The organism is Bartonella sp. W8122 (assembly GCF_016102485.1).
Classification (GTDB): Bacteria; Pseudomonadota; Alphaproteobacteria; order Rhizobiales; family Rhizobiaceae; genus Bartonella; species Bartonella apihabitans.
On sequence record NZ_JACFOO010000002.1, the window covers coordinates 57,672 to 172,376 of the forward strand.

Annotated in this window: 117 protein-coding genes, 3 tRNA genes and 1 pseudogene (2 of these 121 running past the window's edge); 65 read left to right on the forward strand and 56 right to left on the reverse strand. The window is 45.1% G+C overall.

Annotation, left to right across the window (positions count from 1 at the left end; genetic code table 11):
• On the forward strand, nt 1-334 hold the 3' end of the coding sequence (locus H3S83_RS10435; protein WP_198225880.1) for a tetratricopeptide repeat protein. The gene continues 476 nt to the left of window position 1, outside the view; 334 of the gene's 810 nt are visible here — the last part of the coding sequence; the start codon falls outside the window, past its left edge; its stop codon occupies nt 332-334.
• Between the two features lie 206 nt (nt 335-540).
• On the opposite strand, the gene H3S83_RS10440 is transcribed toward H3S83_RS10435, so the two are convergent.
• From H3S83_RS10440 to H3S83_RS10450, 3 genes are all read right to left on the reverse strand, one after another.
• Nucleotides 541-1,629: a hypothetical protein gene (locus tag H3S83_RS10440; protein WP_077972786.1), complete on the reverse strand. Its 1,089-nt coding sequence runs from the start codon at nt 1,627-1,629 to the stop codon at nt 541-543.
• A gap of 399 nt (nt 1,630-2,028) precedes the next feature.
• On the reverse strand, nt 2,029-3,402 hold the full coding sequence (locus H3S83_RS10445) for a glutamate--cysteine ligase (protein WP_198239749.1): 1,374 nt from the start codon (nt 3,400-3,402) through the stop codon (nt 2,029-2,031).
• Nucleotides 3,403-3,478: 76 nt separating this feature from the next.
• Nucleotides 3,479-4,237: a 16S rRNA (uracil(1498)-N(3))-methyltransferase gene (locus tag H3S83_RS10450; protein ID WP_198239850.1), complete on the reverse strand. Its 759-nt coding sequence runs from the start codon at nt 4,235-4,237 to the stop codon at nt 3,479-3,481.
• Between the two features lie 365 nt (nt 4,238-4,602).
• Between H3S83_RS10450 and H3S83_RS10455 the strand changes: the two genes are divergently transcribed.
• The 4 genes from H3S83_RS10455 to H3S83_RS10470 all read left to right on the forward strand — a co-directional run bounded on the left by H3S83_RS10455 (nt 4,603) and on the right by H3S83_RS10470 (nt 8,098).
• Nucleotides 4,603-6,693: an FUSC family protein gene (locus tag H3S83_RS10455; protein ID WP_198225877.1), complete on the forward strand. Its 2,091-nt coding sequence runs from the start codon at nt 4,603-4,605 to the stop codon at nt 6,691-6,693.
• A complete protein-coding gene (locus H3S83_RS10460; protein WP_077972790.1) occupies nt 6,690-6,893 on the forward strand; it encodes a DUF1656 domain-containing protein in 204 nt (67 codons plus the stop codon). The genes H3S83_RS10455 and H3S83_RS10460 overlap by 4 nt, the downstream gene beginning before the upstream one ends.
• A gap of 5 nt (nt 6,894-6,898) precedes the next feature.
• Nucleotides 6,899-7,774 (forward strand): HlyD family secretion protein, encoded by an 876-nt coding sequence (locus H3S83_RS10465; protein ID WP_198225876.1) that lies wholly within the window; start codon nt 6,899-6,901, stop codon nt 7,772-7,774.
• A 177-nt stretch (nt 7,775-7,951) separates the two neighbouring features.
• Nucleotides 7,952-8,098, forward strand: a complete 147-nt coding sequence (locus tag H3S83_RS10470) for a hypothetical protein (protein ID WP_188317729.1) — start codon at nt 7,952-7,954, stop codon at nt 8,096-8,098.
• A 798-nt stretch (nt 8,099-8,896) separates the two neighbouring features.
• On the opposite strand, the gene H3S83_RS10475 is transcribed toward H3S83_RS10470, so the two are convergent.
• From H3S83_RS10475 to H3S83_RS10505, 7 genes are all read right to left on the reverse strand, one after another.
• Nucleotides 8,897-9,724 (reverse strand): aldo/keto reductase, encoded by an 828-nt coding sequence (locus H3S83_RS10475; RefSeq protein ID WP_078040453.1) that lies wholly within the window; start codon nt 9,722-9,724, stop codon nt 8,897-8,899.
• A 755-nt stretch (nt 9,725-10,479) separates the two neighbouring features.
• Nucleotides 10,480-11,163: an MOSC domain-containing protein gene (locus tag H3S83_RS10480; RefSeq protein ID WP_198239750.1), complete on the reverse strand. Its 684-nt coding sequence runs from the start codon at nt 11,161-11,163 to the stop codon at nt 10,480-10,482.
• Nucleotides 11,164-11,216: 53 nt separating this feature from the next.
• Nucleotides 11,217-13,112, reverse strand: coding sequence for an AsmA family protein (locus H3S83_RS11730; protein WP_198239751.1), 1,896 nt, complete (start codon nt 13,110-13,112; stop codon nt 11,217-11,219).
• Nucleotides 13,113-13,319: 207 nt separating this feature from the next.
• On the reverse strand, nt 13,320-14,018 hold the full coding sequence (locus tag H3S83_RS10490; protein ID WP_198239752.1) for a polysaccharide deacetylase family protein: 699 nt from the start codon (nt 14,016-14,018) through the stop codon (nt 13,320-13,322).
• A 1-nt stretch (nt 14,019) separates the two neighbouring features.
• The gene (locus tag H3S83_RS10495) at nt 14,020-14,760 is read right to left on the reverse strand and encodes a glycosyltransferase family 25 protein (RefSeq protein ID WP_198239753.1); all 741 of its coding nucleotides are present in this window, start codon (nt 14,758-14,760) and stop codon (nt 14,020-14,022) included.
• A 92-nt stretch (nt 14,761-14,852) separates the two neighbouring features.
• Nucleotides 14,853-15,476, reverse strand: coding sequence for a glycosyltransferase family 29 protein (locus H3S83_RS10500; RefSeq protein ID WP_198239754.1), 624 nt, complete (start codon nt 15,474-15,476; stop codon nt 14,853-14,855).
• Between the two features lie 194 nt (nt 15,477-15,670).
• A complete protein-coding gene (locus H3S83_RS10505; RefSeq protein WP_198239755.1) occupies nt 15,671-16,579 on the reverse strand; it encodes a LysR family transcriptional regulator in 909 nt (302 codons plus the stop codon).
• 93 nt (nt 16,580-16,672) lie between these two features.
• Between H3S83_RS10505 and H3S83_RS10510 the strand changes: the two genes are divergently transcribed.
• The 3 genes from H3S83_RS10510 (at nt 16,673) to folD (ending at nt 19,123) form a co-directional block, all read left to right on the forward strand.
• Nucleotides 16,673-17,080 (forward strand): CidA/LrgA family protein, encoded by a 408-nt coding sequence (locus H3S83_RS10510; RefSeq protein WP_198239756.1) that lies wholly within the window; start codon nt 16,673-16,675, stop codon nt 17,078-17,080.
• 19 nt (nt 17,081-17,099) lie between these two features.
• Entirely contained in the window at nt 17,100-17,810 is a 711-nt protein-coding gene (locus H3S83_RS10515; protein WP_077973636.1) for an LrgB family protein, read from the forward strand.
• A gap of 413 nt (nt 17,811-18,223) precedes the next feature.
• The gene (gene folD / locus H3S83_RS10520; protein ID WP_078040060.1) at nt 18,224-19,123 is read left to right on the forward strand and encodes a bifunctional methylenetetrahydrofolate dehydrogenase/methenyltetrahydrofolate cyclohydrolase FolD; all 900 of its coding nucleotides are present in this window, start codon (nt 18,224-18,226) and stop codon (nt 19,121-19,123) included.
• Nucleotides 19,124-19,245: 122 nt separating this feature from the next.
• Here folD and edd read toward each other — a convergent pair whose 3' ends face one another.
• The 9 genes from edd to H3S83_RS10565 all read right to left on the reverse strand — a co-directional run bounded on the left by edd (nt 19,246) and on the right by H3S83_RS10565 (nt 29,473).
• Nucleotides 19,246-21,081 (reverse strand): phosphogluconate dehydratase, encoded by a 1,836-nt coding sequence (gene edd / locus H3S83_RS10525; protein WP_198239757.1) that lies wholly within the window; start codon nt 21,079-21,081, stop codon nt 19,246-19,248.
• Between the two features lie 14 nt (nt 21,082-21,095).
• Nucleotides 21,096-21,863, reverse strand: coding sequence for a 6-phosphogluconolactonase (gene pgl / locus H3S83_RS10530; protein ID WP_077972815.1), 768 nt, complete (start codon nt 21,861-21,863; stop codon nt 21,096-21,098).
• A 10-nt stretch (nt 21,864-21,873) separates the two neighbouring features.
• On the reverse strand, nt 21,874-23,352 hold the full coding sequence (zwf, locus tag H3S83_RS10535; RefSeq protein WP_198239758.1) for a glucose-6-phosphate dehydrogenase: 1,479 nt from the start codon (nt 23,350-23,352) through the stop codon (nt 21,874-21,876).
• Between the two features lie 332 nt (nt 23,353-23,684).
• Entirely contained in the window at nt 23,685-24,968 is a 1,284-nt protein-coding gene (locus H3S83_RS10540; protein WP_198239759.1) for an FAD-binding oxidoreductase, read from the reverse strand.
• A gap of 11 nt (nt 24,969-24,979) precedes the next feature.
• On the reverse strand, nt 24,980-26,407 hold the full coding sequence (locus H3S83_RS10545; RefSeq protein WP_198239760.1) for a glutamine synthetase family protein: 1,428 nt from the start codon (nt 26,405-26,407) through the stop codon (nt 24,980-24,982).
• 639 nt (nt 26,408-27,046) lie between these two features.
• Nucleotides 27,047-27,123: transfer RNA gene (locus H3S83_RS10550), tRNA-His, on the reverse strand.
• A gap of 71 nt (nt 27,124-27,194) precedes the next feature.
• On the reverse strand, nt 27,195-27,518 hold the full coding sequence (locus tag H3S83_RS10555; protein WP_198239761.1) for a hypothetical protein: 324 nt from the start codon (nt 27,516-27,518) through the stop codon (nt 27,195-27,197).
• A 522-nt stretch (nt 27,519-28,040) separates the two neighbouring features.
• Nucleotides 28,041-29,129, reverse strand: a complete 1,089-nt coding sequence (locus H3S83_RS10560; RefSeq protein WP_198239762.1) for a quinone-dependent dihydroorotate dehydrogenase — start codon at nt 29,127-29,129, stop codon at nt 28,041-28,043.
• The gene (locus tag H3S83_RS10565) at nt 29,126-29,473 is read right to left on the reverse strand and encodes a DUF952 domain-containing protein (protein ID WP_077972825.1); all 348 of its coding nucleotides are present in this window, start codon (nt 29,471-29,473) and stop codon (nt 29,126-29,128) included. Before H3S83_RS10565 ends, H3S83_RS10560 begins: the two co-directional genes overlap by 4 nt.
• A 109-nt stretch (nt 29,474-29,582) precedes the next feature.
• Between H3S83_RS10565 and H3S83_RS10570 the strand changes: the two genes are divergently transcribed.
• Complete coding sequence (locus H3S83_RS10570) at nt 29,583-29,978, forward strand: hypothetical protein (protein WP_077972827.1); 396 nt, start codon at nt 29,583-29,585, stop codon at nt 29,976-29,978.
• Between the two features lie 158 nt (nt 29,979-30,136).
• On the forward strand, nt 30,137-30,550 hold the full coding sequence (gene mscL, locus H3S83_RS10575; RefSeq protein ID WP_077972829.1) for a large conductance mechanosensitive channel protein MscL: 414 nt from the start codon (nt 30,137-30,139) through the stop codon (nt 30,548-30,550).
• Between the two features lie 171 nt (nt 30,551-30,721).
• Here the strand turns inward: mscL and H3S83_RS10580 are convergent, their stop codons facing one another.
• From H3S83_RS10580 to putA, 3 genes are all read right to left on the reverse strand, one after another.
• The gene (locus H3S83_RS10580) at nt 30,722-33,280 is read right to left on the reverse strand and encodes a PAS domain-containing sensor histidine kinase (protein ID WP_198239763.1); all 2,559 of its coding nucleotides are present in this window, start codon (nt 33,278-33,280) and stop codon (nt 30,722-30,724) included.
• A 299-nt stretch (nt 33,281-33,579) separates the two neighbouring features.
• Nucleotides 33,580-36,870 carry a DNA translocase FtsK gene (locus tag H3S83_RS11520; protein ID WP_246741798.1) on the reverse strand — a complete coding sequence of 1,097 codons (3,291 nt, stop codon included), beginning with the start codon at nt 36,868-36,870 and terminating at the stop codon, nt 33,580-33,582.
• A 160-nt stretch (nt 36,871-37,030) separates the two neighbouring features.
• Nucleotides 37,031-40,699: a trifunctional transcriptional regulator/proline dehydrogenase/L-glutamate gamma-semialdehyde dehydrogenase gene (putA, locus tag H3S83_RS10590; RefSeq protein WP_198239764.1), complete on the reverse strand. Its 3,669-nt coding sequence runs from the start codon at nt 40,697-40,699 to the stop codon at nt 37,031-37,033.
• A 176-nt stretch (nt 40,700-40,875) separates the two neighbouring features.
• On the opposite strand from putA, the gene H3S83_RS10595 reads away from it, so the two are divergent.
• Entirely contained in the window at nt 40,876-41,346 is a 471-nt protein-coding gene (locus H3S83_RS10595) for an Lrp/AsnC family transcriptional regulator (protein ID WP_198233182.1), read from the forward strand.
• 119 nt (nt 41,347-41,465) lie between these two features.
• On the opposite strand, the gene proP is transcribed toward H3S83_RS10595, so the two are convergent.
• Nucleotides 41,466-42,956 (reverse strand): glycine betaine/L-proline transporter ProP, encoded by a 1,491-nt coding sequence (proP, locus tag H3S83_RS10600; RefSeq protein ID WP_198239765.1) that lies wholly within the window; start codon nt 42,954-42,956, stop codon nt 41,466-41,468.
• A gap of 494 nt (nt 42,957-43,450) precedes the next feature.
• Between proP and H3S83_RS10605 the strand changes: the two genes are divergently transcribed.
• The 4 genes from H3S83_RS10605 (at nt 43,451) to rpoH (ending at nt 48,180) form a co-directional block, all read left to right on the forward strand.
• Nucleotides 43,451-44,095, forward strand: a complete 645-nt coding sequence (locus H3S83_RS10605; protein WP_198239766.1) for a hypothetical protein — start codon at nt 43,451-43,453, stop codon at nt 44,093-44,095.
• Between the two features lie 467 nt (nt 44,096-44,562).
• Entirely contained in the window at nt 44,563-45,993 is a 1,431-nt protein-coding gene (locus H3S83_RS10610) for an aldehyde dehydrogenase family protein (protein WP_198239767.1), read from the forward strand.
• Between the two features lie 90 nt (nt 45,994-46,083).
• Entirely contained in the window at nt 46,084-47,082 is a 999-nt protein-coding gene (locus tag H3S83_RS10615) for an RluA family pseudouridine synthase (protein WP_198239768.1), read from the forward strand.
• A 168-nt stretch (nt 47,083-47,250) separates the two neighbouring features.
• Nucleotides 47,251-48,180, forward strand: a complete 930-nt coding sequence (rpoH, locus tag H3S83_RS10620; RefSeq protein ID WP_198225851.1) for an RNA polymerase sigma factor RpoH — start codon at nt 47,251-47,253, stop codon at nt 48,178-48,180.
• Nucleotides 48,181-48,813: 633 nt separating this feature from the next.
• Here rpoH and H3S83_RS10625 read toward each other — a convergent pair.
• Nucleotides 48,814-50,823 carry a hypothetical protein gene (locus tag H3S83_RS10625; protein ID WP_198239769.1) on the reverse strand — a complete coding sequence of 670 codons (2,010 nt, stop codon included), beginning with the start codon at nt 50,821-50,823 and terminating at the stop codon, nt 48,814-48,816.
• Nucleotides 50,824-51,017: 194 nt separating this feature from the next.
• A complete protein-coding gene (locus H3S83_RS10630; RefSeq protein ID WP_198239770.1) occupies nt 51,018-52,310 on the reverse strand; it encodes an adenylosuccinate synthase in 1,293 nt (430 codons plus the stop codon).
• 1,356 nt (nt 52,311-53,666) lie between these two features.
• On the opposite strand from H3S83_RS10630, the gene glpT reads away from it, so the two are divergent.
• A complete protein-coding gene (glpT, locus tag H3S83_RS10635; RefSeq protein WP_077972845.1) occupies nt 53,667-55,013 on the forward strand; it encodes a glycerol-3-phosphate transporter in 1,347 nt (448 codons plus the stop codon).
• 522 nt (nt 55,014-55,535) lie between these two features.
• Here glpT and H3S83_RS10640 read toward each other — a convergent pair.
• The 7 genes from H3S83_RS10640 to H3S83_RS10670 form a co-directional block, all read right to left on the reverse strand.
• Complete coding sequence (locus H3S83_RS10640; RefSeq protein ID WP_198239771.1) at nt 55,536-57,299, reverse strand: GMC family oxidoreductase; 1,764 nt, start codon at nt 57,297-57,299, stop codon at nt 55,536-55,538.
• 19 nt (nt 57,300-57,318) lie between these two features.
• Nucleotides 57,319-58,050, reverse strand: a complete 732-nt coding sequence (locus tag H3S83_RS10645) for a gluconate 2-dehydrogenase subunit 3 family protein (protein ID WP_198239772.1) — start codon at nt 58,048-58,050, stop codon at nt 57,319-57,321.
• A gap of 45 nt (nt 58,051-58,095) precedes the next feature.
• Entirely contained in the window at nt 58,096-59,373 is a 1,278-nt protein-coding gene (locus tag H3S83_RS10650; RefSeq protein ID WP_198239773.1) for a cytochrome c, read from the reverse strand.
• A 579-nt stretch (nt 59,374-59,952) separates the two neighbouring features.
• Complete coding sequence (locus H3S83_RS10655) at nt 59,953-60,441, reverse strand: GNAT family N-acetyltransferase (protein ID WP_198239774.1); 489 nt, start codon at nt 60,439-60,441, stop codon at nt 59,953-59,955.
• A 25-nt stretch (nt 60,442-60,466) separates the two neighbouring features.
• Entirely contained in the window at nt 60,467-62,071 is a 1,605-nt protein-coding gene (serA, locus tag H3S83_RS10660; RefSeq protein WP_198239775.1) for a phosphoglycerate dehydrogenase, read from the reverse strand.
• Between the two features lie 75 nt (nt 62,072-62,146).
• A complete protein-coding gene (locus tag H3S83_RS10665) occupies nt 62,147-63,310 on the reverse strand; it encodes a phosphoserine transaminase (RefSeq protein ID WP_198239776.1) in 1,164 nt (387 codons plus the stop codon).
• Between the two features lie 109 nt (nt 63,311-63,419).
• Nucleotides 63,420-64,286, reverse strand: coding sequence for an NmrA family NAD(P)-binding protein (locus tag H3S83_RS10670; RefSeq protein WP_198239777.1), 867 nt, complete (start codon nt 64,284-64,286; stop codon nt 63,420-63,422).
• Nucleotides 64,287-64,393: 107 nt separating this feature from the next.
• On the opposite strand from H3S83_RS10670, the gene H3S83_RS10675 reads away from it, so the two are divergent.
• From H3S83_RS10675 to ureG, 9 genes are all read left to right on the forward strand, one after another.
• On the forward strand, nt 64,394-64,831 hold the full coding sequence (locus H3S83_RS10675) for a hypothetical protein (protein ID WP_198239778.1): 438 nt from the start codon (nt 64,394-64,396) through the stop codon (nt 64,829-64,831).
• 150 nt (nt 64,832-64,981) lie between these two features.
• Complete coding sequence (locus tag H3S83_RS10680) at nt 64,982-65,776, forward strand: urease accessory protein UreD (RefSeq protein ID WP_198239779.1); 795 nt, start codon at nt 64,982-64,984, stop codon at nt 65,774-65,776.
• 13 nt (nt 65,777-65,789) lie between these two features.
• Nucleotides 65,790-66,092: an urease subunit gamma gene (locus H3S83_RS10685; protein ID WP_078040085.1), complete on the forward strand. Its 303-nt coding sequence runs from the start codon at nt 65,790-65,792 to the stop codon at nt 66,090-66,092.
• A gap of 44 nt (nt 66,093-66,136) precedes the next feature.
• Nucleotides 66,137-66,742, forward strand: coding sequence for a HupE/UreJ family protein (locus tag H3S83_RS10690; protein WP_198239780.1), 606 nt, complete (start codon nt 66,137-66,139; stop codon nt 66,740-66,742).
• A 44-nt stretch (nt 66,743-66,786) separates the two neighbouring features.
• Nucleotides 66,787-67,092: an urease subunit beta gene (locus H3S83_RS10695; RefSeq protein ID WP_198239851.1), complete on the forward strand. Its 306-nt coding sequence runs from the start codon at nt 66,787-66,789 to the stop codon at nt 67,090-67,092.
• Nucleotides 67,092-68,801 carry an urease subunit alpha gene (gene ureC, locus H3S83_RS10700; protein WP_198239781.1) on the forward strand — a complete coding sequence of 570 codons (1,710 nt, stop codon included), beginning with the start codon at nt 67,092-67,094 and terminating at the stop codon, nt 68,799-68,801. Before H3S83_RS10695 ends, ureC begins: the two co-directional genes overlap by 1 nt.
• A 4-nt stretch (nt 68,802-68,805) precedes the next feature.
• A complete protein-coding gene (locus tag H3S83_RS10705) occupies nt 68,806-69,273 on the forward strand; it encodes an urease accessory protein UreE (protein ID WP_246741799.1) in 468 nt (155 codons plus the stop codon).
• Complete coding sequence (locus tag H3S83_RS10710) at nt 69,273-69,932, forward strand: urease accessory protein UreF (RefSeq protein WP_198239782.1); 660 nt, start codon at nt 69,273-69,275, stop codon at nt 69,930-69,932. The genes H3S83_RS10705 and H3S83_RS10710 overlap by 1 nt, the downstream gene beginning before the upstream one ends.
• Nucleotides 69,929-70,555 carry an urease accessory protein UreG gene (gene ureG, locus H3S83_RS10715; protein WP_198239783.1) on the forward strand — a complete coding sequence of 209 codons (627 nt, stop codon included), beginning with the start codon at nt 69,929-69,931 and terminating at the stop codon, nt 70,553-70,555. The genes H3S83_RS10710 and ureG overlap by 4 nt, the downstream gene beginning before the upstream one ends.
• Nucleotides 70,556-70,711: 156 nt before the next feature.
• Here ureG and H3S83_RS10720 read toward each other — a convergent pair.
• A tRNA-Glu gene (locus H3S83_RS10720) sits at nt 70,712-70,786 on the reverse strand.
• Nucleotides 70,787-70,948: 162 nt separating this feature from the next.
• On the opposite strand from H3S83_RS10720, the gene H3S83_RS10725 reads away from it, so the two are divergent.
• Nucleotides 70,949-71,024: transfer RNA gene (locus H3S83_RS10725), tRNA-Phe, on the forward strand.
• A gap of 100 nt (nt 71,025-71,124) precedes the next feature.
• On the opposite strand, the gene H3S83_RS10730 is transcribed toward H3S83_RS10725, so the two are convergent.
• From H3S83_RS10730 to H3S83_RS10810, 17 genes and pseudogenes are all read right to left on the reverse strand, one after another.
• Nucleotides 71,125-72,144 (reverse strand): tyrosine-type recombinase/integrase, encoded by a 1,020-nt coding sequence (locus H3S83_RS10730; protein WP_198239784.1) that lies wholly within the window; start codon nt 72,142-72,144, stop codon nt 71,125-71,127.
• Between the two features lie 21 nt (nt 72,145-72,165).
• Nucleotides 72,166-72,375 carry a hypothetical protein gene (locus tag H3S83_RS10735; protein WP_198239785.1) on the reverse strand — a complete coding sequence of 70 codons (210 nt, stop codon included), beginning with the start codon at nt 72,373-72,375 and terminating at the stop codon, nt 72,166-72,168.
• A gap of 70 nt (nt 72,376-72,445) precedes the next feature.
• Nucleotides 72,446-72,784 (reverse strand): hypothetical protein, encoded by a 339-nt coding sequence (locus H3S83_RS10740; RefSeq protein ID WP_198239786.1) that lies wholly within the window; start codon nt 72,782-72,784, stop codon nt 72,446-72,448.
• 121 nt (nt 72,785-72,905) lie between these two features.
• A pseudogene (locus H3S83_RS11735) lies at nt 72,906-73,034 on the reverse strand (Arc family DNA-binding protein); the annotation flags it as partial.
• A gap of 9 nt (nt 73,035-73,043) precedes the next feature.
• Nucleotides 73,044-73,298: a hypothetical protein gene (locus H3S83_RS10750; RefSeq protein WP_198239788.1), complete on the reverse strand. Its 255-nt coding sequence runs from the start codon at nt 73,296-73,298 to the stop codon at nt 73,044-73,046.
• 14 nt (nt 73,299-73,312) lie between these two features.
• Nucleotides 73,313-74,065, reverse strand: coding sequence for a helix-turn-helix transcriptional regulator (locus H3S83_RS10755; protein ID WP_198239789.1), 753 nt, complete (start codon nt 74,063-74,065; stop codon nt 73,313-73,315).
• 19 nt (nt 74,066-74,084) lie between these two features.
• Nucleotides 74,085-74,288, reverse strand: a complete 204-nt coding sequence (locus H3S83_RS10760; RefSeq protein ID WP_198239790.1) for a hypothetical protein — start codon at nt 74,286-74,288, stop codon at nt 74,085-74,087.
• On the reverse strand, nt 74,288-74,803 hold the full coding sequence (locus H3S83_RS10765) for a hypothetical protein (protein WP_198239791.1): 516 nt from the start codon (nt 74,801-74,803) through the stop codon (nt 74,288-74,290). The genes H3S83_RS10760 and H3S83_RS10765 overlap by 1 nt, the downstream gene beginning before the upstream one ends.
• Nucleotides 74,800-75,336 carry a hypothetical protein gene (locus H3S83_RS10770; RefSeq protein WP_198239792.1) on the reverse strand — a complete coding sequence of 179 codons (537 nt, stop codon included), beginning with the start codon at nt 75,334-75,336 and terminating at the stop codon, nt 74,800-74,802. Before H3S83_RS10770 ends, H3S83_RS10765 begins: the two co-directional genes overlap by 4 nt.
• A 1-nt stretch (nt 75,337) precedes the next feature.
• Entirely contained in the window at nt 75,338-76,318 is a 981-nt protein-coding gene (locus H3S83_RS10775) for a hypothetical protein (protein WP_198239793.1), read from the reverse strand.
• A gap of 168 nt (nt 76,319-76,486) precedes the next feature.
• A complete protein-coding gene (gene ssb, locus H3S83_RS10780; protein WP_198239794.1) occupies nt 76,487-76,939 on the reverse strand; it encodes a single-stranded DNA-binding protein in 453 nt (150 codons plus the stop codon).
• 13 nt (nt 76,940-76,952) lie between these two features.
• Nucleotides 76,953-77,333 (reverse strand): HNH endonuclease, encoded by a 381-nt coding sequence (locus tag H3S83_RS10785; RefSeq protein ID WP_198239795.1) that lies wholly within the window; start codon nt 77,331-77,333, stop codon nt 76,953-76,955.
• On the reverse strand, nt 77,330-78,655 hold the full coding sequence (locus tag H3S83_RS10790; protein ID WP_198239796.1) for a hypothetical protein: 1,326 nt from the start codon (nt 78,653-78,655) through the stop codon (nt 77,330-77,332). The genes H3S83_RS10785 and H3S83_RS10790 overlap by 4 nt, the downstream gene beginning before the upstream one ends.
• On the reverse strand, nt 78,655-79,677 hold the full coding sequence (locus H3S83_RS10795) for a PD-(D/E)XK nuclease-like domain-containing protein (protein ID WP_246741800.1): 1,023 nt from the start codon (nt 79,675-79,677) through the stop codon (nt 78,655-78,657). Before H3S83_RS10795 ends, H3S83_RS10790 begins: the two co-directional genes overlap by 1 nt.
• The gene (locus H3S83_RS10800; protein WP_198239797.1) at nt 79,674-80,099 is read right to left on the reverse strand and encodes a zinc-finger-containing protein; all 426 of its coding nucleotides are present in this window, start codon (nt 80,097-80,099) and stop codon (nt 79,674-79,676) included. The genes H3S83_RS10795 and H3S83_RS10800 overlap by 4 nt, the downstream gene beginning before the upstream one ends.
• A gap of 101 nt (nt 80,100-80,200) precedes the next feature.
• Nucleotides 80,201-80,560 carry a hypothetical protein gene (locus tag H3S83_RS10805; RefSeq protein WP_198239798.1) on the reverse strand — a complete coding sequence of 120 codons (360 nt, stop codon included), beginning with the start codon at nt 80,558-80,560 and terminating at the stop codon, nt 80,201-80,203.
• Nucleotides 80,561-81,046: 486 nt separating this feature from the next.
• Nucleotides 81,047-81,712: a helix-turn-helix transcriptional regulator gene (locus H3S83_RS10810; RefSeq protein ID WP_246741801.1), complete on the reverse strand. Its 666-nt coding sequence runs from the start codon at nt 81,710-81,712 to the stop codon at nt 81,047-81,049.
• Between the two features lie 103 nt (nt 81,713-81,815).
• Between H3S83_RS10810 and H3S83_RS10815 the strand changes: the two genes are divergently transcribed.
• The 14 genes from H3S83_RS10815 to H3S83_RS10880 all read left to right on the forward strand — a co-directional run bounded on the left by H3S83_RS10815 (nt 81,816) and on the right by H3S83_RS10880 (nt 89,493).
• Complete coding sequence (locus H3S83_RS10815; RefSeq protein ID WP_198239799.1) at nt 81,816-82,025, forward strand: Cro/CI family transcriptional regulator; 210 nt, start codon at nt 81,816-81,818, stop codon at nt 82,023-82,025.
• A complete protein-coding gene (locus tag H3S83_RS10820) occupies nt 82,022-82,333 on the forward strand; it encodes a hypothetical protein (protein WP_198239800.1) in 312 nt (103 codons plus the stop codon). Before H3S83_RS10815 ends, H3S83_RS10820 begins: the two co-directional genes overlap by 4 nt.
• A gap of 288 nt (nt 82,334-82,621) precedes the next feature.
• A complete protein-coding gene (locus H3S83_RS10825; RefSeq protein WP_198239801.1) occupies nt 82,622-82,960 on the forward strand; it encodes a hypothetical protein in 339 nt (112 codons plus the stop codon).
• A gap of 54 nt (nt 82,961-83,014) precedes the next feature.
• Nucleotides 83,015-83,569, forward strand: coding sequence for a hypothetical protein (locus tag H3S83_RS10830; protein WP_198239802.1), 555 nt, complete (start codon nt 83,015-83,017; stop codon nt 83,567-83,569).
• Between the two features lie 10 nt (nt 83,570-83,579).
• A complete protein-coding gene (locus tag H3S83_RS10835; RefSeq protein WP_198239803.1) occupies nt 83,580-84,248 on the forward strand; it encodes a hypothetical protein in 669 nt (222 codons plus the stop codon).
• A 13-nt stretch (nt 84,249-84,261) separates the two neighbouring features.
• A complete protein-coding gene (locus tag H3S83_RS10840; protein ID WP_198239804.1) occupies nt 84,262-84,447 on the forward strand; it encodes a hypothetical protein in 186 nt (61 codons plus the stop codon).
• Nucleotides 84,448-84,462: 15 nt separating this feature from the next.
• The gene (locus tag H3S83_RS10845; protein ID WP_198239805.1) at nt 84,463-84,831 is read left to right on the forward strand and encodes a helix-turn-helix domain-containing protein; all 369 of its coding nucleotides are present in this window, start codon (nt 84,463-84,465) and stop codon (nt 84,829-84,831) included.
• Nucleotides 84,828-85,874, forward strand: a complete 1,047-nt coding sequence (locus H3S83_RS10850; protein WP_198239806.1) for a site-specific DNA-methyltransferase — start codon at nt 84,828-84,830, stop codon at nt 85,872-85,874. Before H3S83_RS10845 ends, H3S83_RS10850 begins: the two co-directional genes overlap by 4 nt.
• Entirely contained in the window at nt 85,871-86,236 is a 366-nt protein-coding gene (locus tag H3S83_RS10855) for a hypothetical protein (RefSeq protein WP_198239807.1), read from the forward strand. The genes H3S83_RS10850 and H3S83_RS10855 overlap by 4 nt, the downstream gene beginning before the upstream one ends.
• The gene (locus H3S83_RS10860; RefSeq protein ID WP_198239808.1) at nt 86,233-86,793 is read left to right on the forward strand and encodes a hypothetical protein; all 561 of its coding nucleotides are present in this window, start codon (nt 86,233-86,235) and stop codon (nt 86,791-86,793) included. The genes H3S83_RS10855 and H3S83_RS10860 overlap by 4 nt, the downstream gene beginning before the upstream one ends.
• Before the next feature lie 5 nt (nt 86,794-86,798).
• Nucleotides 86,799-88,229, forward strand: a complete 1,431-nt coding sequence (locus H3S83_RS10865; RefSeq protein ID WP_198239809.1) for a DnaB-like helicase C-terminal domain-containing protein — start codon at nt 86,799-86,801, stop codon at nt 88,227-88,229.
• 1 nt (nt 88,230) lies between these two features.
• Nucleotides 88,231-88,500, forward strand: a complete 270-nt coding sequence (locus H3S83_RS10870) for a hypothetical protein (protein WP_198239810.1) — start codon at nt 88,231-88,233, stop codon at nt 88,498-88,500.
• Nucleotides 88,501-88,628: 128 nt separating this feature from the next.
• Nucleotides 88,629-88,940 (forward strand): hypothetical protein, encoded by a 312-nt coding sequence (locus tag H3S83_RS10875; RefSeq protein WP_246741802.1) that lies wholly within the window; start codon nt 88,629-88,631, stop codon nt 88,938-88,940.
• Nucleotides 88,915-89,493 (forward strand): hypothetical protein, encoded by a 579-nt coding sequence (locus H3S83_RS10880; protein WP_198239812.1) that lies wholly within the window; start codon nt 88,915-88,917, stop codon nt 89,491-89,493. The genes H3S83_RS10875 and H3S83_RS10880 overlap by 26 nt, the downstream gene beginning before the upstream one ends.
• A 32-nt stretch (nt 89,494-89,525) precedes the next feature.
• Here H3S83_RS10880 and H3S83_RS10885 read toward each other — a convergent pair whose 3' ends face one another.
• Nucleotides 89,526-89,735, reverse strand: coding sequence for a DNA-binding transcriptional regulator (locus tag H3S83_RS10885; RefSeq protein WP_198239813.1), 210 nt, complete (start codon nt 89,733-89,735; stop codon nt 89,526-89,528).
• Between the two features lie 584 nt (nt 89,736-90,319).
• On the opposite strand from H3S83_RS10885, the gene H3S83_RS10890 reads away from it, so the two are divergent.
• The 10 genes from H3S83_RS10890 to H3S83_RS10935 all read left to right on the forward strand — a co-directional run bounded on the left by H3S83_RS10890 (nt 90,320) and on the right by H3S83_RS10935 (nt 98,646).
• Nucleotides 90,320-91,321 (forward strand): hypothetical protein, encoded by a 1,002-nt coding sequence (locus H3S83_RS10890; protein WP_198239814.1) that lies wholly within the window; start codon nt 90,320-90,322, stop codon nt 91,319-91,321.
• A 597-nt stretch (nt 91,322-91,918) separates the two neighbouring features.
• Entirely contained in the window at nt 91,919-92,299 is a 381-nt protein-coding gene (locus H3S83_RS10895) for a hypothetical protein (protein ID WP_198239815.1), read from the forward strand.
• Nucleotides 92,253-93,500 carry a PBSX family phage terminase large subunit gene (locus H3S83_RS10900; protein WP_198239816.1) on the forward strand — a complete coding sequence of 416 codons (1,248 nt, stop codon included), beginning with the start codon at nt 92,253-92,255 and terminating at the stop codon, nt 93,498-93,500. Before H3S83_RS10895 ends, H3S83_RS10900 begins: the two co-directional genes overlap by 47 nt.
• Entirely contained in the window at nt 93,493-95,010 is a 1,518-nt protein-coding gene (locus tag H3S83_RS10905; RefSeq protein ID WP_198239817.1) for a DUF4055 domain-containing protein, read from the forward strand. The genes H3S83_RS10900 and H3S83_RS10905 overlap by 8 nt, the downstream gene beginning before the upstream one ends.
• A 130-nt stretch (nt 95,011-95,140) precedes the next feature.
• Nucleotides 95,141-95,323 (forward strand): hypothetical protein, encoded by a 183-nt coding sequence (locus tag H3S83_RS10910; protein WP_198239818.1) that lies wholly within the window; start codon nt 95,141-95,143, stop codon nt 95,321-95,323.
• A 132-nt stretch (nt 95,324-95,455) separates the two neighbouring features.
• Entirely contained in the window at nt 95,456-96,211 is a 756-nt protein-coding gene (locus tag H3S83_RS10915) for a hypothetical protein (protein WP_198239819.1), read from the forward strand.
• Nucleotides 96,212-96,304: 93 nt separating this feature from the next.
• Complete coding sequence (locus H3S83_RS10920) at nt 96,305-97,273, forward strand: major capsid protein (protein ID WP_246741803.1); 969 nt, start codon at nt 96,305-96,307, stop codon at nt 97,271-97,273.
• A gap of 57 nt (nt 97,274-97,330) precedes the next feature.
• Entirely contained in the window at nt 97,331-97,753 is a 423-nt protein-coding gene (locus H3S83_RS10925) for a hypothetical protein (protein ID WP_198239820.1), read from the forward strand.
• A 12-nt stretch (nt 97,754-97,765) separates the two neighbouring features.
• A complete protein-coding gene (locus H3S83_RS10930) occupies nt 97,766-98,287 on the forward strand; it encodes a DnaT-like ssDNA-binding protein (RefSeq protein ID WP_198239821.1) in 522 nt (173 codons plus the stop codon).
• A 2-nt stretch (nt 98,288-98,289) separates the two neighbouring features.
• Nucleotides 98,290-98,646, forward strand: coding sequence for a hypothetical protein (locus H3S83_RS10935; RefSeq protein WP_198239822.1), 357 nt, complete (start codon nt 98,290-98,292; stop codon nt 98,644-98,646).
• Here the strand turns inward: H3S83_RS10935 and H3S83_RS10940 are convergent.
• Complete coding sequence (locus tag H3S83_RS10940) at nt 98,597-99,130, reverse strand: hypothetical protein (protein ID WP_198239823.1); 534 nt, start codon at nt 99,128-99,130, stop codon at nt 98,597-98,599. The two genes, H3S83_RS10935 and H3S83_RS10940, sit on opposite strands and share 50 nt — an antisense overlap.
• Before the next feature lie 43 nt (nt 99,131-99,173).
• On the opposite strand from H3S83_RS10940, the gene H3S83_RS10945 reads away from it, so the two are divergent.
• On the forward strand, nt 99,174-100,235 hold the full coding sequence (locus H3S83_RS10945; protein ID WP_198239824.1) for a phage minor head protein: 1,062 nt from the start codon (nt 99,174-99,176) through the stop codon (nt 100,233-100,235).
• Nucleotides 100,236-100,258: 23 nt separating this feature from the next.
• Here H3S83_RS10945 and H3S83_RS10950 read toward each other — a convergent pair whose 3' ends face one another.
• The gene (locus tag H3S83_RS10950) at nt 100,259-100,744 is read right to left on the reverse strand and encodes a hypothetical protein (RefSeq protein ID WP_198239825.1); all 486 of its coding nucleotides are present in this window, start codon (nt 100,742-100,744) and stop codon (nt 100,259-100,261) included.
• On the opposite strand from H3S83_RS10950, the gene H3S83_RS10955 reads away from it, so the two are divergent.
• The 5 genes from H3S83_RS10955 to H3S83_RS10975 all read left to right on the forward strand — a co-directional run bounded on the left by H3S83_RS10955 (nt 100,743) and on the right by H3S83_RS10975 (nt 102,926).
• The gene (locus tag H3S83_RS10955; protein ID WP_198239826.1) at nt 100,743-101,180 is read left to right on the forward strand and encodes an HK97 gp10 family phage protein; all 438 of its coding nucleotides are present in this window, start codon (nt 100,743-100,745) and stop codon (nt 101,178-101,180) included. The two genes, H3S83_RS10950 and H3S83_RS10955, sit on opposite strands and share 2 nt — an antisense overlap.
• Before the next feature lie 3 nt (nt 101,181-101,183).
• Entirely contained in the window at nt 101,184-101,591 is a 408-nt protein-coding gene (locus tag H3S83_RS10960; protein ID WP_198239827.1) for a DUF4128 domain-containing protein, read from the forward strand.
• 83 nt (nt 101,592-101,674) lie between these two features.
• The gene (locus tag H3S83_RS10965; protein ID WP_198239828.1) at nt 101,675-102,181 is read left to right on the forward strand and encodes a hypothetical protein; all 507 of its coding nucleotides are present in this window, start codon (nt 101,675-101,677) and stop codon (nt 102,179-102,181) included.
• Entirely contained in the window at nt 102,181-102,576 is a 396-nt protein-coding gene (locus H3S83_RS10970; protein WP_198239829.1) for a hypothetical protein, read from the forward strand. The genes H3S83_RS10965 and H3S83_RS10970 overlap by 1 nt, the downstream gene beginning before the upstream one ends.
• A gap of 98 nt (nt 102,577-102,674) precedes the next feature.
• On the forward strand, nt 102,675-102,926 hold the full coding sequence (locus H3S83_RS10975) for a hypothetical protein (protein WP_198239830.1): 252 nt from the start codon (nt 102,675-102,677) through the stop codon (nt 102,924-102,926).
• 445 nt (nt 102,927-103,371) lie between these two features.
• Here the strand turns inward: H3S83_RS10975 and H3S83_RS10980 are convergent, their stop codons facing one another.
• Nucleotides 103,372-103,806 (reverse strand): hypothetical protein, encoded by a 435-nt coding sequence (locus H3S83_RS10980; RefSeq protein WP_198239831.1) that lies wholly within the window; start codon nt 103,804-103,806, stop codon nt 103,372-103,374.
• 194 nt (nt 103,807-104,000) lie between these two features.
• On the opposite strand from H3S83_RS10980, the gene H3S83_RS10985 reads away from it, so the two are divergent.
• Entirely contained in the window at nt 104,001-104,168 is a 168-nt protein-coding gene (locus H3S83_RS10985) for a hypothetical protein (protein ID WP_198239832.1), read from the forward strand.
• Nucleotides 104,169-104,345: 177 nt separating this feature from the next.
• Here the strand turns inward: H3S83_RS10985 and H3S83_RS10990 are convergent, their stop codons facing one another.
• On the reverse strand, nt 104,346-104,585 hold the full coding sequence (locus H3S83_RS10990; RefSeq protein WP_246741804.1) for a hypothetical protein: 240 nt from the start codon (nt 104,583-104,585) through the stop codon (nt 104,346-104,348).
• A gap of 54 nt (nt 104,586-104,639) precedes the next feature.
• On the opposite strand from H3S83_RS10990, the gene H3S83_RS10995 reads away from it, so the two are divergent.
• Complete coding sequence (locus H3S83_RS10995; RefSeq protein WP_198239833.1) at nt 104,640-105,011, forward strand: hypothetical protein; 372 nt, start codon at nt 104,640-104,642, stop codon at nt 105,009-105,011.
• Between the two features lie 48 nt (nt 105,012-105,059).
• A complete protein-coding gene (locus tag H3S83_RS11000; RefSeq protein WP_370541373.1) occupies nt 105,060-105,911 on the forward strand; it encodes a Rha family transcriptional regulator in 852 nt (283 codons plus the stop codon).
• A 341-nt stretch (nt 105,912-106,252) separates the two neighbouring features.
• Here H3S83_RS11000 and H3S83_RS11005 read toward each other — a convergent pair whose 3' ends face one another.
• Nucleotides 106,253-106,750, reverse strand: a complete 498-nt coding sequence (locus tag H3S83_RS11005) for a hypothetical protein (RefSeq protein ID WP_198239834.1) — start codon at nt 106,748-106,750, stop codon at nt 106,253-106,255.
• A 217-nt stretch (nt 106,751-106,967) separates the two neighbouring features.
• Here H3S83_RS11005 and H3S83_RS11010 point away from each other — a divergent pair, with 217 nt between their 5' ends.
• The 6 genes from H3S83_RS11010 to H3S83_RS11035 form a co-directional block, all read left to right on the forward strand.
• On the forward strand, nt 106,968-107,801 hold the full coding sequence (locus H3S83_RS11010) for an outer membrane protein (RefSeq protein ID WP_198239835.1): 834 nt from the start codon (nt 106,968-106,970) through the stop codon (nt 107,799-107,801).
• 113 nt (nt 107,802-107,914) lie between these two features.
• Complete coding sequence (locus H3S83_RS11530) at nt 107,915-111,475, forward strand: tape measure protein (RefSeq protein ID WP_246741805.1); 3,561 nt, start codon at nt 107,915-107,917, stop codon at nt 111,473-111,475.
• Between the two features lie 8 nt (nt 111,476-111,483).
• The gene (locus H3S83_RS11020; protein ID WP_198239836.1) at nt 111,484-112,119 is read left to right on the forward strand and encodes a hypothetical protein; all 636 of its coding nucleotides are present in this window, start codon (nt 111,484-111,486) and stop codon (nt 112,117-112,119) included.
• Nucleotides 112,116-112,691, forward strand: a complete 576-nt coding sequence (locus H3S83_RS11025; RefSeq protein WP_198239837.1) for a DUF2163 domain-containing protein — start codon at nt 112,116-112,118, stop codon at nt 112,689-112,691. Before H3S83_RS11020 ends, H3S83_RS11025 begins: the two co-directional genes overlap by 4 nt.
• Nucleotides 112,692-112,744: 53 nt before the next feature.
• A complete protein-coding gene (locus H3S83_RS11030) occupies nt 112,745-113,158 on the forward strand; it encodes a hypothetical protein (protein ID WP_198239838.1) in 414 nt (137 codons plus the stop codon).
• A protein-coding gene (locus tag H3S83_RS11035; protein ID WP_198239839.1) for a phage tail protein crosses the window boundary here: on the forward strand, nt 113,158-114,705 show its 5' portion. Its footprint extends 1,086 nt past the window's final position; 1,548 of the gene's 2,634 nt are visible here — the first part of the coding sequence; it begins with the start codon at nt 113,158-113,160; its stop codon lies off the right edge, out of view. Before H3S83_RS11030 ends, H3S83_RS11035 begins: the two co-directional genes overlap by 1 nt.

Below are 114,705 nucleotides of genomic sequence, written 5' to 3' on the forward strand. Positions count from 1 at the left end.
GCATAACCGCGCACTGATCGAACAGGCACGCGGTGACCAGCAACAGGCCATTGCCGATTTCGGTGCAGCCATGTCGCGCCAACCCAATGCGCCTGCCCCTTATAATGGACGTGGCCTCTCCTATGCAGCGCTTGGCGACTGGGATAATGCTTTTGATGATTTCAACGCTGCCATACGATTGGATGGTAGTAATGCTGAAAGCTGGTCAAATCAGGCAATGGTTTATGAACATCGTGGCGACAAGAAAAAAGCTTATGCTTCCTATACAAAAGCCGTCAGTCTTGACCCGAGTTTCAAACCGGCAAGAGAAGGCCAAAGCCGTACCCGCGGCTAATCATCGCCCGCGTCTTATATCGAATAGGCCTGTGGTTACATAAAATTCGAATAGGACTGTGGTTACATAAAATTCGCAAGTTTTAAAAAACCAAAAAGCCCGAACAGGATTTGTTGCGGGCTTTCGTTTCTGCTTATTGCCAAAATCTTCGCTTTTTAAACGATGCCGCCCGTTTTTGTGAGTGGCATCAACAAAACGAAATTTTCCTACATTCTGAAACGGAAAATTGCTGCAAGCGATTGGTGATTGGGAATGTCGCTCTTGCGAACGGCTAGCACATGTCCACCATTGGCAAGTACGCGGCTTGCAATCTCGTCGACCACATTATAGGTATCCGGTCCCTCTTTGCCGAAACTGACAGCTCCGGTTGTTTCATCAACAGTCCCGTGAACCATTTCATCCATATCGGCAAGCAATGTATCGATCTGACCGATCGTAGCTGCACGAGCTGCAAGCGCAATATCTGTTGTGGTACGCCCTTCGGCTGTCAAATGTTCGAACCGCGAGCGGATATCGGCCACTTGCCGTTCATAATAACGGTCAAGAACGGGACGAGCGAGATCCCCGATTTCTGTCGGGTTTGCCCGATCAAGTCCGGCATTGACAATTTCTCCGATAAGGTTGTTGCCGCCATAAACCGAACGGAACGCATTGATCATTGCTTCATTTCCGCCAATAATCAAAGGAATATCCGGTCTCGTCAGATAACGACGCAAAGCTGAATCAATCAGACGGCAATATTGGGTCAACCGCACTGCACTATTGGAACTGATTCTCTCGTTACTGGTGCCGACAGCGCTATTGATGTCCTTGGGCATGTCCGGCACTTTGACTTCGAATGGCTCGATATCACTTGCAATTTCGATAAGTCTTACTTTCGATTCTGAAATAGCCACCACATGAGCCGTATGGGCAAAGGTAATCGAACGAAGAAGCGGGCTCAACATGAACCGGTCTGCAATTTCAACAAATGATTTCAAACGGTTGGCAAGACGGAATGTCCAGATACGATCTGGTGTGGCAAGAACGGCGAGACTACGCGCCTGTTTCAACCAGAACTCTTCATAATCGGAAAGTCCTGTCAGAAGCGTTTCCAGATTTGCCAGACGCCGTTTATCTGTAAGGGATTGGGATTGTGCCAATGCCTCCTTCACTTGATTGGCATACTCAATTTTACTGGCACCAATTTCGGATGTAATCGGTGTCGTCGGCAAGTATATTGATACACATGCGTCGGCGCGCACCTCTCGTAATTTGTTAAAATCCGACATTGATGGAATATCGACATGCTGCATTGAGAAATCCCTTTCCTCTTTTGTTTACTCATTACTGATATGGGAACTCGACATGTCCAAAAACAAGACAATCAGGATTTTAATTTTACTTTTATTGAAAATTACACAACTTTTCCGGAGCCAAAGTCTATTTGACATGGAATTGGACAATAGAATTCGTTTTATGAAGCTTTTTTAAAGCAGCCTCGTATTTTGAAAAGCTCTATTTTTAAACGGCAAAAACGGTTCCGGATTTTCAAAATGAAAACGGAACTTTTTAAACCGCGCTATTTTTTAAGCAGGTCTTGCCTGCCCTGCGCGCGTTTTTATCAAGAGGCGGTCTAATCCGACCTTTTGACTGCGCACCAGTTTACCTTGCCTCTCATAGCGTTGCGCAAAGGCCAAGTGTTGAGGAAAAGGTTAATAGGCGTATTCCAAGAAAACCGGATCGACAGAACCACCCCAAACCGAATGGAATTTCGATAATAACCGTTCCGAATCGCATTTGCCTGTCATTGCAACTTCGAAAAGCGGATCCAGAAAACGCGTTTCATCATCGCCATCGACGTTGAGTTTTTTGCGGTTTGCAAGGCCTTTGCGCGAAATTTCCAGAGCCTGACGGGCAATTTCAAGAATGGTCGTATTCCGGAAAGGCGTCTTCAATCCTTTGACCGGAACAAGATTGCGCATAGCAAGAACTTCTTCATAGCCCCAATCTTTTGTCATCTCATAGGCACTATCGAGCGCTTCCTTATCATAGAGGAGCCCGACCCAGAAAGCCGGCAATGCACAAATACGCCGCCATGGACCACCATCGGCACCGCGCATTTCCAGAAAACGTTTGAGCCGCACTTCGGGAAATAATGTTGAAAGGTGGTTGATCCAATCGCCCATATTGGCGCGGTAATCGTCAACTTTTCCCTTTAAAGCACCTTCCATGAATTGGCGGAATGTTATGTCGGTGCAATCATGGTAATGCCCGTCGCGTACAATGAAATACATCGGAACATCGAGTGCCCATCTTGCGTAATCGGCAAAACCGAAATTTTCATTGAATACAAAGGGAAGAACACCCGAACGCCGGTTATCGGTGTCGCGCCATATTTCGGAACGCCATGACATAAAACCGTTGGGTTTTTCTTCCGTGAAGGGGGAAGTTGCAAAAAGCGCGGTGGCAATGGACTGCAATTTCATCGAAACCTGCATTTTGCGGCGCATATCGGTTTCCGACGAAAAGTCGAGATTGACCTGAATTGTGCAGGTACGATACATCATATCAAGACCGTGCTTGCCCACTTTGGGCATATAGTTGGTCATAATATGGTAGCGCGATTTCGGCATTTGCGGCGTTTCATCAAGACGCCATTTGGGGCTGCCACCAAGGCCTAAAAAACCGATACCGAGGGGCGCGGCAATTTCCTTGACCTGCGCAAGATGGGCATTCACCTCACGGCAAGTCTGATGAATTGTTTTGAGTGGTGCACCTGAAAGTTCAAATTGTCCGCCGGGTTCGAGTGAAATGGCACCGGCACCTGTCGGCTCTAACAAACCGATAATTTTTCCTTCATCCAATATCGGTTCCCACCCGAGCATGGCTTGCATTCCCTCAAGCAGGGCACGGATACTTCTTTTCCCTTCATAAGGGACAGGGCGGTTACCCTCGACAAAAAACGGAAATTTTTCGTGTTCGGTGCCGATTCGCCATTTGTCAGGTTCTTTCGAGCCCGCAGCAAGATAATTTACCAGATCTTCAAAACCGTTGATTGTTGTTTCATCTTCAATATCGCGCGCCATAACTCACAATTTCCAATTTGTCTTGATTTCACTCATCATTGAACTGTTTTCATTGCTCTTTCAAGTACCGCCTGCCTCACATTCGGTTTTGCCCGTCGTCACGCCAATCTCCCAATGTCGCATTGATAACCGCAAGGGCAGCAACCGCCGCAGTATCCGCACGCAAAATTCTGGGCCCCAATGGAATAGCGTGAACAAAAGAACAATGTTTGAGTTGCGAGCGCTCCTCGTCGCTAAAACCACCCTCCGGTCCAATAAGAACAGCAGCGGGAGCCGGTGGTAAGCTTCTCAAAATTTCAAGTGGATTTTGTGTTTCCGCTGCCTCATCACAAAAGATGAGATAGCGCTCCTTTTGCCAGTTATCCAAAAGTGCCGGTAACGTAATTGGTGAGCGGCAGGAACTTATTGACAAAATGCCGCATTGCTCGCACGCTTCGATAATATTGGCATGTATGCGCTCTTCATTGAGGCGGGTCACTTGTGTGAAATGGGTCATAACCGGCTGTAGGACAGAAGCCCCCATTTCTACCGCCTTTTGTATCATATAGTCGAGGCGGGCATGTTTGAGCGGAGCAAAACAATAGACGAGATCGGCAGGTTCGGTCTGCTCGCGTTCTTTGGCGACAAGTTCGAGCACCACAATTTTCTTTTTGATTTCGTGAATTTTGGCGCGCCATTCGCCATCTTTTCCGTTGAATAGCAGAACTTCGCTTCCCTCCCTCATCCGCAAGACGTTTTTGAGATAATGCGACTGGGTTTCATTCAAATCCAATTTTTCGTGGAGTGACAAAGGTTCTTTGACAAAAAGCCTTTGTAATTTGTAATTGGCACGCATCACTTCTAACTTTCCTGACATTTCTTTTTTAAATTCGGTTTAAATTCGGGAATGGCCTGACGATGTCCTGTTTATCCACGCTTTATAAGCTTTATGAAATATCCGCCCGATTTGAACATTCAAGCCGGTTTTCCGGCTATTTTGAAAAATCAAGATCAACAATATCGCGTGCGTATCAAAATTCGTAGTCACTTTTTACAGAAAGGTGACTAGAAACTTTCTAAAAATAAAACTAAATATGAGAAGAAACTACCTTCTCTCAACGCTGTCAAATTGGTGATCTCGTAGGAAAGCAGCTTTATAGTGTTATTCCGGACAAAGGAGAATTGTCTTTTTGCCCGCTTATTGTGTTTGTTTGAAAATATATGACTGTTAGCGTAAAACAACCGACTGTATGGGATGTCGTATTCTCGTTAAAAACTATCGCAGCGGCGGGTTTGGCTCTCTATATCGCCTTTTTGTGTGATCTTCCCAACCCCTATTGGACAATTACAGCCGTCTATATTGTTGCCCATCCTTTGTCGGGCGCTTTGACATCAAAAGCCTTTTATCGACTTCTCGGTACCGCAATCGGCGGTATGGCGACAGTCATTATTATACCGCATCTTATCCCCTCGCCGGAACTCACAACTTTGGGGCTCGCTCTCTGGCTTGGCGGTTGTTTGTTTGTCAGTGTATTGGATCGCAGCCCGCGCGCTTATGTTTCCATGCTTGCCGGCTATAGCGTCGGCATTATCGGATTTATGGTTGTTGACGCGCCGGAAACCGTTTTTGATTATTCGGCAAGTCGTGTTGAAGAAATCGGCGTCGGCATCATTTCTGCCGCGCTTGTCGGCCGCCTTGTTTTTCCCCGTCATGCAGGGCCGGTTCTTGCCGAGCGTATCGACAAATGGCTGAAAAACAGCGCCGACCTTGCCATTATGTATATTAAAGGACAAGGCAAAAGCGAAGACGCATTGCAAAGGCGCCAAAAACTCGCAATTGATGCTGTCGATTTGCGCGCTTTTACCACCCATGTCACTTATGACTCCTCCACATTGCCATCGACAGTGAACGCAATGCGTGTGCTACAAAGCCGCATGGTCTCGTTGCTGCCAATGGTGGCAAGCTGTAACGATCTCATCAACCAGCGCAACAAATTGCTCGACGAGCAATGTGGCGGCAAGAGCAACAACACCAAACTTGACGAACTTATCGGGGAAACATCTGCATGGTTACAAACCCATGAACCGATGAAGCCGGAAGGCATTGCCCGTATCAAAGCTTTGAAGCAATCCGTATTGGATGATATTGGCCGCTCGAAAGTGTGGCTTGATCTCGTTTCACGCAATCTGACATTGCGCCTTGTCGATATTATGGAAATCTATTCCGACTGTCTGCATTTGCGCAATGACATCGTCAACGGCACCCAACATAAATTGCGTTGGCACCGTTTCGATTTTTTAGGCGAAGTAAGATCGATTCACTACGATTTCGGCATTGCGTTTCTTTCAGCTTTTTCTGCAATCCTTGCCATTTTTATTACTGTTACTTTGTGGCGTATGACAGAATGGACACAAGGCGCAACCGCTGCCATGATGACCGGTATTTTCAGCAGCCTTTTTGCAACGAAAGATGATCCTGTTCCTGCAATTCGCGGAATGCTCAAGCAAATTCTTCTTGTTCTTGTCATTGCCTTTGTTCTTCAATTCGGTCTTTTACCGCTTGTCGACGGCTATTTGCCGCTCATGCTTAGTCTGGCACTTGTGCTGATACCTGCTGGTGTCATGATGGCTATTCCGTCAAAATTTGCCATGGGCATGACAATGGCGGTGAACCTGCCCAATCTGTTATTGCTGCAATCCCGCTTGAGCGGCGATTTTTATAATTTTATCAATATCAACACGGCAATGATTCTGGGAATTATTGTTGCAGCCGCAACAGCTTCCATTGTCCGTTCTGTTGGAGCCGAATGGAGTGCATTTCGTCTCATTCGTGCAAGCTGGAACGACATTATCGAAGTGGCGGAAAGACCTACAGACACCAAAGCCTATAACGAACTTTTGCACCGCATGCTTTACCGCTATGGACTGATTGCACCCCGTTATGCCCTGATACCGATTCATTCACCGGTTCGCCAGACCGACATTCTCAAAGATGTGCGTGTCGGGCTTGATACAATCGAACTGCAACACTTAAAAGAATCGCAAGGACCGACCAATCGCCAAAATCTTGCCAATGTTCTGGAGGAACTAGCATTCTATTACCGTGTAAAAATCAACAGTACCGATGTACCAGATGGCAAAGAATTGCTGGAAGCAATAGACACAACACTTGATTGGACGCTTGCTCTGCCTGATTCTGAAGATCACCAGAAAATCTCGTTTGCATTAACCGGTTTGCGGCAAAATTTGTTTGGTGATGCCGAACCTTACAAAGCAGTCTTGCCTCCAATTTTCAAAGGACATGACTCATGAACCCTGAGGTCGATATTTATGGTGTCTATATTCCGACAATCGGAATTCTGGCACTTGTCAGCTACTTCTTGAATGTTGCCCTCCAACGTTTCATCTTACGAAAAGGGCTGGAACGCTTTATCTGGCACCATGCGCTGTTTGCCGCAGCAAGTTATTTCATCATTTTGAGTATTCTTTCTTTCATTGTAACGCGGATTTAACGGATATGAACAAGCTTATAGCCAATTCCGGTCGTATATTTTTCACCCTTGTCATGGCTCTGGTGGCCGGCCTCCTCCTCTGGCAGTTATGGAACTACTACATGAACGACCCATGGACGAGAGACGGTAAAATCAGTGCCGATGTTGTTCGTGTCGCACCTGATGTTTCCGGTTTTGTAACTGAGGTCCATGTGGTTGATAACCAACAGGTCAAAAAGGGCGATGTTCTTTTCACGATTGATCAGGCACGTTTTTCTTTGGCTCTGGAAGATGCTCAAGCGATGGTTGACAATGCAAAAGCTGCTCACGATCAGGCAAAACGCGACCTTGAACGCGACCAGAAACTTGATGACAAAACCATCACCCGCCAACAATTGGAAACGGCCGCTATGCAGGAATTACAAACTGCCGCCACTTTGCGTAAGGCAATCGTCCAGCTCGATACAGCAAAGCTTGACCTTGAACGCTCGACAGTTCGTGCTGCTGTCAATGGCAAACTGACCAATTTCTCGCTTCGACCTGGAGAATATGTCACGCAAGGTAAACCGGTCACCGCGCTTGTCGATTCCGATTCGTTTTATGCTTCCGGATATTTTGAAGAAAATAAACTCGACCGCATTCGCATCGGCAGTCGTGCAACGATCCACATTATGGGCTCAAGCACTGTTTTGACCGGTGTTGTTGAAGGGTTTGCAGCCGGCATTGAAGACCGTGAACGCACACAGACGACAAGCCTTCTTGCCAATGTTGCACCAACTTTCAACTGGGTTCGCCTTGCCCAACGTATACCGGTCCGTATCAAGCTTGATCCGGTCCCTGACAGTGTCCATTTGGTATCGGGGCGTACGATCAGTGTCGCTATTGAAGAAAAGAAGCAATAACCGGTTTATTTTCGTCAAGATTTTTCGTCACTTAACTGCAACAGATTTAACTTTTTTTTACTTTAATCATGAAAAAGGTTTGTCAAAGTGCTGTTCTTTCATTGTCGAAAAATAAACTTCGCTATATGACAACACACAATTTGATATTTACTAATCACATTTGATCGGAGAGATAAAATGTCAGCCAAGAGAGCCACTCTGGTGACTGTTGCAGCTCTTTTCACATTTATTGTTGTCGCTGCAGGTATTGGTTCGGTAGGTGCCGGAAATAACGAATTTATGACCAAAGACGGCTATGGTGTTCACAACACCATGCACCAATGACGAAATGAATTTCCGGAATGAACTCTATCCGGATGAAGAGAGTTTGAAAAAGGGGCCTTCTGGCCCCTTCTTTTTCATATATCGCGCTTGATCTTCGTATTTGTCTTTTCGTTTTGAGAAAATCCTGATGAAAACGATCGTCACTCCCCATCCGGAATAATAAATTCCCCTCGATAAGAAGATCTAAGCCACGACCGCTCAAGCTTGGACCTACAGGCAAGCAAGATTGAATGAACGGGTATAACAAATTCGGATTGTGTGGCTGAACGTTCAGATAGCGCTGTCTATATTTATGAGACGATTTTTTCAAAACCGCAGATAGAAAGCTCCCGCTTCCCACATTTCCGGTTACATTTTTTCATCACAACACTATGCTGTCTCGTTAGAACCCCTATTACGGTTTTGAAATAGCCTTTTGAATTTATGCCCTTTTTCCAAAGCCGTTTCAGGCTCGTCCGTGCTTGCTTCAGGTTAATCTCCGTATCACCGGAGCCAATCGGTAACAGTACAGCCCCCCACAAAAGAGATAACGCTTATGGATATTCAGCACGAATAGCAACATAGTGCTTAAAAATTCCGACTTTTCTGTTCCTTCCTTCCCCTAAGCGGAAAAAACGAAATACGAAAGAGCATTCGTAAGCAGGAAGAATCTATTCAGACAATTTTTTGGTAAAAAACACTACGAATACGGATAACGGCAAAACAGCAGAAACAACGATATTTAAGCCCGTTAAACCCCGTTTAATAAAGCGGCGCCACAAAAGGCGCCACTTTTATCATGTCAATACAGTGGAAATTTCAACCTTGAAATTCGGCCGGATTTGGTCCCAATCGGCCATCGACTTTATCAAGGGCTGCAATCGCGTCATGATTGGCAGCGGTAAGCGCAAAGTCGAATATATTGAAATTCTCGGCCATACGTTCCGGTGATTGCGATTTCGGAATAGCGATTGTGCCCATTTCGATATGCCAACGCAAAATAATTTGTGCGACAGTCTTATGATGTTCATCGGCAATCTTTTTCAACACCGGATCATCAAAAAATTGCCCCCGACCGAGTGGTGCCCATGCTTCTGTCAATATATTATTCTTGTCGTGAAATATGCGTAATTGCTTTTGTTGAAAATGCGGGTGCAATTCCACCTGATTGACCGCGGGAGCAACACCGGTTTCCTTGATGAGGCGCTCAAGATCGACAATACGGAAATTGCAAACGCCGATTGAACGAACGCGGTTTTCCTGTTTGAGCCTGATCAAAGCTTTCCACGTTTCTACAAAAAGATCACGCGCTGGCAACGGCCAATGAATAAGATAGAGATCAATTGCATTCATATTGAGCCGTTTGGCACTTTCTTCAAAAGCGCGCATCGTATTGTCATAGCCTTGGTCGCTATTCCACACTTTGGTGGTAATAAAAATATTTTTGCGTTCGATACCTGAATCAGCAACACCAAGCCCGACACCTTTTTCATTGTCATAAGCTTTGGCTGTATCAATGTGCCGGTAGCCTGTCTTTATTGCCTGTTTAACAGCATCTCTGGTATCTTGTTCGGGAATTTTAAAAACCCCGAAGCCCAATTGTGGAATGGACAAGCCATCATTCATCTTAAGCAAGGGAACCGATATTTTTTGTGATAATTCTGGCATCTATTGTCCTTGAATCTCCTGTTAAAATGAACTTCGCTCCACATGCGTTAGCAACGCATATGGATTATTCTTCAATGGTCATCATAATGCATAATCCCTTGAATTGACAGCAAGGGAAAAAAGCTTTTTCATAACAAATAAAATTGATAGCCATATTTTATTTTTAAAAAACAAGAATTTTCTTAATTATTCGTCAAAAATGATTAAAAAATAAAATAAAAACAATCTATTTATAAAATTATTTTTACACCTTTTCCATCATCATTGGCAATCTATATTTAAAGAAAATTGTTTCAATAAAATATTATTTTATAATTTCATAAAATGAAATTTTCAGGCTTACGCACCGGTCCATGATATGAAGCAGATTTGCGAGCCTGTGCCCCTCCTATTTCTTTTACTGTAGCTCAAAAAAGTCGAACCGGTTTCACAAAAACTTTCGAAAAACGATTTGTTCAGATTTTTTAATATCGAAATAGGAAATCTTTATCGCATAAGCTCACTCGATCAGGGTCTCTCCATGATGAAATTCAATAACGGCAACTATCGGGATGATAGCCATATGCAAAATTTGACAATTTTTCTATTTTACAGAGCGTAAAATCGGACAATTTTGCTATTCTTTCTCCCTTCTTTAACCGGAGCTGACAGATACGGGAAAGCTCCACCCGAAAATGTGAAAGGGAAAATAGGCCTCTCGGATATTTTTAATTGGCTCATCGCTTGACTGTTATTCAAGCTATTCCGGTCAATCTTTTTGTCCAGTCTTCAATCTGGTGACTGTCCAGTCTTTTTTGCGCAAGAGATCGCCAGCTCGGTGATAATTCTTCAAGGGACGCAATTTGTGATAATTCATCATAATCATTGCGTGTCACGTAAAAAGCCTTCCATATCCGATAAATAGTCCAATCTTCGTGACGTCGTTCGAGGAGTTCAAGCTCGTCTTGCAGAGTTATTTCACCCTCCTCTAAAACACGATAATACCAGCCTGTTCGCCCGCTCTTTTGTGTGCGCAGTGACATATCGGCTATACCGAACCTCACATTGAGCCGAAAACACGGTTGTCTTCCTTGAGAAACCTCAATGATTGCCTTGCCTAACCGGAATATATCGCCAACCGCGATATTTTTTTCACTCACGCCTGACGTTGAAAGGTTTTCTCCAAACGCTGTCGGCGTGTCAAACACCGCTTTATGCCCCAATTCTTTCTTCCAATATGCATAATGGTCGAAATCATAATGATGAACTGCCTTTTCTAGACCTCCATGATGTTTCTTGTCTGCCTGCTCATCACCGATAAAGCCGGTTTTGGTGAGTAAAAGCGGCCTATCGACCGGTTTTTTGTCGATTCCGCTTTGTAAGTTGTCAGGCCCGATAGACTTGATCGGTCCGACAGAGAGTGCCAAAAGTTTTACCATTTTTTGTCCCGCCAATTCAGTAAAAAAGCCTTCAAAAGGCCCAATAGTGCGGTTTATCGATCTTCATCGATTTCGTCATCTTTTATAAGATCAATCCCGTCATCAGGAAAACCATTTCCTGATAACAAGAAATTCAAAGGTTTAACCAAGCTATTTGCAACGCAGGTGACATCCTGACACGAGGCATCGGAACGAGGAACTTTTTCAAGTACCGAATGAAGCTTGATCTGATAGCCCTTTTTCTTAACCCCATCATTTTGCAGATCGGCTTTTCCTTTTGCCAAAAGTCGCCAATTGCCGATAAACATAGAAGATTTGTCGATAAGCAGATTTTCATCGGTAATGGTTGATTCGATATCCCAGCGGTCGAAACCGGTGGAAACATTATCGGATTTTTCTATGTGGGTTTTATCGTCAGAGCTTATGGCTCTCCGGATCGAATGAATGTCATAACCTTTAAGAGTGCCCGATGACATATTCAACGTCAAATGCCCCTGCATTTTGGAAAGTACGTCCGGCCAACGGGTGAAGGGCGCATGCATTGTCAATATGAAACCGGTTTTGGCAATAACCGGAAAGGGACGCTCAAAAGCTTGTGCTATTGACTGGAGATCAAGCGAGTTTCCCGATATGCGCCCTTCAATACCGGCTTTGTTATTATCGCGACTGATCTGGATATTTGATTGTATGGCCCCGCCAAAAGCATTGGCATTGCCAAGATCGAATATGCCTTTTCCGTTTCTGATCTGGATAGCGGCGGCAAGATTATTGAGAGTGACATTGCCGAGTTTTGCTTCCGGTGCCGACATCCGTATATCAAGGCCGATGCGGTCAAGAACAGAAAGATCAAGAAATTCGTTTTTCTCTTCATCAGGAAAAAACGTCGCAATCAATGTATCAAGATTGAGCCTATCAAAAGCAAGAGATCCACTGACAAGCGGTAAGTCGTCCTGATAGCCGGTAGCCAAAGCGCCACGTGCATTGTCCTTGTCAAAACTGAAAATAACATTATTGAATTGCATATGTCCGGGTTGGGCTGAAAAATCCGATTCCCAAACCAGCGGGGCCTTCAAGCCCTGTCCCAACAACTGGTGATAGCCCAACCAATCCAGAGTTTTGTTCCAGCCTGGCGAGCGGGCGGAAAGCCTGCCGTCGAAAATATAATTGTCCGAAAGCCGCCCTTTTCCTTCAAACGTAATACCGCCACTTAAAGAATTGAGACTGGCTCTGAGATCACTCGTACCGCCGGACAACAATATCAGCGCCTGCATAGCATCGATACGTAAATCGGTCGCCTGCCCGTGCCATAACGCGTTGGCGCGAAAACTTGCTGCCCTCGTTGATTCGGGCCATTCGACAACGGCATTAAGAGCAGTGATTTTTTCAGCCATCCCGCCAAGACTTTTGCGATAAAGGAGTTCGCCATTTTCAATAACAATCCTGCCGAAAGGCTGGTTGAGAAGGCGTGTCGTATCCGGATGATCGGGATTTTTTTCCACAATTTCGCGCGCTTCACGAACCGCTGATCCTAGACTTCCCTGCGAACGGGAAAGAGTGTCGAAAAAATCCGCAACTGTTTTGACCGGTTCTTCCATAACAAAATGCGGATTGATGATGCGGGTCTGCGAAAACGAAATATGCCCGAGTAAAGCATCAAAGAGTGATAAATCGACCTCGATACGCTCCGCCTCCATAAGTGGAGCGGCTTCATCATTCATCGGCGTGAGCGTAACGCCGGAAAGTGACGCTTTGGGATAGGGAAAAAGATCAAGGTGCGGAGCTTCACGCAATTGCACATTATAGCCGGTCCAGGCACTGAGATCCTGCGCCAGACGAATCCGGATAGCATCGGTCGAGACGACAAGCGGCAATAACAGGAAAATTGCCACGCCGACAATAACCAGCAAAAAAATCAGAGCGCCGACATATTTTACGATTTTTTTGTGCACCTCGTCCCTTTACTCTCTATTAACCATAAAAGAATAAAACCGAATTACATTTCGGCTTCCAGTGAAAAGCTTGTTTCTGAAATGCCCTTGTTTAAATTTTTGCCGGGTCTTTTTGCCCGGCATTTTTTTAGATGAATTTTGACCGCACGACAACAACAATGGTTAAAAACCCGCCTTTATGCCCCGCTTAGCTTAATAAACATTTGGTTAGCGCAATAGACATTTGGCTAAAAAATGCAAAATTGTGTCATTGCGGCGAATACTGTGTCTTGGCAGTTCGTAATCCCCTTCATTTCCACGTGCCCGTGATTTGATGGTTGTTACAGCAAAATGATAACCGGCATCGTGCACTATTTTGCGTATTGCTTCATTTTCATCGCCAAATGGATAGGCAAAAGAGACAAGCGGCGCCCCGAGCTCCTCCTCGAGCTTTTGCTTGTTTTCGACGATCTGACGTTTTGCTTCTTGAAGTGGAATATCTTTCAAATGCAGGTGGTCATTCGTGTGGCCTCCCACTTCATGTCCATGGGCGGCCCAGTCTCTCATTTCATCAAATGTCATGATTTTATTGCGTTCCGAACGCTCGTTATCCCACGAATTATCAAGCCCCATATGCGACGAGACAAAAAAATTCGTGGCACTGAACCCCAATTCGTCGAGGATAGGCATAGCATCCTGATAGACAGATAAAAAACCGTCGTCGAATGTAATGGCTGCAACTCTGTCTTTTTTCTCACCCCGAATATAGGGCATTGCCTCTTTGAGAGACAAACCTTTAAAGCCAAGCCATTTCAGAACACGCATCTGTTTGGCAAAATTTTTAACAGTTACATAATTCGAGCGCCCCGGAATTCCCGCTTTGGGTGGCATTCCAATGTGATGATAAAGAAGAATGGGGACAGCCATCTCAACCTTCCTGACGTTTTGATAAAGCCCTGATACGATGCCGATAAAGCGGACGTGCGATTTCACGATAAAGGCGGGCAAAAAATGAATGTTTACTTTTTATTGTCGAGCCGCCTAGTTTTGCAGAAATTTCACGAACCACCGGAGGTAAAATAACCTCCGGATGAACACCGGTTTTCCAATAAAGTTGCTCGCTTGTGTCGACCGGCCGATCGAATATTCCGGTTGCATCAAGAAGTTTCTTGGCGGCATTGCGCCCGACAAGCTGGGCAACCTGCCCCAAACCGGTTTCTGTTGGCCTGATCAGTTTAATGTCATCTTTTTCGGCAATTATTTTACCGGTCTCGCGCAACCGGAAAGGAAAACGGATGAAACTGTCGCAATTACTGTTCTCAACTGCGAAACGGAAAACTTCATAAAATCGCTCGTCGAGGGCAACATCGTCTTCAACCACAAAACCGGCATCTAACCTCTCATCAATTATTTTTTGCCAGGCGAGCCTGTGGGATAAAAAACACGCAATTTCATTTTTTGATAATGTGAAAGGATAATAAGGACGATAGAGCTTTTTTTGATAAAAGCGATGAATTGTTTGATCATCCAGAGAAAGACTATCTATCGCATTTAAAACAATTGTCGGACATGGGAGATATTTCTTCAAAAGCGCTACCTGACTTTCCCGTTCATTTGCCCGTTCAAGATGAATAACAAGTGCTTTAATGGTTTTTAATGAACCGTTCATAGTTATCCTGAAAATCCGACAGCGGAACCGACAAGTTTTTTGTCATAATACGGATTGCATGAAAAGAAAACAACGGCGATCAATCACGCTTGTTACAAGAAATGGCAAGTTCCATCGTCTATACGCTCACGCACCCATTTTTCTTCTGTTGACCAGGCATGGTGCTTCCACCCCTGCCAGGTAAAACCGCAGATAAAAATTTCCCATTCCGACAAATCGAACTGTTTCAAACAATCCCAAATGCCGAGATAGCCGGTCGATGGAAACCATTCCTTTAGTTTATTGCCTTCAATGCCGATTTCAGCACAAGCTTCAAGATAGAACTGCGCGGATTTTATCACCACATCCTTGCTCGCCCCGCCAAAAACTTTGATAGCCTTATCGGTCCAGTCGAGCCTTCGGTGTTTTAATAATCGCGAGCTCAGGCGGGGACGTGCAAAATAAGTCTTCATAATATAGGGATGATAGACCAGTGTAATGAGCTCTGCCTGTTTAAAAAATTTGTATTCCAGAAAAGAATGATCTTCAAGTTTCTGCTGCATTGGCTTGCCGGAGTTGCACATCATCAGACAACTGGTCTTTGAACCACTCCAGCCGTCAAGAAGTCTGGGACGATTGAAGCGTAAAACATAGTCTGCGCTATCTATCTCTTCCGACAAATCTCTCGGTAAATCGGCATTTCCAACAACGATGAGTCGTCTTTTTTGAGTACCCATAAAGCCATTCCCAAGTTTGACGCTTTACGTCCCCGCTTTTAAATGATCGCACACAAGCGGTAATTTACTGTTTTAAATGGCAGGATAATAGAAATTTAATTGTTAGACGCAAGAACTATTCGCCGATATTTTAAGAGAATTTTACACTATGTTGCTTCTACACCTTTTTTTTCTTGGTTTCTGGAAAAAACGGCTCATGATTTTACGCTGTTATTTACCTTTAATGTTTCGTCATGATATTCACCCGACAGCCGCAACCATTCGCGAGCCGCATAGGAAAGGTGACTATTGCTACGCCAAATCAATGCCATATGCCATTCAATAATTGTGTCGGTCATTTCAACCATTTTGACATTTTTGACATTCCGTTTTTCCGCAATCATACGGGGTAAAAAACCAACCCCCATTCCCGCTGCCACCAACCCAAATAAAAAGTCGATCTGACTCGAGCGCGCCGAAACGATTGGTGACAGTCCTTTTTTATGAAATGTTTCAATAACAAGCGGTGTCAAAGCGAATTGACTGGCAAAAAGCACAAACGGATATTCAACAAGTTCTTTGGCTGTGATTGTGGTTCGCTCTCCGGCAAGACTGGCCGGCATTAAGGCAACAACAGGATCATTACGAACATCCTGATAATCGAAGCCATTCGCAATTGGTACCAGAGAACCGGCAAGTTCGATTTCGCCCTGCCGCACCAGCTCTTCCAGTTTTTTGCTCCCGTGTTCGACTATATTGATATCAATCTGCGGATGCGAAGACGTATAGCGGGCAAGAACCGGAGCAAAAAGCTCCGAACTGCCAATAGGGGGAAGTCCTATTTTCAAAATACCCCGTTTTAGCCCCTTCAATTCGGCGATCTCGCGTTCCATTGCCGATTCTTCGGCAAGAATTCGTTGGGCATGACGTAAGACATATTCGCCCGCCGCTGTAAGCTGCATTTTTCCTTTGTTTCGATTGATTAATTTGGTTCCATACTGTCTTTCAAGCTGGGCCAGAGATTTACTGATCGTCGATTGCGTCGAGTTCAAAACTTTCGCGGCCGAGGAAAAGCCGTTCTGGCGTATAATTTCAACAAAGGCTTCAAGTGTTCTAATTTGCATGACTATTCTATATCAGAATAGTCATCATGAATTCAATTCATTTTACGAATGACACAGCATCACTTATCTAACGTTTTGTCAGGAGTAAATTAAATGATACATCGTCTCTCTATTCAAACACGCCGGCTTTTCCATCGCAACATATATGCACAGATGGGACTTTTGTGCGCATTCTGGATTGGTGGCGAGGTCATTACCTGGGCACTGAACCTACCGATTCCGGGCGCCATTATCGGTATGGTCCTCGCACTTCTTGCGCTAGCTAGCCACAAACTCAGCATATTAAGCATGAAACGCGGTGCCGATTGGCTCATTGCCGAAATGCTCCTGTTTTTTGTTCCAGCCGTTCTTGCCCTACTCAATCACAAAGAATTTATCGGCTTGTTAGGGATTAAAATTCTGGTTGTCATTCTGGGGGGTACCTTTGTTGTTATGAGTATCACCGCCTTGACAATAGATCTTTGTTACCGCTGGATGTTAATGCGCCATGTCAAACATTGAAGCAAATCTTGAACAATATATGGCCGATATCGAGCTTTATACCAGTCCGGTTTTCAAAACGGTTTTCTGGTCGCTCGTTACCATCCTTCTCTATATGGCGGCTAAAGCATTTTACCGTCGTTTTTCTTATTGGTGGCTCACACCATTGGCGGTGACACCGCTTCTTTTGATGATTGTTGTCGTCTTGCTTAAAGGCGACTACGCCCATTACATCAAAGCTACCCATTGGCTGGTTGCTATTCTGGGGCCGGTCACCGTTGCCTTTGCCGTACCAATCTGGCAGCAACGCCGCATCATCGTTAAAAACTGGTTTATTCTTACAATCGGTATCATCGTCGGTTCTTTTGCCTCGATGTTGTCGGCCTGGGGGCTTGCAACACTTATGCAACTTGATCCGACTTTGCGGCTCAGTCTTATGCCGCGTTCGATCAGCACACCTTTTGCCATGGAGGTTTCGGGCGATATTGGCGGCATTCCGGATTTGACAGCTATTTTTGTTGTTCTGACGGGTGTTATGGGCGCTGCACTCGGTGAAGTGATTGTCAAATATTTGCCCCTACGCTCGTCTCTTGCACGTGGTGCTCTTTTCGGTATGGGGGCACACGGAGCAGGCGTCGCCCGTGCCCACCAGATGGGGCGCCAAGAAGGGTCGATTGCCGGCCTCGTTATGGTGATGGTTGGCATTGTCAATGTTCTGCTTGCGCCAATTCTGGGGTGGCTTCTGAAATAGAACAAAAAATATGCGGTTCTTTATAAAAACCGCATATAATTTTTTTGCCCCGTGTTCTTAGCCGGTCATACAATTTTTCTTTATAGCAAAACACATTGATAAGGGGTTTTGGCTGTTCCGGTAACGCGCGAATTTTTGCCCCCACGCTTATTTTGCACATTTTTTTGATAAAAAAGCTTCCCGTCCGCTCAAAATATGCGAGAATCTTCATTCGAATTTTTACCGTAGGACAGCATCGTCTCATTATTTGGCCGCTTTAACGGAGGGAGGCCTATTTTCTCTTGCTCTTGCAGCCGAACTCACTATTTTCCAACTCCTCTGTGTCAAATGCGTACAATCTTGACACAATGACCTGTTTTATTTCAGGAAAATGCTTTAAAGCAGAACAAAAAGCCGAGTGAAAGGATTCCTCTATGGCCAATGTGATCGACGGGAAAAAACTTTCTGAAGACATCCTTGCCAAGGTAAAACAGGAAACTGCTGTTTTACGTGAACAACACAATATTCAACCGGGTATTGCGGTGATTATTGTCGGAGAGGATTCTGCCAGCAAGGTTTATGTTGCATCCAAGGAAAAACGCGCCGAAGAATGCGGTTTTCTATCGAACAAATATGAACTGGATGAAAAAACCAGCGAGTCGGATTTGCTTGCCCTTGTCAAGGAACTCAATGAAGACAAAAATATTCACGGCATTCTGGTGCAATTGCCATTACCGGCGCATATCAATGCTGATCATGTCATCCAGACAATTTCGCCCGATAAAGATGTTGACGGCTTCCACTATATCAATGCCGGAAAACTCATGACCGGTGCAATCGAAGATGCATTTATTCCCTGCACACCCGCCGGTATTATGTTCATGATCAACCATGGTTTGGGTAAAGATCTTTCCGGCCTTGATGCAGTGGTCGTCGGCCGTTCGAATATCGTAGGAAAACCTGTTGCAGCGCTCCTTCTTGCGGCCAATGCAACAGTAACGATTGCCCATAGCCGCACTCGCGAAATTGATGATGTCTGCCGTAGCGCCGACATTCTCGTGGCAGCGGTCGGTAAACCCGAAATGATCAAAGGTGACTGGATAAAACCCGGTGCCACGGTCATTGATGTCGGCATCAACCGCATTCCTGCACCTGAAAGAGGTCAGGGTAAAACACGTCTTGTCGGTGATGTCGAATATCAAACCGCAGAAAAAGTGGCAGGCTTCATTACCCCTGTTCCGGGTGGTGTCGGGCCTATGACAATTGCAATGTTAATGGCAAATACTTTGAAAGCGGCTTGCAAGGCAAATAATTTGCCATTGCCAAAATTCTGATTGGGTTGCGATATTTCCTTCAAAACATTTACTGACTGAATGTCATTTCAGAAGATCAATAAAAAACGCTCCGGAACAATCAAATCCGGAGCGTTTTTTATGACTATCAAGCTTTAAAACTGCTATTTGCGCAAAGGTCCGACGACAACGCTTGCCCCTTGATCGGCCCGTCCGACAAATTCGCGGAAGACACGGAAAAGCTCGCGTCCGGTACCGAATTCATGTGCTGAAAGATCAGGGTGTTCAATCGGTCTGTTGTTGAACTCCTGTTCATTGACAAGAATTGTCAATGTTCCCTCATTGGCATCAAGCCGGATCATATCGCCGTCTTTCAACCGTGCAATCGGACCATTATCAAGTGCTTCCGGTGTGACATGGATGGCAGCCGGAATTTTTCCGGATGCGCCGGACATACGACCATCGGTTACAAGGGCAATCTTCTGCCCGCGATCCTGCAATACGCCAAGAACCGTCGTCAGTTTATGCAATTCCGGCATACCATTGGCTTTTGGCCCCTGATAGCGCACAACGGCAACAAAATCCTTGCCATCAAGTTTACCGGCTTTGAAAGCATCTTGAAGTTCCAGTTGGTCATTGAAAACCAAAGCCGGTGCTTCGATCAACCAGCGTTCGGGTTTGACTGCCGATACTTTGATAATGGCAGCCCCCATATTGCCGGAAAGCACACGAATGCCGCCGTCCGGTTGGAAGGGTTTCCGCCAACCGGTGAGTACTTTTTCATCGCCACTCTTTTCCGGTGCCGGTTCACGCACAACTTGCCCGTCACTTCCAAGTTTCGGTTCGGTAGCATAAGCATCCAAGCCCTCGCCGAAAACTGTGCGGACATCATCATGAACAAGACCCGCTTCAATCAATTGTTTGATGACAAATCCCATGCCGCCTGCGGCATGAAAATAGTTCACATCGGCAAGACCATTGGGATAAACGCGCGCGATAAGCGGAACAACCGATGAAATTTCGGCAATATCGCCCCAGGTAAGATCAATACCTGCCGCATGTGCCATAGCGATCAGATGAATTGTATGGTTGGTCGAACCTCCAGTCGCATTCAACCCGACAATCGCATTGACAAATGACCTTTCGTCGATCATCGCACCGACCGGCGTATATTCATTGCCAAGGGCGGTAATTTTGAGAGCACGCTTTGTTGCTTCCCGCGTCAACGCATCGCGCAAGGGCGTATTGGGGTTGATGAAAGCAGCTCCCGGCATATGAAGCCCCATCATTTCCATCATCATCTGGTTGGAATTGGCAGTTCCATAGAAAGTGCAGGTTCCCGGCCCATGATAGGATGTCGCTTCCGATTGTAGCAATGCCTTGCGGTCAACCTTGCCTTCTGCATAAAGCTGGCGGATTTCGGCTTTTTTGTCGTTGCCCTGACCGGTTGTCATCGGGCCTGAAGGCACAAAAATTGCCGGAATATGCCCGAAGGTCAAAGCGGCAATGACAAGACCCGGCACAATTTTATCGCAAATACCAAGATAAAGTGCAGCATCAAATACATCATGCGACAAGCCGACGGCAGCAGCCATTGCTATCACATCGCGTGAAAAAAGCGACAGTTCCATACCGGTATAACCTTGGGTAATGCCGTCGCACATTGCCGGAACACCGCTTGCAACTTCGGCTACACCACCGGCCTCGCGCGCTGCAGCCCTGATAATTTCAGGAAAAGCTTCAAAAGGCTGATGCGCGGACAACATATCATTATAGGCTGTGATAATGCCGATATTGCCGACAACGTCTTCTTTCAACCGCTCTTTATCAAGCGGTGCACAGGCAGCAAAGCTGTGCGCCTGATTGGCACAGGCAAAAAAGCTGCGACGCGGGCGATTGCGTGCGGCATGGTTTATCCGGTCAAGATAGATTTCGCGACTTTTCTTTGACCGTTCGCGAATCCGGTCTGTCACGGCAGCAATAGTGCCTGAAAGAGACATGTTCTTTCTTTCTCCTAAACTGAAACTGTATCAAATAACGAATGGGTTCCATCCGTGATCTGCTTTTCCTCTTCATTCGGCGACCAATAGACTTGAACAGGATGGCGTGTATTTTTCAACACTGCACGAATAGGCAATTCTTCAACCGGTCCGTCTTCTAAAGCCCGTTCGAAAACATCGAGTTTCGTCTGACCTTCAATATGAAGAGCAATAAAACGTGCTTCGACAATAACGGGCAATGTAAGCGTTAAGCGGGCTTCCTTCAAGCCACGTGCATGAATTGGTAAAACCAGCGCACGCGATTCCGGATCAATAGCCTGTTTCAAGCGGTCACCACCCGGGAAGAACGAGGCTGTATGCCCGTCGGTTCCCATACCAAGAACGATCACATCAAAAGGCCGCGGCAGGCCGTTGATGCGACTTGCTGCGGAAAAGGCCGCAAGTTCTGCGGTGATCGACGGGTTATAAAGGCCATAAAAGCGGGCTTTCGAGGCGAAATTCTGTAATAGGCTTGAACGCACCAGACGCTCGTTGGAACGATCATCTGTCACGGGCACAAAACGTTCATCCACCAGAGTGACAAGAATATTTTTCCAATCAATATCTGCCTTGGCAAGGTAATGGAAAAAAAGTTCTGGCGTTTTACCACCTGATACGGCGAGCACTGCCTGTTTGCGTTCAACAATAGCAACACTCAATTCCGCTGCAACCCGATCAGCCAAAGCTGAAGCCAATGCCGAAGGCGTGTCGAAATTCAGCCGGTTTGTATCCATCAAGCTCATAACAAATACCCTAAACTGTGTCGTTCCATGTGCGACCATCCCGCTCGATCAGGGCAATCGATTTTGATGGCCCCCATGTTCCTGCCGTATAACCTTGAACCGGCATATTTGTTGCTTCCCAACCTTCTTCGATCGGATCAACAAAACTCCACGCAGCTTCGACTTCATCACGCCGCATGAACAATGTCTGGTTGCCGCGTACAGCATCCATCAATAAACGTTCATAAGCGTCGGGATTGCGAACCTGAAATGAATCGGCAAATGTCATATCAAGTGGCACATGATGAAGCCGCATTCCACCCGGCCCCGGATCCTTGATCATCAGCCATTGTTTGACACCCTCGTCAGGCTGCAAACGGATAACCAGCCGGTTCGGTACGACTTCACCAGCCTCGCTGCCGAAAATATTGTAAGGAATGGGTTTGAACGTCACCACAATTTCCGACATGCGGGTCGCAAGTCGTTTGCCGGTGCGCAAATAAAAGGGCGCTCCCGCCCAACGCCAGTTATTGATATCAACTTTCAAAGCAACAAATGTTTCGGTATTGCTTTTATCTTTTTTAAGATCATCAAGATAGGAGCCGACAGGCCCGCTTGTCGAAGCACCGGCTTCATATTGGCCGCGTACGGTGCGGGTTGTTACATTATGGCTATCAATACGGGAAAGCGAATGCAGAACTTTAAGCTTCTCGTCACGGACAACATCGGCCGTATTGGCTGAAGGCGGTTCCATCGCAACCAGACACAAAAGTTGCAACATATGGTTTTGCACCATGTCGCGAAGAGCGCCCGCATTGTCATAATAACCGGCACGCCCCTCAAGCCCGACTGATTCGGCCACTGTTATCTGGACATGGTCGATATGGGCAGAATTCCATAATGGTTCATAAAGCGCATTGGCAAAGCGCAATGCCATCAAATTCTGGACAGTCTCTTTACCCAAATAATGGTCGATTCTGAAAATCTGCTTCTCGTGAAAAACCCGTGCCAATGTATCGTTCAGCTTGGTTGCGGTTTCACGATCCCGTCCAATCGGTTTTTCGACGATGATACGGGTTTCATCGGTTACCAGACCATTTTTTCCCAAATGTTCGGCAATACTACCGAAAAGTGCCGGACTGACCGCCAGATAAAAAGCCCTGATCGTATTTTTCGAAGAAATCTCGATTGCTTTTTTCAATTTGTCCCAACCGTCATCGCTTGTAGCGTCAACGGGAACGTAACTCAGTCTTTTGAGAAAACGGTCAACTTCACCTTTGTCTATATCGGCGGCCGAAACATGTTTCTTGATCGCTTGGCGCGCAAAATTGCGATATTCTTCATCAGTCAATTTCGAACGTGATGTACCGATAATGCGTGTCGGCTCACTGAATTGTCCTGTGCATTGGCGGTGATAGAGTGCGGGTAAGAGCTTTCTTTCGGCAAGATCGCCCGCACCGCCAAAAACAATGCAATCAAACGGGGGAATAGGAATTATTTTACTTACCATAGAAATACCAAAGTCCTCAGACGCTTTACCTCTAGTCGTAAATCTTACTTATATCACGATATATATGCCTTGAGGTGCTGAATAAGCTGTTAATTTGCCGGTTACTTCACCATTAAATTTATTGTACGGGCAATCAAAAACAAGCAATCTGGCGTTTCCCCTTTGGAGAAACACAATTTTTCTGTCAAATCCGGCGCTTCCAAGAGGCGTTTCCAATAGACGACAATGTGCATTCGATGCGTTCAAGCACAAATCAAGCGCAAATATTGATGTTCATCAATTTTGCGCTAGCCTCTTCATTCTTCAAAGCAGAGAATGATCAATAAACGTTTCTAGAATCGGTCCATCAAGGCAAAAAACCGCATCGCCACCCAAAGGAGCGGCGCCTTCAATGCTGTTCCACCCGGAAAAGAAGAAATTTTCAATTCTTTGAAGAGAGAAAGCCGGTCGCCCTTTCCAAGAATAGATTCTGCATAAAGCTTGCCCATAAAAGGTGCCAGCATCACACCATGACCGGAATAACCGCCACAATAAATCACATTCGGCATAATTTTTCGAACGTAAGGCATGCGTTCGACGGTAATAGCAACTGTCCCTCCCCAGCAATGGGTGAGTTCGATTTGCCCCAATTTCGGGAAAATCTCTATAATCTGGGCGCGAATACGTTCGGCAAGGTGGTCAATGAGCGAACGGTCATAGCTTTCAACCCCTCCAAATAATAAACGGTTGTCGGCACTTTTTCTGAAATAGCGCACAACAAAACGCGAATCATCAACAGCTTCGCCACCACGCAAAATTTCGCTATCGATTGGTAAGGGGGCTGTTGCTCCGATATAGGAACGTATCGGCACAATATATTTTTCGACGAAACGTTGCAAACCCAGATCATAACCATTGGTAGCAAGCAAAACCTGTTTGGCTACGATATATCCCTCGCTGGTCGTAACAATACATTTATCGCCTTCTGTCCGAACTGCCGTAGCACGGGTTTTTTCATAAAGATGCGCACCTGCTTTCGAAGCAAGATTGGCAAGCCCGACAACCAGTTTTAGCGGATTGATGTGGCCGGTACCGGTATCGCGAATTCCTCCATAATAAAAATCCGCCCCCAAACGCTCATGTGTCTCCTTGCTGTCCATAAAAGACAATTTGTCATAGCCGTAACGGAGCATATTGGCGACATGTTGCTGATAGGCGGCAATCTCGCGTTTTTTATAAGCAAGAGACAGTTGTCCTGGAACATAATCGAGATCGATTATGCCTTTCTGTTGAAAGTCCAATATATCTTTCTTGGCTTCTTCAGCGAGATCAAACAGAGCTTTTGTCCGCTCGAACCCCAGTGTTTTTTCAAGCTTTTCAACCCATTGACGCTGGCCTGTTCCAAGTTGTCCACCATTGCGGCCGGACGCTCCGTCACCAAACCGCGCCGCGTCGACAAGTACAACACTTAAGCCCGCTTTTGCCAGATGATAGCTTGCAGAAAGTCCGGTGAAGCCGCCACCGATTATAGCGACATCACAGTCTTTTTTTTCATGGAGAGAAGGATAGGTCGGGCGTTCGGCTACACTGAATTCATACCAGGATAGCCCCGGTGATATATTGTTTTCGTGAAACATAAATTGATATCCTACACATTGAGCAGCAAATATTCCCGCTCCCAAGGACTGATAACTTCCATAAACGTTTCGAATTCTTGCCGTTTTATAGCGGCATAAGTGTTAACGAATGTGTCCCCCAGCACCGAACGTAACCGTTTATTCTCGTCAAACAATGCCACCGCCTCGACAAGACCACGGGGCAAATCTACATGATCGGCATTAACAGTCTTTGACGATGGTTCGTCAGGCTTGAGTTTGTCGACAAGGCCGATAAGACCGCAGGCGAGTGATGCTGCAAGTGCAAGATAGGGATTGGCATCGGATGATGGAAGGCGATTTTCAACACGTCGCGCTTGAGGTGCCGAACGGGGAACACGAAAGGCCGTGGTCCGGTTGTCATAACCCCAATGGAGGTTGACCGGTGCCGAAAGATCCGGCACCAACCGGCGATAGGAATTGACATATGGCGCAAGCATCACCATTGCACTTGCCATATGCATCTGTAAGCCACCCAGAAAATACCGGAAGGCTTCGCTTTCACTCCCGTCGGAACGGGTAAAAATATTGTTGCCGGTCTTCACGTCGACAATAGATTGATGGATATGCATGGCCGAACCGGGCTGGCCCTCTATGGGTTTTGCCATAAAGGTTGCATACATATCATGCTTGAATGCCGCTTCACGTATGGTGCGTTTGAATAGAAAAACCTGATCGGCAAGTTCGATCGGGTCACCGTGACGCAAATTGATTTCGAGTTGGCCTGCCCCTTCTTCGTGAATCAATGTGTCGATTTCCAGACCTTGCGCCTCGGAAAAATGGTACATATCGTCGATCAGTTCGTCGAATTCGTTAACACCGGCAATGGAATAGCCCTGCCCGCCACCGATCGCGCGACCGGAGCGGCCAACAGGAGGTGTCAAAGGATAATCAGGGTCAGGATTTTTCTGGACAAGATAAAACTCTATTTCCGGTGCCACCACCGGTTTCAAACCCAATTTTGTGTATTCTTCCACAACATTGCGCAAAACATTGCGCGGCGTGAATTCAACCCGTTTACCGCTCTGGTAAACAATATCGCAAATAACTTGTGCGGTCGGATCATCTTCCCACGGGACAACACTTAAAGTTGCAAGATCGGGTTCCAATCGCAAATCACCATCATCGGCCGGATAATGGAAACCGTTGCCATCTTCGGGATAATCGCCGGAAATCGTTGCCATAAACACAGCCGAAGGCAGAGCAAGCGACGTATCGGACGTAAATTTGCTCGACGGCATCATTTTGCCGCGAGCAACACCGGCCTGATCGGGGGTAATACATTCAATGTCTTCAATACCGCGAAAAGCAAGCCACTCCGAGGCTTCGTGCCAATTTTTAACGCCATAAATATTCTTGAGATAAGCGTGTTGCAGCTTTGTGCTCTTATCTTTTGTCTTTTTTGTTTTTTTTAAGGTCATAAAACACCAAATTGAAATTTCTATGGTCTATAGATATCGGCTATCCAGTTTCAAAAATTCTAACGCCCACCGTCTTTTGTCAACCGGACGTTTATCGCTCCCGTCAGATTATCAATTTATCAAAACCGGATATAATCTATTCGTCCCGTCTTGCCCCAAGCTGATCTTGATTTTCTTATTTTCCCCCTGCCCGTCTTAAGCCTTGGCCCTACGAGCTCATATTACCTCATGGAACAAAGACCTTGCAAAGCTTTTATTACATCAACCTTTAGCCGATATTCCGATTTGCAAATTGGACGGGTTTTAACAATTTGGCTGCAAAATGTTATTTCAAGCCATTATCCGATCTTGCCTTTGGCTCGCCGGTTACTGAATGAAAACCCGTCAGACATAAAAATCATCAGTGCATAGCGCAAATTATGCAAGAGTCAGGTTTTCAACAAAAATCACTGGAAGTTCGAAGACGTTCCATTGTCTGAACATGGTTCTTCAGGCTCTTTTTTAAGCTGTCAGCGCGGCTCTATTCGAATTTTTTTAAACCGTGCTAAGCCGTTCATCTCTCTTCTGCTTTTACGTAGATGAAAGCGCTTACGCAAAAGTGCACTCTTTTTTTAAAATAACCGAAAAGCTCAGGAAAAATGGTACGGTTGGTGGGAGTTGAACCTACGACCTCTGGTGCCACAAACCAGCGCTCTAACCAACTGAGCTACAACCGCATCGCCAGAATGAAACATTCTGACGGGTGACATACGGAAGATCGAACAATTTTGCAAGTGCCTTAGCGCATTTAAACTCTATTTATTGGTATTTTCATTGGATTTTTGTCTTCGGCGGACTGCAAAATCACTGAAACTTTTATTCCGCCCGCATAATGGCACTTATTAAATTGGCAATCAATGCGGGATAAAACACGCCCAAAAATGCCGCTCCTTACCTGACTAAAAAAAAGCACAATCAACAGTTTTTCAAAACCGGATTTTCCCATTATTGCGGTGCTTTCTATAAAAACCGCTCCGCACTTTCCAGGAACTGCTTGGACACTTTCGGGGAACCAAGTTTTTAGTAAACTGGGTTTATCCCAAAACCGTACTCTTTCCTTGTCGCAGTGCACTTCCCGAAAACCGCTTCGCACTTTTCAGGCACTGCTTGGACACTTTCGGGGAACCAAGTTTTTAGTAAACTTGGGTTTATCCGAAAACCGTACTTTTTCCTTGTCGCAGTGCACTTCCTGAAAACCGTTTCACACTTTTCAGGCACTGCTCGGGTACTTTCGGGGAACCAAGTTTTTAATAAACTTGGGTTTATCCCAAAACCGTACTTTTTCCTTGTCGCAGTGCACTTCCCGAAAACCGCTTCGCACTTTTCAGGCACTGCTTGGACACTTTTGGGGAACCTAGTTTTTAATAAGCTTGGGTTTATCCCAAAACCGTACTTTTTACTTGTCGCAGTGCACTTCCCGAAAACCGCTTCGCACTTTTCAGGCACTGCTTGGACACTTTTGGGGAACCAAGTCTTTAGTAAACGCGGTTCTTATCCCAAAACCGTTTCACACTTTTGGGGAACCAAGTTTTTAATAAACGCGGTTCTTATCCCAAAACCGTTTCACACTTTTGGGGAACCGCTTGGTGTGCCCCTAATCAGGGATTTTGCGGTTTGCCCATTCATCCAAAGACAGGTCGCGATATTCCCCTATCTTTTTCGCACCATCATTTTTCATGGTTTCGAGCACATTTTTCAGAATGTATCTGGCAAGCCCCGCACCCTCGTAAACCATCGCACTATAAAGTTCGACAAGATCGGCACCGGCTTTTATTTTTTCGAGCGCTGTTTTCGCATCATAAACACCGCCAACCCCGATGATCGGTTTTTGTTGCTGCAATCTCTTGCGCATTTTCGCAAGAATAATCGTCGAGCGTTCAAATAACGGCTTGCCGGAAAGCCCGCCCGATTCGCTGCTGAAGCTTTTATTTTCAAGACCTGTTCTGGAAAGTGTCGTATTGGAAACAATAAGCCCGTCCACATCCGAGGCGAGAAGCTCGGCGGCAACATCATCAAGCCCTTCTTCGGTCAAATCAGGTGCTATTTTTAAAAAGACCGGAACATGAACACCTGTCTTTTGTTTTTCTTCCTCTCTCGCCCCGCTCACCGACAACAGCAACTCCTTCAAACTGTCACGGGCTTGCAAATTCCGTAAACCCGGTGTGTTCGGTGATGAAATATTGATGGTGAAAAAGCTTGCAACATCATAAAAACAATGAATGCCGCGCGAATAGTCGAGAATACGATCGTCCGAATCTTTGTTCGCACCAATATTGACCCCGACAATACCCTGCTTTTTACGCTTGGCGAGCCGTTTATGAGCAGCTTCATGCCCCTCATTGTTAAACCCCATGCGATTGATGACAGCCTCGTCTTCACGAAGACGAAAGAGACGGGGTTGAGGGTTACCGGCCTGCGGGCGCGGCGTGATCGTACCAACTTCGCTAAAACCGAAGCCCAAGCGCAATATTTGATCGGGAACTTCGGCATTTTTATCAAAACCGGCAGCCAAACCCAAAAAATTCGGAAATTCAAGCCCCGCAACATTCACACCCAAAGGTTGGTCATGGATTGCCGGCCCCGAACCGAAACCTGCTTTCAATGCAAGGATGGAAAGCTTGTGGGCTTTTTCGGGGGAAAGGCAGAAAATCAACGGGCGTAACAGAGAACGATAAAAGTTCATGGCAATACCTCGCTGAACTCGAACAGGCCGTTTTCGTCAGCTTCGAAAGGGCTGACACCGACAACAGCTTCAAGCGATAAGTCACCATAAAGATGAGGGAAAAACGCCCCTCCGCGAGACACTTCATAACGCAGTGCCTCTTCATCAAGCTCATCTTCATCAACGGCTACAAGCAAGAGACCGGTTTGGCCTTTAAAATGTTTGTTTGCTGTTTCTGTCACCTGCTCAGCGGTTGAAAAATGGATAAAACCGTCGGCAATATCAACCGCAGCACCTGAAAAAACACCTGAATCTTCGGCTTTTTTCCATTCGTCTTTCGACACAATCTTATAAATCAAGGCCATAACTTTCGAGCCAATATGCTATTTCGCTGGAAATCGGAATCCATTGAATGGGAAATATTTTCATTCATCCCTATATAATGAATAGGAGAGTTTCAACCAAGGAATAAAAATGTCGACTTTTCTTAAAACACTTGTTCTCGCATCCTGCTGTACTATCGGTTTGACGACAATCGGTTCTGCATCCGATCATCGTTTTGAATTTCAAAAAGTCGATGACGGTTATTTGCGTCTTGATACCGATACCGGCAGTATCGACAAATGTCTTGATAAGGACGGGAAAATAACCTGCGCTATTTCCGGTGACGAACGCGCGCGTTACGAACAGGAAATCAAAACGTTGAAAGATAAAATAGCCGAGCTTCAACAAAATAAAGCCACAACGGGCCTGCCGAGCAAACAGGATATGGATCAGGCCTATGACACAATGAAATATTTCTTCGACAAGTTTAAAAACGACTTTAAAGATAACCAGACCTCGCCCGACAAAGGTGCCGATAAACTTTAATTCCTGAAAATTCTGCGCGATGTTTTTTAGCTTCTTGCAGGAAATGATAATAAAAGTCTTTTCTTCCCGTTATTGTGCCATATTTTAGGATCGTAGCATAATCTGCATTGATTATTGTGAGAATTGAAAACGATCATGAACAGGCGAGGAAAAGGCTAATGCTCAAAGAATTTCGGGAATTTGCACTAAAGGGCAATATGATTGATCTGGCCATCGGTGTTATTATCGGCGGTGCCTTTGGCGGCCTTGTCAATTCTATTGTCAACGATCTGCTGATGCCGGTTATCGGGCTTATCACAGGTGGCATAGACTTTTCCAACATGTTCATCCAGCTTGCCGGTCAAAAACAGACAACTCTTGCAGCCGCGCGCGAAGCGGGAGCAACAATTGCCTATGGCCATTTCATTACCTTGCTCATCAATTTTCTTATTATTGCTTGGGTGCTGTTCATTGTCGTTAAAGCAATCAATGCAATGCACCGTAAAGAGCAGCAAGCCCCTGCACCAAAGCCGGTTCCCCGTGACGAGGTATTGCTGACCGAAATACGCGATCTGCTGGCTGCCAAAAAATAATATTTGTAAATGCGCATTTTGATAAAGCGTGCTTTACAATAAAATTTGAAAGCTCATAAGTGCGATCATTCAGGCATTGGAATTGCTTTGAAAAATTACATAAAGCGCTGGCCATTCGAGAAACCGGAGTGCGCCAGCCCGCTTGAAAACACTTAAAATTCCCGCTTTATTTCACGAACGGCGAACGGGAAAAAACACTTCTACTGTTGTTCCCTGCCCCGGTTTTGATAGCAGGATAAGTCTTCCGCCAATTTTTTCGGCAAGCCCTTTTGTCGTCGGCAGGCCAAGACCGGTACCGGTAAAGACTGCATCGCCCATACGTCCGTCTTTTCTTGCAACCTGTCCATAAGGCTGAAGGGCGCGCGCCATTTCTTCCTCGTTCATACCGATACCATTATCGCTCACCGATAATTTTACATAATTCTTGTCTGTGGTTGAAAGATGAACCACAATTTGCCCACCACTTTGGGTGAAACGGATAGCATTTGACAGAAGATTGAAAATAATTTGTCTGAATTCCTGCGCATCAATTCCGATTGCCGGTATTTTTGGCGGCATGGTAATACGAATGATAATGCCGTTTTCGTTGGCCTGATTTTCAAACAATGCAACCGATTTCCTCAATTGCTGGATAACGTCAAAACTTGGCACTGAAGATTGACGGTTGTCTATTGCCTTTTCGCTATTTGTTTCTCCAGAGCGTGTTTTTTCTTCGTAACGCGATTTTGCCTTTTCAAGAAAGGAGTTTACAAGGGTCAATATATGTTTTCCGGAAGAAACAATATCGCGCAAATAGCCACGATAACGTTCGTTTTCGATACGGCCGAACCGTTCTTCCTGCATAATATCGGCAAAACCGATCATGGCATTAAGCGGTGTTCTGATCTCGTGGATGGTTTGTGCAAAAACCTCGTTATCATAAATTGGCTGGCTTTGCGCCGACACATTCGTCATATCACGTAAAAGCCCCGCATATCCTTTTTGATTGGAAAGCGGTACCAGCGTGACAAAAACCCGAATGTCATCACCAGACTTTGTTTGAATATCAGCCGATTGACCACGATTGAACAATCGTTTTGCGCCACCGCTTTTGAGTGCAGCAAGATAGTCGCTGATTGCTTCTTCGGAAGTCGTCCGGAACAAGCTTTTAAACGGTCGACCGGCCACATCCTCTTCATCATAGCCGGTAAGTGCCGACGCGGCTGCACTAAAACCTTCTATTGAGCCCTCATTATTAAGAAAAACAAAGCCGTCTGTTGCTGTATCCAGCAAATTGAGAAGGGAAGACCGTTCAGGCGTAAACCTGTTTTCTCCGGATAACTGTTCATCATGAGCTGTTTTATCGGTTTTTGTAGCTTTTGAAAGCGGCCGCGCCACGGCCGGCAATTGTAATTCGCTCCGCAAACGTTCGGCAATTTCACGAAAAGCCGAGCGTTCCGAACTATTCAAAGCCGAACCGGTATCTTGCTCTTGCAATGTTTGATCAGCTTGTTTTTCTAGGCTCCCAAGAGCCGTTTTGTCTGCCTTATCCGGCGCAATATGATCAGGCAATCCTTGCGATTGAGATTGAACTATTTCGTTTTCGACCGGCTTTTCCGGTAGTGGAGCTAACTTCTTTTCGACAGTTGTAAAAGGAGCAACATCCCGATTTCCACTCTCCGGATTTGGCTGCCTGTCGACTCGATCCTTCACCATGCCAAAGCCGCGAAACCCGTCAAGTTTTCCATCAAGCGACAAAACGGGAAGACCCGACAAAGAGACTTCCAAATTCACGTATTCCCTTTTAGTTGGAAAAAGAACAACCACGTCTTGAAAGGCGGTGCATTGCGAAATTTTTTCTTCAAGTTTTAAAAAACCGGCATTCTCATATTCATTAGCAAGATCGGCGAGCGGCCTACCAAGCAATTTTTCGGCATCGCGACCACAATCATAAAACGCTCCGGAAAAATTGCTGAACGCACCGTTTTTGTCCATCTGCCATGTAAAACGGGTCGGCTTTTCATTTGTCTTCTGATTGTTTTGACCGGCCGTATTTTCATCTATAGTCGCGATATTGAAGCAAAGAACGAGAAAGCTTTGCGGCATTTCACTTAAGCGAATAGCATTGACCTGCACTTGTTCCCCGCCATTTTTCATCAAGGTTTTAACGGGTGAAAAACCGTCAATGGAAGAAAGAAAAATTTGCAGTGCATCGCCAAGTGGCTGAAAATTTCCGGTCTGTGCAAGAATTTTGTTCTTGTCACCAAAAATAGCAGCCGAAATATTATGGTCTTCCAGTCCTTCAAGAAGTGCTTCCGGATGAGTGACCAAAAGATTTCGATTTATATCATTTGCTGCTTTGCCCGACCTGTTTGTTTTTCCAGTCGAATTGACCTCCGAGGCAAAGATAAACTGTTTCTGTTTGTCCGGCGCATTTTCCCCATGCGTTTTATTTAATGCATGAGCCCCGCCGGATATGAGTGACAGGCTGAAAGAGCGTGCCCCGCTTTTTCCGCGCAAATGAACCGGACGACCGCTTTTAATGCCATTTTCGATCTGGCGTTTGACTGCACCATCGAAAATCTCTTCCCGATCAAGTGCATCGGTCAGTGATGAAAAACCGAAGAACGACAGAGCAGCACCATCAAGCCACAATAAAACCGATGCGTTGCGGTCAAGCACGAAAGAACACTTGCCGCTCAAAAAAGCGTTTCTGATTGTACTTTCAGATAGAAAATCCAGAAATGCCAAGGATTGCTCCACCGGTTAAAGAAATGTTAATTCGATCTTTTACAGGATAGAGCAAAAAGTTTCAAAAGGAATCGGGAAATATCGTTATCAGCATTTATAGTTTTTTTGCCTCTCACTCAGGCTATCGTTCCAATATGCGCCGAATTCCGCCTCTTCTTTCTAAAGCTTATCAATCAATTCTACCATCTGAAACGGTGCTGTCCATTTTTTAAAAATGACGGGATTTGATCTCTAAAAAGCAAAAAGGTGCAGACATTACTGTCTACACCTTCTCGCGAATTGGTTGGTTCAACCGGTTATCAAAATTCATGACCATGATTTAAAAGAATTTCACGTTTTCCCACATGGTTGGCCGGACCGACAATACCTTCGGCTTCCATGCGTTCAACCAGTGTCGCGGCCTTGTTATAACCGATACTCAAACGGCGCTGGATATAGGATGTTGAACATTTCTTGTCGCGCATGACCACTTTGACCGCTTGCAAGTAAAGTTCTTCCATATTTTCTCCGGCGCTGCCGGCAGCCACAATATCGGCAATCGAATCGGCATCCTCGATGGTTTCTTCTTCGTCTTCGCCATCCGTCACCGTTGCAAGATAATCGGGTGTGCCTTGAGTCTTTAAATGTGCAACAACATGTTCGACTTCTTCATCCGAAACAAAGGGGCCGTGAACACGAACAATCCGGCCACCGCCCACCATGTGGAGCATATCACCCTGCCCCAGCAATGTCTCGGCACCTTGTTCGCCAAGGATCGTACGGCTATCAATCTTGGAGGTAACCTGAAATGAAATGCGGGTTGGAAAATTCGCCTTGATCGTGCCGGTAATAACATCAACGGAGGGGCGTTGTGTTGCCATGATAAGGTGAATTCCCGCAGCACGCGCCATTTGTGCCAAACGCTGGATTGCACCTTCGATTTCTTTACCCGCAACCATCATCAGATCGGCCATTTCATCAACAATAATGACGATATAAGGAAGACGCGTAAGATCCATTGCCTCTTCGTGATAAAGCATTTCGCCGGTTTCCTTGTCAAAACCCGACTGGACACGGCAGGTAATGGTTTCGCCCTTTTCGGCTGCCGCACTGACACGCTGGTTGAAGCCGTCAATATTGCGCACGCCGAGTTTTGCCATTTTGCGATAGCGGTCTTCCATTTCGCGCACCGCCCATTTCAACGCCGTGACCGCCTTTTTAGGGTCAGTAACAACCGGAGTGAGAAGATGCGGTATGCCGTCATAGATCGACAGTTCAAGCATTTTCGGATCAACCATGATGAGGCGGCATTGCTCCGGTTTCAAACGATAAAGCAGAGACAAAATCATGGCGTTGATTGCCACCGATTTCCCTGAACCCGTGGTACCGGCAACAAGCAGATGCGGCATTTTTGCAAGTTCTGCAATGACCGGTTCACCACCGATATTTTTACCCAGAGCAAGCGGAAGCTTGTAATTGCTATCCTGAAATGTCTTGGACTGGATAATCTCGCGTAAATAAACGGTCTCGCGTACTTTATTCGGCAATTCTATGCCGATAACATTGCGCCCCGGAATAACCGCAACACGTGCGGAAATGGCTGACATCGAACGGGCAATATCATCAGAAAGACTGATAACGCGCGATGATTTGACACCGGCTGCCGGCTCGAATTCATACATGGTGACAACCGGCCCCGGACGGACATGGATGATTTCGCCTTTTATACCGAAATCTTCCAGCACACTTTCAAGAAGTCCGGCGCTGCGTTCGAGTGTTTCCTGAGAAATCACCGCACCATCTTTATGTTCCGGCTCCTGTAAAAGGTCGATTGAAGGGAAAATATAAGAATCATCGCTTTGCGATTTCGGGCTCGGAATAAAAGCCGGATTGAGCGTGCGAAATGGTGCAGAAATTGTCGCTCTAGTCGCGGTTGGCGCAGTTGTTGCGATTGGCGCATTTGTTGCCATTGGCGCAGTTGTTGCATTTTTCGTAGTTATCGCATTTTGCGCAACAGCTTGCGGTTTTTCCTTTTGTTCGGAAGCCTTTTCTTCTCCGCCCTGTCGAGGCGTTACAGCCTGTGACAGCGATTGACCGGAGGCGAGATTGGCGGTTTTTACCGGTTCGATATCCTCGATAATTCCGGCAGATGCATTAACCGTCTTTTGCTGCCCCGACGGGGAAATAGAAACCGGATTTTGCGGTGCTGTTTGGGATAGAGTGACGCTAACAGGTTTACCCGTTTGTGCTTCACCGGCCGTATTCTGCGGATTCTTCTCGACACCCGCATTTTCGATAACCACCTGCCCCTGATTATTGAAACTGGTGACAACAGAATTGTCAGGCAATGGTGTTACGACTTGCAGAACAGGCGTTTCAGTCAGTCGGGGAGTGATTGCAGGACTGACACTTGATAAGGATACACTTTCCGTTACTGCTGTCTGGCTGACGATTGATTGCGGTGCCGTGTCAAAGATAACTGTGTTGGCACGATCAGTATCCGCTATTTCAGGTTCTTCAACTGCCGCGTCACGCGCAACCGGAGTCGCAGCCGCCGGTTCAGTACTTGTCGGCTGAGTGACAACGGGCGTTACCGCCTGTTGTTCTATTTTATCTTCCGCTTTTTCTGTCGGTTTTTCAGAAACATTTGTAGCTTTTTTCGGGAAACGGCATTCCAGCACCCGATAAAGGTCGGCAATGGATTTTTCCTCGACTTTAGCAGTGCTTTTTTCTTCGCTTGCATTATCCGCCATCAAACTCGAAGCCACAGGCGGCAATTGCGACGCACCCGACATTGGCGCGCCATCAAGTGACATTTTTTGTACAGTTACAACGGGCTTCTTTTCAACGGCAACAGCGTTTGCATCTGTTTCGGGCGCAGTCATGTTCGCGCTTGTTTCCGGAGCGATAGTGTTTTCACTTTTAAGCGGCTTTTCAAACGGCTGCGGCTCGCTTTCATTTTGCGGCGCAAGTTTTGCCAGATTTTCCAGAATATCCGGCCCGCATTCAAAAAATGCCGAATCGGAAAGATAAAATGGCTTGATTTCGGCAGGCTTATTAATTTCGGCTACCGGTTTTTCGGCCTCGACCACCGCTTCCTCCATAGAAGTTTCGTTCCGGATTTGAGCGGCACTATTGTTTTGAGGACGCATATAAACAGATTTGACACTATAATTCTGTTCGATATTTTTGCGTTGGACAGAAGCAATCACTTCGTCTTGCAAGGAGCGAACTTGTGTCTTTCCCTGCTCCAAGGGCATGGTTCCGGCAAGTGTCACCGATTCTTTATTTTCTGAAAGATCCTCTTTCAAGGCCACGTTTTCACGCTTTTGCCTTTGCTCCTCTTCGAAGGCTTTCAGCTTTTCGGCAAAATCCGGATCACTTTCAACCCGTTTGCGGACGATTTCGACTTCCGGTGTACGTGTGAAACGTACATTCTGTCCGAGAGCGAAGGCTTTCTTCCATATGGTCGGATATTGCGTTTGTGATGATGCGCCAGAAACCGCTTCGTCGGGCTTTGCAGTTGCACCAGAAACGGGCTTGGCATCAGGATTTAAAGAGACCGGATTTGTTTTCAGATTACGCATGGCACTCAAACTAGATTGCGGCAATTTTTAAAGATTGCCTCTTAACAAAACTCATTTTTTCAACGTTAAAGTGGGAAAGTTAATAACCTTTTGCCAAAGTCGCTTTATCAACAAAAAAACCACCGGAAAAGAAATTCCGGTGGTCATGAATAAATCTACAACAAGTGGCAATAATTGCCGGTCTTCAGCCGATTGTCATCAGGCTAGCATTGCCTCCGGCTGCGGCCGTGTTCACCGAAGTCGAGACTTCTTCGCTAAGATAACCGAGATTATAGGGAAGTTCACCTGACGCAAGCTCCTCACTTGTTGCTGCTTGTGTGAGAATTATAGGGCCTGAAAGGGCTGCTATAATTTTCTGTTTCTCGATAATGCTGTTTTCATCGCCTTCTATGAGCGCACCCGCATAAGGACCATCGGCATTCAAATTTTCTGACCATTCGACATTCGGTAAAAGTTGTTTTGGCAAATCCGAAAGCGAATTCTGCAATTTGCAAGCCGCGTCAATCACGGCAATATTGCCGGTTGCAAATGTCGTAGCAAGCTGCCGGTAAAGCCCGCTTTTTGTTTGGGAAAATAGCAGAATTTTTCCGCGGCTGTGAAGGGAATAGACATTGCTTTCCCCAACCGGCCCCGGCAAATTGACCGAGACGCCAAGCGGTGACTTGCCGTTTAACGATTTTGCAAAGGCTGCATCGGCTGAGTCTCCATGTTGTTGAAGCCAATCGACAAAACTGTCGATAAGTTCATTTTGTCTTGCCCCGACAGAAAATTGCAGGTCGGGAGCCTGTTTGACGAGACGGCCGATATATAAGGGCCCACCGGCTTTCGGGCCGGTTCCGGACAATCCCCTTCCGCCAAATGGTTGCGAGCCGACAACCGCGCCAATAATATTGCGGTTGATATAAATATTGCCAACCCGAATATGGCTTGAAACATAATCGACAAAATCATCCAGTCTTGTATGAAGCCCGAATGTCAGACCATATCCTGTTGAATTGATTTCGTTGATAAGCTTTTTAATATCTTTGCGTTTATAACGCACAACATGCAAGACCGGCCCGAAGACTTCACGCTTCAATTCGCCAATCGAATCGATCTCGATAAGAGTGGGACTTACATATGTTCCCTCTTTTGCAATATCGGGAAGGGGAACTTGGGTCACTTTATGGCCCATAGCGCGCATTGTTTCGATATGCGTTTCGATATTATCCTTGGCTTCTTCGGTAATAACCGCGCCAATATCGGTACCGATAAAATCGGTGCGTCCGATACGCAATTCCTGCATTGCGCCTTTAAGCATGTCCAGAATGCGGTCAGCCACTTCTTCCTGTAAACACAAAACCCGCAAAGCCGAACAACGCTGGCCTGCACTATCAAAAGCCGAGGCAATAACATCTCCCACAACCTGTTCGGCAAGTGCTGACGAATCGACAATCATGGCATTCTGCCCGCCGGTTTCGGCAATGAGTGGAATGGGTTTCTTATTCTTGTTGAGGCGAGTTGAAAGCTCTTTCTGGATGAGACGCGCAACTTCTGTCGAACCGGTAAACATAACACCTGAAGTTGCTTTCTCGCCAATGAGTGCCGCACCGATTTTTCCGTCTCCCGGACAGAATTGTAAGACATCCTTCGGGATTCCCGCTTCATGCAATATGCGCACGCCTTCAGCAGCAATAAGCGGTGTTTCTTCGGCAGGCTTTGCCAAAACGGTATTGCCCGCCGCCAATGCAGCCGATATTTGACCGATAAAAATCGACAACGGGAAATTCCACGGGCTGATACAAACAATCGGCCCCAAAGGTTCTTCATTGCCTTTAAAAGTCGTGCGCAATTGTCCGGCATAAAAGCGCAAGAAATCGATTGCTTCTCTCACTTCGGCAATAGAGTTCGGAATAGATTTTCCCGCTTCTCTTGCCGCAAGTGCTAGAAGTGAAGGCATACGCGCCTGCATAAGATCAGCCGCTTTTTCAAGAATCTCCGCACGCGATTGATGGGAAGTCTTTGCCCATGATGAAAACGCTTTTTCAGCATGAGAGACCATCTTTCTGGCTTCACTTTCATCAATCTCGATAACCTCGCCCACTTTGTCGCGATGGTCTCCGGGATTTAAAATTTGACGTGATTTTGCGCCCTTTTCTACATTCGCCGGTGCTGCTTTCCAGCTTAATGCAGAACTTTTCTCAAATTCTTTCGAGAGTTCTGCAAGCACTGTTTCGTTCGATAAATCATAACCATCGGAATTGCGACGGTCTTTCCCAAAAAGATCGTCAGGCGAAGCAATCTTGTCATGCTGGGCACCGGGAACGGGCATATTACGCACCACATCAACCGGATCAACAACAAGTTCATCAACCGAGATAGACTTGTCGGTAATGCGATTGACGAAAGAAGAATTGGCACCATTTTCCAACAACCGCCGCACCAGATAAGCAAGCAAGGTTTCATGTGTACCAACCGGTGCATAAAGGCGCGCCGGACGCTGCATTTTATCTTTGCCTACGACCTCGTCATAAAGCGGTTCCCCCATGCCGTGGAGGCACTGGAACTCGAATTGTTCGACAGTATATTTATCAGGCCCCGCCAGATGATAAATCGTTGCCATGGTTTGCGCATTATGCGTTGCAAATTGCGGGAAAACGGCATCGGGAGCCGAAAGAAGTTTTCGGGCATTGGCAACATAGGAAACATCTGTATAAACTTTGCGCGTATAGACGGGAAAACTTTGAAGTCCGTCGACCTGTGCGCGTTTGATTTCAGCATCCCAATAGGCACCTTTAACAAGGCGCACCATCAAACGATGGTGACTGCGGCGGGCAAGATCAATGAGATAATCAAGCACAAAGGGGCAGCGACGACCGTAAGCTTGCACAACAAAGCCGATACCGTTCCAGCCGTCAAGATCAGGGTCAAAACAAAGACTATCCATAATATCAAGTGATAGTTCGAGCCGGTCGGCTTCCTCGGCATCTATATTAAGGCCGATATTGTAATTTTTACAAAGCAAAGCCAATTGTTTGACGCGTGGCATGAGTTCGCCCATAACACGGTCGGCTTGCGAGCGGAAATAACGGGGATGAAGTGCCGACAGTTTAATGGAAATACCTGGTCCCTCATAGACGCCGCGCCCGTTCGAGGCTTTGCCGATAGCGTGGATTGCCATCTCGTAATCGCGATAATAGCGATCGGCATCGTCAGCCGTTGTAGCGGCCTCCCCCAACATGTCATACGAATAACGAAACCCGCGTGCCTCCAGTGGTTTCGAGCGCTCGAGCGCTTCTTCAATGGTTTGGCCGCGCACAAATTGCTCGCCCATCATGCGCATGGCCATATCCATTCCTTTGCGGATAACCGGTTCACCACAGCGTGCGATAAGACCTGTCAAAGAGGAAGACAGTTCCCCTTCCCTGACACTCGACGATAGTTTGCCGGTAACCACAAGTCCCCAGGTTGCAGCATTGACAAAAAGTGATTTTCCGCCACCCAAATGCGCTTTCCAGTCACCGCCTGCTACCTTGTCGCGAATGAGGGCATCACGGGTTGCTTTGTCGGGAATGCGCAACAGTGCTTCTGCCAAACACATGAGCGCCACACCTTCCTGCGACGACAAGGAATATTCGTGAACCAGACCTTCAACACCATTGCCCTTATATTTTGCCCGCATCGTTTCGATAAGATGACGGGCTGTGGCAGCAATGTCTTTTTTGGTTTTCTCGTCAATTGTTGCTGCATCGAGAAGCGGTTTCAGACATTCGGTTTCCGCACGACGATAGGCTGCGGTTATTTTTTTGCGGAGTTCGCTCTGCTTGGAAATCGGAGGTGCAAATTCGGCAAAAGGCTTTTGTGTTCTGGTCATGATTTCATTCCACTCTGGATAAAAATTCTTGAATTCGATAAAAATTGGAAAAGATGCGTCTATAGCTTATTATCGGGTGATAATATCACCGGCTATAGTTTACTTCTCGCAAAAAAAACGGTATTTTTTAGCGATTTTTCTTGTTTTATACCTTAAAATTAGGTCTTTTTACATTAATGGAAGAAAAAAATAGTGAAATTGACCGCATTGATAATCGTATTATTGATGCGCTTGTTGAAAATGGCCGTATTTCTATTACCGAACTTTCCGAGAAAGTCGGCCTTTCCAAAACGCCATGCCAATTGCGTTTGAAAAGGCTCATGAATGACGGCTATATTACCGGCTTTCGCGCGGTGCTCAATCCTGCAAAAATGGGACTTGAACACATCGCTTTTGCAGAAGTGAAACTTTCCGACACAAGAGAAGAAGCTTTGCGGGCTTTCAATGCTGCCGTTAAAAAAATACGGGAAGTGGAAGAATGTCACATGATTGCAAGCTCTTTCGATTATCTCTTGAAAGTGCGAACCAGCGACATCAAGCGCTACCGCATTGTTCTTGGCGAAAAAATTTCAGCCTTGCCCTATGTTGAAAGTACATCGACCTTTGTGGTTATGCAAAATGTTGTCGATTCCGGTTTCAGACGCTAACCGATATGCCGGAGCGGGAAACCTCCGGCAAATACCCTGTATTTGTCGGGCCCGTGCATAGGCTTTAAAGGCAAAAAGCCGGTCGGTCGTCAACAAAATGCAACAGACATATTTTTCAATCAATTGAGTTTTGGATGCTGGTCGACGAGATTTTGTCTCTGTTCCTCAAGGTCGGAGATTTTGTTTTCAATCTCGTTGACCTGATCTTCGATATAATCGAAATGTTCCTGCAAAACTTCTTTTGCTTCGGTTCTGGATGAAGCAACCGGCGTTGCGTCTTTTAACGGGCGATTGGCCGTTTCGGGCATTTTGACGGCTGCAATAAATCCGAAAATAGCAACCGCCATAAGATAATAAGCCGGCATATAAAGCGATTGTAAAGTTTCAACAAGCCAGGCTGCGATAGGTGGCGTAAGACCTGCAATCAGCACCGCAATATTAAAACAGATCGCAAGCGTTCTGAAGCGTACATCGGTCGGGAAAAGTGCCGGAAGGATAGAAGCCATAACGCCGATGAAACAGCAAAGAAGAATCGCAAGAATGGCAATTCCCCCCGCAATCATAAACACATTGTGATGCATGATCATATAAAAAGCGGGAATAGCCAGAAATAACTGTCCGACAGAACCGATGAACAAAAACGGTTTGCGACCAATTTTATCGCTTAAAAAACCGACAAGCGGTTGCACCAGAAGCATAAAAGCCATGACAACAATGATAATGAGAACGCCATGGTCATAGCTGTAGCCGAGATTGACGGATAAAAAGTTCGGCATATAGGTGAGCAACATATAATAGGTCGAATTCACCGCAACCACCAGCAGACAACTGATTACAATGCCGTTGAGGTTTTCCTTGATGACGGTACCGACAGATGTCGTCTCGACCTTTTCTTGTTCCTCAGCCTCGGCCGAATTGTTGTTTTGGGCTTCGTAAGTGGGCGATTCATCCAGCGATTTTCTTAAATAAAGGCCGATCAATCCCAGTGGCAATGAAATAAAGAATGGAATACGCCAGCCCCAATCGCCCATTGCATCCTGCCCGATCGCAAGAGAAATTGTCGACACCACCAAGGCACCGACAAGAAAACCGGCAATGGAACCGAAATCGAGCCAACTTGCCATAAAGCCGCGTTTTCTGTCCGGTGAATATTCACTCACGAAAACCACCGCACCGGCATATTCGCCACCAACGGAAAGCCCCTGTATGATTTTAGCAAGGAGCAGCAAAAGCGGCGCAAATACCCCGATTGTCGCGTAAGAGGGGATGAGGCCGATGGCAAATGTGCTTGCCGACATCAAAATAATCGTAAAGGATAGAATGTTTTTACGACCATATTTGTCGCCCAGATAACCGAAAATGGCGCCGCCCATCGGCCTGAACAGAAACGGAATGGAAAAAGTGGCAAGAGAAGCGATCAACTGCACCGATTGGGGAGCGGAAGCAAAAAACGTGTGTCCGATAATGACTGCCAGAAAACCGTAGACACTGAAATCGAACCACTCGATGGCATTTCCAAGACCGGCAGCGCAGATAACTTTTCGCAGCTCTTTATTTCCGACAATTGGAATATCTTTGACAGTAAGTGGTTGCGGTGTCGTTTCTGACATATGTTCTTCCTTATTCCTGATACGTCTTTGCCAAAAGCCTCCGCCTCTTTTAGACAAAAGACATATCTCTTCGATAAGCGCAAAATACTACGCAAATGAAGACTGTTTCATTACAAAATCTCACGATGTCGCGGTTTGCCCTTCCCCCCGTTTAAAAAAAGTCAATTAACGACTTGCTTCCATCAGTTCTGCCGTTAAAAATAAACGGGAAACTGATAAAGGGCTAAAGACGGTTGAACATTTGCCCACAACAACGAATAACGACCATTTTGAAATTAGGGCCAGATCAATAACCGTCAACCAAAATCACATATGAGAGGTACAGTATAGTGAGAAAAATAAAAAATAACAACCCGAATTGCGGTGTGGAACTTTTAATGTGGATATAACTTTTGAGTTCAACAGATGAAAGTGGATGCCGTTTTAAGCGTCATCTTTTGATTAACACATATGTTTTATAATTTAGTCCGATTGACTGTTACACTGATTGAGCCATGGAAGAACTGATCTACATATTACCATTTGATCTGCACGGTGTCGAAATTGTTGTTACAATTCTTATAGTGGCACTGGTCTTGTTCTCTATTGTCATGCGGATTTTGAAAGTTCCCCAGAAACTTATGGTAATCGCGACCGGTGCTCTTGCAATGAGTATCTATATGGCTTTCCAGACTGACGGTCCGGGGCCTATACAACCTCTGATAAACCTCGCCCAAAGGCAAAAGCAGCTCGATCAACAATTCGAAAACAAACCATTGAAATTCGAAAATGTGACATTCACCGATGTCAAAGTGCGCGCCCATTCGCTTACACTCACTTTAAAAAACAATAACCCGTTGCCCGAAGGATCCACGAAAGACGACCTCGAGGCCTATGCCAATTCTTATCTGAATAAAAAGCTCGTCGATTATTGTGAAATACTCAACGCCGAACAAGCGCTACCCTATCGTAAGACCAACCAGCGATATTTTGATTTGACGATCAAATCCTATTACGTCAAATTTATTGATGGGGATAAAAGCGCCAAGATGGAAATTCCGGTATCAAGCTGCACGGATAAAGCGGCTACGAGCTCAAAACCGGATAAATCCGAAAATTCTGAAACGAATAAAGCTGATAATCCCGAACCCGATAAATAAAGAGTTTTTGGAAACCGATAGCCGAAAAAGCTCGAAAAACGGGGTTTAAAAAATGCGCCTCTTTAAACGCGTCTCTTTATGAGACCGTTTGGCTTATAAAACTGTTCGGGTAAGGCTGTTTAAAGCTTATCGGATTTTTATTGCGGCAACATTGCTTTTACTGGTCTTGTCTTCGGCCAGTTACAGGAAACCGAACAATAATGGTTTTAACAAGAGTGATCGCATTTTAAATAATCAGTGCAATTGTGTTTTTAAAAACCTGGTGCATTCACTTTTTCCTTGGTCATTGTCCCTCGTCTATTCGCACCCGTCTATTTTCCTTATCGTTTTTCCCAATCAGTTTTCCCCGTGAATTTTCCCCATCATTTTCCAATGACAAAAAGTTTTGGCAATCTCTACGTCTTATTGCTTTGGATAGAATGAAAAGAGGTATAAAATCATAAAACGAAGACTTAAAGGGATAAACTATGTTAGAAAAACGCAAATTTTATATAAATGGCGCCTGGGTCGAGCCTGCCGAAGCGCACGACCTTGAGGTGATTGATCCTTCAACTGAAGGAGTTTGTGGTGTCATCAGCAATGGCACGTCAAAAGATGTTGATCGTGCAGTTGCAGCCGCAAAAGCAGCCTTTGACGGATGGAAGCACACCGACCCGCAAAAGCGTTTAACCTTTGTTGAAAAAATATTGGCTATCTATAACCAGCGCCAAGGCGAAATGGCGAAAGCCATTTCAACCGAAATGGGTGCGCCTATTGATATGGCTATTGAACAACAAGTCGGAGCCGGTGCCCGCCATATCGAAACATTTATTGACAGTTTTTTGCATTTTTCTTTCCAGACCGATCTTGTCAAAGGTCATAAGGATAGTGCGCTACAATATGAACCGGTCGGGGTCGTCGGTCTTATTACACCATGGAACTGGCCAATGAACCAGATTACCTTGAAGGTTATTCCGGCAATGCTTGCCGGTTGTACCATGGTTTTGAAGCCATCGGAAATTGCACCGCTTTCCGCTTTATTATTTGCCGATATTATCGATCAGGCCGGAGTTCCGAAGGGTGTGTTCAATCTTGTCAATGGTGATGGTGCTGGTGTTGGAACATGTCTTTCCGGCCATCGGGATATTGCCATGATAAGCTTTACCGGTTCCACTCGTGCAGGTAAGGCAATTTCCAAAAATGCAGCCGACACGCTGAAACGTGTGGGGCTTGAGCTTGGTGGCAAGGGAGCCAATCTGGTTTTTGCCGATGCCCGTGAAGATGCTGTCAAATGGAGCGTTTTAAGGTGTTTCAATAATAGCGGCCAGAGCTGTAATGCACCGACACGTATGTTTGTCGAGCGTTCCATTTATGAAAAAGCCAAAGCCACAGCAAAAGAAGTAGCGAATAATGTCAAACTTGCTGTTGCGAGCCAACACGGCAACCATCTCGGACCTGTCGTATCCAAAGCCCAGTTTGACAAGATTGAAGGCCTTATCCAATCAGGTATCGACGAAGGTGCAACGCTTATTGCCGGTGGAACGGGCTTGCCCGAAGGTATCAATCATGGCTATTTTGTCCGCCCGACTGTTTTTGCCGATGTCAAACCGAATATGAGAATTTTCCGTGAAGAAATTTTCGGGCCGGTTTTGTCAATGATACCTTTCGATACAGAAGAAGAAGCCTTGGCTATGGCGAGTGATACCGATTATGGCTTAACGAACTATGTCCAATCCGAAGACAGAGAAAAATGCCACCGTATTGCAACGGCATTGCGGTCCGGCATGGTTGAAGTCAACGGTTTGAGCTTGCCGAAGGGAAGCTATTTCGGCGGCGTCAAATATTCCGGCCATGCCCGTGAAGGTGGCATCTGGGGAATCAAGGAATTTCTTGACACCAAAGCCATTTCCGAGTGGTAATATAATGATTATCCGTCTCGGGCGGAGGGAACATTCCCTCTTGCCGGAGCGGCTCAATTTCGTAAACTTTAAACGTCGATAGGGCTTCATTTGATCAGACTGGTAAGTGATGACACGGCCGAAGGTCAACGCGTCGATCAATGGCTGGCAAAGAATTGTCCGGAAATGTCGCGTTCGCGTCTTCAAGCTCTCATTCGTGAAGGACAGTTGAAAATAAATCAACTTGTTATACGCGAACCGAAAACGCGGTTAAAAACCGGCGATTCAATTGAAGTTTCTTTGCCGGAACCCGTTGCTGCACAACCTGAAGGGGAAGCAATAGACCTTGAAATTCTCTATGAAGATGATGATCTTATAGTTATCAACAAACCGGCAGGCCTTGTTGTCCATCCCGGCAATGGCAACGAGACAGGAACACTGGTAAACGCCCTGATCTACCACTGCGGTTCATCGCTTTCGGGCATCGGGGGCGTCAAACGTCCAGGAATCGTGCACCGCCTCGACAAGGATACAAGCGGTGTTATGGTTGTTGCCAAAAATGACCATGCCCATAATGTTTTAAGCCGACAATTTGCTGATCATGGCCGGCAAGGCCCTCTCGAACGCAGCTATCAGGCTGTTGTGTGGGGCACTTTGGCGCAAAAGACCGGCGTGGTTGACACTTATCTCGGACGTTCCTCACGGGATCGTATAAAAAGAGCCGTTGTTTCGCCCACCCAGATGGATGCCCGCCACGCGATAACACATTATCAATTATTGGAGTCTTTCGGGAAAACAAATGAAAAGGAAGCGATTGCAAGTCTGATTGAATGCCGATTGGAAACAGGACGTACACACCAGATCCGTGTGCATATGGCTCACATCGGCCACCCGCTTGTCGGCGATCAGGTTTATGGCAGTGCTTTCAAGACAAAAGCCAATATGTTGCCGGATGACTTGAAAACAACCGTCGCTCTTTTCCCGCGTCAAGCGCTCCATGCTGCGACACTTGTCTTCAAACATCCATCTACCGGAAAAATCATGAGCTTTACGAGCAGCCTGCCAACTGATATGCTCGAACTTATCGGGGCATTTCGGAAATTTAGGTGAAACTATTCTGGCTTTGGCGGGTTTGTTTGATTGAACGTCAACCGGACATCCGCATATTTCTTAAAAAGGCCATATAGACGGTGTAATGTGCTTGTTACATCCTAGTCGAAAAAAGGATATTTTTCGTTTTCGCCTATAATGGGAGAACGCGCTAAAGGAGGGTGCTTTATGGCCCAGACAAATTTACCATCAGTTGCTAACGGTGATGGGGGACTTACCCGCTATCTGGAAGAGATACGCCGGTTTCCTATGCTGGAGCCACAGGAAGAATATATGCTTGCGAAACGTTATCGCGAGCATGACGACCCGAAGGCAGCTCATAAACTCGTTACCAGTCATTTAAGACTCGTTGCAAAAATTGCAATGGGCTATCGTGGCTATGGTCTGCCAATCGGCGAAGTTATCTCCGAGGGCAATGTCGGCCTGATGCAGGCTGTCAAACGGTTTGAACCGGAACGCGGCTTCAGGCTTGCAACTTATGCCATGTGGTGGATTAAAGCCTCTATTCAGGAATATGTTTTGCGTTCGTGGAGCCTTGTAAAAATGGGCACCACGGCCAATCAGAAGCGCCTGTTTTTCAATTTGAGAAAAGTCAAAAGCAAGATTCAAGCTTTGGATGACGGCGACCTTAACCCCGAACAGGTCAAGGAAATTGCGACCCGTCTTAATGTCAGCGAAGATGATGTCATTTCGATGAACCGGCGCTTGTCAGGCGACACATCACTCAATGCGCCAATCCGTGCGAGTGAAGGTGAAAGTGGAGAATGGCAGGATTGGCTCGTCGATGATTCAAGCAGTCAGGAACAATTGCTGATTGAAGAAGACGAACTCGAAAACCGCCGTGCCATGCTCGAAAAAGCAATGGAAGGTCTCAATGATCGCGAGAAACGGATTTTTAAAGCCCGTCGTTTGTCGGACGATCCGGTCACGCTTGAAGAACTTTCGACAGAATTTGGCATTAGCCGTGAACGCGTTCGTCAAATTGAAGTACGCGCTTTTGAAAAAGTGCAGAATGCCGTGAGAGCTGAAGCTATTGCGCAGAAACATGCGCTGCTGCCAACCACACCAAAAAAACTCGCACCTGCGGCAAACAAATAAACATAACCGGAAAGCATTCCGGTTATTGTCGACAGTTGATTGGAAAACGCGAAATTTTGTTGGTTAAGCAGTAAAAATTTCCGACGAAACAAAATCAATTCTTGCGCCCCCCACAAAAAATAAAATCAAAAGGCTCGAAAGAGCCTTTTTCTGTTTTTCATATTTGGTTTTTGGCTTCTAAAAATTTCGTGAAAGCGGTTAGCTTGATAGGAATGCTCGTTTCTTTTATGAAATTTCCGCAGCTCTAAAAATACCGGTATCTATTCAACGCTTTTGGCTCGGCGATATTTTGATCTCCCGCACATTGACGAGGCTTTTCTGCCGACCTTCTTTTTAATGAGGTATCAGGAGCTTGATCGACGCCCATTCCGGCATTCGGTTATTTTTTGTTAGACTGCGAGCAAAAATTTTGGTCAGGCAGCTTTTTAACTGCTACCGTTTTTCCTGCACCTACACCCCACCTCTACACCCCGCAAAGAGTATGGAAAAGGCAATCGCCAATGACCTTCGGTAATTCTTGCCAGATACAGCACTTCACAACCCCGCTCTTTTCCCGAAGCATTAGTAACCAATGCAAACAAATCCAACTGCGTTAGTTCGCATTCGACAAGCCGTTTTCAAGTGATCAAACGGCTATTCGGTGTCTTCTTCACCGGCATCGCCGGATTGATCGCCATTGGTAGAGTTTTGTCCGCCACTATCCGGTGCTTCCGGTGCATCTGAAGGGCCCGCAGAATTGACCTCCGCATTATCGCCACTTTGTCCGCCGTTTTCCGGATTATCTTGCGGCAAGGCATTATCATTTTCCACATTATCACCAGAAGGAACAGATGCATTTTCTTTGTCTGAAGTCTGCTTCTGGTCATAAAGAGTGGGTTTATTGTTCTGGTTCAGCCAGCTATCAATAACCTGATTGAAAACAGCTTCTCCATTTGGCCCTTTTGAAAAAGTCAGTTCCGAAACCCGTTTGTTTTTATCGGTAATGACAAGCCGGATCCATCCCAATTGTTTCATAAGTTGTAAATTGCGATCACGGAACGGATTTGCTCCACTTAATGCAAAGAGGAAGAAATCATCATCGATTTTTGCTTCGACAGTACCTGTTAGCTGTTGACCGGGTGCCTGTTCACTGTCCTTGAATGTTAGTTCGTGCACATTATCAATGGCCTTGCCTTCAAAATCATCCGGAACGATAAATATCGCCTCGATGAGATAGGCGGCAGGTAAAGATGGATCGGTGTTGCGCCTAAGTGTCAACCTCAAAGAAAGCTTCTCGTCGGGAATTGTCACATTGCCGCGCACTGCAATTTCTTCCCGACCTTGCGAATTGGCTTTGTCTTTGACAATCGACCATTGAACGGTACCGGTCTCTACTTTTTCATCCTGTTGATCGGTACGGGCTTGATAAAAGGTCGCTTCGCCGGGTTGTTCCTGCGGCGTTGTTACGTCTATTGTTCCGGCCGATGTTGACGTTCCCTCGCCGGGCTTCATCGGGCTTTGCGCCGGCCCTTCGTCAACCTCGCTACCGTCAGCCAGCAACCGCTGGGTGAATTTTTCTTTCGGCTGCTCGCTTGTGCCCGTATTTCCGGCTATATGTTGTTCCGCATCATGCGACTTGTTCCGGCCTGAAAGGAATGACCAGGCTGTCAAAAGAACGCCAACAACAACAATAATCACCACAGCACTTGATAAGCCGATGACAATTGCCTTCTTTCGTGCTGCACGCCTTTCTGTGCGGCGCGCGGCTTGTACAAATATATCGGAAACAATATCATAATCACCGTTTTGCTGTTTATTGCCCAAGGCCTTTGCTGACTGGAGTTCTTGCTCGGCCTTTTCTTTTTCAGCCTCTTTTTCGGCAGCTATAATATCTTCCATATTGACCGGCTCGGCATCCGGTACTTGTTGATGGAGACTGGAATGAGCCGCCTCTTCGTCCCCTTTTTCTAACTTTTGTTCCCCTTCATCAATCGTTGAAGGCGGTGTCTTGTCGTGATCAAAAACCGACTGGCGAGAAAAAGCAGGTGCTCCTTCACGGAGATCACCATTTTTATCTTCGTTTCCGACCGGATGAACGGAAGTTTGATGATTATTCTTTTCAAAATTCTGTGTCCGTCCGATTTCAACGGCGGCAGATGAACCCGTCTCCGGTTTTAAAGCAGTTTGTTCGGCAGTCTTATTCGAAGCTTCACCATCAAGCCTGTCAGGATTATCAGCCGTGTTTCCGGCAGGAAATATTGGCGCGGTTGATGGGGCAACCTTTTCAGAAGCGTTTAAACCGGATTCCCCGAATTCCGATTTTTCCGTTCCGGATTCCTCTATTTTCGGCTCCGGCTCATGTCTTGAAAGTTTGTCCGATGATGAAACCGGATTAAGCTCAAGTGAAGATTGCGCTTCCGGCTTTTTGACCAGAATATTTGAAAGAAGTTCCTGTTCGACAGCGACATAATCGGCTTCAACACTTTTGATAGCGTCATCAAGTGCCTGAAGCTGAGCTTCGGCTACAGTTGGAGAAACACCGGTTTCGGCAAGTTTCCGCACAACAGTTTCACGAGCACGGGCATAAACCCGCGCCCGCAAATCCGGTGTCGGATTTTCCTGAGCATCAATTGTTTTTTTTAACAAACCTGCGAAATTCGCCATCGGCTTTTGCTTTCTCACATCCTTAACAACCAGTAGGCAAGTTGTTTTCTAAGTTGCTTCGGATTGTTGACCGATATTGTTTGTAACAACACTATCCGGTAAATTCATTTTCCAAGTCTGGAATAAATATAGTCTTGGAAAACAATCGTCAAATCCGGACTAATCTTCGGACCTCGGAAGCATTGCACAAACTTTTACCTGTCTTCAAACGGATCGGTAACAAGAATTGTATCCTGACGTTCCGGACTTGTTGACAAAAGCGCAACCGGTGCGCCGATCAATTCTTCAATATGGCGGACATATTTGACCGCTTTGGCAGGCAACTCCGCCCAGCTTCTTGCGCCGGCAGTGGTTTCTTTCCAGCCTTCCATGGTTTCATAAATTGGTTTCAAACGCGCCTGCGCTCCCATTGAAGAGGGCATATAATCAATCTTTTTGCCGTCGAGCTCATAGGCGACACAAATCTTGATTTCATCCAGTCCGTCAAGAACATCAAGCTTGGTAAGTGCGATACCGTTAATGCCACAGACAGCAATCATCTGACGCAACAACACCGCATCAAGCCAGCCACAACGGCGCTTACGCCCGGTGACGACACCATATTCATGTCCGTGTGTTCCAAGATATTCACCAGTTTCATTTTTCTGTTCGGTCGGAAACGGTCCTTCGCCAACGCGCGTGGTATAGGCCTTGGCAATACCGAGAACATAGTTGATTGCCCCCGGCCCCATTCCCGAACCGGTTGCGGCCTGACCTGCAATCGTATTCGATGAAGTCACATAAGGATATGTACCGAAATCATTATCGAGAAGCGCACCTTGCGCACCTTCAAAAAGAATTCGTGAACCGGCACGGCGTTGCTCGTCAAGCAATTTCCATGTGCGGTCCATAAAGGGAAGAATATCGCCCGCCACTTCCATCAGCTCGTCATAAAGTGTTTTTGGATCAATCTCCGGTTTTCCCATGCCGCGACGAAGCGGATTGTGGTGGGCAAGCAACCGTTCGATCTTTTTCATCAAAGTATCGGGTTCGGCGAGATCCATCACACGAATTGAACGGCGGCCGACTTTGTCTTCATAGGCAGGCCCTATGCCGCGCTTGGTTGTACCGATTTTAAGACTTGATGTGGCATCTTCTCGTGCGGCGTCAAGATCACGGTGGAGAGAAAGAATAAGCGGTGCATTTTCTGCAATACGCAGATTTTCCGGTGTAATTTTAATCCCCTGTCCGCGAAGTTTTTTCAACTCTTCCACAAAGTGATGCGGGTCAACAACAACACCATTGCCAATAATTGACAATTTGCCACGCACAACCCCCGACGGAAACAGCGACAATTTATAGCTTGTTCCATCAATAACCAATGTATGACCGGCATTATGCCCGCCCTGATAACGCACCACTACATCTGCACGTTCGGATAACCAGTCAACAATCTTGCCTTTTCCCTCGTCACCCCATTGTGCACCGACAACCACTACATTGGCCATAATATTCTCCGTCCAATTTGAAGGTTTTCCAACCTTCTTTCCGCAATAAACGAGTTTCTTATACCGGACTCTCCTGTCGAGTGCGACTCCTCTTTTGCGCTTTTACGCCAAAAAAATTGCGAATTTTCCCGATCAAAGTCATTTTCCCGACATAACATAAAAGACCAAAACCGGTTAAAAACATAGAAGACCATAACCGGATGAAATCCAAAACCTTGTTTTCGACGAAAGTGTCGTTGAAAAATTCTTTTGACCATTCGCTGCATTTTAAAAGCAATCGTCACAGCACCTTCAATCCGACGATATTCCTGTCGAAACGTGTCGTTATCCCCACCGAAAGATGCCATTATCTCTATAGAAAGGTGTCTTTATTGATAAAGGAAGGTACCTCCAATGGAAAAGCGTCGTCGTCCCTATTGAAAGATCCCTTTATTCCTATGGAAAGGCGTCGTTATCCCTATCGAAAAGTGGTGCTATTTCTACCGGAAGATATTTTTATCCATACCAAAAACTGTTCTTGGCTTCCGGCCAATTTCCCTATCCGGTTCATTTTTCTGGCCGACCTGTTCATAGTCGAGGAGCGTCAAGGCAAAAAACCAAGTCTATCAATTGGCCGAAACAAGACCATCAAACCGTTTTTATTATTAAAATTCTGCGATAATCTTGATATTTTTTAAATCGATTTAATTAAATGTCGGATATAAACTCAAGTGATTCTCTATTCACCGGATCAAAAGAGGTCAATCAGCTTCGGAACTTGCTCTTTATTGCCGGAAAACACATTTTCCGGACTGCAAAAGGCCTTTAATCACATAAAAATTTTTAAATTGTTCAACAATTTTCTCGTTTTGTGCAGAGGCTGGATGTGAAACATAACGAGTTGATAATAAACGTTATTTTTCATTTTTACGTATTTTCATAAAACGAATATTGGAAATTTTTTTGAGAATAATTTTTTCTAAAAAACAGGTTGAAAAAACAAATTTTTAAAAATTCTATCTTTTTAATTTAATTTTTAAGATAAAAAAACCTTTAAAAACAATATGTTAGATAACATCTACGATTTTGTTGTTTTTGTCACAAAGCCTGATTATCGACATTAGTCGACCAAACAGTATTGTCTTTTCCGTATTAACCATTTATTCGAGAACTGTTGTGGATTGTTCAATAATCATCTTCATTGAACTCACCATAAAAACATAACGTGTTACTGGTCACTAATCGGATCACATTGTCATTGGAATGTAACATCTGTGCAACGTTTTCCTGTCCATCTGGTGGGGGCTTTGGCTGCTTGAACATGAGACGCTTTGGTTTTTCAGGTTGCGTTCTGTCGATATCTATGGGAGGCAGTTCATGCTAAACATTTTTAAACACGCGCCAAACAAACCGCGTGTCCCCGAAGCGGAAATCGACCCGCTTTATCGTCGTCTGCGTTGGCAGATTTTCTTCGGGATATTCTTCGGTTACGCAGCCTACTATCTCGTACGTAAAAACTTTGCTCTGGCCATGCCTTCTCTGGTCGAACAAGGCTTTACCCGTGGTGATCTGGGTTTTGCCTTGTCGGCTGTTTCTGTAGCTTATGGCATTTCAAAATTTATTATGGGGGCAGTCTCGGACCGCTCCAATCCGCGCGTTTTCCTGCCAGTCGGTTTGATTCTCGCGTCAGTTGTCATGCTGATCATGGGCTTTGTTCCGTGGGCTACTTCGAGCATTGCCGTCATGTTCGTGTTGCTTTTCATTTGTGGCTGGTTTCAGGGCATGGGTTGGCCTCCCTGCGGACGCACAATGGTGCACTGGTGGTCGCAAAAAGAACGTGGCGGTATCGTTTCTTTGTGGAACTGCGCCCATAATGTCGGTGGTGGTCTTCCTCCAATCCTCTTTATGCTTGGTATGGCTTGGTTCAACGATTGGCATGCAGCCTTTTATATGCCGGCTTTTGCTGCCATTCTGGTTGCCATTTTCGCCTTTGCAATGATGCGCGATACGCCGCAATCTTGTGGCTTGCCGCCAATTGAAGAATATAAAAACGATTATCCGGAAAACTATTCGGAAAAGAACGAGGTCGAACTCACAACCAAGCAGATTTTTACCCAATATGTTTTGCCGAACAAGCTGCTCTGGTATATCGCTTTTGCCAATGTTTTCGTTTATCTCTTGCGCTATGGTGTTCTCGACTGGTCGCCGACTTACCTGAAAGAAGTCAAGCACTTTGCAGTCGACCAATCGTCCTGGGCTTATTTCTTCTATGAATATGCAGGCATTCCCGGCACACTTCTTTGCGGCTGGATGTCCGATAAGGTCTTCCACGGCAACCGTGGTGCAACCGGCGTTTTCTTCATGACATTGGTGACGATTGCCACTGTTATTTACTGGCTCAACCCTGAAGGCCACCCCAATATCGACATGATCTGCATGATCGTTATCGGCTTTTTGATCTACGGTCCTGTTATGCTGATCGGTCTTCACGCACTTGAATTGGCGCCGAAGAAAGCGGCTGGTACTGCTGCAGGTTTCACCGGCCTTTTCGGTTACCTTGGTGGTTCGGTTGCTGCTAGCGCGATCGTTGGTTATACGGTCGACTATTTCGGCTGGAACGGTGGTTTCCTTCTCATGATCGGTGGCGGTGTCATCGCTGTCATCCTTCTTGCTATCGAAATGATTGGCGAACGCAATCAACATGCTAAAGAGCAAGCAAACTGATCGGCGTTCCATCCGATAAAGTGACGCCAATCACAAAAGAAGACGTTTTTTAAAGAAGACGTCTTTCACAGAAAAAAGTGTTTTGTAAAAACACTCTTTAAACTTGTTGCTGACGAGATTGGTGCTGAAGGGTTCAACCTTCAGCACCACCGCCAATAACGATGGCAATGACAAAGTTGTTATTGTTCAGCGACTTCCCAGATAAAGCAGTTAGCTATCTTCATCCGTGATATTCATAAAAGTTGAGCTTTTCCGTAAAACTATTGGAAATCCTACTCCTTTAAAGAGCCTTTTAGGCTCACCCGAATGATTTGAGACGCATATCCCGTCTGTTTTTCATTTGCTTCATTCCATCCGCGTTTCATCCGGCTCTGCCCCGCCGGAAAACTGTTGCTACAAAGCTGATGGAGCCTTGGATAAATCACTGGAACTCACCCTAACATCAAAGCTGAAATTGATCATTGAACGGATGCGCGAACTTTTATCCTTTTCAAAATATTGCATATGAAAAGGCCATCTTCCTCATATCAAAGGACGTGGATTTTTCAGATATAAGCGCCTGATTGCATCAGCCGCCTTATAGGCAAGAGCACCAACAGTTCCGGTCGGATTATAACCGGGATTTTGCGGAAAAGCCGAAGCGCCGACAACAAACAGATTATGCACATCCCAATTTTGAAGATATTTATTGACGCTGCTATTTTCCGGATCGGCTCCCATTATAAAGCCGCCGACAACGTGGGAAGATTGGTATGGTGCCGAATTCCAATGTCCTTTTGATGGCTGTTGAACAATCTGATCAGGCCCCATTGCCCTTGCAATTTCTGCAACTTTTTCGGTGCAATAAAGCGCCATTTTGCGTTCATTGTCGGTGTAATCATAAGTTATACGCAAAAGTGGCCGTCCGTGCGGATCCTTATATGTCGGATCAAGCGACAGATAATTTGCCGGTGACGAATAATTCGATGCTTCACAACCGATCGACATTGTGGACAGATAATGTTTCACCGTGGCAGCTTTCCATGTTTTCCCCCATCTTGGCGTATCGGGAGGAACCGGCCGGAACGCGATGGGAGCGGCGCCAATCGGCGTTACACGAATACTGCCACCGCCAAAAAAGCCAAGCCCCGAATGGTCAAAATTGTCATTATTGAAATCGTCAATGCCCATGCCGACAGCACCTGCACCAATGAAGGGATTGAAAATCGTTTTGTCGTTGAAAAACAATTGAACATTATTGGCCGTCTGGTACGCATAATTGCGGCCGGTTGTACCGCTCCGGTCTATCGGGTTATAAGCCTTACCAACGCCTGAAAGCAGCATAAGGCGCACATTTTCAAGTGTGAAAGCCGAGACCACCACAATATCGGCCGGCTGCTCATATTCTATTCCTTCTTCATCAATAAAGCGGATTCCTGTTGCGCGCTTTCCGTCACTATCGAGCATGACCTGCAAGACCTCGCTATTTACTCTCGCCGTGAAGTTTTTCTTCCGCATCAATGCGGGGATGACACAGGTGAGCGCGCTTGCTTTCGAATAATTTGCGCAACCATAATTTGTGCAAAAGCCACAAAATGTACAAGGTGCCAAACTTACTCCGAGCTCGTTTGTATAGGCTTGCGAGAGAAGCGAAGAGGGAACAGGAAAAGAGTTATATCCCATTTTTTCGGCTGTTTTTGCAAACAATGCCGGCCCATAAGGCTGCTCCATCGGCGGAGTCGGGTAGTCGCCCGAACGAGGACCCTCGAACATATTGCCACCACGAATTTTTTTACCCCCGATATTTCCAGCTTTTCCCGAGGTACCACAAAGTTTTTCGAACCTGTCATAGAAGGGTTCCATCTCTTGCCAATCGGTTCCCCAATCCTGCAAGGAAAGAAAATCCGGAATGGCACCTTTGCCATATCGTTCTTCAAGATGGCTTCTCAAACGAAATTCTTCCGGCTGAAAACGGAATGTAATTCCCGCCCAGTGAAGACCTGCGCCGCCAATGCCATTGCCGGGATGAAACGACCCCCAATGGCGCATGGGCAAAGCCGTTTCAGAAACGTTATTTCTAACAGTCACAGCATTTTGGCGCGGCTCCACCATCAATTCCTGACGGTCGTTATAACGCAATTCATCGGGAACTGTTGTTATGTTGAAATCGCGTGCGGTATCACGCCATGGCCCCCGCTCGAAACCGACAACGCTCAAGCCCTCATCAGCCAATTCGTTGGCGATAATAGCACCCGCCCAGCCAAGACCGACTATAACTGCATCGACTTCAGGCAATTTTTGCGCCATGTCTTAACCCCTTCCCCGTTTAATCCGGCAATTTGGCAATACTCACCGGTTCAATTTCAAGCTTTTGGTTATGTTGATGAATAAAGGCGCGGTAATCGTAACGCGCACCCGGAAACCCCAACATTTTCCAACTGACCATGTTTTTATTGCCCCCATAAATCGGATCGGCGAAAAAACCTTCCATGGTGTTTTGCAACACGATTTCAAAAAACGATTTCGCATCTATTCCCTGAAAGGCGATATTGCCTTCTTCCATGTCGTGCAAAACCCGATCACGTTGTTCGGGGGGCAAGGCGATAAATGACTGACCGAACTTGCTTGCGCAATATTCACTCAAAGCTTTCAATCCCAAGCGATAACGCTCACGCGGCATAAGACGAGATTGGTCTCCTTGCTGGGGAGTGCCTTCCATGAAGGGAGCTGCCATATAATATTTTGCAAAATCGCCATATTTACCGGCAAGTTGCCTATCGATAAATTCGACACAGCCCGCTTCTTTTCCGCTAATACTTAAAGCATCAGCCGGTATCAACTGCTCGACAATTGCTCCGAGAAGTTCGACTTCATCTTGTCTCAGGAAATACCATTTTCCGGCCGGAAAAACCTCCGGCATACTGACATCGCCGGCAATCCAGTCTGGCACCGCGTTTACCACTGAAGCAAAGCTCGGAATGGTTGGTGTGAACGTCAAAAATGCTGCACCAGCCATCAAAAAATGTCGGCGAGAAAATCGGGCGGCACTGTTTTTCATGCTCTTTTCCTTTACGAGAATGCGATGACGAAATTGATCATTTATTCACCCGTCACCACGGATTTTCTTGCGGGCTTCGAAAACCACATCTTTTCCAATCGGCGCGGCACTGTTGCCCCAACTATTTCTGATATAATTGAGCACCGCCGCGATATCTTCATCCGACAAACTATTGCGAAAACTCGGCATGGTAGGCGCCGTCGGGTGCTTTTCTGTCGCGGTAGCGCGGTTGCCATTCAAAACCGCCATAACGGGATTTGTTAAATTCCGCACATCTATACTGCTTGGTTTTAAAAAAGCCGGTGCGATATTTTTCGTTCCTTCACCTTGAACGCCGTGACAGGCACTGCAATGAGCGCTGAATATCAAAGCCCCTTTTTGAAGTTCCGGACTGTCCGGCGCCATTGCTTTTTTTACGCCTATCTCTCCGGAGCCGGAAATGGATTGAAGGTAGGTAGAAATTGCCTGCAAATCTTTTTCATCCACATGCTGGAGCGAATTGCTGACAGCTGCGCCCATCGGACCAGTGGCAAATGCATGGGCATTATTACCCGTTTTAAGATATTGAACGACTTCCTCGTTTTTCCATGCTCCGACACCATTCGCACTATCGGAGGTTATCTCCGGCGCGTACCAGCCTTGCAGCACTGCTCCCTGATAAAGCTTATCTAATTTATCGGCACCAAATATATTTTTCGGTGTGTGGCACATGCCGCAATGGCCTAAACCTTCAACAAGATATGCCCCTCTGTTCCATTCATCTGTTTGTTGACGATCCGGAACAAAGCCATCCTTTTTAAAAAACAAGGTATTCCATCCGATAACGAGGAAGCGGATATTGAAAGGAAATTTAAGCTCATTTTTCGGCAATGAAGCTTTAACGGGCGGTAGGGTGAAAAGATAGGCTTTGATTGCCAGAATATCTTCGTTACTCACTTGCGCAAAATTCGGATAAGGCATTGCCGGATAGAGGAATTTTCCTCCTCTCGCACGGCCATATTTGACAGCATTGATAAAATCCTGATCGCTCCAATCACCAATGCCGGTTTGCATGTCAGGCGTGATATTACCGGCAATAATTTTCCCAAATGGGGTGAGCAGCGGCTCACCCCCTGAAAAATCCGCTTTGCCTTTTTTACTGTGACAAGCGACACAATCGCCAACGCGGGCAACATAAGCCCCCCGTTCGATTTCTGTTCTTTTTATTCCGGATAAAGAAGGGGGAGCAACGCCATCAATTGCTGGCCTCAAATTAATATAATCGACAATGGATAAAGCTATGAAAATAAATAATATTGCTGCAAACAGGAAATAGCGTTTCATAAACAATAACCTTTCCCGCTGCTACAATTTCGACTCAATTTTTCTTGTATAAGCCGGATAACATCATAATATCCGATAAAGGACGCTCTGAAAGCGAATTTTCTTTTATTTTCTCTCCATCATGGAATTAGATAATTTTACTCTTCAAAAAATCAAATATTTTATCCAAAATGCTGCCAATGCATGCCGTTCCGTGTTTGAACTCATCAGTTTTTCTTTGTTATCGAGCGAGAGGCCGCAATTTGTAACGACCAATCATTTTCTGCATAAAGAAAACTCAAAGAATGAATAGACAAGCTTTATGGAATTTTAAATTTTCGGGTAATTTATAGTTTCGTTTTATCATATAATAAGAATTCCATTTTCAAAATTAGAATTTAAAAACATGAAACAAGACGCAATTAATATAAATAACATTTTTACTTATTTAATATATAAGAATAATGCAAAAATAAATATTTTTAAAATATTAATACAGGAATATCTGTATAAACCCATATTGACACGAAAGAATGGACTTGGATGATCGGAAAGAGGAGACAAGGCCGATAAAGCGGAAAACCGGCAGCACCCAAATTTTTAGCGTTGACACACCATGTAACGGGCATCTTCGCTATAAGTTAGCAATTTCTGTTTCAACATTTCTGAAACTTCCGCCAGTTTAAACCCGTTCTTTTGCCAAAAGACTTGTGACCCATGAACAGCAACAAGGGAAAGTGTTCCGAATTTTTCCCGCTCTGCTACATTGAACAGAAGTTCAACCGCTTTTTTGCCATTTCCCCCGCCTTGCGCTTCAGGCAATAAAGCAAGGTCGTGAATATAGAGCGTATCACATTTTTCCGGAAGTTTATGAAGCAGGCGATCAAGAGCAGGAATGGAATTCATTTTGAACGGATGTGCAAGGCAATAACCGAAAACGCTAGCCGTGCTTGATTCATTATCGGATAATATAAAGCAGGACAAAGGAGAAAGATTAAACTTTTCTTCAAGCACAGCATCCTCTTCCGGAAAATCCGGATGACAAAGTGAAGCGATCCGGCAGACATCTGCCAGATCGCTTTCTTTCATTAAACGCCAATATTTCACGGTTCAATCAACCGTTTGCAACATCGAATTCCAAAGGTTGCGTGTGTTTAATACCCTTTATCTTGCGCAATTCATCAAGCACTTTATCGGGAATACGAGCATCAAGGTAAAGAAGCGCGATTGCATCTCCACCCGGTTCATTACGTCCCAAAGCGAAGTTTGCGATATTCACGCCGGATTTCCCGCAAATTGTACCGATTGTACCGATAATTCCCGGTGTATCGGTATTGGTGATATAAAGCATATGCGGGCCGACCTCGGCATCAAGATTGATGCCCTTGATCTGGATAAAGCGCGGCTTGCCGTCAACAAAGCAGGTTCCGGCAATGGAGCGTGTGCGCTTCGATGTTTTGACAGTCAGTTTGATATAGCCGTCAAAAATACCGGATTTATCGCGCTTGACCTCGGAAAGAATAATACCACGCTCTTTAACGAGAACCGGTGCCGATACCATGTTGACATCGGCAAGTTGCGGGCGGATGAGACCGGCCAATGCGGCACTGATGAGCGCACGCGTATTCATAGCAGCCGTTGAACCATCAAACAGAATTTCGACTTCCTTGATGTCTTCCTCGGTTGATTGGCCAACAAATGCACCGAGAACTTCGGCAAGTTTGACAAACGGTTTCAAGAGTGGTGCTTCTTCTGCCGTAATTGACGGCATATTGATCGCATTGCTAACGGCACCATTGATGAGATAATCCGACATTTGTTCGGCAACCTGAATGGCAACGTTTTCCTGAGCCTCGGTTGTCGACGCACCAAGGTGCGGTGTGCAAACGACATTATCAAGGCTAAAGAGTGGATCATCGGCAGCCGGTGGCTCGACTTCATAAACGTCAACCGCAGCACCTGCAATTTTGCCCGACTTCAAAGCGTCGACGAGGTCTTTTTCAACAACCAGCGCACCACGTGCACAATTGATAAGTCTTACGCCATCCTTCATCTTGGCGATGGTTTCGGCATTGATGATGTGGCGGGTCTTATCGGTAAGCGGTGTGTGTAATGTGATAAAATCGGCCCGCTTTAACAAATCATCCAATTCAACCTTTTCAACACCGAGTTCCTTGGCACGGGCGTCCGAAAGGAACGGGTCATAGGCAATGACTTTCATCTTCAATCCGACACCGCGGGTTGCAACAATCGAACCGATATTACCACAGCCGATAATGCCGAGAGTTTTGCCGGTGATTTCAACACCCATGAAGCGGCTTTTTTCCCATTTGCCCGCCTTGGTCGATTTATCGGCAGCCGGCAATTCACGGGCAATAGCAAACATCAATGCAATGGCATGTTCTGCTGTTGTAATCGAATTGCCGAATGGCGTATTCATAACGATAATACCGCGCCGTGAAGCGGCTGGAATATCAACATTGTCAACACCGATACCTGCACGACCGACAACTTTCAGGTTTTTTGCCGCAGCAATAAGTTTTTCCGTTACTTTGGTTGCCGAACGGATTGCCAGACCATCATATTGGCCAATAACTTCGAGAAGCTTTTCTTTGTCTTTACCGAGTTCCGGTTTGAAATCGACCTCAACGCCGCGATCTTTGAAAATCTGGACAGCAGTCGGGGATAGTTTATCAGATACGAGTACACGAGGTGCCATTATGGCCTCCAAAATTTTTGTAAAAAGGGGGAAAGAGCGGCCTTGAAACAAGCCGCTACAAGGGAATCTTATTTTTTAAAGAGCTGCTTTTTCAGCCTTGAAAGCCCAGTCAAGCCATTCCGTCAATGCATGAAGGTCGCGAGCTTCAATCGTTGCACCGGCCCAGATGCGCAAACCCGACGGTGCATCACGGTAAGCACCTATGTCATGGGCAACACCGGCTTTTTCCAGACGATTGACAATAGCCTTGGCAAATGCTGCCTGTCTTTCGGCATCAAGTTTAGCCACGGCAGGGTCGACAATTTTGAAGCAAACGGAAGTGTTCGAGCGGGTCGCCGGTTCTTTAGCCAGAAATTCGATCCACGGAGTTTTGTTGACGAATTGGTCCAGAACAGCAAAATTCTCGTCAGCCCGTTTCATGAGTGTTTTCAAGCCGCCAATCGACTTCGCCCACTTCAATGCATCAAGGTAATCCTCGACACAAAGCATAGACGGCGTATTGATTGTTGCGCCCTCGAAAATACCTTCATTGAGTTTTCCGCCTTTTGTCATGCGGAAAATTTTTGGCAGAGGCCATGCGGGCGTGTAGGTTTCAAGACGCTCTACCGCGCGCGGTCCCAGAATAAGCACACCGTGGGCACCCTCGCCCCCCAGTACTTTTTGCCAGGAGAATGTGACAACATCAAGTTTCGAGAAATCGAGATTTTGTGCAAATGCGGCGGATGTTGCGTCGCAAATCGTAAGCCCCTTACGATCAGCCGGAATAAAATCGGCATTGGGAACGCGCACACCCGATGTTGTTCCATTCCATGTGAAGACAACATCGCGATCAAAATCGACTTTGGTCAAATCCGGTAATTCACCGTAAGGCGCTTCCAACTTGCGCACATCGGTCAATTTCAATTGTTTGACAACATCTGTAACCCAGCCCGAACCGAAGCTTTCCCATGCCAGCATATCAACGCCGCGTGCTCCAAGGAGCGACCACAGTGCCATTTCAACAGCACCGGTATCGGATGCGGGAACAATGCCGATACGATAATTTGCAGGAACTTCCAATACTTCGCGGGTAAGGTTGATTGCCTCTGCCAGCTTGGCTTTACCAATTTTTGCACGATGTGAACGGCCAACCGGCGCATTAGCAAGAGCTTCAACCGTCCAACCGGGACGCTTTGCACAGGGACCAGAAGAGAAATTGGGATTGTTCGGGCGCACGCCCGGCTCGTTTAGATTTGTCATAATATTCTACCCTTTCAGATAGCTCGCCTCTCGTTGGGAAGAGGTGGCCCGCTGACGTGATTATCCGAAAGGCACTCCCAGCACAAGTAAAAAAATAGATTATCACAAATTATTTAACCGAAACCGCTTTTAGACAGAGTTTTTCAATGTATTGTTGAAGTGTTATTTTTCCTCTCTCTATTTTATTCAATGGCGGCCAATCACCACTTATTGTCTTTAACGCCATCGCAGCGAATGACATTGCACTTGATTTCGAGAAAGAAAGAGAAAGATAATAATTTTCAATATCTTCCCTCTTTACTTCTACAAGTTTTACCGGTTTTCCAAGCGCCGTTTGAAAAGCTGTTGCGACATCTTGAACCGTGTAACGTTCCGGCCCTTCAACATAATGAATGCCAGCCTTTCCACTTTCAACAAGCCCTGTCAGATAATCGGCAATATCGCGGGGAGCGACCATCGGAATGATAGAATGGGAGGGATAAATAATGGTCAAACATCCTTTTTCGACAATTTCATTGAGAGCCAAATCCCAATTGGACATATAAAAAGCTGCACGAACAATCATTGCTTCCGGATAAATCTCTTTAATCTTCTCCTCCAATAGATAAAGGCTTCCTAAATCTCCGATATGGTCACCTTCCTGAGCGCTATAAGTCGACTGCACAACGACTTTTTCAAGATTCGTGTTTTCAAGTGCACGCGTAATCGCAGCAATTGTTTTGCGCTCTTCAAGATCAACATCATGAACAGGATTGGCCGGGGGATTAAGGATATAAACGCCGCTTGCTTCTTTCAAAACCTCATGTAACAAATGGTAGTCGGAAATATCGATTTCCGCGAGTCTGGCACCAAGCTTGACAAGGTTTTCAGCGCGTTTTTTAGAACGGGTGACCACCGTCACATCCCTCCCCGAACGAAGCAGATTTTTTGCGAACTCCGAACCGATATGGCCGGTTGCGCCCATGACGGCAAACATGATTCACCTCTCTTTCAAAAACTGTCAGTCTATCGGATAACGATAATCATTCTTGTCGGGAAGAGCTAATAAAACTATGATGAGCTTTAAAACAGGACGGGCACAGAATGAAACGATTGCATTGGAAAAAAAGCTTAAGCCTTATGATTATTCCGCTTTTGTTTTTAAGCGGTTGCCAATCTCACCCCAAGCTCAAATCACCCGATAATATTTACGAGTTCAACACCCGCCCGACAAATGAAGTTGGCATTCCGGCCGATGTCCTGAGGCGTGCCGCCTTTACGGCAGAACGTCGCGGCTATCGTTACTTTACAATCAACGATACATCCGAAGGCGCCCAGACTTCAAAAATGCCGACGATCGGCATCAATTACGGACGCGATCCTTATGGTTTTTCTGACCCCGGTGCGGACAGTACAGGGGGCGGAATTTCAATGGATTTACCATTAAATACGCGTCGCATCCATTGGGTTGTCACCATGATGCATACGCCCGAAGCACAATCGACCAAAGTTTATGATGTAACCGAGGTTATTTCCAAATAGCTGTTTTCAACAAGTTGGTCGCTTCAAGTTCAAGATAAAAATTGCGTTTTATAGAAGAACTGTTGTCATATAAGGTTGAAAGCAACGATAGTTTTACCAAAACGTCGGGACGGCAATAACTTGCAAAATTCATCTTTAAAAAAAATCGTTATGCAGCGCATGAAAGGCAGCGCTTCGTTCAGTACGGTTTATAAAGATCAACGGTCATATTTGGAAAAGCTTTATCAATCCGGTTCATTGAAATTGCGTTTTCCGCTTTATTCCGACAGCCATTTCGAGGCCGTCCAAATCAATACAGCAGGCGGTGTAACCGGCGGCGACAAGCTGTTATGGAAATGTGAACTCGGTGAAAAAACAAAAGCAACAATTACCACCCAAGCCGCCGAAAAAATATATCGCTCGCTTGATGGTCTTCCGGCCGAGATCAATATTTCGCTAACTTTAAGAAAAAACTCTACATTGTTCTGGCTCCCTCAGGAGACAATTTTTTTTAATCGTGCCGCGTTAAAACGCAAAATCACTGTCGAGATGGAAGAAGGCGCAGCCCTTCTTCTGGTAGAAGCTTTTGTTTTCGGCCGGAAACTCATGGGGGAGAAAGTTGTCAACGGCTTTATTGATGACGAGTGGCAAGTTCGCCTTTGCGATGAGCTTGTCCATTTTGAAGCCTTTAAAATTAATGGCAATATTTTACAGCAATCAACCCGTCCTGCAATTTTTAACGCCAATCAAGCCATTGCCACAATTCTTTACATTGCCAACGATTTTGAAGGAAAAGAAGGAGCTGCAAGAGATATTATCGGATTATCCGGAGGGGTATCTGCATGGAATGGCAAGCTTCTTGCTAGGATTATTGAAAAGGACTCCTATTCTTTGAGGAAAAAACTCGTTCCTTTGGTAAAACTGCTAACAAAAGGTGCAGATGTGCCGAAATTTTGGTCAATTTAGCTATGGGTGAATAATGATACTTACCGAAAGAGAAAAGGACAAATTGTTGATCTCGATGGCTGCAATGGTTGCTCGCAAACGACTCGAACGGGGCGTCAAGCTCAATCATCCGGAAGCTATTGCATTGATTAGCGATTTTGTTGTCGAAGGCGCCCGCGATGGCCGGAGCGTTGCCGACCTCATGGAACAAGGTGCTTACGTATTGCGCCGTGATCAGGTCATGGAAGGCATTCCTGAAATGATTGAAGATATTCAGGTCGAAGCAACATTTCCCGACGGTACAAAACTTGTCACTGTCCACCATCCGATACGTTAAGCCCGACATTTGAAAAATATAAAACTATGAAGAGGGGAACTCTCATGAAACTTTTGTCAAGATCGACAGTCATAACGGCTTTGATGATTTTCACATCCACACCGGCTTTTGCCCACCTGACCGGTGTTCCACATGACCATAGCTCTTTTACAAGCGGCTTTTTACATCCGTTAACCGGCTTCGATCATATTCTTGTCATGGTTGCAGTTGGCCTATGGGCAGCTCAACTCGGTGGAAAATCTATCCTCGCGGTTCCGTCAAGTTTTGTTGTGTGTATGGCAATCGGTTTTTGGCTAGCCACAAAAGGCATTGCCTTACCTTATGTCGAACCGGTCATTCTTGCTTCTGTTATTGCAATGGGGCTTTTTGCCGCTATGGCCGTTCATCTTCCTATTATGCCCGCCATGCTCGTTGTCGGTGCTTTTGCGGTTTTTCATGGTTATGCACATGGTCTCGAACTTGAAAATTCGCAAGCCTATGCTTACGGAATCGGTTTTTCTATTGCCACAGCATTGCTTCACGGCGTCGGTATTACAATCGGCTTGGGAGCAGGTAAAATTTTTGGCCGGTCAAATGGTGCAACAGCAATCAGAATCGGCGGCGTTGCGACCACTCTTGCAGGACTTTATCTGGCCTTTGCTGCCGCATGAAATCGAATTCCTGCTACCCGTTCTAACAATCGGAAAGAAATATGATGGTTCCCGGAGAAATTATTACAGAGGCAGGCGATATTGAAATGAATGCCGGCCGTAGCGCAATAAAACTCAAAGTCGGCAATAGCGGTGACCGCCCTATTCAAGTGGGGTCGCATTATCATTTTTATGAAGCCAATCCTGCCCTTCAATTCGACCGTGAAAAAGCCCGTGGAATGCGCCTTGATATTCCAGCCGGTACCGCAATCCGGTTTGAACCCGGACAGGAAAAAGATGTTTTCCTCATACCGTTAGCGGGAAAACGACGTGTCTTCGGTTTTCGTGCTAAAATTCAGGGGGATCTTTGATGAGCCATAAAATTTCGCGTGCCGCTTATGCGCAAATGTTCGGGCCGACAACAGGTGACCATATCCGCCTTGCCGATACAGACCTTTTCATAACTGTCGAAGATGACAAGACAACTTATGGCGAGGAAGTCAAATTCGGTGGTGGTAAAGTTATCCGCGACGGGATGGGGCAAAGCCAGTATTCACGTGAAAAAGGGGCTATGGATACAGTTATCACCAATGCCCTTATTGTCGATTATACCGGCATCTACAAAGCCGATATCGGCTTGAAAGACGGGCTTATCGAAAAAATCGGTAAAGCCGGCAATCCCGATATTCAGCCAGATGTCGACATCATCATTGGTCCTGCAACCGAAATTATTGCAGCGGAGGGGAAAATTGTGACCGCTGGCGGAATTGATTCGCATATCCATTTCATTTGCCCCCAACAGGTTAACGAAGCACTTTATTCCGGTGTCACAACCATGTTTGGCGGTGGCACGGGGCCCGCACACGGAACGCTTGCGACCACCTGCACACCGGGACCGTGGCATTTGGCGCGCATGATACAGGCGGTAGACAGCTTGCCAATGAATATCGGCCTTGCCGGCAAAGGCAATTCGTCTTCCCCTGATGCTTTGATCGAAATGGTCAATGCCGGTGCTTCTTCGCTCAAACTTCATGAAGATTGGGGGTCAACTCCGGCTGCAATCGACAATTGTTTGAGTGTTGCCGATGATTATGACGTGCAGGTTATGATCCACACCGACACATTGAATGAAGCGGGTTTCGTTGAAGATACAATCGCTGCATTCAAAGGCCGGACAATCCACGCCTTCCATACAGAAGGTGCGGGCGGAGGTCATGCTCCCGATATTATCCGTGTTTGCGGGTTTGAAAATGTATTACCTGCCTCCACCAACCCCACGCGCCCCTATACGGAAAACACCATTGCCGAACATCTCGACATGCTCATGGTCTGTCACCACTTGTCGGCAAAAATTCCGGAAGATGTTGCTTTTGCCGAAAGCCGTATCCGCAAGGAAACAATCGCCGCAGAAGATATTCTGCATGATCTTGGCGCCTTTTCCATTATCGCTTCGGATAGTCAGGCAATGGGACGTGTCGGCGAAGTCATTATCCGCACATGGCAGACTGCCGATAAAATGAAAAAACAGCGTGGTTATTTGGGGAAAGATAGCGGGTTCAACGATAATGAACGCGTGAAACGCTATATTGCGAAATATACAATCAATCCGGCCATTGCACAAGGAATTGGTCATGTCACCGGTTCGATAGAAACCGGTAAACGTGCCGATATTGTCATCTGGTCGCCCGCCTTTTTCGGAGTAAAACCGGATATGGTTTTACTTGGCGGGATGATCGCAGCGGCACCAATGGGTGACCCCAATGCATCGATTGCAACACCACAACCGGTTCACTTCCGGCCAATGTTCGGCGCTCTCGGAAAGGCTGTCAAACACACATCTCTTACCTTTACCAGCAAAGCCGCTATTGATAATGGACTGGCCGAAAAGCTAGGGCTTGAAAAAGAACTCGTTGCCGTCAAAAACACCCGTACTATTTCCAAAAAATCCATGAAACTCAATTCTGCAACGCCGCATATCGACGTTGACCCTGAAACTTATGAAGTGCGTGCGGATGGTGAATTATTAACCTGCGAACCGGCAAAGATACTTCCTTTGGCACAACGCTATTTCCTTTATTGAGGTTATGATGTCCTATAAAACTTTTCGAGCAACAAAATATATACCGGCATCCAGTGCCAAAGGATTGCCACCTTCAGGTGAACTTTCACTTTCCCATGACGAGCGCCATATCCGCCGGAAATTACTTCATTTTGTGAATGGCGATATGATTATGGTGGATTTGAAAGAACCCGTCCATCTCTCGGAAGGTGATGTTCTCGAAGCAGAAAATGGTGAATATTTTCTCATCCACGCGGCAAAAGAACCACTTTATTCTGTCAAAGCGGCAACTCCCCTTGAGCTTACCCAACTTGCCTGGCATTTGGGCAACCGTCATCAAACTGTCGAAATTAAAGAAAATAGGATTCTTCTGTCTCGCGATCCGGTTATTCGCACTATGCTTGAAGGTTTAGGAGCTGCCATTGAAGAGATTGAAGCTCCCTTTCAACCTCTCCACGGAGCTTATCACGACCATGCGGGGCACCATCATTAATGTTGCAGGGTGACGCCTCTTTACTGCGTTTGATGACGCTTTTTTCGCCCGTCTTTCCTGTCGGAGGCTTTGCCTATAGCCATGGCCTCGAACAAGCAGTCCATGAAAATTTTATCACAAATGCCGATGATTTGTTTGATTGGCTTGATGCTCTTGCCAATCACGGATCTCTCCATAATGACGTGGTGTTGATCGCCGAAACGTGGAGATCAACTGACCAAGGGCAACCCATTATTGCGCTTGTTGAAATAGCCAATGCGAACGCTGCCTCGAAAGAACGCTTTCTGGAAATTGATTTACAAGGCGCAGCTTTTTGTAAGGCAGTTGCCCAAACGGGTTTTTCAAAAGAAATCTATAAAGCCCTTCCCTATCCGGTTGCTGTGGGCGTTCTCGGACATCAAATGGAAATTTCATTGTCATCTGTCCTGACGGCCTATCTCCACTCATTCCTGTCAAATCTGGTACAAGCAGCAATAAGACTTGTTCCGCTTGGCCAAAGTGACGGGGTCCAAATAATGGCAAAGCTCGAAAAAACAGTTCTTGCTATCACCGGTAACAGCGATAAGCTTACACTTGATGATTTCGGTTCATGCTGTTTTCTATCCGACATCATGGCAATGCGCCACGAAACACTTTATTCAAGGATTTTCCGTTCATGACATCTTCATTTTCACCAAACGGCCCGTTACGTATCGGTATTGGAGGACCTGTGGGGTCGGGAAAAACAACCTTGACGGAAATGCTCTGCAAAGCCTTGCGCGATCATTACTCGGTCGCCGTTGTTACCAATGATATTTACACAAAAGAAGATGCCCTCATCCTCAATCGTGTTCAGGCACTGCCGGAAGATCGCATCATCGGCGTGGAAACAGGCGGTTGCCCGCACACTGCTATTCGCGAAGACGCAAGCGTCAATTTGCAGGCTATTGATGATTTGGTTAAACGGCATCCCGACCTTGATATGATATTTATCGAATCAGGTGGAGATAATCTCGCAGCAACATTTTCCCCCGACCTTGCCGATTTGACGCTTTACGTTATTTCGGTTGCAGAAGGCGAAAAAATACCGCGTAAAGGCGGTCCTGCCATTACGCGCTCTGATTTGCTTATCATCAACAAGAAAGATCTAGCCCCATATGTTCACGCCAATCTTGATGTGATGAAACATGATGCCAAAATCCAGCGCGGCGACAAACCCTTCGTTTTCACGGATATGTTGCGCCGCGAAGGGCTTCAGGACATTATTCAATTTATCGAACAGGCAGGCGGCTTTAACCAGTAAATAAGAAAACGCCCAAATGAAAACCGTTTTTCACGGCTTAAAAAATTTTACTGCCGCATGAACAAGGTTGATGGACTCGAAAGCTTATCCGAAGGCAAAACGATATTTGCCGGAATTTTTTTATAAAGTTTCCACGAGAGATATATTCGGAAAAATTGGTACGCCTAAGGGGAATTGAACCCCTGTTTCCGCCGTGAGAGGGCGGCGTCCTGACCGCTAGACGATAGGCGCACGGTGTAAAGCCGCTAATAAGCCTTGTTTACTCAAAGAGCAATGCCAAATTCCAAAAAAATGAACTTATCAGGGCAAATTTTGAATATTTTTGTTTTGGAGGCTAGACACTCGAAATTTTAATGTTATAAACCCAAGCGCTCCGGTTAAAAAATCGGGCGTGCCCAGATAGCTCAGTTGGTAGAGCAGCGGACTGAAAATCCGCGTGTCCGTGGTTCAATTCCGCGTCTGGGCACCATCTCTCTTTTTCCACATTACAACTTATTGTTTTTATTGAATTATTTTTTGAGAGAGGGCAAAGATTTTAAGAGAGAGGGCATAGAAGTTTTTATTTTGTTCTATTTTTGTAATTTTGTGATCGCCTCTTTGGCTAGCCGGACTCGGTCTGCACTCCTCGTATAAAGTGACGGCATCACGTCATCAGTCCATCCGAACAGTGCTTTAAGTTGTGCCACCGTTGCCCCCGCGTTAGCCGCACGTGTTGCGCTTATTTTACGTACGCCATGAGCTGATTTATGAACGCCCGCTTTATTGCATGCTGCACGGAAATAATTTCCGAACGTTTCTTTTGTTAAAGGTTGCCTATCAGTTCCGCAGATAAAGGCAAGATCGCTAGTTGGTGAATTTTTTAGCGTCTGCTCTAATACCGGTAATATTGGCAAGGTAACAACCGTTTTAAAACCGCTTTTCTCTGTGCGAATGGTTGCCACACCATCATGCACATGTTGCCATCCCAAGCGGACGGCATCCCCTCTTCTTAACCCCGTATACAAAAGCACATGAAGCCAGACACGTTCTTTCGTGCCTTCCGGCCACTTTGCTTCGTATTTATCAACGTCTTCCTCGGTCCATGCTTCAAAACCTAGGCTATTGTTAAGTTTGGGTGCTTTTACTCCGTCGCATGGATTTTTTTCCACATACTCAGCATCTACAGCCCAATTGAATAAACCTCGCATCGCTTTTAAAAAACTGCCAGCTTGGGCTGGTGTTGCTGCACGTTCATCACGTGAGGCAGTTATAACCTTTTTAGTAATTGCTTGGTAAGGAACATCGCCAGCTTTTTCCAAAACATGCCTTATGATATTTTCACGCTGTTTTTTTGTTGCTTGCGATAGAGACAACCATTCAGAGCTTTTGCGATATTGTTCCACAAGCCACCGTAAGCTGTTAGGCGAAGCTTTTACTTTTTTAGGCATTTCTTGCCCGCTAACCGCTGCCATATAGGCAGCCATAAATTCAGGGCTTCCATATTCTCCACGGATCCGAATTCTGGGGTTCGGCCGTATACGAACGTACCAAACGACTTTCCCTTGCCCATTAATCTGGCGTTGTAAATACGGTGGTCTCTTCTTTGGCATACTCTTTACACTTTGCAAAAATTATATCGTTAGGTTTTTATATTTCTCATTAATCGGCTTCTTATTCTCGATCGGTTCAATATTATTGACATCAAAATCTTCATCCAATGGAACAGTGATTTTGACACCTGACGGCATATCAACAATCAAAGCTTTTAAGCCCATTTTTTTTGCCCATACCCCCACGCGATTAATATCTGCTTGGGTAAATGGAGCTGTTTTTCGAGACATCCTTTTTGTTCCTGTTTTTAGAGATGTCTTCCAATCCTCGTTATTTTTTATGCTTTATTGAAAAGCTGATCTATGCACCGGTGGCATAAAAGAAATCATATTGGCCGATCTTTGCCATTTGATTGCGTCGACGCGTTTCGGCGTGATGTGCTTTGTCGTAATTCAAATGACACCGTTGACACCAACACCGCAGATTTTCCGGTCGGCAATCTGTTTCATCGTGATTTAGATGCGCCGTCGTTAAAACGACCTTAGAACCGGTTACCGGATGCGGCTTCCCGTTTTCAGCTCTGCAATCGGGATAATCTGGCGAACCTTCACACCTGTTTCCGGCGCGTGCATTGATCTGCTTTACGATCTCTTTCCAATTTTTTGGATATAGATGTTTACGTTCTTTTCGTATTGGCATTAATCACCTCACATAATTTACCGAGCATATCGGCAAGCTTATCGAGCTTCTCATCATGCTTAATGAGCGTCTGTCTAAGCTCATCCAGTCTGTCGGAGTTACTCGGACTATCGGTAAAAACTTCAAGCCGAGCTATTATTTCAGCATTCATCGTACGTCCATGCTGTTCAGCATCGGTTTTGATACGATCACGCATCCCATCCGGTAGGCGGATAATAAATTTATCAGAAGCGTTCGTTGTTTTAGCCATTAGTTCAACTCACTTAAGCAAGTCTGCAATTCGAAATACGTCGACTTTGTCATCGTGAAACACTTCCGAGCCGTCCGGAATTATTTTGCTAATTTTTTCGAGCGTGTCGCGCGGTTTTATTTCGACGACACGATCATCCGGTGCATTTTCGTCGACCACAAACACGCGAACATTTTCGCCAAATACATAGTAAGTCGGAACGCTATCGCCTTCCTCAATATGCGCAACAACAATATTTACGTCTTTATTATTAGTTTTTGTCATATCTGAACCTTTCTTTATTCTTCATCGTCATCAAATGAGCTATCAATCACCAGTGCATCTTCATTCCGCCGGTCCCAATCTTTCCAAGCGGCATCGGGGATTTGTTCAATCAATGTTTTTGTTTTTCCGACTTGCTTGATACGCTTTGTGGCAGCTTCAATGCCTTCAAAAAAACTATTGTCGCAAAAAGCAACAGGCTCTTCATGTTTGTTTGTATTTTCGAATATTCGCCCCATCTTTTTAATTGATTTTCGCATTGCCTCCCGTTCGCTTTCCGACATGTCATTTATTCGCTTCTCAATCTTGTCGAAAAGGTCATCTTCTTCCGCCTGTGCATCAGAATTGATTTCGCAACTGCTATAGCCGAAGATGTGGTAATTCAGGTCAGAAACTAGCCAACAAGATTTAAAAATAAAAACGGTCTCTATACACCTGATTTTGCTTTTCGCATCAGTGATCGCATCATTCATCGTTTCGAATGGTCCGTTTTCATTTATTTTGTCATATGGTTCTTCGGCACTCCAAAAATACCAATAGGAGCGGTCATCCGGTGCTGTTAGCTGCTTTTCTTTTACTCTCGTGCGCTTAAAAGCTAGCCGCACTTGATCCGCTCTGCGCCGATTTAGCTGATAAGCGGCTATAACCTTTTCATCAAAACCGGCTGGCAACATTATCGCGCCGCGTTCGAGTCGTGAAATAAAGGCTGGTGTCTCACCAAGCTTTTCAGCCATGTCGAGAATACGGTCGCCACAAGCTAGCCGTATCATCCGAAGTTCCTGACCAAACTCAGTTAGCATTGCACTCCTCCAAGGCATCTAATACCCCTTGTTTCGCCAGCTCGATAATACGTTCATCTGTGTTGCCGTAGTCTCGCAAACAACGCACAAATCCCATTATGAAAGCCGCTGGCAGAGCAGTTTTGAGTTCTTCTTTTGTAGGTCTTCGATTTAGTGACCGTACCGAAACTTTCAGGTATAAATCTTTCGTCATTATTCGGCCTCCAAAGGTGGTATTTCCGCATAGTAAGCAAACAAGCTTTTTTTGTAGCACTCTGCATCGCCTTCCCATTGTTTGTTTTCTCGGTTGTACCAGCCGGTGCAAACATTGCCGGATTTCATTGCTATCAAGTAGGTCTTGAGTTCCTCTTTCGGGCATTCCTCGATTGGCTTCCAAAAAGGTTTTTCTGTCTTGCTTTGTGGTGAAACGCTAATGGCGCCGGCAACAAGAAGAGCCCCAATCCAATCTTGTATATTTTCCCTAAGCTCTTGCTGTTGTTCTGGCTCTAATAAATACCAATCATAGCAATAATCAGCCGCTGCGAGATCAAGCGTCTTATCTGATAAATCTTTAAAAGTTATCTCAAGGACTGAATTGTCTTTGATAATGGCTGATAGCTTTTTATAATCATCGGCTTCATATTCCGACAATCCATTGCCAAAACGTTCCTTCAACCAATCTGGTACTCGCACAGAAACAGTGTGAATATTCGCGTCATTGTCAGTCATTTTGCTGGCTCCTCCGCTTTGCTTGATTTATCGGTGGCGGGCCATTGGCGAACACTCCGATTCGATTGGACGGTCTCAACACCATCACCAGCACACCAGCCGACTGGATAATCTGCTAGAATGATTATGTTATTTTCCGCCTGCCACTCAGCGATTGTCTTTTTTATTCGTTCAAGCAGATCATCAAATTGCTCTTTGGTTGTGTAGTCTTTATACGGACGTTTAAAACGAGTATCTGAATAATCTTCTAGCTGATCGTTCAGTTGCTCATTAATCTCCCGTAGCATTCCTAAGACAGGACCGTAATCAACCCCATCTGCAAGATTTAACAACGGGTATTTTTGCTCCCAGATAACGGCAAAAGGCATTGATGTATTCGAAGGCGCGTCAAGCATATCCTTTGTATAGTCATAAGCCTCTTCCCTAGAAGGGAAAGATTTTAGGTCAGATAAAAAATCATCATCTTCTAGCCAACCCTTTGTGAACCAACGGCTGACATATTTAGTTGTTTGTTTTTTCGTATTTTTTGACATTTTAATGCTCCCCATTTGGTTGATCTTGCACCTCAACAAAGCGGCCGCTTTTAACGGTATATTTTGTATTTTCTTTGAGCCCGTTTTCACCTATGCAGCCGGTTATAAAACCGTGGCATTTTCCATCTGTTCTAAAATCGGCGACGCTTATGTGCATTCCTTTACGTCCAGAAAATTCGCCATACCGTCCAATTATCGAAATGATATTATCGGCACCGTCAGTTGATATTCTTGCGCCTTCATTAGCGACGACAATGTGAGCATTGTTACCAATGCTATTTATTTTTGTTTCTTTCCCCGATGAAGCAATATTGCTATCAGCGCCATCTATGACTAGCTCGCACTCTTCACCACTTGTAGCGAAGTTGCTACCAGCTCCTGCGGCGACAATAAATGAGTTTGCTCCACTCGCCGCAAAACTTCCTGACGAAGATCTGGTTGCCAGCATGTTATGGCTACCAGCCGTTGCATACGACATACCATAGCCGTGAAGTACGAATGTGCTTTTGTTACCGCTGGCGGCACATGTTATACCACCGGCGTCTGAAAACATTTGGGCGTCATTGTCATCCGTCGCTATCACACATGGATATCCATGCCATCTTTGATAGTCTTTGGCGTTTTCAGAGTATTCAATTTGCTTCCATATGATGTCGTAAAGGTCCAGCTTTTTAACGAGCTTAAGACGTGATACGACTTTTATTTCACCATTATCGCTGATAATATGATTTTCCTTTGCGGAAACTTCGAAAAAGCAAAAGTCGGTTTTGTCGGAAGATATTTTTTCTGTTTTTATGGACTTCAATTCGTTAAAAATCGAACCGGTCGTAAAATAAAATCCGCCACTACGCGTCTTATCCAGATATTCACGGAACTTAATACTTAAACCGTCAAAATCATACGTACGTCCGATTATCCAATCACCGTTATAAATGTATTGGCTCACATCCATAAAACCGGATATTTCTCTCTCTGATGTCATCTTATTACTCCCTAGACCGTCCCACGGTTTCGCCGGTGTCACGAAAGACAACCGTCCCATCTAACCGAAGCTTGAACCGTGATTTCGGTTTTTGCCGTGTCATGCCAAAATGTTTGATCGCGTTTCATTTTGCTTTTGCTCGTGCTTTGTTCTCGTTATTTCCCCCGCTTAGAACGGAACGTCATCATCTAAAGAGCTACCAAAGCTGCCGCCCTTTATAGCTGCATATCTATCGCCAATATCACTTGTTCCGGTGCTGCTTTCGCTATTGCTAATCGGGTCAAGCGTCTGCAACACACCGCCAAAATTCTTCACAACAACCTCGGTCGTATAGCGGTCATTACCGCTCTGATCCTGCCATTTGCGAGTTTGAAGCTGGCCTTCGATATAGACTTTTGAGCCTTTTTTGAGATATTGCTCGACAAACTCGATAATATTTTCATTGAAAATGACAACTCGGTGCCATTCTGTCCGGCTTTTACGTTCTCCAGTATTTTTATCGCGCCAACTTTCTGACGTGGCGATGCTCAGATGCGCGATTTTTTGACTGTTACCGCGTAAAACATCTGGGTCGCGACCAAGATTGCCAATCAGAATGACTTTATTTACACTGCCTGCCATCACACGTACCCGCCTATCTTTCCGTCACTAGCCCGAATTGGGCAGCTATGCCGCCTCTACGAGGTGGTAGAGTTTTCTTTATTTTCGGTGTCTTGTGGCTTTTGCCGCGTTTGAGACTGCCCTTATTGGTGATGCCAATTCGGGCACGTGCCAGCCGTTTTGCTTTGGCATTGGCCGGTATATCTTTTTTGCCAGTCTTTTCCGCGTGGCACCTTCTGCAAAGGACTTGACAATTTGCTAGGCTATTGTCACCACTTAGCGCATCCATCACGATGTGGTCATATTCAGGTCGGTTCTTTGTATCAAACTGGATGCCGCATTTTTGGCATTTTCCTTTAGCCCGTTGATAAGCCTGTTCTTTAACTTTATTCGAGAATTCGTGCCGCCTGCTCATTGTTGCAAATCCTTTTCTGAAAGATTGGCAACATCAGCTATGAAGATTCTAGCATTTTCTAAGCTAAGTTCATTTTTACAAGCTTTTAAACCAAGGTTATAAATGCTTTTCGCGCGATCACAGCCGCCTTCCGATAATTTCATATTCATTTCAGACGGATATATCCGATCAGCTACGCTCTCATATTCATCAAGACCAGAAGCGATAGCTTTATAGAGCTGTAGGGCTAGATCTTTGAGCCATTTCTCTTCATTAAACTGATCGTTAGCCTCATTCTTGCTGGTCGGTTGAATGTCCGCTGTAAGTACTCGGTAATCAATCCCGACAATACCGGCAATTCGTTTGACGCCGTCTTCTTTAGGCGTTTCGCCACGGGCTATTTCCCTCGCGATAGTTACGACATCGCGAGCTTTATCTTTCTGTCCTGCATCCAGATTGCCATTCGCGAAGAGCTTACTCTTTTCAACAACTGCCCGTTCACCCTGATCTGTGACAGAAATGACCGCTTCTGCCAGTTCCTTTAAAAAATCATCAAAATTAAAATTGTAATCGGCAACGTCATCATCCGAATGTGCTTCGGTAATATCATCCGTTGCCTCTGCCATTTCATCAGAATTCAGGTTATCTTCACCGGTGGAAAGCATTTCCGCTTCCTCATTAAGATGTTCGCGATTAAAACCTTCCTCGCTATTGGCTGGTTTTTCAGCCTTCAATTTTGCAAGAATAGTCGGGCGAGAAACAGGAACATCTTGCGCTTCACGTGCGTAATCCTCAACCTCTTCTCGTATCTGAACGCCCTTCAATATGTCTGCGTAAACGTCTCGTAAGCACCAAGCCCGTGCTCGCATTTGCAGCATACGCTTCGGATATTTCCACCATGGACTATCGCATTCCTTGCTCTTCCAAAGGCCTGCCCTTTGCGCATCAAAAACAGAAAATGAACGGCATACGGGGTCTTTTTCATTTCTTCGATGAGTTTCGCAATAAGCGATCATCTTGTCACTATCGCCTTCAATCCATTCTTTGACGTATAAGCAAAGAGGGCTTGACCTAACGACACCAATAAGAGCATCACCCCACAAACAAGGCCGGCCTTTAATAATTGCGATTGATTGTATTGACGCCATGGCAGGAATACCGAGTTCAACACCGGCTTCCATTGCAATCATAACTTTTTGGGCGGACTCCATTCCGGAAGGGGCCATTCTCGCCGAAACAATTGCTTGAGCTAATTCCCAACGAGCCGCCCTATCCGTGTCAACATTTTTCGGAACGACAATTCCGTTCCCATTACTCGAAGTAATTTTTGCAACTTGGCTCATTATGCAGCCCTTTCTTCAACTTCCAGATTGTCAGTGATGCTTGTACGTGCCCAAACCGGCATAGAAATCCATTCAGCTTCTGGATAAAATCCGTCAAAGCCAGGCCATTCTCCGAGTTCTAGGCATTTCTTGACTTTATCAATCGCGAGATGTGCTTGCCTCTCGCCGACATCTATATCTTCCGGCCTCAACTGCATTACTCGCACATCATAGGGCGGTGTTTTTTCAACGAAAACAAACGAGAATGAGTTGAATATATCTTTCCCCATAACTTCCCGTATTGCCATCCGGACAACAGCCGCTTGAACATGATAACCGTGATTATAAATAGTCCGTTCAAGTGCGTTGTTTGAAACGTCATTTGCTGTTTTCAAGTCGACAAAGTCACCGCTATCATTCGCAAAAATATCAGGGCGGCTTTTGATCCAGATGTTCCCGTCTCTATAGACGATTGAACGTTCAATCCGTCCGTTCAGAATACCTTGTTTTACAAGTGGATGTTGTGCAAGATTATCAGCAATGTGTTCGATATTTTCGAGTTCGGATTTTGTAATGACGGTAAGCTTGCGTTTATTAACGTCTTCAAGCCATTCTTTGCAGGCCTTACGGTTTCCTTGCCATGCAGCCCCGTCTATAACGTCAGGTTTTAAGACATATTGAGAAGAAAACCCTTCCTCGCCTAAGATCAGCATGTGAGCTGCTTGTCCGAAATCAAGAGCTTTCGTGCTTTCGCGTTCGTAACGGTTTGGATTGTATGGTGAATAGCACCAGTATTCACTTGGACGGCGTATTACCTGCCGTAGACCTGAGGATGAAATGGAAAATCCATCGAACAACGTCGTATCGTTGTGATAACGTTCTATTGGAATGTTGGAATAAATACCATTGACTGCTATTTTTTCACCAGACCAAAGGATTTCTTGCCCGCTTTTCTTCACGATTGAAGCAGTTTTGCTAAAAACAGTCATGGCAATGTCTCCTATCGGTGTAAAAGTGTCGATTTTGGAAGAAGCTACAGTCATTGGGAGACTCCGTTATCGCTGGAAAACTCTCGTTGAATGTCAGCAAAAGAAACAGATTTCATCAGTCTGTAGGCTTGCCTGCATCGTTCAATATCGAACATCCCGACATGTGTTTCACTTAATGGGATTTCCAATTTCCGAGACAAATAGCCGTAAACTTTGCCACGTGCTTTTTTCTTCGGTGTCTGGCTTTTCCAGAGCGGATCAATAATTGAATGTATGACATGCCTAGCATGACGGAGGTGTGCATCTGCTGGCGTTCCTAACGGATTTGAGGTTGTTCCATGGCAACCGACGTACCCACCACAACGATCACACTTGTAATAATAACGCGAATAAAGATCAGGACGGTGTGGATATATCTCTTTTCCGGTTGTTAAACGGCTTTCGATATGGCACTTCGGGCAGATAGGAGTAGTCATCAATTTCCCCCCAATGCTCCGATGCCAGCACGTATAATATACATCTTCCCATTCCTCGTTCAGTTGTGTTGGAAATCTTTGTGGTTGCAGGCTGAACACGCTTAAAAAGCATGCCCAGCAAGAACATCCCCTGCCCTCAAGCGGTGTTGTTCGACATAGTCGTCGTTTGGGTATTGAAAGCCTTGATCTTCCCGAACCATGTCGCACCAATCTTCGTTTTCTTCGGCTTGCTCCCGTACAATGGTAGCTAGCCGAGCTACCCAAGGTGACTTGGAACGATTGGCATCAATGTAGTTGTTTCTATTTTTTGCGTCTTGCAGCCAAACGTTCATAACTACGATGCTGCCGTCAGGTTCAATGCTTGGAGTTAACCGGCATTCATAATCCGGAATGATAAGCGCACCGGTATCATCATCGAAAATCTGTGCGGTAAAATCATAAGAAATTCTTGTAATATCCATAATCATCACCTTTGTTTTTAAGCAGATCAGCATTTGCTTCTTCGTGCTTTTTAGCAGATCGGCAGTTGCGTCTTCGTGCTTTCGATGATTAAGAAGTATAATATCTTTTGACTTCTGTCAACAAATAAGTCTAATTTATTTTGACTTATTTGATAAGGTAGATTATAGAATCAAAATAAAGCAGCGACTGGGTGCAATTCCCTGCTGATTGAAAGCTGCACGCGCGGGTATCGAAAGTCCTACTGTGCGCATCAGAAAAAGAGGACGAGTTAGCTGTAAGGCGCTCTGGCGTAATGTCCCATCCACGGCTCCGTCGGTTATGGAATGCCATTGATGCCCCCTGCCTTTAGGGATTTGATTGATCTCTAGGGGTAGGGGGTATCTTTGGCTAAAGAACCCTCCACTCACCATCGGTTATGGTTTTAAAATCTTTTTTTAGATAATTAATTTAATATGATTATACTCTAGAACATTGATATTTGTTTTCTAGAGACCATTTCCTGCTAACGCTATGTAGTGAACAGAAACAACGCATTTGTGTGGAAAAACCAGCTCTTTTGCAGGATTGAATTGTTCAAGCACAAGTTCGTCCGCATTATGCCGAACGAATTTTTTTATAAATGCCTGTGGCAGATTAGAGTCATCATCCATCATTATCTGGGCAACGACATAATCGCCTTTTTTAACTCTTCTCGACGGATCCACATAGACTATTTCTCCGTCTTCGTACCGTGGGTACATTGAATCCCCCGATACCTGCACGCCGTATGCGTTATTCACACGTGAAAGCTGTGGAGGGCAAAGCACCTCGAACAGCTTTATTCCATTGAATACGAATTCCCCATTCACTCCCGCCACCGCTTGTCCATATACAGGAATTGTCTTATTTGTCGGAAAATCAATATTCGGCAAAACAACCCCGTTTGGTGTCGAAACAACACCATTCTCGCCTTTCGGCTCTGTCCCAATAAGGAGCCATTCATAAGAAACGTTTGTTGCTTTGGCTATGGCCTCAAGTTTCTCTTGACGCGGCAAAGTACCACGCTCCCAACTCGAAACCGCTCCTTTCGTCACTTTAGTACGTGACGCGAGCTCCTCCTGAGTTAGGTTGGCTTTCTTCCTGGCTTCTAGAATACGATCCTTGAGTTCCATGAGTTTTTTCTAACATTTCAATAGTTTAATTGCAGCTACATTTTTATTTGACATAAGTATAATTCTATTATACTAATCAAATTAAATTAGATTGGAGGCTGTGATGCAAAACTCCCCATTAAGTTTTGTCCAAAAAACAATGTCATTGCCGACATTGGCAAAGAAACTGGGGCTAACAAAAGCCGCTGTTTATGCATGGCGCAAAAATGGAATACCGGTAGAAAGGGTAATCCAGATTGAAGAGATTACCGGTGTTAGCCGGCATAATCTGCGCCCCGACCTTTTTGATAGCAATGAAGGACGAGCAGCTTGAGTATTCCATCCTGTTCAGTGCCTCGCTTTGCTGAGAAGCTCAGCACAATAAGCAATCCTGCTTTGTTGTGTGGATTGAACGTTCCGAGCGACAGCCCAATCAACAAAGGCCGAATGATCGAAGTCGACGAAACAAACGCTTTCGCCTTCTTCAATGAGCCTTTGGACTGTGTCTTCAACGAGCAGCTTCCAGCTCTGGAACGTTCTTTCAAAGAAGATTTTGTCAAGAGCAAAGGATCTGACAGCATCGTACTGATTTTCTCTGTAGCAAACGACAAGTATCGGCATTCCGATTTCGTTTTGCATTGATTTACCCTTTCTGGCTGTTGGTGTTTGTCTCTTTTCCCGACAGTTGGATACGGTGCCGCCCATTTTAGACCTTCCTCCTCGTGTGGGCGGCACCAACTCACTTTTCACCGTGTGTCGCATAACTCCAAACTCATATCCGGCACACATTTTTGAACTCTAACTCCTTTCACTGTTTCGACATGAAACAGCCTACTGTGAACAATTTTCCGTTTGGCGGAAAAGTCACGGCGTAATCGAGAAAAGTCACGGCGTAATTCGGAATTTTCTCGTGAAAACAAAGGAATAACGATGATGTCTCGCGTAGAAGTTATTCAAGATGAAATGGCCTCGGCTGTCCGTGTATTGGGCGGCGACGGCCTAGCAAAAGAACAGATCACTAAAGCCGCAAGGAAAACTGGATTGACGGTTACCACGATAGAGCGGTTGCGGTGGCGGAAGATCAAACGCGTTCCGGCAGATATAGCGGATTGTGTCCGTGATGCTCTGGAACGTTACGAAAAGGAAAGCAGAAGTCGTGCGGAACATTTACTTTGGATTGCTCAGCAAGAAAATGAAATGTTGCGTAGCAAGCTTACGCAATATCAGCATGAACAAAATAGCGACGCTATTCGCAATAACGGGCAGTAAGTGCAACGCAGCGGCTATCTGGTTTCTCGAACGTTCAAACAAACGGAGATAAAGATGGCTGACAAAGGGCACAATTCAAAGCTCACCGATGATGAAAAGAAAGCACTCTTTTTTCATCACGTAAGAAAAGAAATTGATATCGCTGCACAGATCAAGGAATTGCAAAACATTCGGAAATCGCAGCGTAAAACGGCTCAAGCCGACGGCATTACCTTAGCAAAATTGGATTTTGCAATCAAAGCAATGGCAGCGGAAGAAAAAGAGAACGTTGTCGACGCAGAAACGAACCGTCTCGAAGTACTGTCTTGGCTTAATCTAGCCCCTGGTTTTCAGGCTGATTTGTTCGAGGATACCGCCCCTGCCCTTGATCGCATCAAGAAAGATGGTGAACGTGCAGGTCTTCTCGGTAAAGACGGGAAAAGCCAATATCTGGAAGGCACGGAAGAAGATACTGCTTGGCTGGAAGGCTGGCGGAATGGGCAGGCAGTTCTTGCCAAGAATTTTGAAAGTGCACGCGCGAAATTGTCTGAACCGGATGATGAAACAGACGATGATCCGTTTCCAGACAATGATGAAGTCACCTCACTTAACGGTGCTGTATTGCAGTGACGGGAGGTGAATGATGGAAAACGACAGTAAAATCAATATTAACAGCGCAAATTTTCAAAAGTTTACACTGTCCGACAGTAAACGAGAAGTTCATGTCGGCAAAAAATTTGGCGTAAAACTCGCGATTGCGGGGAGTGAAAATACAATCACTTCGACGGGTGAACAAACACACACGGCAGTCGCAGGTAATGACACAAAAATAGATATAACAGCACGTTCTTCCGTCACAGCAGCCGCTGGAAAATTTTTAAACACAACAATATGTGGCAACTATACGCGAACCGCCGTAGCCGGTGAATATGGCAAAATCGACATCATTGGCACGAGCGGCGGAACGGCTGTTTGTTCCTATATGGCGTCCGTGGAGATCACAAGTGACCACCATTATGTTTCAGTGTGCGAAGCTAACATCATAAACGTCTCTGGATTTGACAACCAAATAGCAATCGTAGGCAGCGCACCTTCCATTATCTGTAGTGGAACCGGCAACCGCATTTCAAGCGTGGGGATAAACGCGACGTTTAAAGGTGAAATCGGCAACTGGATTTCGTTGGGAGATTACGACGACAATGACAATTTTGTCGGCTTCGTTACCGGTTGCATAGGTCAAAACGGGCTGAAACCCAATGTTCGTTATCGCGCTAAATATGGCGAGTTTGTCGAAGCATTTGGCGGTTAAAGGAGATAGCGAAATGATGAACGAGATAGATCTTTCTCATGCGATGGGCGTGTTTGACCAGATGCAACAAACAATTGCAGACGTGAAAAAACACATGTTGGCCGACAATCACCAAAAGCAAACTGCCGAAGAAAATCACCTGCTTGATTTATGCAAGAAATTTACAGCGACAATAAGGGCGGGCAATCGCTTTGAGTAATCGGGAGGCGGCAGAATGAATAATGACGTTATCATCGCGCGGCAACGCGAGAAGATCGGTGAACTCGAAGAGCAAGTCAGGCAGCTAAAAAAGCTGCTCGTTCCGCCATTTGTTACGCCTGCCGAATGGCACCTCACGCGGAAACAACAGGCTTTGTTTTGTATGTTTCTAAAGCGTGATCTGGTTACACGCGACATGTTAGATGCCGCAGATATTACAGGTGCAAGTATTACTCCAAATTACGGCAATGTCATACTTTATCAGTTGCGTAAAAAACTAAAAAAATTCGGCTTCGAGTTAAAAAATGAATATGGGCTTGGTTGGCGTTTGGTCGATCGTAAAAGTTGGCAAAAGAGGCTGACAGATGCGGAGGCAGCGGAATGATAGAGCGCGTAGCAGAACGGCTTACAATATACACAGGCGATTGCTTGTCTATCCTGCCAACATTACCGGACGAAAGTGTTGATTGTGTTGTCACCAGTCCGCCTTATTGGCAACTGCGTGACTATGGTGTGAGCGGGCAACTAGGCCTTGAAGCAACGCCCGACGAACACGTCGCTAAAATGATAACGGTATTCGACGAAGTAAAGCGTGTCTTAAAAAAATCCGGAACTTGTTGGGTTAATTACGGGGATAGTTATTCCACGGGCAAAAATTGGGGAAAGACAAAGGATCTTTGCCTGATACCGCAACGTTTTGCAATCGCGATGCAAAACGCAGGCTGGTTTGTGCGTTCAGAGATCATTTGGGCGAAGCCAAATCCGATGCCCGAAAGTGTTACTGACCGGCCAGCTAATGCACATGAGAAAATTTTTCTTTTCACAAAAGCGCCCACTTATTTTTACGACGCCGGCGTTGTCAGGCAAAAGCTTGCAGGCAGTTCGGTTCAGAGACTTTCCCAAAACATTGAGCACCAAACCGGTTCTAGCCGTGCCAATGGTGGCAACAAAAAGAACGGAAACATGAAGGCCGTTAGCGGCAAATATCGTGTTAAACGTCAGCGAGGACAAGTCCCCGGCAATCGGGTTCAAGCTGGGCTGGCACGATTAGACCAAATGAGTAAGGCGGAGCAGTGTGCCAATGGCCGAAACTTACGCGATTATGAACCAGCTCCTATGCCTGTATGGAATATCGCAACAGTACCGTTTACAGGCGAACATTTTGCGACATTTCCCCCAGAGCTGGCAGAACGCTGTATTCTGGCAGGCTGCCCAAAAAATGGGGTGGTGATGGATCCTTTCGCTGGTTCAGGGACAACCGGATTGGTTGCGTTACGCCACAGTCGAAAAGCTGTTCTGATCGAAATCAATGAGAATTTTATGGATATAGCAGTGCGACGGATAAAAGCCGAGTGGCACGTGCCTGACAGCCAGCAACACCCAGATTTCGGTCCACTTTTCAAAAATATTCAGGAGGCGGCGGAATGATGATGACTTCCTCCACTGAACATAACAATCCGTCGTTGTCTTGGCTTTCTGAAAATGAGCTTGGAGTAGCTAATGGGCTTTTGCAGCTTGGTTTTTCTCTCGCACAGATTGCTTATTATATGGCTGTTCCAGAAGAACAAATATACCGGCAGTTCGCAGAAATACGAGATTTTGAAAAAGAACAATTAGCCAAAAATATGCAGCTTGACGGCATGACCGGTGACAAGGTTGCGCAGGCTCATTGGCTATATGAACAAGGGCTATCGTTCGCTCAGATAGCTAAAGCCATTTACGTCTCAAAACATGCGGTAATGGCAAATAAGAAAGCAATCAAAAATTATAAGGAAGGTGGTGCAGTATGACACTCATCTTAGGCCTTGATATCGCTACAACGACTGGTTTTGCTTTGTATTCAATGAAGGAAAGCCTCTCCACGATCAAAACCGGAACAATTAAATGCAAAGGTGAAAATGCCGAGCAAAAAGCCGCATTCCTTGCCGTTGAACTGATTCAGCTCTTAAAGGCACACAAGCCAGACTTTATCGCAATTGAAGAACCGCTGCGTAATCTTGTGCCTTTCCGTAAAAAGACACAATCGCTTATGGGGGAAGAGGAACATCTAACGATCAATCCGGCTGCCTTGCAATTGTCTTCAATGACCGGTGCGGCAATAGCGATCACGAGTGGATTTAAAATCCCTTGGGTAACAGTTCCTTCTCAAACGTGGCGGAAGCATTTTCTAGGCCGTGGTAGAGAAAAAGGCTGGAAACGTGCCGACTGGAAACGGGCGGCGATAGAGCGGTGCCATTTGCTTAATATCCCAGTAAAGAACAATGACGCGGCCGAAGCTGTCGGAATAGCCATAGCTGGTTCTGCATCGCAAGAATTTAAAGCACTTGGAGCGAAGCAACCGGAATGAATGCAATGGCTCTTATGAACACGTCTAATGAAAAAGCACCGGTACTCGAAACGATTGAGGCGGAACAGCAGCTTATCGGGGCGGTATTTATCAACAATGATGCTTTTCATCTTGTTTCATCATTTCTAAAGCCTGAACACTTTAGTGACCCGTTCCATGCGCACGTCTGGCAACTCATTACAGAGCAGATAGAAGCTGGACAGGTAGCAACTCCGATCACATTGAAGCCTTTCATTGAAAAGGTCATGATAGGAGACATGCCCGCTTATCATTATCTGGTACGAACAGCGACGGAAGCTGTTGGTGTTGCCAGTGCCAAATCTTTCGGACAAGTAATCAATGATATGGCGGCAAGACGCAGTTTGATTGCTATGGCCGATAAGATGAAAGAAAAAGCGATCAATGCCGAACCGAGCGCACCGGCAAAAGGTATACTAGTTGAACTGGAAAATGAATTAAACAGGCTAATAGATGACGTTACGCCGGAAACAGATGATGGAACAGCCGCACGTGTTGTAGACAACTTGCTTGAACAATTTTCAAACAAGATAGTACTGCCAACTATCCCCCTCCCCTTGTCGGAAATTCATGATGTTTTATCCGGTGATTTAGAAGCTGGAAATCTCTATGGGCTTCTTTCTTCATCCGGTGAAGGAAAGACTTCTCTTGCCCTACAGATCATGGATTTTGCAGCCAAAAACGGGCATCCAGTCTATTTCATGTCATATGACCAGAGCGAACAACAATGCATCTTGCAGATTGCTAGCCAGAGAACAGGAATAGAAGGAAGCCGCATTCGTAACCAAGAACAGCTAACAAAGAATGACAAGGAACGGCTGTTCAGGGAGCTTATGGAAATTCGCAAGCTTCCTTTAAAGGTCAAGAACTGCACAAACGAGAATATCAATCAACTATCGTCTTATGTCCGCCGGTTTTTGAAGTGGAACCGATCAGACGAGACACCACTGATCGTTGTCGACCATGTGAGAAAAATACAACCGATAATTGCAGGAACCTATGAAGGACGGGTTGCTTCCGAGATAGGCGGTGCTTCAAAGGCAATAGCGAAAGAACATAATCTGGTTTGGTTAAATATCATGCAGAGAAAATCAATGAGAGAGGGGCGCGAGAACCCACACCCAATAGATCAAGACTTGTTCGGTGGTGAACAAGCCAAGGAAGATTATGACGCTATTCTCTACCTTTATCGGCCGGAAAAATACCGCGATATGCGGCTAACTAAGGCAAACACAGAAAAAAAACGTGATGAGATTTTAAGATATTTGGAGAACTGGTCGGGAAAGTCAAAAATCGGTGCCTTAAAAGTACGCTTTGGTGATGCCAGTGTGGCTCGTTCATTGGATTTCCAAGCGGAATTCACCCGTTATTCTTCCGTCATAAAACCCGATCAAGAAGCATTTGAGGGACTTTTCTAAAATGAATGAATTTAAAGCATTTGCTGAAAAACGATTTAACGGTTGGGTAGCGATGGTTCGTTTTGCACACGATGGAGGTGCTCATCCGGTTCTCGATAAGGGGGGAATCCCGATGCTATTCCATACGAAATCTGATGCTGAATTGGTCGCTCACAGACACCTCGTAGCTTATTTTAACGGAAATCTCGTAGCGTATGACAATGTAAATGTTCGAGATGTCAGACGTGAAAAAGCTGAAGCACTATTCACCAAAAAACAAGCGAATGGCTGAGGTGAGTATTGAATAAGCACCACTACAAGAGAAAGGGGCAGCTTGACGCATTACTTGACAGTTTAGGAATCCGGTTGGTTCCTATTTACCGAAGGAGAAAGGCTGCCCAGTCACATGCTCGAGGAACCATGCACGAAATAAGAAATAAGCATGGTGACGGGTTTCTTGTATTCGTTTTGAGGTGCATACGAGAGACAAAGAATAATAGAGACGAACTCTGGAGTGAAACGATAGGAGCTGTTGCTGATATCTTTGAACAACGCCCCGATTGGTTAGAAAAAGGTAGCAAAGTACTCGACGCTTTTGATAATATCCCGCTTGGTGAATTGAGGGGGAAGGCAGTGAACCGCAGACCATGGCCGGTAAGAGCCACGTTACGGACACTGATTTACGAAAGATTGGAAGGGTACCTCGATGAACCAAAGCAGCGTCTTCTATGACATATTAAATATTGATGCAGTGGCATTTTCGGAAGCATGTCTTATTGTTCGTTCACGTATTGTAGAAGCAGCCGACACAATGACGAACACTTATGTCAAAGGTGCATACCCTGCCCGCCTGAAGGCGTTTTGGCCTGATTGTGCAGATGACTACGGTAAAGAAAAAACGCGTTCTTATTATCAACCTGATGCGAAAGCCATTTCACGGGCGGAAGAGGTATTTTACAACTGGTTCCCTCAGCTTGATGATGATAGCCGGAAAATACTCAGTACATACGCTTTTAGGCAAGCAGCGCCAAAAAAACACGGTTCAATAGGCAATTATTGCAGAAAAAAACGCTTATCCCGTAGTACGTTCGACCGGCATGTGCTTAAGGCTACACAGTCTTTAGCCGAGACATTACTTAAAAAAGGTCAATTGTTACAATGCCCTAGATGGTCTAGGGTGATGACAATCATGCCAAATTCGCATATAAAAACGAATATGATGGCGACAGTTACATACTGGCGGGCTGATGACGCTAGGCCTTCTATTACTTTACACCAAGCATAAAACTCCCATCGTACTAACAGCTTTGGCGAACTTTATTCTTGTTCGCCCCACGGTTTTAAGCGGTGATAAATAGCAGTACAGGCATAAGCAACAGCAAGAGAAATAGGAGCAGGTTTTCCATCACGACGGATACCACGTTCCCAATTCTCAATAGACAGAGATGTTACCCCCAAACGAGAAGCAGCTTGTTTTTGAGTAAACCCCATATCTTTACGCCAGTTCTTGAATTCTTGAGGTGTCATGATATAATCCTTTTATAAGATAAGGTGGTAAGGCATTTTATCAGGAGGGGGGGCTTTCGCCCCACCCGTTTAGTTTAAAACTTGATAATCAATTCAATGTTGGTACCAAAGAATTTAATTCTCAATTTTAACTCCCTGATTTTCACATGCCTCACCACCTTTCTTGTTATGAAAGCTTAATTGCTTTCATGTTTATTTAAATACCATACATTGTATTGTTTTAAAATAGAAAAAATAAGATATTTTTTTAAAAAATGTATTGTTTTTGTTTTTTAAACGTGGCAATAATCAATAAAACAGTTTAGCTGCCATTGTTAAAGACCGTAGCAAATACATTACCATTTTAGGTTGAAACAAAACTGGATAGCTATTGCAGCTATAAACGACCCGTTTCTTCAAAAGGAATAAAGGTTAGGCTGGTTAATTTTTGCTATCACACCAACTCGTAAAAACGTATCTGGTGAATAATATCTCTACTCGTGGAATTTTTTATAGAAGCAGTTAAATTTTTTACTTAATAAAATGTATTGAATTTATTATCATTGTTAGCAATGACTATTTAAATCGAAAATACGAGGAGAGAAATGGGACAAAAAACTAAGAAGCTAAAGCTTCGTGCGTTTTCAAATGTCGTGAGCGGTACTAATAACGATGAAAATAAAGCGATAAAAAGCGCTCCCAAGACACTTGCGGCTGAGTTTTATGAAAAACTAGAACACACAACAAGTTCTCAGGAACGGATGTTACCGTTAAATGAATCCAAGTCTGATACAGAATTAAATGAATCCAAGTCTGATACAGAATATGACTTATGTTGTACATTTAAAGAATCAGTATACGACCAGAAGACGTATCTTTTTGGGACCATGCTCCGCATCAAGAAGGCAGAAGACGTAGGCGATATTCCAGAAGAACTACTTGCTAAAAAGAAATTTGATATAAGTGCCATACTGACAGGTAAAAAAGGAAATAATTCGTTTAGCGAGATTAACAGTTTCTACTTTCTTATGAGAGGCAAACATGTTGTTTGTACGTTACAAACAAATCGCACCATAAAAAGTTTTGAAGCCTATATTAACAACTTACTAAGCACACAAAAGAATCAATTATGCCCGAAACTTGTTAAACAAGGAGACTTAAAGATCAGTGACGTTCGAGATATCACATTTGGTTCTACGAGTTCGGTAACCACAGGTACCAAAAACAGTACCACGCAACAGAGTAAACTGATTAATATTAGCGTAGAAACGTTAGCTGGCTTCATGAAAGATGAGCATTCTCAAGTTTTAAGCGACGTCGATTTGGCAAATGTTTTAACTGCCAAGCTAATTTTAAAGATTAAAAAGCCTAGAAAGATGTCAGATGTTGAATTTGAAAGAAAGTACGGAGCGATATTGAGAGTCGTTCAAGATACTGATGATATTACTATCACTGACAAGAATGGAAAAAAAATAAAAGGCGGTGACATCGAACTTAGGAAAGAGATAGAGATAGACTTAACAGAGGACGGAATGTTAAATGAGGTAGTGCTCGAATCCGAAATGGTTAAATTTATAAACGATCTGGAACATGCCCCAGCTGATTAAAAGATTAATTTTCGTACTAATTTTCTCCATGGTCGCATATGGATTTTGTAGACATGCCATAAATAGAGATGTTTTATCGACATTGTACAATGTGTCTGGGATACTTTTTTCTGTCGGAATGGGGTTGATTATTGGTTTTAATTTTGATGGCATAAAAAACGAAGACTACGTTAAAATCATAAGATTTCATTTAAATGAAATTAGAAATAATTTTATTAAAATATTCATAATATTAACAATATCGTATATAATAAATGTTGTAACACCTGCTGAAACGACTATTAAAATATCATTAACGGGAATAAAAATTCCTTATGACATTGATTTGTTCATATTCTTCCAATATTTTACGGCAACATATTTAATTTATTCGTTTATGTATTTTATATTCACTTTTATTGAAGTGCAAAAATTAAAAGATGAAATATCCGATGCAGTAAACCGGTGATAATATCTATTTTAAAATATTATCATCCCAGCAATCTATTTTTCAATAAAACATGACAATTAACGCTTGTGGCATGCGGTTTGTACCAGCCACTTAGCCGAACGCCTTATCGGATAACTTTACACATTAAAAAAGAAAGAAACGTAAAGATGACGAGGAAACAGGTCATAAAGCCAGTTCCTGAGACTTTAAAAACTTTAAAAAATCTTGGCGGCTGTTTTGCTACAATAGAAGATATTGCAGCTTGGTTCGGCGTTAGCAGACAAACGGTTCATTCATCCTTCAAAAAGTACCCTACCCTTGTAACTGCCTATGAAGACGGCAAGAGCAACGGTCGGATATCGTTACGACAGAATTTATTCCGTATGTCTAAAACGAAGCCACCAGTAGCAATCTTTTTAGCCAAGAACCTTTTAGGCATGACAGACAAACAGGAGATTAGCGGTCCTGATGGTGGTGCAATAAAGATTGAACGGATTGAGAATGTCATCGTTGACCCAGTCAAAGACAATAAGGATTCCGACGGCTAGAGTATTTGAACCCTTGCTATACCCTTCACGTTACAAAGGTGCGTATGGTGGTCGTGGTTCTGGCAAGTCGCATCACTTTGCTGAAAAGGTCATTCAGGCTGCCTTAACAAGCCCAAAGCGCATTGTCTGCATCCGTGAGGTGCAGAAATCAATCAAGGAATCTGTGAAGCGTCTGTTAGAGGACAAGATCAAAGCCTTGGATGTCGGTTCATATTTCCAAGTACTGGATAGAGAAATCAGAGCCACAAACGGTTCATTGATTATCTTTCAGGGGATGCAAGACCATACGGCCGAAAGTATTAAATCACTCGAAGGCTATGATATTGCATGGGTTGAAGAGGCGCAATCTTTATCGACAAGATCGCTTCGGTTGTTGCGCCCTACCATTCGTAAAGAGGGTTCTGAACTCTGGTTCACTTGGAACCCAATGAGCGCAGATGACCCGATAGATGCGTTTCTACGGGGTGATAATGTTCCGCCAGATAGCAAGGTGGTGCAAGCCAACTGGTCTGATAATCCATGGTTCCCTAGCGAACTGGAACGAGAACGGGTTTTTGACCTAAAATACAATTCCGCTACCTACGATCATGTTTGGGAAGGTGCATACCTAGTCAATACAGATGCTCAGGTATTTTCGGGGAAATATCGAGTTGATGACTTTGACGTGCAAGACACATGGGACGGACCTTATCAAGGCGGTGACTTTGGTTTCAGCCAAGACCCGACAGCAGCGATTAGATGCTACATTGCTGGGGACGTGCTTTTCATTAGTCATGAGGCTTACAGAACAAAGCTAGAGCTTGATGACACTGCAACCTTCATTAACGGTAAAATACCGTCTTTTGATCGGTATGCGACCCGATGGGACAATGCCAGACCAGAAAGCATTAGCTATTTAAAACGACATGGGCTGCCACGTTCTGAACCGGTTGTGAAGTGGAAAGGCTCAGTTGAAGACGGAGTGCAGTTTCTCCGGTCGTTTAGGGAAATTGTCATTCATACACGTTGCACTGACTTAGCACGAGAATTCAGGCTCTACAGCTATAAGACTGACAGTCGCACCGGTGATATCATGCCGGTCATTGTTGATGCCTTCAATCACGGGATAGACGCGTTACGCTATGCACTGGCACCAATGATGCGGGGCAAGAGACAACCTTCAAGACCGGTTTTCGGTATATATGGACGGATAAATGGTTAATAACTCACAGGATATGTTGGCAACGTCGAAAGATTATCAGGCAATGTTGCCCTATTGGAAAAAGGTTGCAGCATTTGTTGAAGGAGCCGATGCTGTTAAAAAGGCCGGTGAATTATACCTTCCTAAATTGCCGAATGAAACGCCGATCAATTATAAATATCGTCTTAACAATGCCCGCTTCACAAATATCTATCGAGATATAGTCGAGAACTTGGCTTCAAAACCATTTAGCAAGGAAGTTAAGCTGGATGAAATGAACCCGTCGGAGGCTATGAAAGGAATTGTTGAAGATATCGACGGTTCTGGAACGCATCTGAATGTATTCTCAAACAATGTATTTTTCGAAGGTATTAACAGTGGCATCACTTGGGTGATGGTCGATTATCCGTCGGTTCCGGCGAATGCAACACTTGCAGATGAACGTAAGCTCGGAGTGCGCCCATATTGGGTACAGATCGACGCTAAAGATCTGTTATGGGTAGAAAGCGCGATTATAGACGGGCACGAGCAGATCGTTTACGCGAAAATTCATGAGCCACGTACTGCCCGCAATGAGGACGGTACCGAGAAAACTGTCGATAGAGTGCGTATTCTCGTGCGTGACCAGACGGCCGAAGGCTATGCGCCTGCTCGCTTCGAAGTATGGGAAAAGGATACAGATTGGAAGTTAGTCGAGGATGGTTCTATTTCTATCGGTGTCATTCCGTTGGTACCGTTCTACACAGGGCGCAGGCGTGGCGCAACGTGGCAGATTATCCCGCCCATGAGCGGAGTTGCAGATGCCCAGATTGAGCATTATCAGGAAGAAACAAAGTACAAAATCGCCCGTGAATTATGCGCATTCCCGATGCTCGTTGCGAAAGGAATAGATGCCCCCACGACGGATGAAAAAGGGAACCAGATAATTACGCCGGTTGGCCCCGGTATTGTTCTTTATGCACCGCCCTATGATGCCGGTGGCGGGACTATCTCGCATGGCGATTGGGGAATAATCGAACCACAAACCTCTTCATTGAAACTCTTGTCTGACGAAATAGACAAGCTTGAAGCGAAAATGCGAGAGCTTGGCCGTCAACCGCTTACAAGTAGCTCTACAGGCTTAACACAAGTTGCGGCTGCCTTTGCGTCACAAAAGGCAGCTAGTGCTGTTCAGGCTTGGGCGTATATCCTCAAGGACGCATTGGAAAACTGCTTTGCACTGACATCCAAATGGCTTGATATAGGTGAAGAACCTTCTGTTTTCGTCAATTCTGATTTCGCAATCGAGATAGGAGAGGACAAGCAACCGGATATTCTGTTCTCGATGCAGAAAGACGGTATTCTCAGTCGTGAAACGTTCTGGCAGGAAATGATGAGAAGGAACATCTTGTCTTCCAACTTCGACCCCGAAAAAGAGGAAGAAAAACTCGAAGCTGAGCTACCGGATGACAGCGAAGATGATTTTAACGCCGCTATGACGCCGGAAAAAGACAATAAAACCTCTATCACCGACGAGAATAACAGAAGTTAACTGATTGAAAACAAACACAAGAATAGAATTTCAATATTTTTTGCCGGTTTTGCAAAACTATAAAACCGGCAAATCATAACAAGCAAACAGCCGCTACTAAACAGGCCAATAACTTAGAAGGTATTTCAACATGCCCCGTTATTTTGCGAAAAACAAAAAAACACATACCGATAAGATGGATTGGTATGATGATGTTTATCCAATCGACAATTTACGGATGGATGTCTACGAAGCAGAACCTGTCTACACAGGGCTTTTAGATGCCGATGGAAATGCAATTTATAGGATTAAGGATAAAATCGGCTTCCTATGAGTATTCTTGAAGCTGGCTAGCTTCCTGAACAGCATTATTCAATCTTTAAACAATAACCGGCCGTTGCGGATTATCCGTAGCGGCTTTTTTCATGGGCGTGATGCCCTTCAAACAAGCGTGAGGCTTTAAAACATGGCATTAGAACTGACAGTCGATAACCTTGAAAACGTCAATGAGAACGTGCGAAATTTCTATGTACAAAAAGGCGGAAAATATCAGCTTGATGTGTCTGGTATTGAAGACACAGGGGGCTTGAAATCGGCACTGGATAAGGAACGCGAGGCTCATAAACGTCTCGAAAAAGAGACGAAATCATGGGAAAAACTCGGCAAGACGCCGGAAGAGATTGCAGAAATCCTTCAAGCTCATGAGGAAGCCGAAAAAGCCAAGGCAGAAAAAGCTGGCGATTGGGAAAAGCTCAAAGCCCAGATGAACGATAGCCATGCAAAAGAAATAGCTGCCAAAGATAATGAACTGGCAAGCATGCGGAAAGCATTGGAAGCCAATTTAATTGATGCACAAGCAACCAGTGCCATTGCAGCGGCTAAAGGCGTTCCGGAGCTGTTGCTACCTCACGTTAAAAGTCATGTTAAGGTCGTAGAGAATGAAGGCAATTACAAGGTTGCTGTTGTCGATGCGAAGGGTGATCCGCGCATTAATGGCAAAGGTGAACCTTTGCAGATTGCCGATCTGGTCGCTGAAATGAAGCAATCGGAAATCTTTGGACGTGCCTTTGAAGGCACAGGACACACAGGAACAGGCAAGGAAGCCAGCTCTGGCGGTGTTGTTCCAATTGTTAAGGGAAACTTCGGGGGCTCACGACAAGAGCGCATCGACGCTATCAATACAATGCTAAAAGGCAAACCATTGTTCAAAGACGAAAAATAAACAAAAGACTTTTGCCGGTTCTCGGGATGAGAGGCGGCTTTCAATGGCAAGAAGCCAATTCACATTCCGTAACAATCACAAAAGGAAATTATTATGGCACTTTCTGATATGAAAGTATTCAACGAATACTTCATGCCTGCAATTATCGAAACGCTTAAACAACAGGTACAGAAGTTCAACGAAGCATCACACGGTTCGATCATTCTTTCAACGGATGGTTTTACCGGTGACTTCCTGCAGGAGTCATTCTTTGCAAGTTTGCATTCAGCACAACGCAGAACAAACCGTTATGCAACCAATGATGATGCACCGATTACCGATCTAACACAGAAGAAGCAGTCTTCTGTTAAGATTGCCGGTGGTTTCGGTCCGATCAAGTATGAACCGTCTGAACTGACTTGGCTGGAAAAACCGACGGCAGAAGGTATTGAAGTCATTTCGCGAAATTTTGCAGAAGCGATTATGGCCGACCAGCTCAATACTGCTATTCTCGCCTTGTCTGGTGCTATTAGCAACCAACCGGATGCAACCAATGACGTGACGGCAACAAGCGGCATCTCATATGCGGCTATGAATGATGCTCATGCGCTTTTCGGTGACCATTCGGGCAACTTGATTGCGCAAATTATGACCGGAACAACGTTCCATAGGCTTATCGGCCAGAATATCAAAAATACGGAAAATCTGTTCCGAGCACAGAATATTAATGTTGTTGATGTTCTTGGTAAGGCCGTTGTCGTGACTGATGCCCCTGCTCTTTACGAACAAGGACAGGTCAAAAAGATCAAAGTGCTTTCATTGGCAGAGAATGCAGCCATTGTTCATGATGGTAAGGATATTATTACCAATATCGAAACGACAAACGGTAAGCAACGCATCGAGACCACTATTCAGATGGATTACACCTTCGGCCTAGGTTTGAAGGGGTATTCATGGGATGAAGGAAACGGCGGAAAGTCACCGAGTGATGAGAAAATCGGCACCGGTGCTAATTGGAACCGGATTGTTTCTTCCGTTAAAGCGACGGCTGGCGTTATCACTATTGCCGATGCTTCTAAATAAAATGGGCGGGCTTAAACGCCCGTTCATTCTTCCATAAACCGTCGAAAGGTTAAGACAATGGCAGAAGAAAAAATCATTTATGAAAAGCATCCGGTTTCCCCCGAACGTAAAAGACTGTTACGTGAAAAAGGTTACACGATCATCGACGAACGTTTCAGGCCTAGCTCATCAGATGCAAAGGCATCAGAAACCGCTAAGCAGGACGTTAATCTCGATGAGACAGACGATGCACCGGATCCTTATCCAGACTTGAGCAACAATGACATGATCGAGGCGATCAAGGAAGTTACAGGCGATACAATTCGCAAGAATACAAGTCGGGCTAAAATCATTGCAGCCTATGAAGACGCACTAAAAGCAGCTTCACAAAAAGAAAAGCCGGAAACCAAGCAAGAAACGCCTGTGGCAAAGCAGGAAGCACCTCAAGCCAAACAAGAGGCAGCACCAGCAAAGCAAGAGGCAGCTCCAGCCAAACAGTAAAAGGCTCACAACATGACACTCATCACGACAGCAGGCGATCAAGCGGCTGATAGCTATGTCACGATTGCCGAGTTCAATGAATATTCAAAGAAGTTTGGTTATAATCTAGCCGGTTTTAAAGATGAAGACATTGAACAAGCTTGCCGGCGTGGTACTCGTTGGCTTGACGCCACTTATGGTAACCGGTTCATTGGTAAAGTGGCATCTGTCGATCAATCACTTGAATGGCCGCGTAAAGAAGCCGTCTGGCGCGGTTGTTCGGTGAATGATGCAATCATACCACCTGCCATTAAAAACGCCGCCTGTGAAGCTATATGGCGAGAATTAACGAAACCTAACAGCCTAGCACCGGATTACATCCAATCAGAAGCGGTCAAGCAGGAAGAAATCGGAGAGATAACTACCATTTACAAGGACGGCAAAGGAACGGCCGAAGATGTGATGCCGGTCGTAACTATTATTGATCGGTTGTTAGCAGGTCTTACCAATCCAAAAGCAAAAGCGGCTTTATTCGGAATATGTGCGAGGGCGTGACCATGGATAAGTTTGATTATAGCCGCTCCGTGACAACGGCAAATCGCATGATAAACAGGTATGGGCAAACTGGTTCAATTGAAAGGCAAGTGAACAGTGGTTCAGGCTGGAACCCGTCTCAAGACGTGAAGGCTTATGCCTGCAAGTTGGTTGTATTGTACTATCTGGCAAAAGACATTGATGGCACACTTATCAAATCGGGTGACTTAAAAGTCTATATTCCTGCATACGGGCTTGAAATCACACCAAAGACAACGGATAAGATTGTTTTTAACGGAGTGCAACATACTGTCGTTGCTGTGACAGAACTCAGCCCAGCTGGTGTTCCGATTTATTATCTTTGTCAGTGTCGGACTTAGGGAGGAAAAAAACAAAATTGGCCGGATGTTTGAATGGCGCCCCTGTGTATAGTTGCCCTTCAGTGTCTATAGCATAGGGAATAGCCTTTAACATGAAATTACTTTCGGCTGTTTTGATATTTCCAGCAGATTTTACGAAATAAACGGCATAAGAATATTGTTCGCTGGTTGCTAATTTTATAAGTTCGTCATAGTGGCTTTTCTTAATTTCAACGGCTTTTGGTTCTACCATTTTTGAAGCGGATGAAGAAACATATTTAAAGCCGTATTCTTTGACAGTGATAGGTCTCAGTGATTTATTAGCGAAGGAAACATGCACTTCGCCCCATCTGGGATCAGATGATTGGAGAAAAAAAGCCTCAAAATACAGTTCTTTTTTGTCACGTTTCCACATATACCAAGAATTAAAGATCGAAAGAGCCAAGCCAGAAATGGCGATAAGTGACGTTATTAATTGAGAATAGCCGTTTGAAAACCAACCCATTCTTCACTCCTCGAATGATTAACCACTTTAGATTGTAATAGTTATGTTGAAACGTCTATCGGAACAAGAACAGCTTGAACAAATAGTTCAGCAATATGAACCGGCTATTCGGAAAGCATTTCTGGAAGCAATCGAGACAATACGTTCCGACGCTGTAATCGAAGAGATCATCGAACGTTTGCAAAAAGGCGATATTACCGGAGCAGTTAATGCCATACCGGTTGATAGCACAGCATTTAATCCGGTAGCAGATGCCATAAGAGAAACGTTCAATGCAGGGGGAATAGCCGCTTTATCGAAATTACCACGGCTTAAAAGCCCTTCAGGGCATAAGGTTGTGGTTCGGTTTGATGCAAGAAACGCACGTGCGGAACAATGGCTCAAGCAACATAGCAGCAATCTGGTTACGAATATCATCACAGACCAAAAGGAAGCGATCAGATCAGCTCTTACCAATGGTATGATATATGGTAGGAACCCGCGTTCGGTTGCGCTTGATATTGTAGGGCGTATAGAAAAGGTCACAGGACGCCGTACAGGCGGCATTATTGGCTTAACCAGTAATCAAGCATCATTTGTCGAAAACGCTCGTCAGGAGCTAACTTCTGGGCAAATAGAAGGATATAAAGCTTATCTCAATAGAGCAAGGAGAGATAAACGGTTTGACAGAACTGTTTTAAAGGCTATCCAAAGTGGCGAAAAACTACCGGCAGATTTAATCACTAAGATGCTGAACCGGTATGAAGTTTCATTATTAAAGCTTCGGGGTGATACGATTGCGAGAACGGAAGCATTGGAAAGCTTGAATGCCTCGCAACAGGAAGCAATGGAGCAGACACTCGATAAGACAATCTATACAGATCAGGATGTTCAAAGAGTATGGAAAACAGCCAGTGATAATCGAGTACGTGATAGCCATGCTGCTATGAATAGACAAACCGTCAAAGGGCTACAAACGCCATTCATTACGCCGGACGGATACAAGATGAAATATCCACATGATCGGAGTTTAGGAGCACCGGCAAGCGAGACAATCAACTGCCGGTGCATTCAACTGGTGCGGCTCGATTACACCAAAAATATAAATAAGGGCGACATGCTGTAGGTTTATCCGAGGATGACGTGTTACTATTGCAATGAATGAAGGAATGTCGGAAGCCATTTGGCAACATCCGGAATACTATCAATTCCTTTTTTGACGATAGTCATAAACAACTCTTTGGCCGTATCCGCTGGGAGCTCTTTTAACTTTTTAATCAGGTTCTGTTTAACAGTTGGGGTAGCTTCAGACGATTGAATTTTGGCGATCATAAGGTCTTTGATTGTGTCTGCATGAAGTTTAATCGTTACAACGTTGAGTTCCTCGGTTAGTCCGCCATCTTCTAACATATAATCAATGCCCCGAGCTGTTATTGTCGTTGAAAAAACGTTTAACTGGTCATCGTCCATATAACGGGCTTCCCATTCAATGAGCCCGTGATCTTTCAAATATTTTAAATTTGCTAGTTCTTCAGATGTTGGCTGTTCCTCTGAATAGTCTTTCTCATTAGAGGGAATATCTAGCAATTCCTCGAGAAGGCGTCTTTGTATATCGCGATTTATGAGATTAGCCATGATTAAACAGGCATCCTTTACAGCTCAAATAGATGATTGGGTTTTGAAATCGAAGGCAAGGATGCTAGCAGTATTTCAGACCGCAACGCAATATGTTGTAGAGGATATGCTTGATCGTACACCGGTAGATACTGGTTATTTACGTGCTAGCTTAACCGTTAAGTTCAACACCCCTGCCCCAATACGGCCAAATAACGTACCGTCTGAAGGTGCAACAAGAAACAGCTATGGAATGCCGACACAGTATGCCCTAGCTATCGCTGGTTCTAAAATTGGGCAAACAATCTATGCATCATATACAGCAGCATACGCCCTTCCAGTTGAATACGGGTTCAGGAGCTATTCAGGTGCTGGCATGGTGCGTTTATCCGCTCAAAATTGGGATGCACACGTCGCTAAGGCAGTTTCAGTCGCAAAAGCAAAGGCTATGCAGTAAAAAATGACGCTAGAAAGTACCATTCCGGAGCTTCTGTTCAAACATCTGGATATTTTATCCGATACAATGAAAATCGCTTATCCGAATGTTCCATTTGAACCGCCGGATGAAGCATATCTGGAAGCACGATATCTTCCAAATACCAACCGCAACTTCTTAATCGGAGCTGATGACCCGACACAACATTTAGGCCTATTACAAGTTACGGTTGTAGGACAGTCTAACATTGGCGAAATAGAGGTTCTAAAGCGAGCTGGTCAAGTTGTCGAACATTTCAAGAAAGGAACCAGATTGCAGGAAGATGATGTTATCGTCGACATCTATTCTAAGCCGTCTATAGCCCCCGCAATGCAAGACGGAAATCGGTATAGAGTACCGGTAACTATTCAATATCAGTGTGTGCATAAGTAAGGCTCACAAGCCTTTTTGAGTATCCCTTAGGCGGTCTTGTTACCGCCTTTTTTATTACCACAAACAGTACAAAGGAAAATACCATGGCAAGAGCGAATGCTAACGGGAAGTTCTATATCTGCACTACCCCACAGCCTAGTGACCTCACCAAAGAACAGTTTGAGGCTTTGGAGTGGACAAAAATCGAAGAGGTCGGAAAGCTGCCTGAAAGTGGCAGTTCAACAAACATTATCAAGTATGATACGATTGACACCACAGTCACACAAAAGGCGAAAGGCGTGACAGATGCCGGTGGCGGTAGTTTGGAAGTCGCTTACACACCCGACGCCCCTGGACAGCAGGCTTTACGTAAGATTGCAGGTAACAACTATATGTATGCGACGAAACGCGAAGTGAATGATGCACCGGATGAGAACCATACCAATTCGGTGTTTTACAATCGGGGGCTTATCACGGGGCCGGTGCGTTCAGGCGGTGGCGTGGAAGATTTCATCACAGAAACATACACGATCGCAAACAACCAGCTTGAAATCGTTGTGCCGCCTCAGCTCAAAACCAATGCACCGCAACAAACTCAGGAGACTGAGTAATGGATTTAGGCAAGATCGTTGATAATGAACAGCTCTACTCGTTAGAGCTGCTTCATCCTGATACTTATGAACCTGTCGGTGTAACGTTCAAAATCCGATCAATGAATAGCCAAGCTGCCCAAGCTGTGCAACGTCAAATCATTGATGAAATTTACGAGCTTAGACAGTCAAATAAACGTCTTAAAGCAAAGGATACAGTGGCTAACGAATACCGTAAAGCGGCTGCCTGTGTTGCTGGTTGGGATTGGGGAAAGAACAAGTATAATGGCTCTATTCCAGATTTTACTGAAGCTAATGTGCTGAAAATCCTCAAGGAACAAGAATGGATATTCTCACAGGTAACGGAGGCTACAAATAACCTAGCAAATTTTTTGGAGACCTCAAAAACGAACTGATCGAATACATCCGTTACATAGTCCGGTATAACACACCGGACTTTGACGGCGAGACACGTCGAGAAAGAAATATCCGCTTCAGCCAACCAGTACCAGAAATGGAAGAGGTCATAGGTGGCGAATATATTCTCGATTGTTTTTGGCAGATTACCAGATTTCGCGACTTCAGCGAGAACGGACCGCAACCGTTAAAGCCGGTGGATGTGTTCAATTGGGAAAAGTTTACCGGCAATATTCTTAATCGCGAGGAACGAATAATCCTCCTTGAATTAGATCAGGCTTATCTCGCGGCTCTTGCAAAAGAACGTTCAATCAACATGAAAAGGCTTGAGGAGAAGAACAAGAGGTAGGAGTTTTTCGGAAAATACCGAAAAACCTAAAGGTGGGCGTCCATCGAGAGGCTCCTCAAAATTGAGGAACCTATCTTGCGGCTTATTAACGAGCTGAAAGTTCAGCCCGTTGGTTATTCCGACAAAGAGGTAAGCTGAAAATTCAGCCGACCTCCTATGTTGATGTCCAGAAGCAGTGAAAACATGATCTTAGGGGGTATGCTCAAATTTGAGCACACCCCCCTTATTACAATCTAACCTCGTAAAACCGGTTAAAGAATGGAGATGGGCGTCTCCCCAAAATTGAGGAGACGGTATTAAACCGCGAAAACCGGTGATTATTTTAGATACTCTTCGAGGATACGGCGTATTACCTCTGGGCGTGTTCCATTATCAGTGAGGCAATATGCTTAGTCGTTGGGTGAACCCATCTAACTTTTTGGGATTCGTCTTGTGTCATCTTTTGTTATATGATTTCGCTCAAAGGGGGTTTCCAATTGGCCCACTCACCAGTACCGATTTTTAACTCTATCATTCCTCCATTTTTACCAATTTTGTATTCATCGCCATTTTCAAGAGTAATAAAATAACCATTTTTTTGTATACTTAGGATAGATACCAATGGATGCCCCATCAACAAATCTTTGACCATATTTTCGATAGCCTTAGCATCGTCTTCAGCATCGTCTAAGTAACGCCAAACATCTGTCATTAGTTCAACAGGTGTTTGAGAAAACAATAACGCCCTATTCAACAGGTGTCTAACAGCTTCCACTTCGGACGGATAACCATGTTTCCTTTGAAACGTAACTATTCTTTCGACTAGCTCTTTCGGAAGAACATATATTTTTCGTTGGGCATCATCTGTAGGGGACACCATATTATTTTCTTTTTCAGCCATATCTAACCTCATACGTTCCAGCGTATATTAAAACATATTTGACAAAATGCAAATGATAATTTAGATATGAATATGTTATCATATTTGCGTATGCAAATGATTAACAAATACAGGCTCGATCTCACACCCAAGATTAGAGTGAACTTTGTGGTCGAGAGTGATTTTAATTAGACAGATAGGGATTATTAAATGGAATGACTAGCCGTACAGACACAATAAAAGCCTTACTGCACCACGGTCTTGAGGTTAATCAAAAAGTGACAGGGCAATACGCCGTAGGAAGCAAAAGCCCTGCCACCACAAACAACAACACCGCCATGGCGGGCTTTGCATCTATCACCCAAGATAAAAGGACTATCTAAGATGAATGCTCATATTATAGTAAAATCTGATTTAACTTTCAATAGGGTTCAATTTCACGACAAATCGGACATGCTTTCTTTGACCGATCTGTATTTAAAGAGCGGCGGTAAGTTTGCAATCCGGCAAAAGATTGCAGAGCGTCAAGGCCACAGGAATTTACGCTTGGTTGGACAAAACTAATCTTTTTTAACAGGTTTCAACATTTCGGTTAGCGATAGGCGCAAAACTTCGGGTCTAGTCGGCTTTGGATCAGGTTGAGAAGCAATCCAAAGGTCAAGCAAAGCCAAAAGATCGGGCTGGAGACGCACTTGTATTTGTGTGCCTTGTCCAATTTTTGGACGACCTCGTTTTTTGGTACCATTTTTATCTTGCTTTATCATAAAATAAATGGTACCAAATAAATCAGGCTGACGCAAGACTGCAATCTCGCATCAGCCCTAACCGAAACGAACCTGTAGAAGGAGGCTCGAATGGCTAACGTTGCCAATAGCATGTATTACGGCAGAAACACAACTGTCGAAGACAAACAGATTTATGTTGTCGACGCCAAGCGACAAGCCGCCAATGATGTGCTTGACCCGCTCCTGCTCATTATAAGAAAATATTATGCCGCTATGGAAGAGTTTAACTCTCTACCGGAAGACGACGATAACGATGCCGCCGAATACACATGGTTGCCATGGTGGAACCTAATCAAAAATTGGGATAGGCCGATCTTAACCGCAGAAGGTGCCATTGCTGCCATTGATTTAGCCAATGAGCAGATACGAGAGAATAGCTATAGCGAAATCGTTGAACCGCTCCTTAAAGCAGTAAGAAAATACCTCATCAATAAGCATTAATCCTAATTCACCGATACCGTGCGTAAACACGGTTCAGGGAGAGCGGCAGTGCTTGATCCACATGTAGTCCGCTCTCCCCTCTTGGATCAGCAGCTTTTACGGGCTGCCAACGAAAGGACATGTAACATGTCATACGTAGAAAATGAAACTCAAATCAATTCGGTTCCAATAAAACACGAACATCAACCAGTGGTATTTATTCAAGATGGTGAAGTTTTCGCTAACAGCCGTGATGTTGCCGCTTATTTCGGAAAACAGCATAAACATATCATTCGGGACATTGAAAATCTGATAGCAGAGGGTGTGCCCAATTTTGGGCATACCCCATATATTGAGCCTCAGAATGGTCAGACATACAAAACCTACAACATGGATAGAGATGGCTTCACCTTATTGGCAATGGGGTTCACTGGCAAAAAGGCACTACAATTCAAATTGCGTTACATTGAACAGTTCAATGCTATGGAGGCGGAATTACGTCGGCAATCCAATGTGATGATTGATTATTCGGACCCTGCTATCCTCATTGGAGTTATGAACCACCTTCAGTTAGAAAATAAGAAGAAAGATGAACTCATTACAGAACAAAAACAAAACTTGAAAAAACTTGACCGGCTGGAGGGAGCACGTGGTTCGATGTGCATCAGTGATGCGGCGAAAACGCTAGGTGTAAAACGGGATGATTTGTTTCGTTTTATGGATTCGCGCCGTTGGATATTCAAAAGGTCGGGTTCCAAGAATTGGCTTGCCTATGACGAAAAGCGCAGATTGGGTTTCATGGAACACGATGACCACCTTTATCTTGATGCAGAAGGTCGAGAACGTGTAGCAACCCGTGCACTTGTTACAGCTAAAGGCCTAGTGAAGCTCGCAGAGCTGCTTAACCAGCCCTTGCATTAAATAGAACTGAAACAACGGCAAGAACAAGGGGGCTTTAGAGCCCCTTTATTGTTTGTTTGCTAATGGGCTAAGTTTTCTCGCATTTTATGCAATAAATTCAAAAAACCGAAAGATAATGTTTGAAAAACTGCAACAAATCAGAAAATGCAGCCAAGCCGCGACCACCGCAGGATACGTTAAATTGTGGTACAATTTAAGTTGTAACGGATTAGAAAACACGGTCAACTCGGCTCAATACACTTCATAGTTCCAGACGCGCCAAACAACCAGATCTATCTATCGCACTATAGATAAAATCGAGTTTGTTTAAGGGATGTTGCTATCATGGCAATGCCCTGTTTTTAGGGCAAGTGGATGCCTTTCTGTGCGCATACATCATATGTTGCCGTAGTGTGAATATCGTCTTCACCAATGCCGATCAAAAGGAAACTGTCGTTAGTTAATGCACCGATGAAAGGCTTTTGTCCGGTGTACGCGCCGTAACTGTTTTTGCCATTAACAAACCCACAGACGGTTATAACGTCTTTTTTACTTTTTGTAGCCTTCATGTTCCCAAAGATAGGGCTGGTCGGATCTTTTAATTCTTTAGCAACACCATTCTTGACGATACTTATATCTTTAGCGGTTAATTTGTATTCGGGATCAGGCGTCAAGATGGTAACGGGTTGGTAAGCAGGGGCGGTTCCAGCTTTTTGACGGGCGCACAAATTTCGTTGGTAGCTGTCCAAATATTGTGGAGCATCACACAATACTGGGTTAATTGAATCTCTCGGGTTAGGAGGCTGTGTCTGGCAACCGCATATAAAAATAACAATTGGTAAAAGTAGTAGTATTCTCATCTAAGCCCCCTCTCAAAAACTGGGCAGGAGAATAGATATTTAAAAACTATCTTTTCGTCAAACGTTCTTTAAGAATACGCCTTATAGCCTTTGATCGGAGTCGCAACAGATTAGAAAATGGGGCAAAGCGCAATCGTTATATACAACTTATGCGTTTCCACCTGTTGACATAATCAACTTCTTTTAGATTAACTGAAAGAATTAGAGGGAGGCGCACATGTTCCGTCGTGTTACATGCTTATCAACAATGTTCATTATGACCGGTTTATCACTAGCTCATGCGGCTGATATTGTAACGGCTAAAGACCCGATGCCGGTCGCCAATACAAATGATATGACGTGGAATGGTTTTTACATTGGTGGTCAGACGGGATGGATACACAACAAAGTTGAACACGGACGTCAAAATGAACTTTTTTCATCCTATGACAAAAATCCTAATGGACTAAGTATGTATTTCGACAAACCAGACCAACAATACAAGTTTACCGATGACACATTTTCCGGTGGCCTCTTTATGGGATATAACTTCCAGTTGAACAAAAGTTTATTAGTTGGTGTAGAAGGTGACATTGCTTGGTTTAATTCTGATGACAGTAAAAAAGAACTTGAGGATCCGTTTCTCGTCCTAAAAAATTCTAGACAGAAATATCCTTTTGTTCGCAATTACTATTTTGACGAAGAACGACTTAAGGTAAAAAGATCAGCCGCTTTAAGAGCGCGTCTAGGCTACACCAATGATCGTTATCTCATTTACGCCACCGCCGGACTAGCAACAATGCGTTCGTCATACAGCTACATTATTGACGGCATCATGACGTATTATCCGGCATCTGAGACAGTCAAAAAATCGTTGACCGGTTATACCGTTGGTGGCGGTATAGAATATGCGCTAACAAACCATGTTATTCTGCGATCTGAATACCGGTATACCGATTATGGTAGTAAGGACTTTGATTTCAACAATGAATTTATTGATGAACCAGTGACCTTAAAAGCAGACTACAAAACACATGAAGTGCGGTTAGGCATTGCTTATAAATTCCATTAAATAGAATGCATACAGTCGCGTCTGATGACTATTCGCATTCTCATATCACCGCACAAAATAACTGCTTTATAGCCCACCCTAACCGGTGGGCTTTTCATATTGGAAAGACGATCATGGACATTGCAACACTGGGTATTGAAGTACGCTCGGAAAGCTTGCTCAATGCTAGCCAAAATCTGGATAAGTTCGCTGGAGTAACACAGCGCGTAGAACAACGTTTGAAAGGCTTCAGCACCGGCATGACAACAATGCAGGGTAACGTGAACAGACTATCCGCTAGCCTGCTCAATGCCGGTACTGTAATGACGAGATTCAACAATGTCTTGCAGGTACTTGGTGTCAGTGTTGCTGCTAATGAGATCAGGCGATATGCCGACAGTTGGACACTTATGAACAACAAGATCGCGGCCGCATCTCAATCATCCGGTATGCAGGCGCGTTCACTGAGTGACCTTAAAAAAGGTGCAGACAATGCACGTTCAAGCATTGTCGAATATGCTGACCTTTACGCTCGTATCATGCGAAATTCTAAAGGCGTTGCAAAAAGTGAACAAGAAGTTGCAGACGCGACGAATATCGTTTCAAAAGCCTTTGCCGTTGGAGGAGCAGCGGCATCAGAACAAGCGGCTGGCGTGTTACAGCTCGGTCAAGCATTGGGTTCGGGTGTCCTGCAAGGTGATGAATTGCGCTCTATTCGTGAGAACGCACCCGTTCTTGCTCAAGCTATTGCTGATGAATTCGGGACAACTATTGCAGGATTAAAAGACCTAGGAGCACAAGGCAAACTAACAAGCGAACGAGTTTTGACTGCAATCTTGAAGGCTAGACAACAGATCGAAGCACAGTTTGCCAAAACATCATTGACGATTGAACAAAGTCTAACGCTCGTCAAAAACGCTGCAACCGAATACATCGGCACAATGGATGGCGTCACAGGTGCGTCAAAAGCTGTTTCCGGAACGATCAAATTGGTTGCTGACAATTTTGATATTCTCGGGAACACAATGTTAGCTGCAATTGGTGTGTCGGCGGCTAGAATATTCGGCCCGATGATTGCAAGTGCAGCAAGTGCGGCAGGTCAACAAGTTAAGCTTACGGCTGCTATTCTCGAAGGCAATGCAGTTATGCTTAATAGCCGTACGGCAGCACTTCAAAAAGCAACTGCTATCCGTGAAACCGCTCTTGCCGATCAACAAGCTGCTAAAGCAACGTTAGACGCTGCAAATGCAGAACGCGTAAGGGCTGTTGCTGCCTTAGAGTCTGCTAAAGCTGGACAATTAGCCGGACTTACTCATGCTCAAGCAGCGGCACAAGTTGTAACAGCAAACAGAGCCGTATCAGCGGCTCAAGTTGATCTCGCTGCTAAAACACAAAACGCTAATCGTGCTTTGTTGGCACAAGATATAGCTGTTGCTAAAGCTTCAGTAGCTAGCCGTGCTGTGAGCGGCCTAGGTGGCTTAGTATCAAAGGGGCTTAGCTTTGTTGGTGGCCCCGTTGGAGCTGGAATAATGGCTGTAAGTGCCGCTATGTATTATTCTTCAAAGCGCGCAGAAGAAGCCAGACAGAAATCGGAAAGCCTGCAAAAAGTATGGCAGGAACTCGGCTATTCAGCACCCTTAGCGGCTGCAAATATCGACAAAATAACAAGTTCCATTGCACAGATGAGCGCGGGGGCACAGGCTGCTCATCTGAAAGATGTTCATGAAGAAATCGAACGCATTTCGGGAAGCTCCAAGGCTAACTATTTTGATAGCCTTCCTTTTGTGGGCAGAGAGAAACAAAGTGATGAATTTGCCGAAGTTCTTACAAAAGCGGATAAGGTAAAGTTTGGATCACCTGTAGACGCAAAAAATTATGAAACGCTCCGTTCGTTGCTGGAGTTGATTAGCAAATATCCGACGGAAGTCTATAAAGCGGACGATGCGTTAAAAAAGCTGCAAAATGATAATAAAAACGCTGACCTTGCATCAGCAATTGAAGACGCGACTGTAGCTATCGACCATTATAAAAAAGCATTGAATGATGATTTTATGATGGGCGGGACGCTTGGTTTAGATAAAGCCAAGCAACAACTCGATGAGTTAAAGGATACCGTAGAACGTTCCCAAGTCTCAGGGCTTAATGGCGATCAAATCAGCCAAATTAATGCATTGATTGATCGCCTTGAAAAGGGAGAAATAAAATCCGAAGAATTCAGTTCTAAACTTAACGAAATCAAAGGAATAGATGCGTTTAGCGGCTTGGTGCACAAACTTGAAGATGCATCTAACAGATTCCAGTTTGCTCAAACAAAAGCAGAAGAATTTGCTGACGTTCTCGAAAGTATAAAAGACAAACAGGTTAACATCGGCGTTAGCCTTACTCCTTATGGGGCAAACGCAAAGAATTTAAAAGATGCGGATGCCGATCTAGCGCAAGTCGATAAAAACTATGAACAGTTGATTGCGGACGCTAATAAAACACCAAAACAAAAGAAAAAAGATGAGATCAGAACCAGACTTCTTTTTGGAACGACGGTATTAAAAGATTCGGATGACATCGAAAACAAAGTCGAGACAATTTACATTACTACCCAAAATGCGAAAAATGCTGAAAAGGCATCTAAGCAAGCAGAAAAGGCTGCACAAAGAGAAGCTAACGCCTATCGTGATCTGATCAAAAGCGGGCAAGACCGCGTCGGGCAATTGGAGCTTGAAGCACAAGTTGCTGGAAAGGCAGGAATTGCAGCAGACACACTGCGCATGAAGCTGGAGCTGGAACAAAAAGCAACAGATAAAGGCCGCATTATTACCGCTGCCAAGCGAGAGGAAATCGACAAGCTTGTAGTAGCATATCAGAAAGCGGCAGAAGCGGCCGCTAAAGCACGCCTCGATCAAGACATGTCATATCAGTGGCGTCAAATGGGGCGTAGCGACATTGATAAGAGCGTTGCTGACACGCTTAAACAGTACGGGCTTGAAGAGAACCTGAATTCAATTGACGCGGCAAATATCCGTCTTTTGGAGACAACGAAGCGCAATCGACAAGCTTGGCAACAGCTCGGAGATACTGGCGAAGACACCTTATATCGCATGATTGCAGGAACGGACAGTTGGAGAGATTCCCTTGCCTCTCTCATGCCGACGATCAAGGACTTGGTTTTACAACTAGCCGGACTTTCGGACAGCAAGTATTCACTGGGTGGGTTGCTTAGCAATGCCTTTGGTGGTGGTCAGGGTAATCCCATTCTTATGAGTAAATATGGTGGGATGACCGGACTTTTTGCGAAAGGCGGTGCTTTTACATCGTCTGGACAGGTCAAGATGTTTGCGAAAGGTAGTGCATTCACAAATTCGATCGTGACATCCCCTACCCCGTTTCGTTTTGCTGATGGAGATGGCTTTGGGAAGGGCATCATGGGAGAAGCAGGACCGGAAGCGGTCATGCCGTTGAAACGTGATGCACGTGGCACTCTAGGCATCGCTGTAAATGGTAGTGGAAGAAGTGCCCCTGCCCAACCGCAACAAGAACAACGGGATGTTGTCGTGAGTGTTGAGGCATCGGACTATTTTGACGTTCGAGTACGTGAAGTAGCTCAACAGGTATCACAACAAAACATTCGCGAATATCATAAAAACCTACCGAACATGATTGGCCAAACGATTAACGAAGCGCGAAACAAAAACAGAATGTAGGAAAAGAAATGGCATTCAGAACATTACCTGACCTTCAGTATCTGTCTTTTGACTTCAACTTACAACGGTTTATTTCTCAATCAGAAAGCGGCGGCGGACTTATCAATACGGTTGAATATTCAGATCCTCGATGGACAGTAGATATCGAAACACGCGGATACTCGAATAACTGGCAAAAAAAAGACGATGGGCTGCCGTCACTCGATGACGTTAAAGCAATTTGGGCGAGCTTGAGAGGTGGTATGAAGTCATATCTCGTCAGGCACCCTATGTATATTTGCCCTCGATTAAATAAGGATAATCCAGAAATTGCTAAAACTGTCGGTAGGCTTGCGAACATCGAGAATAGGAACATCGTCACGGTCACGGGGGTAAACGCTGCTCTCCGGCTATCCTCAGGCGATTATGCCACCTTCCAGTATAATGATCGTCGAGCGCTCGGACTAGTCATTTCAGCAGAATTCAATACTACCGGATATCTGATCGAGATCGAACCAAAACTTCCCAATTATATCTCGGTTGGTGCAAACGTATATTTTGATCGGATGGAACTGATAATGCGGCCTATGAACGACAGCTTCTCGATTTCCAGTGGTTACCCGCAACGTACGGCGAAATTTCAATTTATGGAGAGCCGGTTTTGAGAAGTCTAACACCAAGAGCCGAAGAGTTGTTCAATATCGGCACGATCAAGTTATCCCAAATGGTTAGGCTGGAATTTTCGACCGGTACTTATGGCTTTTGTGCGGCGGATACAGAATTAGAATATGACGGTTTAACATACGTACCAGGGGGCATCATTGATATTTCGGCCATTAACGGACAATGGGGCATGACGGCACAAGGTCTAACGCTGACGTTAGCTGCACGTTCCGACGATGGTTTGACGCCTGACTTGTTAGCTACAATTCAAGATGAAGGATGGCACCAACGGCCAGTTATTATCAAAGAAGCTATCTATGACCCGAACACTTATGACCTTCTTTTCGTTGATACAATCTACCGAGGGCGGATTGATACACTCGATTTTCAAGACGGACCCGACTGTAAACTCGTGGCTAACTGCGAGAGCTTGGCAATGGATAACAATCGGGAAGGTTATCGGATGCGGTCAAATAACGATCAGCATCTGATTAACGCTGGCGATAACTTTTTCTCATTTGCCGAAACAGAAGCAAGAACTGTCGTGCAGTGGGGGCAAAACCGGAAGGCGTAAATGCCAATCCGTATGTGAAAACCACCCCTTAATTATAAAATTGGAAAAACATAATGCGCAATTGGAACCGCGCCAAGGACTGGCAGGATGCTTTAGCTCGTGTTGTCGAAAAACATTCTGAATTACCGTTTGAATACGGAAAATCGGATTGCGGACAATTCGCTGCTGACGCTGTGCAAGCTGTTACAGGTGAAGACAGGCTAAAGGAATACCGTAATTACACGACAGAAATTGGAGCAGCTCGTGTTTTGAAGAAAGCCGGTTGCAACGACCTTGGAGAGCTTTTTTCTAAAGTTTTCAAGGAACAGAAAGTCGTTCATGCAATGCGGGGCGATATTGGTGTTGTAGAGTATGAAGGGCAGATATGCGCCGGAGTTTTTACCGGTGTCGGTTTTGCAAGCAAGGGTAAATTCGGTCTTGTTTTTGTTGGATTCAGCCAGATTAAACGCGCTTTTGAGGTAAATTAATGGCATTTATAGCACCAATCATAGGCGCGATTTCTAGTGCCGTTGCCGGTGTGGCTGGCTTTTTGGGAAGCTTGGGGTTTGTTGGTCGAGCTGTCATATCTGTCGGCTTTAATGTCATTGCTGGACTTCTCACAAAAAAGAAATCCAAGAAAAGCTCACACTCAAGCGACAGTCAATTAAGTGGAACAAGCCTTACAGTTACTTACGGTGGTTCAAAACCACGTGAAATCGGTGTCGGTTTATTTGCTATAGCTGGTCAGGAGCTGTTCACTTGTGCGTTCGGAGATGGGAATAAGACGCTTGCCCGTGTACTGTTGCTATCGGACTTTTACATTAATAAAGTCACACGCGTTCTTATTGATGATGAATGGTGCTCACTTAACGGTGATAATAACTCAGAACGTGGCTTTGAAGTAACTGGAAAGCATAAAGGTTTCATCAGGATAAAGATCTATGATGGTAGCCAGACTACAGCCGATAATTATCTAATCAAAGGTTCTGGCGGGCAATGGACGGCCAATCATGTCGGCTTTGGATTAGCCTATGCGATTGTCTATTTCGACTATGACCAAAACGAAATGTCGAACACTCCGCAATTGCTGTTCGAGTGTCAGGGAAAATGTTACGATCCGAGATTTGATAGCAGTTACGGTGGAGAAGGCTCTCAACGTTGGGAAGACCCGAAGACATGGGGCTATTCCGACAACCCAATTGTTCAGGCCTATAATTATGAACGCGGCTTTTATGTAAACGGTCAACTGATTGTCGGCAAGGACTTGTCTGTCTCTGATTTACCCGTTCAAAAATGGGTTGAGGCAATGAACCTTTGCGATGAGATGGTCGGGACAGAAAAGCGTTATCGTTCTGGCATGATCTTTAGCGCAGGTGAAGGTGTTCAGCACAAGGATAATTTAGAACCGTTATTTACAGCCTGTGCAGGTGCATTGCTCGAGAGTGTCGACGGTGATCTTCCTATCGTCGGCGTAACACAGCCGATTGTTGCCACATTAACAGAAGATGATCTGATTATCGGTGAAACACTTAACTACACTCCGAAGCGTTCAAGCTCACAGCTCGTTAATGCGGTTCATGGCACCTATAACGAACCAGAAAAATCATGGGAAGCAGTTGCATACCCCGCACGACTAGATGATGCAGCATTAGCAGCGGATGGTTCACACCATGGAACGCAGCTGGATTTCAAGGCCGTTTTTATCGCCAGTCAGGCAATCCGCTTGGCTAATTCCGCTTTACGCGAGAACCGCTATCAGAAGCAGTACAGCATGGTTGTACGGCCGCTTTGGCGGAAGTTGGAAGTTGGTGATTGGATCCGTTTTGTTCATAGCTTATATGGCACCGCGAGTTTTCGTGTTGTCAGCCGTTCATTGACACCATGCGGAAAACACGGGGCGAGAAATGTAAATCTATCACTACAAGAAGTCGGAGCTGGCATCTATGATGATGCAATCGAGATACCGGAATTTTCACCGAACAAACCAGCACAAAGGCCGGTTTTCCAGAATTTCCCAGATCAGTTCCAAGTTATG

Excerpts from the sequence above, each read along its gene's own strand:
- H3S83_RS10440 (WP_077972786.1), bottom strand. The coding sequence starts at position 1,629 with ATGCAGCATGTCGATATTCCATCAATGTCGGATTTTAACAAATTACGA.
- H3S83_RS10445 (WP_198239749.1), bottom strand. The coding sequence starts at position 3,402 with ATGGCGCGCGATATTGAAGATGAAACAACAATCAACGGTTTTGAAGAT.
- H3S83_RS10450 (WP_198239850.1), bottom strand. The coding sequence starts at position 4,237 with ATGCGTGCCAATTACAAATTACAAAGGCTTTTTGTCAAAGAACCTTTG.
- H3S83_RS10455 (WP_198225877.1), top strand. The coding sequence starts at position 4,603 with ATGACTGTTAGCGTAAAACAACCGACTGTATGGGATGTCGTATTCTCG.
- H3S83_RS10460 (WP_077972790.1), top strand. The coding sequence starts at position 6,690 with ATGAACCCTGAGGTCGATATTTATGGTGTCTATATTCCGACAATCGGA.
- H3S83_RS10465 (WP_198225876.1), top strand. The coding sequence starts at position 6,899 with ATGAACAAGCTTATAGCCAATTCCGGTCGTATATTTTTCACCCTTGTC.
- H3S83_RS10470 (WP_188317729.1), top strand. The coding sequence starts at position 7,952 with ATGTCAGCCAAGAGAGCCACTCTGGTGACTGTTGCAGCTCTTTTCACA.
- H3S83_RS10480 (WP_198239750.1), bottom strand. The coding sequence starts at position 11,163 with ATGGTAAAACTTTTGGCACTCTCTGTCGGACCGATCAAGTCTATCGGG.
- H3S83_RS10490 (WP_198239752.1), bottom strand. The coding sequence starts at position 14,018 with ATGGCTGTCCCCATTCTTCTTTATCATCACATTGGAATGCCACCCAAA.
- H3S83_RS10495 (WP_198239753.1), bottom strand. The coding sequence starts at position 14,760 with ATGAACGGTTCATTAAAAACCATTAAAGCACTTGTTATTCATCTTGAA.
- H3S83_RS10500 (WP_198239754.1), bottom strand. The coding sequence starts at position 15,476 with ATGGGTACTCAAAAAAGACGACTCATCGTTGTTGGAAATGCCGATTTA.
- H3S83_RS10505 (WP_198239755.1), bottom strand. The coding sequence starts at position 16,579 with ATGCAAATTAGAACACTTGAAGCCTTTGTTGAAATTATACGCCAGAAC.
- H3S83_RS10510 (WP_198239756.1), top strand. The coding sequence starts at position 16,673 with ATGATACATCGTCTCTCTATTCAAACACGCCGGCTTTTCCATCGCAAC.
- H3S83_RS10515 (WP_077973636.1), top strand. The coding sequence starts at position 17,100 with ATGGCCGATATCGAGCTTTATACCAGTCCGGTTTTCAAAACGGTTTTC.
- folD (WP_078040060.1), top strand. The coding sequence starts at position 18,224 with ATGGCCAATGTGATCGACGGGAAAAAACTTTCTGAAGACATCCTTGCC.
- edd (WP_198239757.1), bottom strand. The coding sequence starts at position 21,081 with ATGTCTCTTTCAGGCACTATTGCTGCCGTGACAGACCGGATTCGCGAA.
- pgl (WP_077972815.1), bottom strand. The coding sequence starts at position 21,863 with ATGAGCTTGATGGATACAAACCGGCTGAATTTCGACACGCCTTCGGCA.
- zwf (WP_198239758.1), bottom strand. The coding sequence starts at position 23,352 with ATGGTAAGTAAAATAATTCCTATTCCCCCGTTTGATTGCATTGTTTTT.
- H3S83_RS10540 (WP_198239759.1), bottom strand. The coding sequence starts at position 24,968 with ATGTTTCACGAAAACAATATATCACCGGGGCTATCCTGGTATGAATTC.
- H3S83_RS10545 (WP_198239760.1), bottom strand. The coding sequence starts at position 26,407 with ATGACCTTAAAAAAAACAAAAAAGACAAAAGATAAGAGCACAAAGCTG.
- H3S83_RS10560 (WP_198239762.1), bottom strand. The coding sequence starts at position 29,129 with ATGAACTTTTATCGTTCTCTGTTACGCCCGTTGATTTTCTGCCTTTCC.
- H3S83_RS10565 (WP_077972825.1), bottom strand. The coding sequence starts at position 29,473 with ATGGCCTTGATTTATAAGATTGTGTCGAAAGACGAATGGAAAAAAGCC.
- H3S83_RS10570 (WP_077972827.1), top strand. The coding sequence starts at position 29,583 with ATGTCGACTTTTCTTAAAACACTTGTTCTCGCATCCTGCTGTACTATC.
- mscL (WP_077972829.1), top strand. The coding sequence starts at position 30,137 with ATGCTCAAAGAATTTCGGGAATTTGCACTAAAGGGCAATATGATTGAT.
- putA (WP_198239764.1), bottom strand. The coding sequence starts at position 40,699 with ATGACCAGAACACAAAAGCCTTTTGCCGAATTTGCACCTCCGATTTCC.
- H3S83_RS10595 (WP_198233182.1), top strand. The coding sequence starts at position 40,876 with ATGGAAGAAAAAAATAGTGAAATTGACCGCATTGATAATCGTATTATT.
- proP (WP_198239765.1), bottom strand. The coding sequence starts at position 42,956 with ATGTCAGAAACGACACCGCAACCACTTACTGTCAAAGATATTCCAATT.
- H3S83_RS10605 (WP_198239766.1), top strand. The coding sequence starts at position 43,451 with ATGGAAGAACTGATCTACATATTACCATTTGATCTGCACGGTGTCGAA.
- H3S83_RS10610 (WP_198239767.1), top strand. The coding sequence starts at position 44,563 with ATGTTAGAAAAACGCAAATTTTATATAAATGGCGCCTGGGTCGAGCCT.
- rpoH (WP_198225851.1), top strand. The coding sequence starts at position 47,251 with ATGGCCCAGACAAATTTACCATCAGTTGCTAACGGTGATGGGGGACTT.
- H3S83_RS10625 (WP_198239769.1), bottom strand. The coding sequence starts at position 50,823 with ATGGCGAATTTCGCAGGTTTGTTAAAAAAAACAATTGATGCTCAGGAA.
- H3S83_RS10630 (WP_198239770.1), bottom strand. The coding sequence starts at position 52,310 with ATGGCCAATGTAGTGGTTGTCGGTGCACAATGGGGTGACGAGGGAAAA.
- glpT (WP_077972845.1), top strand. The coding sequence starts at position 53,667 with ATGCTAAACATTTTTAAACACGCGCCAAACAAACCGCGTGTCCCCGAA.
- H3S83_RS10640 (WP_198239771.1), bottom strand. The coding sequence starts at position 57,299 with ATGGCGCAAAAATTGCCTGAAGTCGATGCAGTTATAGTCGGTCTTGGC.
- H3S83_RS10645 (WP_198239772.1), bottom strand. The coding sequence starts at position 58,050 with ATGAAAAACAGTGCCGCCCGATTTTCTCGCCGACATTTTTTGATGGCT.
- H3S83_RS10650 (WP_198239773.1), bottom strand. The coding sequence starts at position 59,373 with ATGAAACGCTATTTCCTGTTTGCAGCAATATTATTTATTTTCATAGCT.
- H3S83_RS10655 (WP_198239774.1), bottom strand. The coding sequence starts at position 60,441 with ATGAAAGAAAGCGATCTGGCAGATGTCTGCCGGATCGCTTCACTTTGT.
- serA (WP_198239775.1), bottom strand. The coding sequence starts at position 62,071 with ATGGCACCTCGTGTACTCGTATCTGATAAACTATCCCCGACTGCTGTC.
- H3S83_RS10665 (WP_198239776.1), bottom strand. The coding sequence starts at position 63,310 with ATGACAAATCTAAACGAGCCGGGCGTGCGCCCGAACAATCCCAATTTC.
- H3S83_RS10670 (WP_198239777.1), bottom strand. The coding sequence starts at position 64,286 with ATGTTTGCCGTCATGGGCGCAACCGGCCATATCGGTTCGGAGTTCGCA.
- H3S83_RS10675 (WP_198239778.1), top strand. The coding sequence starts at position 64,394 with ATGAAACGATTGCATTGGAAAAAAAGCTTAAGCCTTATGATTATTCCG.
- H3S83_RS10680 (WP_198239779.1), top strand. The coding sequence starts at position 64,982 with ATGCAGCGCATGAAAGGCAGCGCTTCGTTCAGTACGGTTTATAAAGAT.
- H3S83_RS10685 (WP_078040085.1), top strand. The coding sequence starts at position 65,790 with ATGATACTTACCGAAAGAGAAAAGGACAAATTGTTGATCTCGATGGCT.
- H3S83_RS10690 (WP_198239780.1), top strand. The coding sequence starts at position 66,137 with ATGAAACTTTTGTCAAGATCGACAGTCATAACGGCTTTGATGATTTTC.
- H3S83_RS10695 (WP_198239851.1), top strand. The coding sequence starts at position 66,787 with ATGGTTCCCGGAGAAATTATTACAGAGGCAGGCGATATTGAAATGAAT.
- ureC (WP_198239781.1), top strand. The coding sequence starts at position 67,092 with ATGAGCCATAAAATTTCGCGTGCCGCTTATGCGCAAATGTTCGGGCCG.
- H3S83_RS10705 (WP_246741799.1), top strand. The coding sequence starts at position 68,806 with ATGATGTCCTATAAAACTTTTCGAGCAACAAAATATATACCGGCATCC.
- H3S83_RS10710 (WP_198239782.1), top strand. The coding sequence starts at position 69,273 with ATGTTGCAGGGTGACGCCTCTTTACTGCGTTTGATGACGCTTTTTTCG.
- ureG (WP_198239783.1), top strand. The coding sequence starts at position 69,929 with ATGACATCTTCATTTTCACCAAACGGCCCGTTACGTATCGGTATTGGA.
- H3S83_RS10730 (WP_198239784.1), bottom strand. The coding sequence starts at position 72,144 with ATGCCAAAGAAGAGACCACCGTATTTACAACGCCAGATTAATGGGCAA.
- H3S83_RS10735 (WP_198239785.1), bottom strand. The coding sequence starts at position 72,375 with ATGTCTCGAAAAACAGCTCCATTTACCCAAGCAGATATTAATCGCGTG.
- H3S83_RS10740 (WP_198239786.1), bottom strand. The coding sequence starts at position 72,784 with ATGCCAATACGAAAAGAACGTAAACATCTATATCCAAAAAATTGGAAA.
- H3S83_RS10750 (WP_198239788.1), bottom strand. The coding sequence starts at position 73,298 with ATGACAAAAACTAATAATAAAGACGTAAATATTGTTGTTGCGCATATT.
- H3S83_RS10755 (WP_198239789.1), bottom strand. The coding sequence starts at position 74,065 with ATGATACGGCTAGCTTGTGGCGACCGTATTCTCGACATGGCTGAAAAG.
- H3S83_RS10760 (WP_198239790.1), bottom strand. The coding sequence starts at position 74,288 with ATGACGAAAGATTTATACCTGAAAGTTTCGGTACGGTCACTAAATCGA.
- H3S83_RS10765 (WP_198239791.1), bottom strand. The coding sequence starts at position 74,803 with ATGACTGACAATGACGCGAATATTCACACTGTTTCTGTGCGAGTACCA.
- H3S83_RS10770 (WP_198239792.1), bottom strand. The coding sequence starts at position 75,336 with ATGTCAAAAAATACGAAAAAACAAACAACTAAATATGTCAGCCGTTGG.
- H3S83_RS10775 (WP_198239793.1), bottom strand. The coding sequence starts at position 76,318 with ATGACATCAGAGAGAGAAATATCCGGTTTTATGGATGTGAGCCAATAC.
- ssb (WP_198239794.1), bottom strand. The coding sequence starts at position 76,939 with ATGGCAGGCAGTGTAAATAAAGTCATTCTGATTGGCAATCTTGGTCGC.
- H3S83_RS10785 (WP_198239795.1), bottom strand. The coding sequence starts at position 77,333 with ATGAGCAGGCGGCACGAATTCTCGAATAAAGTTAAAGAACAGGCTTAT.
- H3S83_RS10790 (WP_198239796.1), bottom strand. The coding sequence starts at position 78,655 with ATGAGCCAAGTTGCAAAAATTACTTCGAGTAATGGGAACGGAATTGTC.
- H3S83_RS10795 (WP_246741800.1), bottom strand. The coding sequence starts at position 79,677 with ATGACTGTAGCTTCTTCCAAAATCGACACTTTTACACCGATAGGAGAC.
- H3S83_RS10800 (WP_198239797.1), bottom strand. The coding sequence starts at position 80,099 with ATGACTACTCCTATCTGCCCGAAGTGCCATATCGAAAGCCGTTTAACA.
- H3S83_RS10805 (WP_198239798.1), bottom strand. The coding sequence starts at position 80,560 with ATGGATATTACAAGAATTTCTTATGATTTTACCGCACAGATTTTCGAT.
- H3S83_RS10810 (WP_246741801.1), bottom strand. The coding sequence starts at position 81,712 with ATGGAACTCAAGGATCGTATTCTAGAAGCCAGGAAGAAAGCCAACCTA.
- H3S83_RS10815 (WP_198239799.1), top strand. The coding sequence starts at position 81,816 with ATGCAAAACTCCCCATTAAGTTTTGTCCAAAAAACAATGTCATTGCCG.
- H3S83_RS10825 (WP_198239801.1), top strand. The coding sequence starts at position 82,622 with ATGATGTCTCGCGTAGAAGTTATTCAAGATGAAATGGCCTCGGCTGTC.
- H3S83_RS10830 (WP_198239802.1), top strand. The coding sequence starts at position 83,015 with ATGGCTGACAAAGGGCACAATTCAAAGCTCACCGATGATGAAAAGAAA.
- H3S83_RS10835 (WP_198239803.1), top strand. The coding sequence starts at position 83,580 with ATGATGGAAAACGACAGTAAAATCAATATTAACAGCGCAAATTTTCAA.
- H3S83_RS10840 (WP_198239804.1), top strand. The coding sequence starts at position 84,262 with ATGATGAACGAGATAGATCTTTCTCATGCGATGGGCGTGTTTGACCAG.
- H3S83_RS10845 (WP_198239805.1), top strand. The coding sequence starts at position 84,463 with ATGAATAATGACGTTATCATCGCGCGGCAACGCGAGAAGATCGGTGAA.
- H3S83_RS10850 (WP_198239806.1), top strand. The coding sequence starts at position 84,828 with ATGATAGAGCGCGTAGCAGAACGGCTTACAATATACACAGGCGATTGC.
- H3S83_RS10855 (WP_198239807.1), top strand. The coding sequence starts at position 85,871 with ATGATGATGACTTCCTCCACTGAACATAACAATCCGTCGTTGTCTTGG.
- H3S83_RS10860 (WP_198239808.1), top strand. The coding sequence starts at position 86,233 with ATGACACTCATCTTAGGCCTTGATATCGCTACAACGACTGGTTTTGCT.
- H3S83_RS10865 (WP_198239809.1), top strand. The coding sequence starts at position 86,799 with ATGGCTCTTATGAACACGTCTAATGAAAAAGCACCGGTACTCGAAACG.
- H3S83_RS10870 (WP_198239810.1), top strand. The coding sequence starts at position 88,231 with ATGAATGAATTTAAAGCATTTGCTGAAAAACGATTTAACGGTTGGGTA.
- H3S83_RS10875 (WP_246741802.1), top strand. The coding sequence starts at position 88,629 with ATGCACGAAATAAGAAATAAGCATGGTGACGGGTTTCTTGTATTCGTT.
- H3S83_RS10880 (WP_198239812.1), top strand. The coding sequence starts at position 88,915 with ATGAACCAAAGCAGCGTCTTCTATGACATATTAAATATTGATGCAGTG.
- H3S83_RS10885 (WP_198239813.1), bottom strand. The coding sequence starts at position 89,735 with ATGACACCTCAAGAATTCAAGAACTGGCGTAAAGATATGGGGTTTACT.
- H3S83_RS10890 (WP_198239814.1), top strand. The coding sequence starts at position 90,320 with ATGGGACAAAAAACTAAGAAGCTAAAGCTTCGTGCGTTTTCAAATGTC.
- H3S83_RS10895 (WP_198239815.1), top strand. The coding sequence starts at position 91,919 with ATGACGAGGAAACAGGTCATAAAGCCAGTTCCTGAGACTTTAAAAACT.
- H3S83_RS10900 (WP_198239816.1), top strand. The coding sequence starts at position 92,253 with ATGTCATCGTTGACCCAGTCAAAGACAATAAGGATTCCGACGGCTAGA.
- H3S83_RS10905 (WP_198239817.1), top strand. The coding sequence starts at position 93,493 with ATGGTTAATAACTCACAGGATATGTTGGCAACGTCGAAAGATTATCAG.
- H3S83_RS10910 (WP_198239818.1), top strand. The coding sequence starts at position 95,141 with ATGCCCCGTTATTTTGCGAAAAACAAAAAAACACATACCGATAAGATG.
- H3S83_RS10915 (WP_198239819.1), top strand. The coding sequence starts at position 95,456 with ATGGCATTAGAACTGACAGTCGATAACCTTGAAAACGTCAATGAGAAC.
- H3S83_RS10920 (WP_246741803.1), top strand. The coding sequence starts at position 96,305 with ATGGCACTTTCTGATATGAAAGTATTCAACGAATACTTCATGCCTGCA.
- H3S83_RS10925 (WP_198239820.1), top strand. The coding sequence starts at position 97,331 with ATGGCAGAAGAAAAAATCATTTATGAAAAGCATCCGGTTTCCCCCGAA.
- H3S83_RS10930 (WP_198239821.1), top strand. The coding sequence starts at position 97,766 with ATGACACTCATCACGACAGCAGGCGATCAAGCGGCTGATAGCTATGTC.
- H3S83_RS10935 (WP_198239822.1), top strand. The coding sequence starts at position 98,290 with ATGGATAAGTTTGATTATAGCCGCTCCGTGACAACGGCAAATCGCATG.
- H3S83_RS10940 (WP_198239823.1), bottom strand. The coding sequence starts at position 99,130 with ATGGGTTGGTTTTCAAACGGCTATTCTCAATTAATAACGTCACTTATC.
- H3S83_RS10945 (WP_198239824.1), top strand. The coding sequence starts at position 99,174 with ATGTTGAAACGTCTATCGGAACAAGAACAGCTTGAACAAATAGTTCAG.
- H3S83_RS10955 (WP_198239826.1), top strand. The coding sequence starts at position 100,743 with ATGATTAAACAGGCATCCTTTACAGCTCAAATAGATGATTGGGTTTTG.
- H3S83_RS10950 (WP_198239825.1), bottom strand. The coding sequence starts at position 100,744 with ATGGCTAATCTCATAAATCGCGATATACAAAGACGCCTTCTCGAGGAA.
- H3S83_RS10960 (WP_198239827.1), top strand. The coding sequence starts at position 101,184 with ATGACGCTAGAAAGTACCATTCCGGAGCTTCTGTTCAAACATCTGGAT.
- H3S83_RS10965 (WP_198239828.1), top strand. The coding sequence starts at position 101,675 with ATGGCAAGAGCGAATGCTAACGGGAAGTTCTATATCTGCACTACCCCA.
- H3S83_RS10970 (WP_198239829.1), top strand. The coding sequence starts at position 102,181 with ATGGATTTAGGCAAGATCGTTGATAATGAACAGCTCTACTCGTTAGAG.
- H3S83_RS10975 (WP_198239830.1), top strand. The coding sequence starts at position 102,675 with ATGGAAGAGGTCATAGGTGGCGAATATATTCTCGATTGTTTTTGGCAG.
- H3S83_RS10980 (WP_198239831.1), bottom strand. The coding sequence starts at position 103,806 with ATGGCTGAAAAAGAAAATAATATGGTGTCCCCTACAGATGATGCCCAA.
- H3S83_RS10985 (WP_198239832.1), top strand. The coding sequence starts at position 104,001 with ATGACTAGCCGTACAGACACAATAAAAGCCTTACTGCACCACGGTCTT.
- H3S83_RS10995 (WP_198239833.1), top strand. The coding sequence starts at position 104,640 with ATGGCTAACGTTGCCAATAGCATGTATTACGGCAGAAACACAACTGTC.
- H3S83_RS11005 (WP_198239834.1), bottom strand. The coding sequence starts at position 106,750 with ATGAGAATACTACTACTTTTACCAATTGTTATTTTTATATGCGGTTGC.
- H3S83_RS11010 (WP_198239835.1), top strand. The coding sequence starts at position 106,968 with ATGTTCCGTCGTGTTACATGCTTATCAACAATGTTCATTATGACCGGT.
- H3S83_RS11530 (WP_246741805.1), top strand. The coding sequence starts at position 107,915 with ATGGACATTGCAACACTGGGTATTGAAGTACGCTCGGAAAGCTTGCTC.
- H3S83_RS11020 (WP_198239836.1), top strand. The coding sequence starts at position 111,484 with ATGGCATTCAGAACATTACCTGACCTTCAGTATCTGTCTTTTGACTTC.
- H3S83_RS11030 (WP_198239838.1), top strand. The coding sequence starts at position 112,745 with ATGCGCAATTGGAACCGCGCCAAGGACTGGCAGGATGCTTTAGCTCGT.